Raw genomic sequence first — 112,175 nt, 5'->3', positions numbered from 1 at the left:
ATGCTCAAAACCAGATCGCCCGCACCAGCTTGAGCCAGGACGATTTCGCCCAGGCGCTGAGCCGTGAGCTGTATCTATCGATCCCTGATCGCGCCAAAGAGAAGGTCGTCCCGGACTTCAATTCGCCTCAACTGACCGGCGACGTGAGTGAGTTCGTGAAAGCAACCGGCCGCTGGCTCAAACGTGTACAGCGCTGGTTGAACGGCGATCAGGAAATGCCGTCCTGGCTGGAAGAGTCGTGGGTCAACGCCCTTGAGCCTGAATACCGCGATCACTGTGTAAACGAGCTGGCGAGCCGCCACGGCTTGACCGGCGCCCGCCAGATGACCAGCGACCAATGCGCAAACAAAAGCTTCGGCGCACTGATCCGTGCGCTGGGCGATGTGATCGACACGGGCAGCGAAGTGTTTGACGACCAAGTGATGTGCGAGCAGGACCTGCCGCACTTGCCAGCGTTCGCCAAACAGTGCCGCCAGGTTGAAGCGAAGGCGGGGGAGTTGGGGCGTCGTGCGGAGCAACTGCTCGCAGCGGCCCGTCCACTGAAATCCATCGCCTGAATTCCAGGCACAAAAAAGCCGACGTACGAGGTCGGCTTCTTCAACAGCGGTAAGCGAGAGAAATCATGCCAAACATTGTTCCTATACACAACCCTCGGGGGTTCACCCGAATGGACAACCAGATGATGGATGGCTTGATGGCCATCGATTTGTCGGCGCGCGAAATGAAGATTGTTTTGTACGTGGCCAAGGCCACCTTGAACTTCAGCACGGGCGCCCATCGCATCCCGGCGGTCGATATCGCCAAGGCAACCCACATCCACCCTGACACGGTGTCGAAGGCGATCTCCGGCTTGCTGCGCCGTCGCGTGCTGTACCGAGAGGGTGGTGCACGCGGTGACATCGGCGTTTGCGACCCAAAAGAATGGATTTTCGTAGTAGGGCCGAAACAGACCATATCGTCTGATTCGGCTAAAGTGGTCCGAATCGGCTCAGCCGCGAAACAGACCAAAACCGACGACTCCCTTCTTTATACAAAGAAAAAACCCCTATTAACTCTTTCTTCGAAAGAGATTAATCCGCCCCAAGAGCCAACCGAACCGCCGAAGCCTGACCGCAAGGCACCGTTCGGCATGACTCAGTTGCTGGCCGACAACCCGCACAACATCCCCGAGCAACTGCTGGCCGACTGGCTGACTCAACGCAAGGCCAAGCGCGCCGCAGTGACCTCCACCGTCTGGTCAACCGTGAACACCGAACTAGCCAAGTGCACCGAGGCCGGGATCACCGCCGACGACGCAATCACCGAAGCGCTGAATTCCGGATGGCAGGGGTTCAAGGCTTCGTGGGTGATCAAGCGTTTGGCTGAATCCGCACCGGCACCTGCCCCTCAGTCGCGCCACACCGGCTTTGCCGAACGGAACTACACCGATGGCCTGATCCAACGGGAGGACGGTTCCTATGCGATCTGAGCCAGTCCAACCAACACCGGACCTGCCGCCGGGCACTCGCATTCAGCCCGCCCACTGCGAAACCCACGGCCACTACGACCAGAAGGTTTTCCCGGTGCTGGGCCGAGAGTTGAAAAGCGGCTGCCCTGAGTGCGGCCGGATCATCCAAGAGAAGGCAGACGCTGCGCAACAGACCAACAAAGCGATGGAGCTGCGCATGGCGATGGAGCGCAAGCTCGGTGCCGCACTGATCCCCAAGCGCTTCGCCAGCAAGACTCTGGATGGCTACGTCGCCACCACCACGGAACAGCGAAAGGCGCTGAACACCTGCCGGCGGTATGCCGCTGAGTTCGCGCAGATCGCCGAGACTGGCCGCTGCCTGTTGCTGCTGGGAAAACCCGGCACCGGCAAGACGCATCTGTCCGTGGCGATCGCGAACGAGATCATGGCCAAGTCCAGCGCAACGGCGGTGTACCGCACCATCGGCGCCGTGCTGCAGGCCATCCGCGCGACCTACGACCACTCCAGCAACCAGAGCGAAAGCCAGATCTTGTCGAGCCTGATCAGCCCCTCGCTGCTCATCCTGGACGAGATCGGCGTCAGCAAGGAGAAGCCGAGCGACTTCGAGCTGACGACCCTGTTCGCAATCATCAACGGCAGGTACGAAGAGCTGCGCCCGACGGTGATCGTTTCCAACCTGGATGGGCAGTCGTTGCCAGGGGCCATCGGCGAACGCTGCATTGATCGGCTGCGGGAGGGCGGGGTGATCGTCATTCCGTTCGAGTGGGAATCACAGCGCGGCAAGGAGGGCTTTTAACATGACTGAATTTGTAGAGGTGAACACGGGAGATCTTTCGGGAGCTGCGCTGGATTGGGCTGTGGCAAAGGCTGCTGGCGAGAAAGTTACCGTCATGCCAGGTATGGCATGGAAGACCCATCACGTATGGACCGCCGGATCATTCAAGCTTTACAGCCCGACCACGGATTGGAGTCAGGCCGGCCCGGTGATCGAGAAAATCAAAATTGGCTTCGGCCCGGTCCGCAGCGGCTGGGTAGCACACCCGCATCGCCCGAATGCGCCTACCGAATGGCTTAACGCTGGCGAACCTTTGGTTGCGATCTGCCGTGCAATCGTCGCAGACAAACTCGGCATGTCCGTGAGGGTTCCAAAGGAGCTGATGCCATGACCATCGACAAGCAGAAACTTCAGAAACTGCTGTGGAGTGAAGTCGCCTCTTGGAAGGCCGACTGCGCCGACTGGAAGCGCAACACCGAGGCGCTGGATGAATTCCTGGGTGAGAAGACCCTACCGGAGGTGGCGCTGGAGCTGCTGGCAGAGAACGAGTTGGCCCGCATGCGTATCAAGGAATTGGATCTGCTGTTTGGCCGCTACCTCCTCGCCATGCGCTCGGCCCTCATCGAGGAAGAGCACGGCAAGGGCCCGGCCGCCGCAATGGAGTGGATATACAACTCGCTGGCCGGCCCGGGCGAGCTACCTCCAGAGGGCGAGACCGACAGCCAGGCCTACTTCGACCGCGAGATCGTCGCAGTGGATAACGGAATGCAGGAGGTAATGGCGTTCCACGAAGGCCTGCGCGCCGCCATAGGCAAGGGAGAGCAGTCATGAGCCCGATCATCACTCACCAAATGCAGCCCTGCCCATACAGCTGCGTGTCGACCTGCCTTGCAATGATCGCTGGGCGCCCGGCACAGGAAGTCATCGAGCAGATGCACCAGCCTTATCGGGATGGTGATCTGACCCTGCGGCAAATGCTGGAGCGCCTGGACGTTGAATACACGGCGTTCTTCAGTCTGGACTGCCCGCCGCTGGCCGATGAAGGCGTTTATCTGTGCACATCACCGTCGCTCAACATCGAAGGCGGCAACCACCAGATCCTGATCGAGGTCACCGACGAGGGCTACTTCGTATTTGACCCGGTGCAGGGGCGCGACGATCGGAAATATTACGTGGCGCGCGGGCGCGGCGAGGGTATTCCGCTGGCGATCGACCTTGGCGGCTTCGTCGTCGACGCCTTTATCTCGCGCGACCATCTTTTGGTCCAGCGCAACGGCGAGCCTTTGGCGGAGGTTGCAGCATGACCAAGCCCGCCAAGCCCCGCCCAATGCCCGTGTATCTCGTACTGCGCCGCCTGGTAGATCCGGCCACAGGCAAGGAGGTAGCCGCGTTCGTGCCGTCCTCCGACGCCGACCGGTCGATCCTGCGCGAACGTGATTTCCGGATCAACACGAAGATCCGCGCCGACCTCAAGCAGCCGCGCAACCCACGGTTCAACGGTTTGGTCCACGGCCTGGGCCGGGTGCTGAGCCAGAACATCGACCGGTTCTCTGGCAAGCAGTCCCACGACGCGATCAAGGCCCTGCAACTGGAGTCGGGCGTGTACTGCGACGAGGAGCTGTTCGACATCCCAGGGCTGGGCCAGCTCACCCGCAAGACACCCCGCAGCCTTTCCTACGACTCGATGGGGGAGGAGACATTCCAAGACTTCTGGCGCCAGTGCTGCGCGTATCTGGTGCTGCACGACTGGCCAACCCTCACCGAAGAGCGCCTGACCGAAATGGCCGAGTTCGAAGCGTTTAAGGAGGTTGCATGAGCCTTCTCGACTCCTTTACTGACGATGAGCTGCTTGAAGAAATTGTTCGTCGACGCAACAGCACTAAGAGCAATCGGCAGCCCGCCAGGTGGTGCGAGGAGTGCCTGAACTTCCGCACATGGAGCGAGAAAAGCTCAGTCCCCGCCGACTACAACCCTTGCTCCAAGAAGCACCAGATGGATTTCCATACGCCAACAGCATGGCAGTCACCGGAGTGCTTCGGGCACTACCGAACCATATGCACTGACCGGCAGGAGTGCCCGCAATGACGCTTAAGCGCACTCCATTGCAACGCAAGACTCCGCTCACGTCAGGCGGCCCACGTCGCAAGCGCTGCCCATCGTGCCGGGTGATGTTCACTCCAGCTCGCGCCGCGCAAGCCGTGTGCGGAGAGATCGAGTGCGCGGTCGCACACGGCAAGTCCGAGAAGGGCCGGGCGATCGCTGGCAAAGCCCTGGCAGAAGTAGGTCGCCGCGATATCAAGGTCCGCAAGGAGAAGCTGAAGAGCCGCGGCGATCATCTCAAGGATGCTGAGAAGGCTGTGCGCGACCATCGGCGCACCTACGAACTAAGCATCGGCAGTGGCTGCATGAGTTGCGGCGAGTCGCAGGAATCGATTTTGGCGGCTCAGGGATGGAAGACTGGAGGCGCATTTGATGCCGGCCACTTCCTTGGCAAGGGCGCCCGGCCAGAGTTGCGTCTTGAGCCATCCAACATATGGCTTCAGTGCAAGGCCTGTAACTCAGGCTCCTACATGCACGCCCGTAAAGGATACACCGTTTCCCAAGGCTTTCGAACAGGGCTCATCGCCCGCATCGGCCTTGAGGCTGTCGAAGCGCTTGAAGCTGACCACGAACCGCGCAAACACACCGTAGATGAGCTCAAGGCGATCACCGCTGAATACCGGGCCAAGACCAAAGAACTGAAGAAGGGGCAGGCAGCATGAAACTGATCAACGCAAGGCAGGTATGGACCGAAGCTCAGCACGAATCGAACGCGTCGATCAGCGCTGTGGCCATCGACAAAGCACAATCGGCACCGATCAAGAAGGGGCAGCGCATGCGTCGCGCCGAAGCCGTGTTCGCTGCGCTGGGGGATGACAAGGAAGAGCGCATTCAGGTTGTGCGCCAGAAGATCAGCATCAGCGAGACGCGCGGAACGCCCGCCGGCCGCTCCACCGCCCGGGCTGCACACCTGGCCACCATCGGCAAAGTACTGCGTGCCATCGACACGCTTCCTTTCCAGGTGCAGCAATTCGGGCACTACCTGTACCACCCAGCGATGAACATGAAGCACCTGTTGAACGCGGTGCTGCTGATCACCGCCAAAGCGGCTCTGCCTGACCTGACTTCGGCCAAGCGCGTGAAGGCGCAGTACCTGGTTACCCTGGCCCTGCAATCGTACAAGGGGGAGGTCGCCGGATCGGCAGAGTGGGGGCCGGCCCGTGTTGCCGCTGAGATGCTGACATTTTTCGGCGTGACCATCGACCCGAAGAACTGGACGCGTGACTGGCTCGACCTGTGGGAGTCCCTGAAAAAAGTGATCGAGGAAGTGGATATTCAGGCCCAGCAACCACTATGGCAGGTGATTCACTCGGAAAAAGATCAAGAGGCGGCATAATCATATTGACATGACGGGGTTTTGCGCGTACTTTTCCCATAGTGCACAAGTAGCGCGAAACGCACACGAGACCCTGAACCCGGCCAAGCGCTGGGTTTTTGTTTTCGAGCATCCTTAAATTCTGTAAAGTCCCCGCACCACAATTTCAATAGGTGATTAGGGATGATTTCTACCTTAAATGATTTGATAAGAGCTCTCGTTGAAATCAGAGAAAAGGCAAGTGATGTGCAGGCATGGGATGACAATGACGGAGAGGCAACTCTTAACGGCTTTGCTGATTCTGGTGTAGGGGGTCAACGGTCTGATGATCTCCAGGCACCAATTAGCAGGGCCGTGGCCATTGCTTCCAGCGTTCTAACCTTCAATCAAGACGAAGGCCCGCTAGATAAGCGGCAAGCAAGTGCTCTCGAAGAAGCAGGTTTCAGGGTTCTTGATCGAGGCTTCGAAAATGTTGTTGTTGAAATTCGGCCTACAGAATCAGCTTTGGAAGCTGCAGAAAGCGACGAAGATTGCGATCACATTCCTTCGCCAATGGAATTGAAGTTATTCGAAAACTCCCAGTAAAACTAAGCCAGCGTCCAGCGAGATTTTATTTAAACCTCGTAGGGCGAAATTGAATATTAAATCCGCTGCATTACTACCCTTTCAAAGCCCAGCCATCGCGCTGGGCTTTTTCGTTTTCGGCCCCACCACACCCTTCGCTCTGAGCTGGGAGTGCCGTTGGGGCTGACCTATTTCAAACATGCCCCACGGAGTCGAGCGCATGGAGTATCTACAGCGCCTGCTCGACAAGATCGACAGGTTTGAATTACTGATCGCGGGCCTCGTTGGCGCTGTGATCGCCAGCTGGTGGCACAAGGACGACCTGAACGACTGGCGCGCCTGGATGATCTTCCTCATCACCGGCATGGCCTGCTCGATCTACCTGACGAGCATGGTCAGCACCTACCTGGGCGTGACGGAGCCGAAGATCGTCGCCGGCATCGGCTTCCTGCTCGGTGCATTCGGCGGCTCGCTCCTCGCGGCCATCAATCGAGCCATCAAATCCGCTGACCTCTGGGCACTCATCCGCCAGCGGTTCGGGGGAGGCAATCCACCATGAATCTTGAACTGATCAACTCCATCGCCTGTGGCCTTATCGCGCTGTGGGCAGCATGGTGCGTACTGAGCGGGAAGGTGAGGGACGGCATCCTCGGGAAGCTGATCTACTCGACGATCGCCATCAGCGGTTTCGTCGTTATGGCGCGCAGCCAGAACATCTTCTTCGGGCCGACCAGCGCAGGCCTGACACTACACGTCGCTCTGGCCCTGGCCGGTGCCCGGCACATCTTCATGGTCACGTACTGGAAGCCGGTAAAAGCCTGGCTGTGTCGGACGCTGAACTGCGAGCACTGCATGAGCTGTGACAAGGCACCTGGCGGTGTCGAGCGGCGGGGCAAGTAACCCGCGCCACGTTTTTGAATGCGTCAAATCGTGGCGCGAGGTTTTGCAGGTGAGCAACTTAAATCATATGTATCAATGGATTGGAGGGTTTTCTGTTCGGAGCAAATGCTCTGCGCCGATAACTTGCATCCGTTCGTTGTTGTACTTCTCATCAAGCGAAAGGTATTCGTCCTGTTCTTCTAAGGACTTATGTCTCGTGGCCACGCTTAATGCAACGTACCTCTCAGACTCCTCACGTGTGAGCCCTACAAAGATTTCTCGGTCAAACTGATCAGTGTTAAGGGCGCGAATTTCGTTAAGCAAAGCCCTGCTTTGGTCATCAAGCGGCAACTTATTCGATTCTCTGTTTAACAATTCGCAATGAGCTTCTGCGTCAGACAATGTTTCGTATTGGCCTGGCAGATTCCGCTTTTCGAGAGTGTCGTAAACGTCATGTCCCTCTGGGGATGCCTTTGACGTTCTTCTGGCCCCTTCGACGCCAGTTAACTCAACGTGAATCTTCCGTTTTACCTTGTATCTCGGTTCCATTGTGTCTTCCTTGCGCTGAATGGCTAAGTCTCATCAATACCGGCAATCAGCCACTGTTTCAAGCTGAAGGTGACCCATGGACAGGCCATACCCGCCATCGTCTCTGCTTGAGCTGTCTGAGCTCTCCGACTTCGGTATCCGCCTGACTCCAGCCCCTGAAGTATGGGAATGGCTCCAAACCGAGATCCTTGCCGACACAGGCAGCATTCACAACGAAGACCATGCCCATCTACTGGATGCAGACATCCGGGTCATGTGGGCGTCGTCGAGCTTCGAGAAGCAGGGCCGCACAGTCCTGGGCCAGGCCGAACAGGTGGCGTTCCGCGCCGGCGGCTGGCAGAAGGCCCGGATGGAGCAGCAGATGCGTGATTGGTTCGGCGATGTGCCGGCCTTCATCATCACGCTGGCTGCCGACTACTGCGCCCAGTGCAGCGACCTTGAGTTCTGCGCCCTGATCGAACACGAGCTGTACCACCTGGCTCACGCGACCGACAAGTACGGTCAACCAGCATTCACCCAAGACGGTGCACCGAAGATCAAGCTGCAGGGCCACGACGTCGAAGAGTTCGTCGGTGTCGTCCGCCGCTACGGCGCAAGCCCTGACGTTCAAGCGTTGGTGGATGCTGCAAACAGTCCTGCTGAGGTGGGGAAATTGAACATTGCGAGGGCCTTCGGAACCTGTCTGCTCAAGTCGGCCTGATTTTAGACAGGTTAAGACGGATGATCGCCAATGGCAGCTCTTCGAAGTGAGGTGAAAGCCTTTATTGTTCAGGCTCTCGCGTGCTTTGACACACCTTCCCAGGTGGTTGAGGCCGTCTTAAAAGAATTCAACGTTGTTGTCACTCGCCAGCAGTGCGAATCACACGACCCAACAAAGGCAGCCGGCAAGGCGCTGGGCGAGAAGTGGGCAACGATGTTCCGTGAGAGCCGCAAGCGGTTCCGCGAAGAGACTGAAGACATCCCGATCGCCAACCGAGCCTTCCGACTGCGCGCCCTGAGCCGCATGGCTGAGAAAGCCGAAGGCATGAAGAATATGGCGCTGACTGCCCAGCTACTGGAGCAGGCTGCCAAAGAGTGCGGCGACATCTACGTCAACCGGGCCCGGAAGGAAGAGGTTGGCGATGAACCGGTGATCCCGACCCGCATCCAGGTCGACGTGGTGGACGCGAGGAAGCCGAATGCCGAGCCTTAATGTTCCGCAGGCTCAGTTCCTCACGCTGCCCCACAAATTCCGTGCGTTCGTTGCCGGGTTCGGCTCAGGCAAGACCTGGGTGGGATGCTCGGCACTGAGCAAACACTTCATGGAGTGGCCAGGCGTTAACGCTGGCTACTTCGCGCCGACTTACCCGCAGATTCGGGACATCTTCTATCCGACCATGGATGAGGTGGCCTACGACTGGGGGCTGAAGACCAAGATCAACCAGGCGAACCACGAAGTTCACATCTACAGCGGCCGGCAGTACCGCGGCACTGTGATTTGCAGGTCGATGGAGAAGCCGCAGACCATCGTCGGTTTCAAGATTGGCCATGCCCTGGTGGATGAGCTGGACGTGCTGACTGCCCTGAAGGCACAGCAGGCCTGGCGCAAGATCATCGCCCGGATGCGCTACAACTTGCCCGGGCTGAAGAACGGTGTGGACGTCACCACGACGCCGGAGGGCTTCAAGTTCGTCTTCCTGCAGTTCGTGAAGCAGCTGCGCGACAAGCCGTCGCTCAAGGAGATGTACGGCCTGGTGCAGGCCAGCACCTTCGACAACGAGTTGAACTTGCCGGACGACTACATCGCCTCGCTGATGGAGTCATATCCGCCACAGCTGATCATGGCGTACCTCAAGGGGCAGTTCGTCAACCTGACGTCCGGAACGATCTACACGGCCTACGACCGCAAGCTAAACGGGTGCTTCGACACCGTGCAGCCCGGCGAGCCGCTGTTCATCGGGATGGACTTCAACGTTGGCAAGATGGCGGCGATCACCCACGTCAAACGCGACCAGGGGTTGCCCAGAGCCGTGGATGAGCTGATCGACGGCTACGACACGCCCGACATGATCCGCCGCATCAAAGAGCGCTACTGGCAGCACGACGGCAACGACTTCAAGAAGACTTGCGAGATCCGGATCTACCCGGATGCCTCTGGCGATTCGCGCAAGTCCGTGAACGCCAGTATCACCGACCTGGCCATGCTTAAGCAGGCCGGGTTCGCGGTCATCGCTCCAGCAGCGAACCCGCCGGTGAAGGACCGTATCAACGCAATGAACGCCGTCTTCTGCAATGCGCAGGGCGAGCGCCGCTACCTGGTCAACTCGCTCACCTGTCCGACCTACGCCGATGGCCTGGAGCAGCAGGTGTGGGGCGCGAACGGGGAGCCAGATAAAACCGCCGGCATCGATCACGCGAACGACGCCGGCGGCTACTTCATCCACCGCGAGTACCCGATCATCAAACCGGTCACCGCTATCAAAATGGGATACGCCCGATGAGCAACGACGTCTCCTTCAAGCGGGCGGAATACACGGCAGTGCTGGACCGCTGGGCAACCGTTCGCGACGTCTGCGCGGGCCAGCACCGGGTAGTCGATCGGCTGCCGTACATCAACGCACACGATAAGTCGCCGGAGAACGAAGACCGGAATCGGGCTTACCGCGAGCGGGCGGTATTCAAGAACGCCACCGGGCACACCCGTAACGGGCTGCTGGGCCTGGCCTTCCATAAAGACCCGACACTCACGGTGCCGAAGAAGCTGGAATACCTGCAAGACAATGCCAACGGCTCCGGCGTGAGCATTTACCAGCACTCCCAAGGAACGCTGGAGAAGGTGCTTGAAGCTGGCCGCCACGGCCTGTACGTCGATTATCATCAGGACGACGGCATCGGCGGTCACTCGGTGATCCTGTCCTATTGCGCCGAAGACATCATCAACTGGCGTACAGGCATGGTAAACGGGCATAGCGTGCTGACCCTGGTGGTGCTGCGCGAGTCACCGGAGATCCCGGAAGGGTTCGGCTACAAGACGGCTGAGCAGTACCGCGAGCTGGCGCTTGAGGATGACGGTTTCGTTTGTCGTGTTTGGCGTCGGTCCGGGCCGAAAGGTGGCGGGCCGCTGGCGGTCATCGAAGAGTTCAGGCCGGAAGGCGTCACCGGGCGTCTCAAGGAGATCCCGTTCACCTTCGTCGGCGCGCAGAACAACGACCCAAGCATCGACGAGTCGCCGCTGTACGACATCGCCATGATCAACCTGGGCCATTACCGGAACAGTGCCGATTACGAAGACAGCGTCTTCTGGTGTGGCCAGGCCCAGCCGTGGATTTCTGGCTTGGACGAGCAGTGGGTAAAGCTGCTGGAGACAAAAGGAGTCTATGTCGGGTCACGCGCGCCAATGCTCCTCCCTGCGGGCGGCGCCTTCGGTTACGCGCAGCCGGCACCGAACACGCTGGTCAAGGAGGCCATGGCCGACAAAAACCAGATGATGATCGAGCTGGGCGCCAGGATGGTGGTGGCGTCACTGGCCGCCAAGACCGCTACGGAGTCCCGCGGCGATCAATCCGCTTCAACATCGGTGCTGGCCGGGTGTGTGGCGAACGTAAGTGAGGCCTATACCCGGGCGATCATGTGGTGCTGCGCCTACATGGGCATCGCTGACAAGAAGGTCGCCTACCAGGTGAATCAGGAGTTCGTCGAACTCACGGCTGATTCGCAGATGATCACGGCCTTGGTTGGCTTGTGGCAGCAAGGCGGCTTCGCCAAGGCAGACCTTCGGACCTATCTGCGAAAGCTGGGCCTGATTGCGCCAGAGCGTACAGACCTGCAGATCGACGGCGAGTTGGAAGAGCAGGGTGACGGACTGGGCCTGGACGACGAGGACAAACCAAATGGCGGCAACCCAAGCAATCCTTGACGCCACGATCAGGCACGCGGTCTTCCTCGAAAAGCTGAAGGCTGGGGAGGTCGGCAAGTTTGCTCCCTTCCTCAAGGAGATTGACCGGTCTATACGGGATCGGCTGACCCAGTCGGACCTGACCGAGTACAACGTCAAGCGTCTGGAAGCGCTGCTGAAGGAGGTGGATAGCCTGCTGCTGGGCATCTTCGACCGCTACAGCGCGCAACTGAACCTGGACTTGGTGGATATCGCCAACTACGAGGCGGAGTTTGAGGCGACCAGTCTTGCCAGGTCGGCGCCGGCTGGTGTGTCGCTGGATGTGGTCGCGCCGAGCGCTGCTGCAATCCGTACCGCGGTACGGACCCACCCGCTCAGCGTGCGTGGCACTGGCGGCGGGAAGCTGCTGAAGGCCTTCATCAAGGGCTGGACCAGTGCAGAGCGTGAGCGCGTCACCGGCACGATCCGGCAGGGCTTCTTCGAAGGGCAGACGAACTTCCAGATCATTCGCAACATTCGCGGCACCAAGACGGCAGGATACAAAGACGGCATCCTGGCCACCACCAACCGCAATGCCAGCACGGTGGTGCACACCGCCATTCAGCATGTGTCGTCCCAGGCGCGGATGGAGGTGGCCAAGGCCAACACGGACATCGTGCAAGAGATCCAGATGGTGGCCACGCTGGATAGCAAGACCAGCCAGTTGTGCCGATCGATGGACAAACGCAAGTTTCCGGTGGATTCCGGCCCAAGGCCGCCTTTCCACCCTAACTGCCGCACCACCTTCATTCTGTTGACCAAGCTCAGCGCGATGTTCGCCAAGGGCGCAACGCGTGCCTCGGTAGGTGCCGACGGCGGAAAGCAGGTCAGTGCTGACCTCGATTACTACCACTGGCTCCAGCAGCAGCCAGCCTCGTTCCAGGACGAGGCTATCGGTCCTATGCGGGCCAAGCTGTTTCGCGAGGGTGGTCTAAGCGTTGAACGCTTCGCAGAGCTGCAGCTTGATCGCAACTTTGCGCCATTAACTCTCGCGCAGATGAAAACACTGGAACCATTAGCGTTCCAAAGGGCAGGCGTCGGCCCGAATTGATCCTAAGGCGTCTGATATCAAGCCCCACGCCTCTCTGTACTGCTCAAGATCGGGTAAGTGCTTCAGATCCACCTTGCTCCAGCCCTCAGATCTAGGAAGGGCCTGGATCGTTGCTACTGGCAAAACATAGTAATGCGGTGGGATAGGCTGCTTTTTGCCGTCTGGAGATCCGCGATTGAGGAATACCGCGACCACAAATTCGCAATCGAAGTTTTTGATGGGGAATCCAGTCGCACCTGTTCTCCAACGGCTTTTTACCTGAACTCGAACGGAAGAGTTTTGCGCAGCGTCGGTAGCCACGATGTCGTATCCAGGCATGTTGGTATAAGTCTTGTAAGCGGCGATTTTGTGAATCAGCAATTGCCCTAGCACGAGAAATTCAGCTCCTTCGCTTTCCAGCCTTGTGTCCATCCGCGCCATAACTTTCACCATTTTTATCGCCCCTGAAATAGGGACGCGATTTCATTTGCCTGCGAGGCAGGCTAATCCAAACCCAAGGGGTGCATCAACGTGGCAGAAGAAAACGAAATCGACCTGGAAAACCCGGCAATCAAGGCCGCTATCGCGACTGCCGTTGAAGCATCCGTTTCCGGTTTGAAAACCAAGAACTCGGAACTGCTGGGCAAGCTGAAGGAAACCTCCGGCAAGCTGACCCAGTTTGAAACACAGTTTGAAGGCATCGACATCGACGCAGTCAAAGGCCTGCTCAGCCGCGCCGGGCAGGATGAAGAAACCAAGCTGCTGACCGAGGGCAAGGTTGACGAGGTCTTCAATAAGCGCACCGAGCGTTTGCGTGGCGAGCACGACAAGCAACTGAAGACGCTCGCCGGTCGCGCTGAGAAGGCTGAAGCCTTCGCCGCGAAGTTCCAGGGCAAAGTCCTGGGCGACTCGGTACGCGGTGCAGCACTAAAAGCCGGCGCATTGCCGGAAGCAACCGACGACATCATCTTGCGCGCCAAAGGCGTGTTCTCACTGAACGAAGAGGGCGAAGCGGTCGCTGTTGACGAGAATGGTCAGACCATCCTCGGCAAAGACGGCAAGACCCCTCTGACTCCGCTCGAATGGGCCGAGTCTCTGCGCGAAAGCGCACCCCACCTGTGGCCAAGGGCTTCAGGGACACATGCCCCGGGCGGGGGCGGCGGCCAGGCTGCATCCAAGCGCTCCGAAATGACCTCCGAGCAAAAGCGTGATTTTCAGCGCAAGCACGGCCAAACCGCATATCTCGCATTGCCCAAGTAAGGGGAAAGACCCATGGCTACTACTGTCAACAGCGACCTGATCATCTACAACGATGAGGCGCAAACTGCTTACCTGGAGCGCATCCAGGATAACCTGGACGTTTTCAACGCCTCGTCCAATGGCGCGATCGTCCTCGACAACGAACTGATCCAGGGCGACTTCCGCAAACGTGCTTTCTACAAGCTTGGCGGCGGCCTGGAACACCGCGATGTCAACTCCGACGGCAAGGTCACCGCCAAGAAAATCGGCGCTGGTGAAGCTGTAGGCGTCAAGGCGCCGTGGAAATACGGCCCGTACCAGACCACTGAAGAGGCGTTCAAGCGTCGCGGCCGTGCCGTAGATGAGTTCTCCCAGATCATCGGCGCCGACGTAGCTGATGCGACCATCGAAGGCTTCATCGAGTACGCCACCGGCGCGCTGAAGGCTGCCATCGGTTCGAACGCCGCAATGGTGGTGTCTGCCAACATCGAAACCGACGGCAAGAAGACCCTGACCCGTGGCATGCGCAAATTCGGCGACAAGTTTGGCCGCATTGCGCTGTGGGTCATGCACTCGTCTGCCTATTTCGACATCGTTGATGAAGCGATCGCGAACAAGGTATACGAAGAAGCGGGCGTCGTGATCTACGGCGGCCTGCCTGGCACCCTGGGCAAGCCGGTGCTGGTGACCGACAAGGCGCCAGTGGACGCGATCTTCGGCCTGCTGCCGAATGCCGTGGTCATCACGGAATCACAGGCCCCGGGTTTCCGTTCGTACGACGTGAACGACGAGGAAAACCTGGCTATCGGTTACCGCGCCGAGGGTACCGTCAACATCGATGTGTTGGGTTACAGCTGGAAGGAAACCACCGGCGGCACCAACCCAACCCTGGCGGCCGTCGGCTCCGCGGCGAACTGGGTCAAGCACTCGGACAGCAACAAGGTCACCGCCGGCGTGATGATCAACCTCACCACCACGCCACCAGTCGGCGGCTGACAACCACCCCAGGAAGCGGCCAGCGATGGCCGCCACGGAGATTCCGATGAAACTCGTTTATACAAACCAGCTTGACGGCTTTGAGCCTGGCAAGCGTTACCGCGTGCCGGGTCTGTTCCGCAGCATTGAGCGCGATGCAACGGCAGTGACCGTGGTAGGTGACTATCCCGAAATCGTCACGGCATACGAAGATGCTGGCGTCGATGTTGAGGTGGTTGCGTTGCCAGAGCCTGTTGTTGTCGGCACGCAGGCGGTGGCATCTGGAGAGCTGTCTCAGTTGCTTGCCGCTCTGCAAGCTGAGAGTGGCGCAATGGTTCTGCTGGTCGACGGCCTGGAGGCTGGCGAAATCCACCGTCCAGAGTCTGGCGAACTGGCGTTGCGCCTGTTTGACGTGCTGGGCACCATCCATGCTTCGGTTGGTGAGTTGACCACTGAGCGTGATGGCCTTGCCTTGACTGTCGACGCGCTGCGCGCCGAGGTTGAAGCGCTGAAGAAGTCTGACCTCGCGCCGCCGGTTGATGAGGCCGGTGAAATCGCGGCCCTGAAAGCAAAGCTCGACGAAGCCAAGATTCAGTATCGGGCCAACGCCTCCAAAGAATCCCTGGAAAAGCTCGTCGCCGAGCTGCCCAAGGAGTAATACTGCTGGCGGTCGGTGATCCGGCAGCCGATCATCAAAACATTCCAGCGAGTTGACGCATGACACTCATCATCGAGGACGGCACCGGCAAGCCGGACGCCGAAAGCTACGCGAGCGCCGAGGACCTGGCCATGTATGCCGTGAAGTTCGGCACGGTCATCCCCGCAGGCGTTCCCGAGCAGGAAGCGTTGCTGCGTCGGGCCGCTTTGGCGATGGATGGCATGACCTGGAAAGGCCGCAAGATGAACAGCGAACAGGCCTTGTCCTGGCCGCGCCGGGAAGTGCTGTTGGATCACGAGATCAAGCCGAACAACTACCTGCCGGCGCGGATCCAGTACGGCCAGATGGCCCTGGCCGCCGAGATCCATCAGGACGACATCGACCCAGTGGAGAAGCGGAAAGGCGCGGTAACGCTGGAGCGCGTCGACGGCGCGGTAACTCGCGAATACGCGACGATCTCCAACACCAGTGGTCGGCTGTTGCCGGCGGCGCCGGACCGGCCGAGTGCTACGCAGTTTGCCGACTACCTACAAAAGCGCGGGCTGTTCGCAGTGCGCGCATAGCTGTAATGGAGACCATCATGGCCTTTTACGACGAGATGGCCGTGATGGCTCTGGAGATGATCACAGAGTTCGGCCAGCCCGTGACGATCAGCAAGACGGAGCCGGGCGAGTACGACCCAGAGACTGGCGGCGAAGCACCTGGCACAACCGTCGAGCAAATCGCCCAAGGCATCCTGCTCGACTTTACCGGGCAAGAATTCCAAAACAACAGCCTCATCCGGCAGGGCGACAAGAAGCTCAAGATCGCCGCGCAGGGGCTTACGTGGGTGCCTGGTTTACTCGACAAAGTGGTTGTTCAGGGTCGTGCCTGGTCAATCGTCCCTCCATTGAAAGAGGTAAATCCCGCCGGCACGCCGATCCTGTATGAGTTGCAGGTGCGGTCGTGAGCCGGGCAGGCGCCGGCCAGTCCGGCAGCTTCGCCCTAAGCCTCGCTGCGTTCGCCGCGCAGGCTACCGAAGCACTCGACGCTAGCCTGCGCGAGATCATCATCGAGGTCGGTAGCAGCTTGATCCGCATGTCTCCCGTGGGTAACCCGGAGATCTGGGCCCAGAACGCTGTGGCGACCCAATACAACAAGGCCGTCGACGATCACAACAGCGCGCTGCGTAGAGACCCGGCCAACCTCACAAAAGCAGGCAGGCTAAGGCCAGGGCGCAAGGTGCACGACGGCATGGATATCGTCGCACCGGCAGGTTATGTCGGCGGCAGGTTCCGAGGTAACTGGATGTTCAGCATCGGTACACCGAACAACGCCACAACAGAAGAGGTCGACCCTACGGGCACCAAGTCCACGGCGCGTATCACTGCTGGAGCTATCGAATTCAAGGCAGGCGACACCTGCTACATCACAAACAGTCTCGGCTACGCGATCCCGCTGGAGTTCGGCCATTCGACCCAGGCGCCCGGCGGTATGGTCCGGGTAACCGTGGCTCGCTTCCAGCAGATCGTGCTGGAGGCCATTAGGAACAACCAGGTATGAGTCACGCAATCATCGCTTCGATCTACGAGGCAAAGCTCATCACCTGGAACGCTGCCAGGTCGGAGAAGTTGAAGATCGTCTTCGAGAACACGGCCTACACGCCGGCGGCGGGCGAGACCTACCTGAGGGCGTTCACGATCCCGGGCGATACCGCGAGCAACACACTCGGCGGCGATCACCGGCTGTTCACCGGCGTGTTCCAGGTGAGCATCGTTGCGCCGGCGGGCACGGGCAAGACAAAGACGAATCCGATTGTGGCTGAGTTGACCGGCCTGTTCCCGCTGTATGTGCGCGACACGAAGAACGGCTTCGTCGTCACGCCCATGACGCCGGTAGTTCAGGGGCCAGGTATCACCGGCGACTCCACCTACACCGTCCCTCTGTCGTTCTCGTACCGGTCCGACATCACACCATAACCCGCCCGTTGGGCAAATCCTGAACCCGCCAAGTGCGGGTTTTGTCATTTCTGCAAAGAGGAAAACCCATGTCGATCTACTTCCCCAACGGGGCAACACTGGCGATCTCAACCGGCTTTGCTGCCGCCAAGGTGATCTCCGCCATCAGCAACGCTAATCCGGGCGTGGCCACGGCCCTGGCAAACGGTTTCGCCAACGGTGACATCCTGCTGGTTACTTCGGGCTGGGAGGACATCAACGAGCGCGCCGTGCGCGTATCCAACGCTGCGGCCGGAGCCTTCACGCTTGAAGGCATCGATACCTCGAACGTTGCGTTCTTCCCGGACGGCATCAGCGCGGGCACCGCCAAAAAGGTTACCGGCTGGGTTGCGGTGAACCAAGTGATCGGGAACTCGATGTCTGGCGGTGAGCAGCAATACTGGACGTATGCGCCGCTGGAGGCTCGCCGCGACAAGCAGATTCCGACCACCAAGAATGCCCAGGCGTTTGCGTTCCAGCTCGCCGACGACGACAGCCTGGCCTGGTACGACGAGCTGGACAAAGCTGATCGTGAGAAGGAAGTGCGGATTCTGCGCATGTCTCTGCCGAACGGCAAAACGATCTACTACGCCGGCTATCCGTCGTTCAACAAAACCCCAACGCTGGTGCGCAACGAGGGTGCTGCTGTAACGTTTGGCTTCACCATCAACGCCGAGATTACGGCGTACCGCGCGCCAGTGGCTGCTGGCGGGGGTAGCTGATCATGGCGAAGTTCAAGATCGCGCAAGGCGCTACCTTCAAGGCTGATGTGGAGATTCCACGCGTTGGCGGTGCATTCATCAAGGTGCCGTTTGAGTTCAAGTATCGGAATCGCAATGAGCTGGCGGCCTTGTTTGCGGGGTGGCAGCAACGGGCGAAGCACGATCAGGAGGCTTTCAAGGCCAAAGCTGACGATCTGACCCTGGTGGATATCACTGATGCGGATATTGAACGCCAGGTAGATCAGGTCCAGGCATTGGTTGAAGGCTGGGGGTTTGAAGACAAGCTGAACCCTGAGTCGATCCGTGCGCTGGTGGAAACATCTGCCGGCGCCGGTGAGGCCATCGTCGCGGCCTATCAAGCGGCATACGCACCGGCCCGTACGGGAAACTGATCCGCGTCGCACGCGCTTTGTATGAGCCACCTCCGAGTGCCGAGCAGTTGGCGGCATTCGGTCTTGACGCCTCGGACATGGAAGAGGCGTTCGAGGTGTGGCCGTGTGTTTGGCCTTCATTTCGCCTATTCGACGGCCTCTCTACTCAGTGGCGCACCGGTGCGTGCGGCGCGACCGGCATTGATTACACCGCAATCACCAGCGTTGCCGAGCTCATCGGCATGAAGAAAAAACAACTCAGAGAGATCTTCCCCGACCTTCAAGTAATGGAGACCGAGGCATTGCTCGTTATGTCTGAGCAATCGAAATAATGGAGCACTCATGTCTACGATCGCTGAGCTTGGCATTGCGGTAAATTCAGGCGAAGCGGTCAAGGCCACCTCCGACCTGGAGAATCTCGCTCAGGCCGGCGCCAAGGCTGAGAAAGCGGCTGATGGTGTGTCCGCCGGCTTCGACAAGGCGGCGACTGCAACGGCGGATTTGTCGGCGTCTGAGCGCAAGCTTTCCGAGACGCTCGACGAAGCCAAAGCCCGGCTTCTGGCAACGGCGAAGGCATCCTTGGAGTCGAGCGAGTATTACCAGCGTCTGACCACCAGCGTGAACACCAACGCTTCCGCCATGGAGTCGTCTGGATCGTCGGTCAGCAGCCTGGCTTCGCTTCAGCGGCGCTTGCAGGCTGAATCGGATGCGCTTGTAGGTTCGACTGATCGTCAGGCCGAGGCAACCAAGAAGGCCGCGGCGGCGACTGGAGTTCAGGCCGAAGGCCTGCAAGAATTGCTCGGCAAGCTCAACCCAACGATGGCCGCGCTCGACAAGCTCGATCAGCAGCAGGCGCAGTTGCAGAAGTACAAGGCCGCCGGCGTCATTGATGCCGATACCTTCCGCGAGTACTCGACACGCATCGACGCGTCCCGGCAGAAGCTGGGCGAATTCGATGAGGGGCTTCGGAAAACTGGTATCAGTTCAGGGCAGACGCAGGCGGCGCTGCGGCAATTGCCTGCGCAGTTCACGGACATCTTCACCAGCCTTGCGGGCGGCCAAAACCCGTTGATGGTGCTGATCCAGCAGGGCGGCCAGATCAAGGACTCCTTCGGCGGCATTGGCCCGACGATGGACGCCCTGAAAGACAAGTTCCGGTCGTTGTTTGCTGGCGGCGCTGGTGCTGCTGTGCTGGGCGAATCCCTCGCAGGTATCGCCTCGGGCGCGAAGGACACCGCCGAGAACGCGGGCGAGGCAAGCGAAAGCCTGTCAGACCTGGCTGAAAGCTCGAACACGGCGGCAGAGGCGGCGGAGAACGCCAAGAAGGCATATGGCGCACTCCCTCCGGCGGTAACCGGCGCATCCCTGAGCATTATGGGCATGGTTGCGGCAGTAGCTGCTGCGGCGGCAGTCATAGGCGTTCTGATCTACGGCTACAACAAGGGCAGCCAGGAGGCTGATGAGTACAACAAGGCGTTGATCCTCACCGGGAACTACGCGGGCACCTCGGCTGATCAGCTGGCAAACCTGGCTCGCCAAGTCAGCGCAACGAATGGCACTACGGGCGAGGCTGCTGCCTCACTCGCCAAGCTGGCGGGTAGCGGCGTGGTCGCGGGCGAAAGTTTCGGCATTATCGCCGAGGCTGCTGCGTCAATGGAGGATGCAACCGGCAAGTCAGTCGACGCAACCATTGCCGAGTTCGTCAAAATTGCAAAGGACCCCGTTGCGGCTGCAAAGGAACTGAACGACCAATACAACTTCCTCACAGCCTCCGTCTACTCGCAGATCGTCGCGCTGAAGGAGCAGGGCGATACCGTAGGTGCAGCCGACCTGCTGACGAAGACCTACGCAGAAACCATTCAAACCCGAAGTGGTGAAATCACCCAGAATCTCGGCTTGATAGAGCGAGCCTGGAAAGGCATCAAAGACGCCGCAGCCGGAGCGCTGGACGCGACATTGAATGTTGGTCGAGCACTCACCATGGAGGAGCAGGCCCAGGCGATCAGGGATCGTCTTGCAAATAATCGAGGAAAGGGCGGCCGGGCTGCTGCTCTTGGCCTGGAAACCAGAGATACCGCCAAGGACCAGGCTGCTCTGAATCTTCTTGAGCTTCAGATTGAAGCCGAGAAATCGAAAACGGGTTACCTGGGGGAGCAGGCGCGAATCCAGAAGGAGGGTATTGCTGCTGAGCAGCGCCTGAAGCAGATCAGCGACTCGAATCTCACCAACGCCGAAAAGCGTGGCAAGTTGGCCGAGGAGTATCTGCGCTACGTCAAGCAGCTCAAGGAAGCAAACCCGGATAGTCCGTTTGTTAAGGATGACTACGTCGCCAAGACGCTTCAGAACATCAAGGACAAGAACAAGGATCCCAAAACTGCTTCGGCCGGCGCTGTAGACCTCACGGCATACAACGATGCGCAGAACGCGCTCAAGGGTATTCAAGATGAATACGCCAACACCCAGAAGCAGTTGGACGCGGCGCAGAAGGCCGGGCTGATCTCGCAAGCTGATTACGCGACACAGCGTGCAGTTTTGATCCGTGCCGAGAAGGACGAGGTCACCGCCGGCTACGAAGCCGAGATTGCGGCGCTTGAGGCCGCACAGAGCAAAAAAACCACTACAGCCGCGCAAAGCATCCAGCTGGACCAGAAGATCGCTGACGCGCGCGTAGGGATGGTCAAGGCGCAGAAGGACGCTGACAGTCAGCTTGAAGTGCTGGCGACAAGCGAGACCGGACGCCTGGCCAAGCAGGAGCGGGCGATCAGCACCTACGTGCAGGCCCTGGCTCAGCAACAACGAGCCCTGGAGCTTGCCGGCCAGCGCGCGGTTCTCGGCGTAGGCCAGGGTGACCGCCAGAACGCACTCAACGGCGAGCTGAACAGCCAGCAAGACCGGTTCGCTCAGCAGTCGTTGGAGCTCGCCAACCAGAAATCCGACCCGTCGCGCAACATGTCGGAGGAGGAGTTCAATCGTAAGTCGCAGGCACTCGCAGACGCGAACAAAGCGGCTACCGATCAGATCCGGCAGAACTACGCGGATGTGGAGGCTGCTCAAGGAGACTGGACGAAGGGCGCTACTTCGGCCTGGGACAACTATCTGGATTCGGCGAAGAACATTGCCGGCCAGACCAAAAGCCTGTTCGGCAACGCCTTCAGCAGCATGGAGGACGCGGTCGTCAACTTCGCAATGACCGGTAAGGCATCGTTCTCGGACTTCGCTAAGTCGATCCTTGCGGACATGGCGCGCATTGCTACTCGTCAGGCGAGCTCGGCATTGCTGAGCAGCTTGGTGGGCGCAACAGCCAGCTACTTTGGTGGCGGCGCCGGGAACGGTCTAGCTGCTGGGTCTGCCGGCGCCGCTTCGTCAAATCTTGGCGCTTCAGCGGGTGGCTACTCAGGCTCGTATTTTCCGCAAGCCAAGGGCGGCGCATGGTCTGGCGGTGTGCAGATGTTCGCCGACGGCGGCGCATTCACCAACTCTGTCGTCAGCAAGCCCACGGCGTTCGGTATGGCCAACGGAAAAACCGGTGTCATGGGCGAGGCAGGCGATGAGGCAATTATGCCGCTCACTCGTACAGCCAACGGCAAGCTGGGTGTAATGGCCATGGGCGCCGGCGGGGCAGGTGCAACACAGATCAATGTCGAGGTGCATATCGACGGTGACGGTAACGCATCGTCCTCGGCTGATGCTCCCGGCTACGACCTGTTTGGCAAAGAACTGGCTGCGTTCGTCGAGCAGAAATATCAGCAGCTGCGCAACAAAGACATGGGCCAGGGTGGCGTGATCAATAAAGCAATTAAGGGGCGCTGATGGCAATCGAACGATTTACCTGGGCGACGGAGAAGGGCGCGGAGGGTGATATCACTCAGCGCGTCCGCTCGAAGCAGTTCGGTGACGGCTACGAGCAGTCGACCGAGGACGGGATCAACAACAAATCCCAGTCCTGGCCGGTGACCTTCACCGGCATGAAGGGCCGGATCAAGGACATCATGGACTTCATCGACCGGCACAAGGGTGCAAAGGGCTTCCTCTGGGAGCCGCCCCTGGGTGACCTGGGCCTCTACAAGTGCAACGGCTACAAGCCTGTGCACCGCGGCGGCCAGGTCTACGCGATCACCGCTACCTTCGAACAAACCTTTCACCCCTGAGAGAACCACCCATGGCACTGATCACGGACATCCAGAAACTGGAGCCCGGCGCCGAAATTCGCCTGTTCGAAATTGACGGGACCGAGTACGGCGCGGATTACCTGCGCTTTCACGGGCACGCCATTCCGCACACGCCCGAGGAGCTGCTGGCCTACGAGCATTCGGAGGAGGACCTGCCGGCCAAGTCGATTTGGTGGCAGGGCGCCGAGTACGCGGCTTGGCCGGTGCAGATCGAAGGAATCGGATCCAGCAGCGACGGCACAGCCACCAGGCCGACGTTCGCCGCCGGCAACATCAACGGGCGCGTCACTGCGTTGTGCTTGGCCTTCGAGGACCTGCTGAAGTTCAAGCTGACCGTTCGTGAGACCCTGGCTCAGTACCTGGACGCCGCGAACTTTTCCGAAGGCAACCCAACGGCCGACCCGACTCAGGAAGGGCTGGAGATCTGGTACATCGACCAGAAAACCAGTGAGGACGGCGAGGCGGTGGTCTGGGACCTGTCGTCCCCGGGCGAGATCGATAACCACGGACTGCCCGGGCGCCAGATGACGACGTTCTGCCACTGGGCCATGACCAATTGCTACCGGGGGCCGGACTGCGGCTACACCGGCGCCGCCATGTTCGATGACGAGGACAACCCCACGGATGACCCGGCCCTGGACCAGTGCAAGGGCTGTTTGTCGTCCTGCAAGAAACGCTTCGGCGAAAACGAAGAATTGGGATTTGGGGGATTTCCAGCAGTGAGCCTCGTGTCCAGATCATAGTAGAATTGCCTTGTGGCTAGGGCATGCAACCCGAAAAGTCGAGACCTAACCGACCTGCGACTCTTCTTCAGTTGGGTCTCACGCTTTAGGGGTGTGATTTGAAGATGAAATACCCAAAAGATTTGGTGGGCTTGCAGTTCGGCAGACTCACGGTGATTAGCAAAGCGCCAAACGATAGACCCTATAGGGTCAGTCTTTGGAACTGTCAGTGCGTATGCGGCAATTCCCGCGTCGTTCAAAGATCTGCGCTCGTATGTGGCGTGCAGGTATCTTGCGGCTGCTTTATGAGGATGCGCGTAAAGGAAACCCATACCACTCACGGGCTACATAGGCACTCTGCCTACGGCACATGGAAAGCGATGATTGATCGCTGCTACAACCCCGATTCCAAAGATTTCAAAGATTATGGAGGTCGAGGCATTCAGGTGTGTGATGAGTGGCGAGACATCGCAGGATTCGTCGCAGGGATGGGAGCGAAGGAGAAAGGCCAGAGCATCGATCGGCTTGACGAGAATGGCGATTACGAGCCAGGAAACTGCCGATGGACTGATGCGCTCGGCCAGGGCGAGCATAAGCGGAACAATGCGATTGTCGCGCGCCTTGGTAGCGAGAAGCATGTCGCCGGTGTTTGGCGCGAGGCGGGCATAAAAGAATCTACGTTCTATAACCGCCTCAATGCTGGGATGACTCCTGACGAAGCTGCTTCCTTGCCTGTACGCAAGCACAACGCTACAGCGGTGATCGATGGTGAAGAGCGCACACTTGTAGAGTGGGCAAAAATTGCTGGGGTCGATTCCGCCACCATGCGCAATAGAGTGAAGGCGGGGATTGTAGGCAAAGCATTACTTGCGCCACCGCGATCCAGAAAAATATCTACTTAACCCAAGGGCGCTACGGCGCCCTTTTTTGTGGGCGCGAATAATGCGAAAACACATAATCACCGCCATCCAGGCGCACGCGGCAGCGGAGTATCCGCGCGAGTGCTGCGGCCTGCTGCTGGCTGTAGGGCGGGCGCAGAAGTACTTCCCGTGCCGGAACATCGCCACGGAGCCGAACGAAGAGTTTCGGCTCGATCCCGCGGACTACGCTGCAGCGGAAGATCTGGGCGAGGTGATCGGCATTGTCCACTCGCACCCGGACGCAACCAGCCGGCCCTCACCTCATGACCTTGCCATGTGCGAAGCCACGGCTTTGCCCTGGCACATTCTCAGCTGGCCCGAGGGAGACCTGCGCACGATCACGCCAACGGGCAGCACGCCGCTGCTCAAGCGACCGTTTGTTCACGGCGCCTGGGACTGCTGGCAGGTCTGCGCTGACTGGTACCGGCGGGAGTGGGGTCTTGAATTCGAAGCCTTCCAGCGCACTGATGGCTGGTGGGAGAGTGCAGAGAATGCAAGCCTGTACGAGCAGCACTACGAGGCGGCCGGCTTCGTGCGAGTCGACCGACCACAGCGTGGTGACTTGATCGTCATGCAGGTTGGGAGGACGGTTCACCCGAACCATGCAGGAATCTACCTTGGCACCGATCCGGCGCTACCAGGTGAAGAGTCGGGCGTTTTTGGCCCTGGCCCATTCCTACTGCACCACCTGTACGGCAGGCCTTCCGAGATCATAGTTTTCGGCGGCCCTTGGCATGACAGAACGCGCCTGATCCTCAGGCACAAAGACGCAAAATAACCAACATGGCGCCGCAGCGCATCAGGAGAAAATCATGAATAAGAACGAAGCGATTACAGAGGAGTTGGAGGAACTCAAGCGTGAAATTCAGGAATTGAAGGCTCGACTCAGTCAGGAGTCGAGCCATAGGGCCTCGGCAGACGAAAGTCTTTCATCTCGAATTCATATGCTTTCGGCCGGCGCTCATTAGCAAGTGTGCTCCTTCGCCGCCTCTTCCTTCGCCAACTGTTCAATTTGAGCGATGGTCAAGGAGTTGATCGGCGCCGTTGGCTTAACCCAGATTTGAGTTTGAGTGCCTGACGCATTGCTTTTGAGAGCAACCAACAGACGACCATCTTCCGCGATAGCTACGTTTGTAATATGAAACGACATTTGACCTCCAGGTCATAAACGCGCCGATATTGGCGCAACCCCAGTCCTTGGGCTTGTAGGCAAGGACTGGGGAATCCTTGCGTGAAGGCCAGAGGCTACTATCTGAATGGGTGTCGGCGTTACTGGCATTCCATCCACACTGGATGCCTGGCCAGGTCCGAGGTACAGTCATCGCTTTCCGGACAAGGAAGTGATCATGCGGATCTCAACGTTTGTCGCTACAACGGTTCTGGCGTTGGTGCTTTCGGGCTGCGCTGGCACAAACTTCACGTATGACGACGCCAGGAAGGTGCAGATAGGAATGACCGAAGAGCAGGTAACCCAGATCATGGGGCCTCCTTACTCGGTAGCATCTAGGGCTGACGGGCAAATGTGGATTTGGAGCCATGCAAATGGAATGACCGGCGCGAGCCGAGTGATCTCTTTCCGCTTTGTGGACGGGAAAGTCGTAGAAGTGCCCACCATCCCGGCGAGCTTCAAATAGATAAACCAAAGAGGGAACGACATGCGGATTTTGATAGCGGCGGTAGCGGTGGTGATGCTGGCGGGGTGCTCGACCCCGGGTGACCTTAAAAAAGGAGAGGCCTCTATCAAGGCTTCGACATCGAAATCTCCCAAGCAATATGCCCTATGCGTATTCCCGCGCTGGCAGGATGCAAGATCCGGCGCAGCCATGTCTGAGACGGAGCGCGGCTACAGGCTGACGGTGAGCACCGACATGACCACCGATGAGCTGCTGGAAATAAACAAGTCTGCATCGGGCAGCAGCGTCAGGCTGTATCAGAGGCTGGCCTGGGCGCCAGGTGTCGGCAGGGCGGCGATTGAACGTTCGGTGCGCGACTGCCTATAAAGCAAATCCATTTCCAGGCCGCCCAAGTGGCGGTTTTTTTATGTCCGGAGAAAAGCAATGTCAGCAAGTGTTATTGATTACTCACCCATGGAAACGATTCGACTCGGCGGGCCTCTGCGGAAGTTCGGCAAGGAGTTCACGCTGTCTGTTCGCAGCCCTGCGGAGGCAATTAAGGCCCTATGCATCCAGATTCCAGGGCTTGAAAGATATATTAGCTCGGCTAAGAGCCGCGGCCTTGAGTTCGCAGTGTTCCGTGGGAAGCGGAATATTGGCGAGGTGGAACTAGGCTATCAGGGGCGCGGGGTTATTCGGATTGTCCCGGTCATAACGGGCAGCAAAAGAGCTGGCATTCTTCAAACTATCGTTGGCGCAATTTTAATTGCCGCCTCATTCATCCCTGGCTTTCAGGCTCTTATGCCTGTTGGCATCGCACTCGTCGCCGGCGGCGTTATCCAGATGCTCAGCCCCCAGGCCGGCGGCCTCAAGACCAGCGCCGCGCCGGAGAACACACCCGGCTACGCCTTCGGCAGTGCCAAGAACACCACGGCATCCGGTAACCCGGTACCGCTCTGCATTGGCGAGCGCCGCTGGGGTGGAGCAATCATCAGTGCCGCCATCTACGCAGAAGACCAGATGTAGCCAATACCTGAAACACAGCAGCCGCCCATGAGGCGGTTTTTTATTGCCTGGAGAAAAGCATGGGCGCAGCACGCAAGATTGATATCCACGGCGCCAAGGGCGGCGAAGCCAAACCAAAAACGCCAACTGAGGCCCCGGACAGTCTGCGCTCTGTCGCCATTGCCAAGATGCTGATCGCCATCGGTGAGGGTGAGTTCGAAGGAACGCCCACCGCGCGCGACATCTACCTCGACAACACCCCGCTGCAAGATCCTCAGGGCAACATGAACTTCCCGAACGTGAAGTGGGAGTGGCGCACCGGTGCGGTGGACCAGACCTACATCCAGGGGATCCCGTCGATCGAGAACGAAACAACGATTGGCACCGAGTTGCGCAGCGGCACGCCATGGGTTAAGTCCATCAGCAACACCCAGCTTTCCGCTGTGCGCGTGCGCTTTGCCTGGCCGGCGCTCCAGTCTGTGGATGCCGGCGGGAACATCAATGGGTACCGGATCGAGTACAAGGTTGAACTGGCAACGGACGGCGGCGCGTACCAGCAGGTGCTGAGCGAAGCTGTCGACGGCAAGACCACCAGCGTGTACGAGCGCACCCGCCGCATCGATTTGCCGAAGGCTACTTCTGGCTGGCTGATGCGAGTCACGCGCCTGACGATCAATCAGAACAACAACAAAATCTCCGACACGATGCAGATCGCTGGTTTCACAGAGGTGATCGACGCCAAGTTGCGGTACCCGAACACCGCGCTGCTCTACATCGAGTTTTCCGCCGAGCAGTTCCGCAGCATTCCAGCAGTAACGGTCGGCTGCAAGGCTCGCAGATGGCAGGTCCCCAGTAACTATGACCCCGTTTCGCGGACATACAGCGGTATCTGGGATGGGACGCTTAAAGAGGCTTACACCAATAATCCAGTCTGGGCGACCTACGGAATCACCACCGTCGACCGCTTTGGCCTTGGCCGCCGCATCAAGCCGTGGATGGTCGATAAGTGGGAGCTCTACCGAATTTCCCAGTACGCGGATCAGTTGGTGCCGGACGGGAAGGGTGGCCAGGAGCCGCGCTTCATCTGCAACCTGAACCTCCAGAGCAAGGCTGATGCCTGGTCCTTGCTGCGTGACATCTCGGCGATCTACAGGGGGATGACCTACTGGGCCCAAGGCCAGGTGTTCACCCTGTCGGATATGCCGCGCGCCACTGACTTCGACTTCGCTTACACCCGGGCGAACGTCATCGATGGCAAGTTCACCTATTCCAGCGCGTCGGAGCGCACCCGCTATTCCCGGGCTCTGGTCAGCTACGACAACCCGCTGAATAACTACGACACCGACGTCACGGCCGTGACCGACCAGAAGCTGCAGCGGCGCTACGGCGACAATCCGCTGGAGATCAGCGCGATCGGCTGCACGCGTGAGTCGGAGGCCCAGCGCCGCGGAAAGTGGGCGCTGCTTACCAACTCCAAGGACCGGGCTGTTACCTTCAAGGTGGGCCTCGACGGGCGTATCCCGCTGCCTGGCTACGTCGTTCCGATCGCTGACGAACTGCTGGCCGGTCGGCCCGTGGGTGGGCGCATCTCAGCCGTAAATGGCAAAGTTATCACCCTGGACCGCGACACCCAGGCCAAGCCCGGTGACCGGCTGATCCTCAACCTGCCCGACGGCAAGTGCGAGGGGCGCACCGTGCAACTGGTCAGCGGCCGACAGCTCACGGTCACCGCGGCGTACTCCGTGGCGCCTGAACGGGAACTGGTGTGGGCGCTCGACGCTGACGACCTGGCCATCCCGCTGTACCGGGTGACCAGCGTTTCCCGGCCAGAGCCTGGCGTGTTCGAAATCTCGGCCGTGCAATACGACCCGAGCAAGTTCGCGCACATCGACACCGGTGCCCGGCTGGAAGAGCGGCCGATCAGCGTTATCCCGATCACCGTGGTTCCGGCGCCGGCCAGCGTCACGCTGACATCCAGCTACGCCGTGAATCAGGGCATTGCCATCAGCACCATGAACATCTCGTGGCCTGCTGTGAGCGGTGCGATCGCCTATGACGTGGAGTGGCGCAAGGACAGCGGCAACTGGATCAAGGTGCAGCGCACCGGCTCGACCAGCGTCGACGTCACTGGCATCTACTCAGGCGCCTACGTGGGCCGGGTCCGCTCGGTGAGCGCGTTCGAAATTTCGTCGATCTGGAAAAGCTCCAACCTGACCAACCTGGAAGGGAAAGTCGGCCTGCCGCCGGCGGTGTCGTTTCTGAACACCACCAGCCTGGTCTATGGCATCGGGGTCCAGTGGGGCTTTCCACCAGGTGCCGAAGACACCCAGCGCACAGAGGTTTGGTATAGCCAGTCGGCGGACCTGTCGACTGCGGTCAAGCTGAGCGACTTCAGCTACCCGCAGGCCTCGCACGAGATACATAGCCTGCTGGCCGGCGCGAGTCTCTTCTTCTGGGCGCGTCTGGTGGATCGAACCGGCAACGTGGGTCCCTTCTTCCCGGTGCCCGGTGCCGTCAACGGCCAGGCCAGCTCAAAGCAGAGCGATTACGAAGCGTATTACGCGGATAAGATCGGCAAGGGGGCGCTATACCAGAGCCTACGCGAAGAGATCGAGTTGATTACAGGCGATGGTCCTGGGTCGGTAAATGAACGGCTTGACGAAGCCAAGCAGGAGCTGGAGGATCTGATCAAGCAGGTAAGCGATGCGCTCGCCTACGATCCTGCAAAGCCTTATCTGAAGGGCGACATCGTCCGACTGGATCAGCGGCTCTATCAAGCGAAAGGCCCGGTGCCGGTTGGGGCCGCGCCGCCCGACGCCACTTACTGGATCGATATCGGCACCATCCTCGAGACCACAGACGCACTGGTGTCTCAAGTCCAGATCATCGAAACCAAGATCGAAGAGATCGACGGCAAGGTGTTGGCCACCGCAACCTCGATGGAAGCGCTGCGCTCTGCTGCGCGAGGCGATGACGGCGCTGGCGATCTGGCCGACGCAATCAAAGGATGGACGTCCACGGCAGATCTTGCAGTCGAGCGTAAAACCCGGGCAACCGAGAACGATGCGCTGGCGCAGCAGTTGCTCACCCTGGGTGCCCAGGTAGGCGAAAACAAGTCGTCGTTGACCGTTCTGGAGCAGGTGGTGGCCAGCAACCGTGAGACCTCCGCAGCGCAGATCACCAAACTGAACAGTGATCTGTCTGCAGTCGATCAAAAGGCGAACGGCAATGCCCAGGCGCTTACCAACCTCGATACGAAGGTCACCAATCTTGACGGGAAGATCACCTCTCAGGCTTCGAGTAATGAGGCGCTCCGAGCTTCCGTTCGTGGGGATGATGGCTCTGGCGACCTGGCTGGGGCGATCAAAGCATGGGAATCAACCGCAGCCATCAGCACAGAGAAGAAAGTGCGAGCATCTGAAATCGAGGCCCAGGCCAAGGTATCGGAAACGCTGCAGTCGAGCATCGGACAGACAAGCGCGTCGGTTCAAACGGTAAGCGAGACAGTAGTTCGGCTCGACGGCAAGGTGTCGGCACAGACCACCATGAAGGCACAGACCATCGTAGATGGAAGGAGGGTTGTTTCGGGTTTGGCCTTTGGCTCGAATGGCGAACAGTCGGAGTTTCTGATCTTTGCTCAGCGGTTCGCCATTGCGAACGAGGTCAGCGGCAAGGTTGACCCGATGTTCGTCATTGAGAACGGCCAAGCCGTGTTCAACACGGCGATCATCAGCAAGGCGATCATTCAAGAACTGATTCTAGGAATGGTGCTTCGCTCGCCGGCGGTTGACTCGCTTGGGCGTCCACTTCTGGAAATCAATATTCCTGCTGGCACGTTCACGCTGAGAAGCGCGGGGACTGGCGGTTCATCGTTGCTCAACAACGACGGATTGACGGTGTTTGATGCGGGCGGGGTCGACCGCGTATCGGTCGGGAGGCTTTCGGTATGATTTTCGGTATGCGGATCAAGGGGCCTACAGGCGTTGTTGAACTTGATGAAACGTCATTCACCATGAGGGTGGTGTATTCCGAAATCATCACCCCTCAAACTTGGGGAGCGAAGTTTATAGATATAGCGATTCCCGGAATCACCCCTCAAAACGCCGCCGCTTTTCCTACGCCAGTACAAGCAGTCAATTCGCTATACGACGCGCAGGTAGAGCCAGAGATTGTAAATGGTGCGGTACGAGTATGGAGAACTATTAAGGGTGATCCATACAATACCTCAGCAATAACAATTACAAGGCAGCGACTTACAGTCGTGAGGTTTAAGTAATATGACAGAATCGTATGGGCTAATATTTAAGGCAGGGGATGACAACCGAGTTGTAATTGATTCGGAATATTCGAGACTTGTAGTTCTGTATAAGGGAAGGTACGTTGGAACCGAAGATAGCGGAAATTCCTCTTCAATATATTTCCCGGCACCCATCACAACCCAAGAACAGCCCCTTGTTTTCATTCGTCCAGATAGTGCAAACGGCATAATTGGGATGAGCAACCTTGAGATATTTGGATCTGCGGGTAACTGGACCGGGTTCAGGGTACGTATTTTCAATATGTATACCATCAAACCCGTGGGGCGATGGTTCGTTGCTGGGTATGTAGCTCAGCCGTTAGCCACATTCGGTGTGCGGCTTCGTGATGCAAGCCGCAAAACGATTTTCGATTCAGGTACACCCGCCGCTCAATTTGTCAGGGCTAGCAATACCTGGACTTATGCCGGGAGCGGCACTACTGGGCAAGGCGTGTCAATAACGTACTTTAATTCACAGTTTAATCTGGACGAAGATGAGTACATGCTTATAAATAATTTGTGTATGCAGGCGGTAACAATTGCCTCAGGAACAGCGAATCGCCAGATCGCAGCTATGTGGAACTACCCAAGCAGAATTCTTACTCTGGGGATGATTGCGGTACAAAACGCGATTGTTACAGGAATAACTGTGATGGTTGGAAAGATTTCTCAGTAGCATCAGGCGGTATGTTAAATATTAACTAACAATTTTTGGGGAAGCCTATGTCATCTTGGTTCGCAGAAGGAACCGTAACAGTCACTAACGGCAGTACCGTTGTAGCTGGTGCCGGTACGAAGTTTTCTAACTGCCGATCTGGCGACATGTTTGCCGGTCCAGACAACGGCATCTATCAGGTGATCAACCCATCGAGCGACACGGCGATTTCGATCTCTCCACCTTACCGCGGAGCCACTGCCGCCGGTGCTGCTTACGGGATTGTCCCGGTCAACGGTTATCCCAAGGCCTTGGCCGACGCCGTGAACCTGATGGTGCAGCAGTGGGGCGCAACACTCACCGGCCTGGGTTCGGTATCCACGGAAAACATCGTGCCCGTTTCCAAGGGCGGCACGGGCGGCACAACTCAGGCGGCAGCCCGCACCGGCCTTGGATTGGGTAATGCAGCGACACGTACGGTTGGTACGGCTGCAACAAACCTGATGGAAGTCGGCGCAGGCGGCTGGCTCGGAAAATCGATAGTCGATAACGTCAACATTGATAATGCTCGACCGACCGGTTTTTATTCTCATGCGGGCGCCCTCAATGCCCCGTATGGATCGCTGAGCATGTTGTCGTCAGACTGGGGCGAAAGCCCAGTTTGGCAATCGCAGTTAGCGCTGGGAGTATCGGCCAACAAGGCTTACTTCCGGTCAATTCGGAAAGACTTCGCAGCGCTGACCCCGTGGGCTGAGCTTTATCACACCGGCAACACCACCCGTGCCGCTGACGGCACCTTGAAGGCGATCTGACCATGGCAAGAGCAGCAATCAACGTTCTCGGCGCAACCGGTGCGACGTACGATTTTGTCACCCAGGGCGCCACCGCTGTAACTTCGGCGCGACTTTCGAAGGGGCTCTACCAGATCACCGGCTGCCTGGGCATGGTCCCGTTCCCGCCCATCGACGATGGCTGGGGTTATACGGTGAACCAGATGGACAGCCGCGCTGACGTGGAAACTGAGTTCGCCGACGGCCTTCTGACCGTGACGGTCACCAAGGACGGCCAGCCGTACGACCTAAAGCACATGATCACCGTGCACATCCTGGTACCGGATGCGCCGGCGGCGGAGATGCCGCCGCCCGAACAACCTGCGTTGGTCGCTGATACCTGATCGAAATCCGAACAACGATGCCCGCCATGAGCGGGTTTTTTATTGCCTGGCGAAAAGTATGCCGCCCACCGAAACCCGCGGGGTGCGCAATCGCAACCCCGGCAATATCGATTACGTCGCGGCCAACTATTGGCAGGGCGAGCTCAAGCCCGACCCGGCAATCGAGAAACGCTTTGCCCGGTTCGATACGCCGGAGAACGGTATCTGTGCCCTGGGCAAGCTGCTGCTGACCTATCAGCGCAAGCACGGGCTCAAGACCGTGAAGGCGATCATCAGCCGTTGGGCGCCGTCCGTGGAGAACGACACCGCTGCCTACGTGCGGCTGTCAGTCCTTCTCGACGCCACGGATTCAGATAGTGGCTGCGACACGCCTGCCGCCGCCGCCGCTGTCGGCGTGGCTCATGGAGACCAGAGAGCCCAACTTAACAGCGCACGCTCAGATTTTTAAATACTCTCTACTAGGATGACCACGGTCTCACTATTTAGCATATGTGCATTGTGTTATTGAGTTAGATATGGGGTGTTGGCTGGTAGTTCGGTCGGGCGCATTCCTGATTTGATAAGTTGTACGATATCGAATGGAAGTGTACGGTCCGCGTGCATTACTCTATTTCCGGATATCCCTTTGTAATTAAAGTTGGCGGCTGCGTCCAGTAGATTGTTCGGTTTGTAATTTTCGTCGAATGTCAGGATATTCAAAAAAACCCTTGAAAGTTGTCCTATCGGATAAACAAGTTGTTTTGTGGAGTTTGGGATGACAGGTGCGCTATCTATCGTTTCTATTTCAAAAAAAGTCTTAATTTGATATTTTGACGCAAAAACATCGTACTGGTCTTTGATTTTGTGGATTGTTATAGATGTTACTTGTGGATCTTTCAGTCCGCTTGCTCCCTCAAGTAATTCATTTATGTCTTGGACGACGCCGTCAGCAAACCCTTGATCTACCATCAGGTTTCCTGATTTCACATTTGGAAATGCTTTTTTGTGGAGGCCTCGCGGGTAAAGAAACACTATATCGTTCATTTTTTCTGAAAAGCTAATTTCTTGGTCTTGATATTGGTTCAGGTGCTTTTCGAACTCTTCAATATGTTTAAAATAATTAGTAAAATTGTTGTTGTTTTGTGCGGCTTTTATTTGATATTCCGTTAGCTTCATCTGGGCCTTTGTTTGTTCCGATCTATGATTGGCAACGAAAACAGCTCCGATAGGGATTAGAAGGGCCAATAAACCTATCGGGAATTTGAATATCGTTATGAAGTTATTGAATCCTTCATGGGTTAGACTAAGTGTGAGTTCTAGCGCAGGATCCTTCACTATAAAGAAGGTGGAAATTACCGCCATCATACTTATGGTGAAAGCAACTATTCTCACGGGGGTAAGCTCAAAGAAGCTGGTGGCAGGGTCAAATGCTAACTTTTTCAAGGCTGACTTCCTTTAAGGTAGAAGAATGATTTTCTTAGGAACCGGATGACCTAAATGCGGGTGCGAAAAACGGAACAGAGTTCTTCCGCCTGACCCGCTGCGGATCGGGTACGAGCGGGAACTAGATAGTGGCCGCATAGTGAGATCCTTGTGGTTTATGAGTCAGCGCATGTAGAAACCTGCCATCAAGATGCTATCAAAAATCATGGGGGGAATGAATCACCCGAGTAATGTGGAAGTTTTTTGCGTCATGATTAGTTAAATCCTTTGTTTTTATTATGTTTCTAGTTTTTTTATCAAAAGGTACCGGATTCGCCGGCCGTGGAGATGCAGGTGCCTGGGCAGCAACCTGCCTTGGCCGCTGACGCTTGATCGTGGCCATAACACCGATGCCCACCTTGAGCGGGCTTTTTATTGCCTGTAGAAAGCCTTGGCAAGTTCAGCTCCAAAAAAGGTCAGCTTCCACTAGGTTTCAGGTCGATTTTCTCTGATGGTTTTTTCGAGCTAGAGGATGGTGTGGAATTGCAGCCAGGCTGATTGGCCGGCTCTGCATCGCAGCTGATTTGGAAGCCTCCAACCCTCATGTCAGTGGTGTTGTGTCCGGTGCTGTACGACGAACAAGCGCCGAGAGTTGCAGAAACTATAAGGATCGCTAGGTATTTCATCTGGGGTCCATTCCTGTTCACTCCGATAATCCCCCGAGTATATCGAAAGTGTCCCGCCCGCCAAGTTGCGGGCTTTTTTTCGCCTGGAGAAAAGTATGCCGATCACCGAGCAGCAGCTGCTGCAGATCCTCCCGAACGCCGGCCGCCAAGCCGGCGTTTTTGTTTCTGTACTGAATACGGCCATGGCCAAGTACGCAATCGTCACGCAACTGGGCATTGCTGCGTTCATCGCCCAGGTCGGGCATGAGTCTGGGCAGTTTCGATGGCTGAAAGAGCTGTGGGGCCCGACGGCGCAGCAGGCCGGGTATGAAGGCCGCGCGGATCTGGGCAACAAGGTCAACGGCGATGGCTTCAAATACCGTGGCCGCGGCCTGATCCAGGTCACCGGCCGGGCCAACTATGCGGCGTGCGGCGAGGCCCTGGCCCTGGATCTGATCAATCAGCCCGAGCTGCTCGAGCAGCCGCAGCACGCCGCAATGTCGGCGGCCTGGTTTTGGTCCTCCCGCGGACTGAACACCTTGGCTGACCAGAGCGATTTCCTGAAGATCACCCGCCGAATCAATGGCGGCATCAACGGACTGGCCGACCGCCAGGCGCTGTACGACAAGGCGCTGAAGGTGCTGGCGTGACGCTGGCGCAGAAGCTGGCCGTGGTCCTGCTTGCCATGGCCGTGAGCTTCGGCGCCGCCTGGCAGGTGCAGGACTGGCGGTATGACGTGAAGCTGGCAAAGCAGGCGGGGCAGTTTCAGGCTGACCTCGACGCGATCGGCAATGCCGCCACCGCCCAGGCACGCGCTGAGCAGGACAAACGCCTAGCCACCGAGCAGCAACTGGCCGCCGCCGACCAACAACATACCAAGGAATTATCCGATGCCCAGCGCAACCAGGCTCTGCTGCGTGACCGTCTTGCTACTGCTGATGTGCGGCTGTCAGTCCTTCTCGACGCCGCGGATTCAGCCAGTGGCTGCAACGTGCCTACCACCCCCGGCGCCGTCGGCGTGGTTCATGCAGCCCGTCGAGCCCAACTTGACCCAGCGCATGCTCAACGAATTATCGCCATCACCGACGCCGGCGACCAAGGATTGATCGCGCTGCGGGCGTGCCAGTCTTATGCCAGGGAAGTGAGCGCAGATCCGAAGTGAGAGAGCCACCCACAAAGTGTGGGTGGCCTTCAGATTTTACTTGGCTTTTGGTGCGGCATTTCCTCGGCCGCCGCCGGAAGGTTTGCCCGTGGTACTTGGAAGATTTGGAACCGCGGGCGCTTTGGAGCCTCCGCCGCCGCCCGCACCTTTACCAGTCGATCCTGAGTTGCTCTTGCCGCCTCCAGACTTGGACATGACTTTCTCCTTGTACGACTCAATTGGATTGCAAGGAAGACCTTAGACCACCAATAAAAAGGCGCCTCCAGTTCCACCCAGGAGAATGTTGCCTGTTATTTCAATGCCGATTCGATCGGCTGGACTAGCTCAGGCCCCTTGTTCCGCACATTGCCCACGGCCGTGTCGACCCTGAACCACTCGAAGGCCTCGGCCGGCTCGCCCTGGTGCAGCACCATCTGCTCAGCGCGTTCCTTGGGCGTGGCCGGGTCCAACCATTCCCGGGCCAGGTCCGGCGTCAGCACCACCGGGCGCCGGTCGTGGATGTCCACCATTCCGCCGGCGCTGTCGGCGGTGATGATCACGAAGCCGTCATGCTCCCCCGGGCCTTCGTTGCTGTCGGGCAGTTGGCCAATGGCGGCGCACAGCACCGGCGCGCCATCCCGCCGACGGATCAGGTAGGGCTGCTTCTTCGGTCCGCCTTCTTCCACCCACTCAAACCAGTTATCGACGGGTGTGATTGCCCGATGTGGCCAGATCGTGCGGAAGAACGGCCCGTGGGCCACCTTCTCGACGCGGGCATTGATCGGCGCGGCCCTGTCCTTGGCCCAGTGTGGCCGCCAACCCCATCGCACCAAGTCGCCATGCAGCAGATCGCCCTGCAGGTGGAGCAGGGCAACTTGGGTTGTCGGGGCGACGTTATAGCGCTCTAGCGGCAATTCGCCGACGGAGTTCGCCAGGGCATTGGGCATGCTCAGCGCTGCAACGAAGTCATGAATGCCGCTGTACTGGGAAAGTCTTCCGCACATGGCCAAGTCCTCAATCTGAAACCTGAGCTTAGACGATGGTTTTCGGGCGAGACATTAGCTCGTTCAGCATCCCGCGCAGCCTCTCGACTTCGCGGACGTTGACTCTTTCCGATGTTGTGAGGGTGTCGATCTGCTTGCGCATGACCGCTGCTTCGGCGCCGCGCTGCCTTAGATATCCGGAGAATTCGTCTTTCTTTGCCTGCGCTTCAGCCAGCATCGCGACCAGGCCGAAGATGTCCGCCCTGGCCTTGCGCAGTTGCAGGTTCAGTTCCTGGATCTCATTCTCCAGTAGGCGGGCGTGTTGTTTGTGCATTTCGAGAGGCGTGGGGATGCCAAGCCACCCGCAGGTGTCTTCGTCGATGTTCATGGGGTGTGGTTCCGAGCGCTGTATATGCATACAGTAATCGAGGTGCGTAAATGCGGTAGTCGTCCGCCGACGAACTGCACGTTTACCCGACGATCAGTCAGGCGACATGAGGACCGCCAGAGTCAGCTTGATGAACTCTTCGTTCTCATCGATGGTGTGGAGAGCGCCGCGCACGTTCTCGGCTACATCTGCGGAGCCACGCTGCTCGACCCAGTTCGATAGCTCCATGATGGAAGCTTCAAGGGCCAGCTGGTTTTCGTAGAGCTTGGAGAGCAGGGAAGGGAGCAGGTCTGAATTGGGCATCGGCGTTCCTCTGGTGGAGTGACCAGCTTAGCAGCGGGGCTTGGGGTTGGTTTATGTTCGGTCGGCAGGACGCCGGGGAGGGGAGGTGGAGTGCTGGACTATCTGCGCAAAACCTACGCTACAGGCCACGACTTACCGTTTGCATAAGCACAAAAAAGCTTATGTTTTGCCGCGCAACAAGGGGGTCGTATTCGTTTATAATCAATAAGTTAGGTGAGTGCAGTCCCCAGCATGGGGTGCTAGGGGTCGAGTGTTCGAATCACTCCGTCCCGACCATATAATTCAATGACTTAGCCCAAGCGGTAACGCTTGGGCTTTTTCATGCCTGAAAAATTACTCCCTCACCACAGCCCCATAACTCATTCCCCAAATCCAATAATAGCCTTGGTTTCCAGATACTCCTCAAACCCCTGCACGCCATACTCCCGACCATTGCCTGAGCGCTTGTAGCCACCAAACGGCGCCATCGGATTCCACGCCGGGTAGTTCAGGTGCACTTGCCCTGCACGAATACGCGACGCCACGGCACGTGCCTGCGTCAAGTCGTGGCCCTGAACGTGGGCGCCCAGGCCGTATACCGTGTCGTTGGCGATGGCGACGGCTTCATCCACCGTCTCATACGTAATGATGCACAGCACCGGGCCGAAGATTTCTTCCTGGGCAACGCGCATGGCGCTATTCACTTCGGAGAAAACCGTGGGGCGGGTATAGAACCCCTTGTCAAAACCTAGCACACGCCCAGGCCCACCACACACCAGTTTCGCACCCTCGTCGAGGCCTGCCTGGATCATCGCCTGGACGCGATTGAACTGGGCTTCGTTGGCGATGGGGCCCAATTGCGTTTCTTCCGATTGCGGGTCGCCAACGATGAGCGCGTTCGCGGTCGCCGCCGCCAGGGCTTCGACCTCGGCCAAGCGGTTTTTTGGCACGATCATGCGGGTCGGCGCGCTGCACGATTGCCCGACGTTGCGAAACGCGGACATCACCCCCAGCGGGACGGCCTTGGCGAAGTCGGCATCGGGCAGCAGCACATTCGGAGACTTGCCCCCCAGTTCCTGGGTGACGCGTTTCACCGTTGGGGCTGCCGCTTGGGCAACCAGCGCGCCTGCGCGGTTGGAGCCGGTGATTGAGATCATGTCGATATCCGGATGTGCCGCCATGGCTGCGCCGACCTGAGCACCGCTTCCATTGACCAGGTTGAACACCCCAGGCGGCAGGCCTGCGTCATGCACCAGTTGTGCGAACAGCAGGGCACTCAGCGGCGACAGTTCGCTGGGTTTCAAGACCACGGTGCAACCGGCAGCGATGGCCGGGGCGACTTTGGCGGTGATCTGATACAACGGCCAGTTCCACGGCGTGATAAGACCGCAGACACCTATGGGTTCGCGCTGGATGGCGGTACCGCCTTCCACCGTCTGGAAGCGATAGCTGGAGAGCAAGTCACGGGCGACCCGAACGTGCTCTGCCGCCAGCGGCACCTGCATCGCCCGAGCGAAGCCGATGGCGGCGCCCATTTCCAGGGAGAGCGCCTGTGCAAGTTGCTCTTTGCGCTCAAGGATAAGTTCGTGGATTTTCCCAAGCACCAACGCCCTGGACGCCGCGGGCGTTGCAGACCAACCGGCAAACGCCGCACGTGCTGCCGCGACGGCCCGATCCACATCCTCGGCAGACCCGCTTGCGACCTGTGCAACCACCTCCTCAGTGGCCGGGTTGACCACGGGCAAACTGGCGGCAATGGTCGGGGAAACCCAGCAGCCGTCGATGTAAAGCTGCTGAGACGTTTGGTTCGAAACGTGTATGGTCATCCAACTGGCTCCCTGGAGCGGCAATGGGCGGTGCGAACAGCAAGGCCCGGTGTCTCGCTAAGCTAGCAAAAGGTCTCAGCCCGAAGATGCCGTTATTCAACGCTCCAAGGGATAATCTGCTGAATCTGGCAGGCTGGCTTTGCGACCTAGCCGATTGCTTGCGTCACCAGCGCAAACTGGGTGATGCCGGCGCTTGATTGCGGGGGCACACCCAGGACCATTCGCGGCGCTTTGTCGACGCATGGCAGCCCCTGGCTCTCCAGCCAGTCGGCCAAACCACAGGCGGTGGGAATGTCGAAGCGCACGAACTGACCCGGAATCAACCGCAGCAGGTGAGTGATCAACTGTCGGGCCTGTTCCTGATTGTGTGCAACGACAGGACCAATGATATGGCCCCGACCAAATCGGCGGAGCAGGGCGCAACCGTTGAGTTGCCCTTCGACCTCGATGCCAACCACGTGCTCGGCAGTGGGCAGCAGGTCGTTGAGTACCTCGGTGCGGTCCAGGCCGCTGCCGGCATTGGCCAGTTCGATCACCTTCGGGTAATCAGCCAGGCTCAATACGCGACAGTGGGCATGCCGGGTCAACGGCATGGGTGCCGGAGCTTGCGGTACGCCCTGATGTTGCTGAATGTGCGCAAAGTCGACGAAGCCCAGGCTGGTGTACAACGGCGCCCCTGACTCGGTTGCATTGAGGATTGGCGTACGCGGGGCCGTAGCGTACAGGCACAGGTTCATCAGTTGGCGCCCGATGCCTTTGCCCTGGTGTTGCTCGCTCACAATCACCAGGCCGATGGAGGAATAAGCCCCCTGATGGCAGGCGAATGCCACGCCCACTAATTTGCCGTCATGTTCAGCGACAAAGCCTTCGGACGTGCGTTGCACCATCGCCCAATCTTCCTCGCGGTGAGGCCATTTCAGGTGCACGGACAGCGCGTGGGCGGCGGGCATGTCGGCGGCGGTGACTGTGCGATAAACGTAGGCGTGGCTCATATCAGTTTTCCTGTAGTGGAGGCGTTTGCAGGCACCGTAGAGGGTTGGGTAAACCGTCGGATATCGAAGGGGCTGATCAAGGTGCTGGTGCTGCCGGTGCTGATCAGCTCGGCCATGACATCCCCCACGCCGGGGCCAAGCTGGAAGCCGTGGCCACAGAAACCGAAGGCATAAAACAACCCGTCCACGCTGCCGCTCGGGCCCATCACCGGTAGGGAGTCCGGGGTGTAGCTCTCGATACCGCTCCACACGCGGATGATGTTCAGCTTTTCGGCCCCCGGTAACAGTCGCCGCATTTGGCGCATCTGGTTGAGCAGGCTTTCGGGTTTGAAAAACGCCCGTCGGTTGATCATGTCCGGCGTACAGCGGTTGCCGCCGCCGATGACGATGTTGCCGCGCGGGATCTGGCGGAAGTAGATCACCTCTTCCTTGATTTTGGTGAACACACCGATCACGGTCGGCAAGGCGTAGGGCACCGGTTCCGTGACCGACATCTGCGGGCCGTTGGGCTCCAGCGGTACCGGCTCACCAAAGCGCTCGGACAAGCGGGCAGCCCAGGCGCCGGCGGTAATCAACAGCTGCTCGGCGACGAACAACTGCCCATCGGTGGTGGTGACCTGGAACAAACCATTGAGCTTTTCCACGTCGGCGACTTCGGTCTTTTCTTCAATTCGTGCCCCGAGACGCCGGGCTGCACGGGCAAACGCCGGCGCTGCGAGGCGCGGGTTGGCGTGACCATCGTGAGGCGCATAGGAGCCGCCTTTCACCTCCGGGCCGAGGAAACCAAAACGCCGGTGCAGCTCGGCGCCGCGATAGATTTTCAAGTCCAGTTGCGCGGCTTCCGGCGCGGCGGCGTAGGCCTCAAGTTCAGCAATTTCATCTTCGCGATAGCACACGCGCATGTGGCCACTGGGGATGAACTCCAGGTCGTCATCGATCAGCTCGGGCAGGCGTTTCCACAGCGCCCAGGAACGATTGGCCAGCTCCAGTTGCCCCAGGTAGCGGCCCTGGCGGCGCACGTTGCCGAAGTTCACACCGCTGGCGTACTGACCGATCTGGTCGCGTTCCAGCAGCGTGACCGAGCAGCCGCGCCGCCGCAGGAAAAACGCCGACGAGGCGCCCATGATGCCGCCCCCGATAATCAGCACCTGGCTTTTCGAACCTGGTTGATTACCAGCCATGGAGGCGGCTCCAGGTGTGCACGTCGCCTATGGCGTCCACGGCGTGATAGTCCGGGAACTGCGCGCCAGTGGCGCAGGCATGGTTGGGAAGGATGCGCAGCCGGCTACCGATGGGGAAGCGTGTAGCAACGTCGTCACTGGCGGTGGTGCCCAGGGTGACGATGCCATGTTCCTGGTTGGCGCCCGTGACCAGCGCGCCGTCGATCCAGTCGCCGGCTTCGGTACACACTTGGCCATAACCGAAGTCCTGGCGCTGGCGCTGTGTGCCACGGTCACGGCTCATGGCCATCCAGCCGGCGTCGGTGATGATCCAGCCTTTATCCGGCTGATGGCCGATCACCGTGGTCAGTACGCTGAGTGCCAACTCGTCGGCCTGGCACACGCCAATGTTGCGCATCACCAGGTCAAAAAACACATACACGCCCGCCCGCACTTCGGTGATGCCGTCCAGGTTCAGGGCCGAGAGGGCCGTGGGGGTTGAGCCGATGCTGACCTCGGAGCACGCCAGCCCGGTTTCGCGAATGTTGTGGGCGGCGCGTACACAGAGGGCACGTTCCTGTTCGGCCAGCGCTTGCAGGGCTTCAAGGGTGTCCAGCTCGTAACTGGAACCCGCGTGGGTCATCACCCCCCGCAGGCGCATACCGCCGTCGTTGAGGAGGTGCGCCACCTCAATCAGCACAGGGTCTTGGGCGGCCAGGCCTGAGCGATGGCCGTCGCAATCGATTTCGATCCAGACGTCGAAGTGTTCGTCATGTTGCTGCGCGAACGCGACGATGGCGCGGGCGCCTGAGACGCTGTCGGTGAGCAGGCTCAAGTTGCAGCCTTTGCGCCGCAGGGCCAGGGCCTGAGGCAGCTTGCCCGGTGCGATGGCAACGGCGTAGAACACATCGCTGATGCCTGCGGCAAAACAATGCTCGGCTTCTTTGAGGGTGGAAACCGTGACGCCGCTGGCGCCTGCGTCAATCTGTGCCTGGATCACCGGCAGGCACTTGCTGGTTTTGATGTGCGGGCGCAAACGTACGCCAAGGCTGCCCATGCGCTGTTGCATACGCTGGATGTTGTGCTGCATTCGCGTAAGGTCGATGAGTGCGGCAGGTGTGTCTAGGGAGGCAATCTGCATGGACATGGCGGAACTCGAGTGACTGGGTACAGGCTGCACTCTACTCAGCTGTCCTTAAGTTGTGGTTCAATCATGGCTAATCAATCATTAAGTAAAATTGAATGATTTCTATCGAAGACCTACGGCTGGCCGTCACTCTTGCGCGCTCTGAATCACTGAGCGCTGCGGCCAGAGCCCTGAACGTCACCCCGCCGGCGCTCTCCATGCGCCTGCGAAAGCTGGAGACGTTCCTGGGGCTGACCCTGGCCAATCGCGATGCCCGACGCCTCAGCCTTACGGCCGATGGCGAGCGGTTCTCGCGGGAAAGTGCGCTGCTGCTGGAGCAGCTTGAAGCACTGCCGGAGTCTTTCAGGCAACAGGATGAAACGCTGGTGGGCACCTTGAGGCTGGCGGCGCCATTTGGCTATGGTCGGCAGCGAATCGCACCGCTGTTGGCGCGTTTTGCCCGAATTCACCCACAGCTGTGCCTGCACCTGGATTTACGCGAGACCCCCTGGCCTGATCGTCATGACAGCGATGCGGTGATTCATATCGGCCATCTCAATGACAGCCTGTGGACAGCACGGCCGCTCACGTCAAACGAGCGCTGGTTATGCGCGAGCCCAGCCTACCTGCAGGCCCACGGTGTGCCGTCATCACCGGATGAACTGGCGTCCCATCGCTGCATTTGCATTCGTGAAAATGATGAAGACGTCACGCTCTGGCATCTGCGCAAGGGGCAGGGCCGCAAGACGCTGCGCGTGGAGCCGGCGTTGCTGAGCAACGATGGCAGCGTTGCCCGGCGCTGGGCCGAGCAAGGCTTGGGGTTGGTGCTGCGTTCGCAGTGGGATGTCAGCGACGCCGTTGCCAGCGGCAGCTTGGTGCGCGTGTTGGCAGACTGGAGTTTTGACAGTGCGCCGATCATCCTCCTGGTGCCGTCGCGCAAGCTTCGCAGCCCGCGCGTCCAGGCATTGGTGGCGTTTATGGAAGAGGCGCTGAAAGCCTGATCTGCGCCTTATTTCACGGCGTAGACCTTGCGTACATACACCGTGCTATTCCAGGCACACGGCGCACCTTTGGCCACGAATACCGTGTCGCCACGGTTAACCGTCACCGCAACTCCCTCGTCGCCTTGCAGCGTGACGCTGCCTTCGAGCAGGTGCATCAATTCATGCAGTTTGTGCGGGCGGCCGTGGCGGGCGTAGGGCGTCGAGTCCCAGATGCCGATGCGCAACTCAGTGACCTCATCATCGAACAGGTTGAACGCGCGGCACTGCGGGGGAGGGCCGATCAGGATCTGTGGCTCGGGCGCGGCGGAGGGATTGAGCAGGGTATGCCGGGCGAGCAAGGTCAGGCCCGGGCGCGCCGGAGCATCGGCTTGGTCGACGGCGCAGAACGCCCATTGGCTGCCTGCGCTCGCCTGCACCGTCAGGCGTGTGCCACGACCGATCACGGCGCTGCTGCCGACCCCCAGCTCCAATGTCTGTTCTGCACTGTCCAGCACCACATGGCCTGCGTGCACCACCAGTGTTTCGCTGTGGGGGAAGTCTTCGATCACGGCTTCGCCGCTAAATGTCACCAGCCCTGCGGACACGCCATCATCGCCCAGCCAGGCGAGTTGGCGGGTGTCGCCGAAAGGGTCCAGCGCGCTCAAGGCGCCGGTATTGAAAGACGTGGCAACGCGGCTGCCGTCGGCGCGAGCCAACAGCAGGATACGGGGAGAGGACATGGGCAATGCTCCGGAAGGAAAGTCAGCCGATCGCCTGGGTGATCAGGGCAAAGGGGTGTACGCCTTGGCTGGCCCGGGGCGGTGTGCCCAGGGCCATCTGCGCGACGGTGTCGATGTTCTTCAGCCCGGCGAGTTCCAGCCAGTCGCTGAGGCCGCAGGCGACGGGAATGTCGATGCGGACAAAGGCATCCGGCACCTGGGCCAGCAGTACCGCGATCAAGTGCTTGGCCTGATCGATGTTTTCGGCAACCACCGGGCCAATGCAGCGCCCACGACCAAACGGCCGCAGCAGGGCGAAGCCGCGTAGTTGGCCGTCGCGCTCGATGCCCACCGCGTGTTCCACCTGCAGGTCGCGCAGTACTTCGCGGCGGTCCAGGCCACTGGCGGCTTTGGCCAGCGCGAGCAGGCTGGGGTGGTCGTCGGCGTGCAGGGTGCGACAGGTTTCTCCATCGGCCAGTCCCGGCAGGGCGGGCACCAACGCCTGGCCCTGATGCTGCTGCACCCGCCCAAATTCGACGAACCCCTGGCTGGTATACAGCGGGGCGCCGGCGAGGGTGGCGTTGAGGACCGGCGTGCGCGCATCGCACGCGGCGAGGGCTTTTTCCATCAAGCGACGGCCGATGCCCTGGCCCTGGTAGTCATTGCTGACGATCACCAGGCCGATGGTGGCAAAGTCGCCCTGGGGGCAGGTGAAGGCGCTGCCGATCAGGCGCTCGCCATCCATCACCACGAAACCGTCGCTGACACGTTGCAACATGGCCCAGTCTTCCAGGCGGTGAGGCCATTTGAGTTGCACCGACAAGGCATGGGCGGCCGGCAAATCGGCCGCGGTCATCGGGCGGTATACATAAGCAGGGTGTGGCAGGGCGGACATGGCGAGCCTCCATAGAGCGTTTTGTGCAGCACGAGGATGCTTGTATCCCACCTGTTTTAGAGGCTGGCAAGTGGGGCGGGAATATTCGGCAGATTCCTTGGGCTGTGTGTTGCGCGGCCACAGTTACTACTTAATTGGGGTGGGGGTGCAGCAGCAAATGCCAAGGAGCTTTTCCGGGTACATCTTCCTTGCGCGGTCACGGCAATGTACGCAATCCCAACCAGCCACACTTTCTGCCGCCCTCACCCCCGTCCTTAAGCCTTTCTGCCCCCCAAAGCCCCCATAAAGCGCACAAACACAGGCCCTGCCCAAGCCTGGCGCGCACCGCAAAGTCTGCTGAGCCCGGCCACCAAAACGGTGGTTTGTATTGAGCGAAGGTCTTTTTAGACGGCATATGCTGATTTCACAGTGGTGTAATGAACCTGTGCTGCAACGAGGCGTACGCGCCGCCAGGGCAGTGAACGCTTGTCACACTCAACGAACTTCAGGACCGCACTCAATGAGCTTTCTTCGTCCCAAATTCATTACGTTCGACTGCTACGGTACGCTGACCAACTTTCATATGGGCACCATGACCCGCGAGCTCTTCGCCGATCGCATCACCCCTGGGCAGATGGACCAGTTCGTCAAAGACTTCTCCGCCTACCGCCTCGACCAGGTCATGGGCGACTGGCGCCCCTACGATGAAATTCTCAAGACCGCCCTGGCCCGTACCTGCAAGCGCTGGGGGATCGAGTATCGCGAGGAAGGCCAGCTGTATTACGACGCCGTGCCGACCTGGGGCCCCCACGCGGACGTGCCGGCCGGTCTGTCGAAGATTGCCGACAAGATTCCCTTGGTGATCTTCTCCAACGCCAGCGACAGTCAGATCATGTCCAACGTCGACAAGCTCGGCGCGCCGTTCCACAAAGTATTTACTGCCGAACAGGCCCAGGCCTACAAGCCGCGCCTGGCCGCCTTCGAATTCATGCTCGACAACCTGGGTTGCGGCCCGGACGACATCTTGCATGTGTCTTCCAGCTTCCGTTATGACCTGATGCCGGCCCATGACATGAAGATCAAAAACAAGGCGTTCGTTGCCCGTGGCCACGAAGTGCCAGGCAATGCGTTTTACGGTTACCAGCAGATCACCGATATCGGTGGGCTGCCAGCGTTGGTCGGCCTGTAACAGCACACCAAGGGGTAAAGCATGGGCAGTGAATCCTATTGGCTAGACACCGCACCGGCATTTACCGGTGCCCATCCGGGCAGCTTGCCCAAGCAGGTCGATGTTGCAGTGGTCGGCGGTGGGTTCACTGGCCTTGCGGCGGCGCGGGCGTTGGCGCTCAAGGGCGCAAGCGTAGTGGTATTGGACGCCGGGCGAGTGATCGGGGAAGCCTCGGGCCGCAACGGTGGGCAGTGCAACACCGGGGTGGCTCAGGACTATGCCGGCTTGCACGCCAGCCTCGGCGCCGATAAGGCCCGCGCTTACTACCAGGCCTATGAAAGTGCGGTGCACTCCGTGGTTTCGCTGGTCGAGCAGGAAAACATCGCCTGCGACCTGGTACGCAACGGCAAGCTCAAGCTGGCGGCCAAGCCCCTGCATTACGAAGGCCTGGCCCGCACCTGTGAGCTGATCCGCCGGGAGGTGGACGCCGACGTCGAATTGCTCACCGCCGAGCAGACCCACGCCGAAGTCAACTCGGCGCAGTTCCACGGCGGCTTGCTGCAACGCAACGGCGTGCAGATGCATGTGGGGCGCTTTGGTGTGGGGTTGGCCGAAGCGGCGGCCCGGCGCGGCGCGATGATTTACGAGCACACCGAGGTCAAGGACTGGAAGGCCCAGGCCGGCGGCTATCAGGTCAACACCGCCAAAGGCTCGCTGCACGCCGGACAAGTGTTGCTGGCCACCGGCGCCTGCCAGCATGGCGACCTCGGCTGGTACCGCCGGCGCATTGTGCCGGTGGGCAGTTTTGTCATCGCCACCGAGGTCTTGCCCCAAGCGCTGATCGATCAGTTGCTGCCGCTGCGCCGCGCCTATGTGACCAGCCGCATGATCGGCAACTACTTTCGCCTGACGCCGGACAACCGCCTGCTGTTTGGCGGGCGTGCACGGTTTGCCATGTCTGACAGCGTCTCCGACGCCAAGAGCGGCAAGGTGCTGCAAGCGGCGATGCTGAATATGTTCCCGCAGTTGGCGCACGTGAAGATCGACTACTGCTGGGGTGGCCTGGTGGACATGACGTCCGACCGCCTGCCCCGCGCCGGCCAGCATGGCGGCGTGTTCCATTCCATGGGCTATAGCGGCCATGGCGTGCAGATGTCGGTGCACATGGGCCAGGTCATGGCCGACGTCATGGCGGGCAACACGGCGGCCAACCCGTGGCGTGAACTGGAGTGGCCGGCGATTCCCGGGCATTTCGGCAAACCCTGGTTCCTGCCGTTCGTGGGCGCCTATTACCGTTTCCAGGACTATTTGCACTGAGTTGCCGTTGTTGCGTCACCGTCGTTTGCGTTTCCAGGACGCTCCGGACATCCGTGAGCACTCGATTCTCCCGATTATCGACAGGTAGCCTTGCTATGACTGACAACAAAAACACACCCGAGCTCATTTCCGGCCAGGAAAGCCTGCGGGTGTTCGAAAGTCTCAACCGTGGCATGTCACGCCGTAACGCTTTGCAAATGCTGGGCGTTGCCGGTGTGGCCGCAGCCGGTGCGGGCAGCCTGTTCGGCAGTGCCGGCAAGTTGTTCGCCGATGAAGCTGCCGTTGAGGGCAAAGGCAAACCCGGTGGCAAGATCCGTGTCGCCGGCATGTCCAGCTCCACCGCCGACACGCTCGACCCGGCCAAGGGCGCGCTGTCCACCGACTATGCACGCCACTACATGTTCTACAACGGCCTGACCCGTTTCGATAAGCACCTGGTGCCGCAACTGGAACTGGCTGAACGCATCGACAATACCGACGCCACGGTGTGGACCATCACCCTGCGCAAAGACGTGACCTTTCACAACGGCAAGTCCCTGACGGCCGCCGACGTGGTGTTCTCCCTGAATCGCCACAAAGACCCGCTCACCGGCTCCAAAGTCATGCCGCTGATGGAGCAGTTCGCCGAGATCAAGGCCAGCGGGCCGAACGAGGTGCAAATTCGCCTTAGCGCGCCCAATGCCGAGTTGCCGTCGATCCTCGCTGTGTCGCACTTGCTGATCGTTCCCGAGGGCACCACCGACTTCAACAAAGGCATCGGCACCGGCCCGTTCACTGTCGGTGAGTTCAAACCGGGTGTGCGCTCGATTGCCGTGCGCAACAAGAACTACTGGAAACCGGGCTTGCCGTACCTCGACGAGATCGAGTTTATTGCCATCGCCGACGAGCCATCGCGGGTCAACGCGCTGTTGTCGGGCGACGTGCACATGATCAACGAGGTCAACCCGCGCTCCACCACGCGCATTGCCGCGAGTGCCAAACACCGGGTCGTGGATGCGCCGTCGGGCAACTACACTGACTTGATCATTCGCCAGGACCAGTTACCCGGCAAAAGCCCGGATTTCACCCAGGCCATGAAGCTGCTGCTCGACCGTGAGCAGGTCAAGTCTGCGGTGTTCCGGGGATTTGCCGTGGTCGGCAACGACCACCCGATTGCGCCGGGTTCACGTTACTTCAACGCCGATCTGCCGCAGACGGTCTACGACCCGGAAAAAGCCAGGTTCCTGCTGAAAAAAGCCGGCATGGAAAGCATCACTATGCCCGTCATGGCGTCGCCTGCCGCCACCGGTTCGGTGGACATCGCCGTGCTGTTGCAGCAATCGGCGAAACAGGCCGGGCTCAAGCTGGATGTGAACCGCCTGCCGAGCGACGGCTACTGGTCCAACCACTGGATGAAGCACCCGTTGAGCTTCGGCAACATCAACCCTCGGCCGAATGCCGACGTGATGTTCTCGCAGTTTTTCCAGTCCAAGGCGCCGTGGAACGAGTCCGGCTGGCAGAACGATCAGTTCGACCAGCTGTTGATGCTGGCCCGTGGCGAAACCGATGACGCCAAGCGCGCCAAAATGTATGGCGACATGCAGACCCTGGTGCACGACCACTGCGGTATCGGTGTACCGGTATTTATCAGCAACATCGACGGTGTCGACCAGCGCATCAAAGGCTACGGCACCAACCCGCTGGGCGGTTTCATGGGCTACATGTTTGCCGAGCAGGTGTGGTTGGACGCGTGAGGAGGGCGGTGCGATGAATGGCAATACACTGTGGTTGATCGCCCGGCGTTTCGGCGCCGGGGCCGTGACCTTGTTGATCGTGTCCATGGTCGTGTTTGCGATCACGGCGGTGCTGCCGGGGGACGCGGCGCAGCAATCCCTCGGCCAGTTCGCGACCCCTGAGCAGGTGGCGGCACTGCGCCTGAAGCTGGGGCTGGACCAGCCCGGTGTGTTGCGTTACCTGCACTGGTTGATGAGCCTGCTCACCGGCGATCTGGGCGTGTCAGTGTCCAACGCCATGCCGGTGGGTGAACTGATGGCGGGCCGGGTGCCCAACACCCTGATGCTGGCGGGCGCTACGGCGCTGGTCTCGGTGCCGGTGGCACTGGTATTGGGGATTGGCTCGGCGATGGGCCGGGGCGGGCGCATCGACAGCTGCCTGAGCTTTATGACCCTGGCGATGGTCGCGGTGCCGGAGTTTCTGGTGGCAACCCTGGCGGTGCTGATTTTCGCGGTGAATCTCGGCTGGTTGTCGGCGCTGTCTTACGCCAGCGACATCACCTCGCCGCTGCAATTCATGCGCACCTATGCCTTACCGGTGATGACGCTGTGCTGCGTGATCGTCGCGCAGATGGCGCGCATGACCCGCGCCGCCGTGATCGATCAACTCGACAGCCCCTACGTGGAAATGGCCCGACTCAAAGGCGTCAGTCCCATTCGCATTGTGCTGCGCCATGCCTTGCCCAATGCCATCGGGCCGATTGCCAATGCCATCGCCCTGAGCCTGTCCTACCTGTTGGGCGGGGTGGTGATCGTCGAAACCATCTTCAATTATCCCGGCATCGCCAGCTTGATGGTCGATGCCGTGACCAACCGTGACATGGCGCTGGTGCAGGCGTGCACCATGTTGTTCTGCGCGGCCTACCTGGGGTTGGTGCTGATCGCCGACCTGTGCGCAATCCTGTCCAATCCGAGGCTGAGAAACCAATGAACCCGATCATTGCGAAATCCAAGCCTGTGTCCTCTGCGCTGGCCCTCGCCAAGGTTTCCAGCGGCCCGTCCTGGCTGGGGCTGGTGGGCGCCGTGGTGTGCGTCATCTGGTTGCTGGTGGCGCTGTTCGGCCCCTGGCTGGCACCACACCCGGTGGGTGAAGTGGTGTCCGACAACATCTTCGAAGGCTTCAGCCTCACTCATCCGTTCGGCACCGATTACCTGGGCCGCGACATGCTTAGCCGGGTATTGGTGGGCGCGCGATTCACCGTCGGGCTGGCGCTGGTGGCGGCGTTGTTGGCCAGCACCTTCGGCACCGGGTGTGCGCTGCTCTCCGTGGTCTCGCCCAAGTGGCTGGACGAGATCATCAGCCGCATCATGGATGCCTTTATCTCGATCCCAAGCAAAATGCTTGCGCTGATCATGGTCTCGGCGTTTGGCTCGTCAGTGACGCTGCTGATCTGCACGGCGGTTATCAGTTACATCCCGGGCTCGTTCCGCGTTGCCCGCAGCATGGCGGTCAATATCGAGGCCCTGGAGTACGTGCAGGTTGCGCGCACTCGCGGCGAAGGCCGGTTGTACGTGGCGTGCATGGAAATCCTGCCGAATATGCTCAACCCGGTATTGACCGACCTGGGCCTGCGTTTCGGCTACATCGTGCTGTTGCTCAGCGGCATGAGTTTTCTCGGCCTCGGCGTGCAACCGCCAGACGCCGACCTCGGCTCGCTGGTGCGCGAAAACATCGGCGGCCTCAATCAGGGCGCGCTGGCCATCATCATTCCGGCGCTGGCCATTGGCACACTGACCATCGGTGTGAATCTGCTGATCGACTACCTGTCATCACGCCGTAGTCGACGCACGGGAGGCCATTGAAATGACCCAATTGATTCGCGTCGAAGACCTGCGCGTGGTGGCCTGCGGTGAGCACGGCGAGGTAGAAATCGTCAAAGGCGTGAGCTTTGCCCTGGAAAAAGGCGAAGTGCTGGCGTTGATCGGTGAGTCCGGCTCGGGCAAGACCACCATCGCCCTGGCCTTGCTCGGGTATGCACGGCGCGGCTGTCGTTTGTCTGGCGGGGTGGTGCAGGTCGGTGAACACGACATGCTCGCCTTGAGCGAAAAACAGCTGCAGGGCCTGCGCGGCAATCGCGTGTCCTATATCGCCCAAAGCGCCGCAGCGGCTTTCAACCCGGCCAAAAAGCTCATCGACCAAGTGGTGGAAGGTGCATTGATCCATGGCCTGGGCACCCGGGTCGAGCTGGAAGCCAAGGCCATCGGCTTGTTTCGCGACCTGGCCCTGCCCAATCCCGAACGCATTGGCCGGCGCTACCCGCACCAAGTCTCCGGCGGGCAACTGCAGCGGGTGATGGCGGCGATGGCGCTGATCAGCGACCCGGTGCTGGTGGTGCTCGACGAGCCGACCACGGCGCTGGACGTGACCACCCAGATCGACGTGCTGCGCGCCTTCAAACGCGTGGTGCGCGAGCGCGGCGCCACGGCCGTTTACGTGTCCCATGACTTGGCGGTGGTCGCGCAAATGGCCGACCAGATCGTAGTGCTCAATGGCGGGCAGATTCTCGAGCAAAGCGCCACGGCGCCGCTGCTCAAGGCGCCGACCCACGAGTACACCCGCAGCCTGCTGGCTGCTGCGCGGCCAGACACCACCATTCGCCCGCCCAGCGGGATTGCCGAAGACGTGCCACTGCTGACCATCAGCGGCCTCACCGCCGGTTACGGCAACAAAAACATGCACGGCATGCCGTCGATTCGGGTGCTCGAAGACATCGATCTCACGGTGCGCCGTGGCCAGGCCATCGGCGTGATCGGCGAGTCGGGCTCCGGGAAGTCCACGTTGGCGCGGGTGGTGGCCGGGCTGTTGACCCCGGCCCTCGGCGGCCTGACCTTCGACGGGAAACCCTTGGGCGGAAGCCTCGCCGAGCGTAGCCCGGAGCAGTTTCGCCGTATCCAGATGGTGTTCCAGAACGCCGACACTGCGCTCAACCCGATGCACAGCGTGGCGGCCATCCTCAGCCGTCCGCTGAAGATGTATTTCGGCCTCAAGGGCGCTGCCTTGACGGCGCGCGTCGGTGAGTTGCTGGACCTGGTGCGCCTGCCGCGCTCCCTCGCCGAACGTCGTCCCAACGAGCTGTCCGGCGGGCAAAAGCAGCGGGTCAACCTGGCCCGCGCGCTGGCGGCCAAGCCCGACCTGATCCTGTGCGATGAAGTCACCTCGGCCCTCGACACGGTGGTGGGCGCGGCGATCCTCGAACTGCTGCGCGACCTGCGCCAGCAACTGGGGGTGTCGTACCTGTTTATCAGCCATGACATCTCCACCGTGCGTGCCTTGTGCGATGACATTGTGGTGATGTACAGCGGCCACAAGGTGCAGGCCGGCAACCGCCAGTCGTTTGCCGAGCCACCGTTCCACCCCTACACCGACCTGCTGATTCACTCGGTGCCCGAGTTGCGCCAGGGCTGGCTGGAAACCTGCGGCACCGCGTGCGAAACGCTGCCGGTGATTGGCGAGCGGGCCAACGTGCCGGAACTGTGCACCTTCCTCAATCGCTGCCCGGTACGCGTCGACGGCCTGTGCAACCGTACTGCGCCAAGTCGCCGAGCCCTCGACAACGGCGGTGAAATCCTTTGCCACCACGACAGCGCCCAGTTGCTGAATACCCAGCGGGGCGTCATCACCACCAGCTTGGGAGCCTATGCATGAAGGGGCGTTTTGTGAGGTTGGCCGAACAGGGCCGGCCGACGGTCAGCCTGACCGTGGATGGTGCAGTCATCGAGGCTTTGCAGGGCGACACCCTGATGGTCGCACTGTTGACCCAGGGCAACGCGCTGCGCCAGTCGGAATTCGACAGCGGGCGCCGCGCCGGTTTCTGCCTGATGGGCGCGTGCCAGGACTGCTGGGTATGGACCCGCAGCGGCGAACGCCTGCGTGCCTGCTCCAATGAAGTCCGTGACGGGCTGGACATCGTTACCACACAACCGGAGGCGACATGGCCACTGCACGGGTAGTTATTGTGGGCGCTGGACCTGCCGGGGTGCGCTGCGCCGAAACCCTGTTGGCGGCGGGTATCAAGCCGATCCTGATTGATGAAAACCGCCGTGATGGTGGCCAGATCTACCGCCGCCAGCCCGACGGGTTCACCCGCGACTACACCACCCTGTACGGCAGCGAGGCCGCCAAGGCCCAGGACCTGCACCAGAGTTTCGATCGCCTGCGCGGTGCCATTGATTACCGCCCCGACACCCTGGTGTGGAACCTGACGCCGGGGCAACTGTGCTGCGTCAGCCAGGGCCGCCATACCACCGTGGAGTATGACGCGCTGATCCTGTGCACCGGCGCCACCGACCGCTTGATGCCCGTCGAGGGTTGGCAACTGGCGGGCACCTACAGCCTGGGCGGGGCGCAGATCGCGTTGAAAAACCAGGCCGTGTCCATCGGCCATCGCGTGGTGTTCATGGGCAGCGGGCCGTTGCTGTATCTGGTCGCCAGCCAATACGTCAAGGCCGGCGCCGAAGTGGCTGCGGTGCTCGATACGTCTCCCTTTAGCCTGCGCCTGAAGGCCCTGCCCAAACTGCTGGCGCGGCCGGGCTTGCTGTTTACCGGGATCAAGCTGCTGGCCCAACTGTACCGCGCCAAGGTGGCGGTGCACTTGGGGATCAAGCCGCTGCAAGTCATGGGCGACGCGGCCAATGGTGTGATGGGCGTGCGGTTCACCACGGGCAGTGGGCGGGAGGTCACGGTGCAGGCCGATGCCGTTGCGCTGGGCTATCACCTGCGACCGGAAACCCAGTTGGGCGACCTGGCTGGCTGCACCATGGCGTTCGACCACGCCTCCAGCCAATGGTGGTTGGCCACCGACGACGCCGGACGCACCTCGGTGAAAGGCGTGTATGCGGCCGGTGACGGTTCGAAGATTCGCGGCGCGGATGCCGCCGAACACGCCGGGCGCCTGGTGGCGTTGGCGCTGCTCGAAGATCTGCAGCAACCGGTGAACGCCGCGCTGCGTGATGAGCAACAGCAGGCCTTGGCGGTGATGGATCAGTTTCGCCTTGGCCTGGCCCAGGCGTTCCCCTGGCCCAGCGAACAGGCCAAGGCCCTGCCGGACAGCGCCATCGTGTGCCGCTGCGAGATGATCAGCGCCGGCGAGTTGCGCCGCACGGTGAAAGAGAAGGGCGCCTGCGAGGTCAATCGCGCCAAGGCGTTCAGCCGCGTGGGCATGGGCCGTTGCCAGGGGCGTTATTGCTCCCAGGCCGGGGCTGAAGTGATCGCCGCCGCTGCCGGTGTGCGGGTCCAGGAGGTCGGTCGCCAGCGCGGCCAGGCGCCGGTCAAACCCTTGTCGATGCTGATTACCGAGGAGGTATCGCCATGAGCGTTCAAAAAGCCGATGTGGTGATTGTCGGCGGTGGTGTGATGGGCTCGGCGACCGCGTTTTTTCTGCGTCGTCGCGGGCATTCAGTGATCCTGCTGGAGCGCGACCAGATCGGCCAGTACGCCAGTGGTGTGAACTTTGGCAATGTGCGGCGGCAAGGGCGCTTCCTTGGTCAACTGGCCCTGGCCAACCGCTCCTGGGCGTTGTGGAAGCGCCTGCCGGAACTGATCGATGACGACCTGGAGTTCATCCCCAGCGGCCACATGCGTGTGTGTTACCGCGAAGATGAAATCGCCGAGCTGGAAGCTTATGCGGCCGCGCCGGAAGCTGAACAGCTGGACCTGAAGATTTATCGCGGTGCCGAGCTGCATCGACGTTTCGGCTTCCTCGGCCCCGACGTCAAGGGCGGCTCCTATGCGCCTCACGATGGCCACGCCAACCCGCGTCTGGCCGCGCCGGCGTTTGCTCGCGCAGCGCGGCGCCTGGGGGCGCAGATTGAAGAGCGCACTGAAGTCGCCGAGGTGCAGAAGGTCGGCGCCGACTTTCATATCACCACCACCGATGGGCGCCAGTTCCACGCCGCGCAACTGTTGATCACCGCCGGCGCCTGGGGCCAGAAACTCTCGGCGCAGTTCGGTGAGCCGGTACCGCTGGACACCCACGGCCCGCAAATGGCGGTGACTGAGCCGGTGCCTTATGCGCTGCCGACGGTTATCGGCGTGTACACCAAAACTCCTGAAGAAGTGATCTACTTCCGCCAGATTCCCCGGGGCAATATCGTCATCGGCGGCGGTTACCGCAGCAAGCCGGATATGCTCAACCGCCGCGCCTATGTGGAACCGCGCAGCATCCTCAACCAGGTCAGCCAGATGCGCCGCCTGCTGCCGGGCGTGGGTAACCTGAATATCATCCGCGTGTGGAGTGGCATCGAAGGCTACCTGCCGGACTCGCTGCCGGTGATGGGCGCCAGCGGCACCGTCGACGGCCTGTTTTATGCGTTCGGTTTTTGCGGCCACGGCTTCCAGCTCGGCCCGGGCGTCGGTGATGTGATGGCCGAACTGCTGAGCACCGGGAGCACCAGTACCCCGATCGAACCGTTTTCCATCACCCGCTTCGCCCCACCTGCCGAGCAACGGAGCCAGGCCTCATGAAACCCCGCGTTCTCGAGATTCTCAAACAACTGATGGCCTTCGACACCGTGTCGTCGGAATCCAACCTGGCCCTGATCGACTACGTGCGTGACCTGCTGCTGACCAAAGGCATCGAGTCGCTGATCGTCAAAGACCAGAGCGGCAAGAAGGCCAACCTGTTCGCCAGCACCGGGCCAAAGGAGCGGCCCGGTGTCTTGTTGTCCGGGCACACCGACGTGGTGCCGGCGGCGGGGCAGGCCTGGACCTTTCCCGCCTTCGCCGCCACCGTGCAGGATGGGCGTATCTATGGACGCGGCAGTTGCGACATGAAGGGCTTTATCGCCCTGGCCATCGACGCGATGCTGGATGCCGCCGGCCACAGCCTGAACCGCCCGCTGCAACTGGCGCTATCCCATGACGAAGAGATCGGTTGCGTCGGTGTGCGACGCTTGCTCGACGTGCTGCACCTGGCGCCGGTGCGGCCGTTTCTGTGCGTGATCGGAGAGCCGACCAATATGCAGTTCGTGCTGGGCCACAAGGGCAAGGGCTCTTACCGCACGTATTGCCGGGGCCAGGAGGCCCATTCGTCCCTGGCGCCACGCTCGGTCAATGCGATTCATGTGGCGTGCGACTTTATCGCTGCCCTGCGCGAGAGCCAGCAGCAACTGCAACACCACGGCGCACAGGACAGCGACTACGACGTGCCCTACAGCACCGTGCATGTGGGGCAGATCGTCGGCGGCAAGGCGCTGAATATCGTGCCTAACCTGTGCACCCTGGATTTTGAAGTGCGCAACCTGCCGGCCGACGATCTGGACCAGTTCCTGGAGCAGATGCGCGAGCGCGCTGAAGTGATCGTGCGCGAGGCACAGAAGTTGTCCAGCGTGGCGGCCATCGAGATCGAGACCATCAACGTGTATCCCGGCCTCGACACGCACCCAAGCGTCGAGGCGGTGCGCTTTCTCAAGCAATTCGCCGCGCCGGGCACCGGCACCTCTAAGGTTTCGTTCGGCACCGAGGGCGGCCTGTTCAAGCAGCGCCTGGACGTACCGGTGGTGGTGTGCGGGCCGGGTTCCATCGAGCAGGCGCACAAGCCCGACGAGTTTATCGAGATCAGCCAGATGGACGCCGGCGAGCGCTTTTTGCAAGGCTTGCTCGGTTCGCTGACGGCCTAGCAGAGCCTGCCGTCCTGGGGTGAATTTCAGCACGGCACGCTGCTTAACGCGTGCTTTCGGCATCCTCGTTTGCGGCACCTCCCTAGACTGGAGCGTGTCTCGGATCAGGACTCGACCATGCTCAAGAATCGCTTGCAAGACCCCAGCCTGCTGGCTGAACTCGCCTACGTAGATGGCCAGTGGATCGCCGCCGACAGCGGCGCCACACTGGACATCCGCGACCCCGCTACCGGCCACTTGCTCGCTCAAGTTCCGGCGATGGACGCGGTGGATACCCGCCGCGCCATTGAAGCCGCCGAACGTGCCTGGCCCGCCTGGCGTGCACGCCCGGCCGCCGAGCGTGCGGCGCTGCTGGAGCGCTGGTACCAGGCGATGATCGACAACCTTGATGACCTGGCGCTGATCATGACCAGCGAACAGGGCAAGCCGCTGAACGAAGCCCGCGGCGAAGTGCGCTACGGTGCCGGTTTCGTCAAATGGTTCGCCGAGGAAGCCCGCCGGGTCTACGGCGAAACCATGCCCGCGCCCAGTGGCGACCGACGCCTGCTGACCCTCAAGCAACCCGTGGGCGTGTGCGCCGCCATTACCCCGTGGAATTTCCCCAACGCGATGATCACCCGCAAATGTGCGCCTGCGCTGGCCGCCGGGTGCCCGATCATCGTCAAGCCGTCGGACCTCACGCCACTGTCGGCCCTGGCCCTGGCGGTGCTGGCCGAGCGCGTCGGCATTCCGGCCGGGGTGTTCAATGTGATCACCGGCTTGCCCGCCGGCATTGGCCAAGAGCTGACCGGCAACCCGGCGGTGCGCAAGATTTCCTTCACCGGCTCCACCGCCGTCGGCCGCCTGCTGATGCGCCAGAGCGCCGAGCACATCAAGCGCCTGAGCCTGGAACTGGGGGGCAATGCGCCCTTTATCGTCTTCGACGACGCCGACCTGGAACAGGCGGTGGCCGGGGTGATGCTCAGCAAGTTTCGCAACGCCGGGCAAACCTGCGTGTGTGCCAACCGCATCCTGGTACAGGCCGGTATCTACGCGCGTTTCGCCGCGCGCCTGGTGGAGGAGGTGAGCAAGCTCAAGGTCGGTAACGGCCTGGAGGAAGGCGTGACCATCGGCCCGCTGATCAACCCGGCGGCGGTGAACAAGGTCGCACGGCATATTGACGATGCCCTGAGCCAGGGCGCGAAGTTGTTGTGTGGCGCGATCCCCTCGGGTGACAGCCAGTTTGTGCAGCCCACGGTGCTGGGTGACACCCACGCCGGCATGTTGCTGGCCAATGAAGAAACCTTCGGCCCGGTGGCACCGCTGATGCGCTTTTCGGATGAAGCCGAGGCGCTGGCCCTGGCCAATGCCACGCCGTATGGCCTGGGCGCCTACTATTTCACCCAGGACCTGCAGCGCTCGTGGCGTTTTGGCGAAGCTTTGGAGTTCGGCATGGTCGGGCTAAACACCGGGATTATCTCGATGGAAGTCGCGCCGTTTGGCGGCATCAAGCAATCGGGCCTGGGGCGCGAGGGCAGCAAGTACGGCCTGGACGAATACCTTGAAGTCAAAGCCTTCCATATCGGCGGCTTGAACTGATTTTTTGCGAGGCGCGTACCATGAACAAGGCATTCAGAATCGCCGCGATTGCCGGCGATGGTATCGGCAAGGAAGTGCTGCCCGAAGGATTGCGGGTACTGGAACAGGCCGCCAGGATCTGGGACCTGAACCTGAGCATCGAAGTGCTCGACTGGGCCCATTGCGATTACTACCTGGAGCACGGGCAGATGATGCCCGAGGACTGGTTCGAACAGCTCAAGGGGTTTGATGCGATCTACTTTGGCGCCGTGGGGTGGCCGGACAAAGTCCCGGACCATGTTTCCCTGTGGGGTTCGTTGCTCAAGTTTCGCCGCGACTTCGACCAGTACGTGAACATCCGCCCGGTGCGGCTGTTTCCCGGGGTGCCGTGCCCGCTGGCCGGGCGCGAGCCGGGGGACATCGACTTTGTGGTGATTCGCGAGAACACCGAGGGCGAATACTCGTCCGTGGGCGGCAAGATGTTCGAGGGCACCGAACATGAGTTCGTGCTGCAGGAGTCGGTATTTACCCGGCGCGGCGTCGACCGCATCCTCAAGTTCGCCTTCGACCTGGCCCAGTCCCGTCCGCGCAAGAGGCTCACGGCGGCGACCAAATCCAACGGCATTTCCATCAGCATGCCCTACTGGGATGAGCGCACCGCATTGATGGCTGCCAACTACCCCGAAGTGAGTTGGGACAAGCAGCACATCGACATCCTGTGCGCGCGGTTTGTGCTGCAACCGGACCGGTTTGATGTGGTGGTGGCTTCGAACCTGTTCGGCGACATCCTCTCCGACCTCGGGCCGGCGTGTGCCGGGACGATAGGCATTGCGCCGTCGGCCAACCTCGACCCCGAGCGACGCTTTCCGTCGTTGTTCGAACCGGTGCACGGCTCGGCGCCGGATATTTACGGGCAGAACATTGCGAATCCCATAGCGATGATCTGGTCGGGGGCGTTGATGCTGGATTTCCTTGGCAACGGCGATGAGCGGTATCGGGCGGCCCATGACGGAATCTTGCAGGCGATTGAGTCGGTGATTGCCGAGGCCGTGGTGACGCCGGATCTGGGCGGGAAGGGCTCTACTCAGGATGTCGGGCTGGCGATTGCCCAAAGGCTCCCGATTTAAAGCGCGCACGGTCAAAAAAAGTGGGAGCGGGCTTGCTCGCGAATGCAGTGGTTCAGTTGAAATATCTTTGGCTGACACCCTGCATTCAGTTGGCCTGGCGCGGGGCACGGTGTCGCCGAGTTTGAACAGTTTTGTGCGGTGGCTGGAGGAGCGCGGCCTGGCACTCACACCGTAGCAGCTGTCGAGCTTTAGCGAGGCTGCGATGACGTCGGCACAGTCGACATTGATGTTGCCTGACCCACCGCCATCGCGGCCTCGCTAAGGCTCGACGGCTCCCACATTTGATCTTTGTCAGGCACCAAATTGCAGGGTGCCAGCTTGGCCATCAGTGCGTCGGTGCCTAATTGCATCAGTCACACAGGTTTTCTGTGGGAGCTGTCGAGCTTAAGCGAGGCTGCGATGACGTCGGCACAATCGACATTGATGTTGCCTGACCCACCGCTATCGCGGCCTCGCTAAAGCTCGACGGCTCCCACATTTGATCTTTGTCAGCCGCCAAATTGCAGGGTGCCAGCTTGGCCATCAGCGCGCCGGCGCCTGATTGCATCGGTTACACAGGTTTTCTGTGGGAGCTGTCGAGCTTAAGCGAGGCTGCGATGACGTCGGCACAGTCGACATTGATGGTGGCTGACCCACCGCTATCGCGGCCTCGCTGAGGCTCGACGACTCCCACATCAAGTCAGGTGCTCCCACATTTGGATCTGCATACATCAATAACCCTTGCGCCGATCCACCTCACCCAGCATCGGCTCGCCGCGCTCATACCGCCGGATATTCTCCAGCAACCCCCCAAACGCACTCGCCGGTTGGGTCATCGCCGCGATATGTGGCGTCAGCATAATCTGCGGGTGATCCCAGAATGGATGATCCGCCGGCGCAGGTTCCTCCTGCAGCACATCCAGCACTGCACCGCTCAGTTGCCCACTGCCCAATGCCTCCAGCAAGTCTTCTTCCACCAGATGCCCGCCACGCCCCATGTTGATCAGCGCCGCCCCATGCGGCAATTGCGCAAACAGCTCCCGGTCGAGAATGTCTTGGGTCTGCTCGGTCAACGGCAGCACACACAACAGAATGTCGCACTGGCTGAGGAACGTCGGCAGTTGTTGTTCGCCGGCGTAGCAGTCCACGCCTGCCAACTGATAAGCACTGCGGGCCCAGCCCGACAGCGCAAACCCCAACGGCGCCAACGTCGCCAGAATCTGCTGGGCCTGGGTGCCCAGGCCCATCACGCCGACCCTGCGATTCACGGCCGGCTGTAACAGGTGCGCCTGCCAGCAACGCGCCACTTGCTGTTGGCGATAGCGCAACATATCGCGGTGCAGGCTCAGCACCGCCCAACTGGCGTATTCGCACATGCCGCGGGTGATGCCCGGGTCGAGCAAGCGCACCACGGGCAGGTCGGGCGGCAGGCGGGAGAGGTCCAGTTGGTCGACCCCGGCCGACAAGGCAAACAGCACTTTCAGGTTGGGCAGTAATTGCATGAGGTTGTCGGGCGCCTGCCAGGCGGCCAGGTAGTCCACGTCTTCGGCATTGCCGATGTCGGGCCAGGCGCGCCATTCGATCTGCGGCGCGTGTTCGGCGAACAGTGCCTGCCAATGTTGGCCGCGCACCGGGTCAGCTTTGTAGAGCAAGGCCATGGGCATTTCCTGCAGGGTTCGGGTAGTCATCATCATCCCCCAAGCCCGGCGCAGGATCTGTTGAAAGGCGGGGGCAAAACAGTCGATCCGAATTTCTCACGGGCCAAGTTCGGCGTAGTTGGTTGCCCGCACGCCGTACTCTGAACAGCATCGCAACCACTTTCCGGTTGCCGCATTCACGATGGGAACTGCCATGAATAGCAAAGTCGACGAAACCCCTCATTTGCTGCGTCAGCGCGATCAGTTCGTGCCTCGTGGCCTGGTGACCGCGCACCCCCTGGTGATCGACCGTGCCCAGGGCGCCGAGTTGTGGGACGTGGATGGCAAGCGTTACCTGGATTTCGTCGGCGGGATCGGCGTGCTGAACATCGGGCATAACCATCCCAAAGTGGTGGCAGCGGTGCAGGCCCAGTTGCAGAAGGTCTCCCATGCCTGCTTCCAGGTGGTGGCCTACCAGCCTTACCTCGACCTGGCACAGCGGCTGTGTGAAATGGTCGGCGGGCAGGAAGCCTATAAGGCTGCGTTTTTCACCTCCGGTGCCGAGGCCGTGGAAAATGCGGTGAAGATTGCCCGTGCCCACACCAATCGTTCGGCGGTGATCGCCTTTCGGGGCGGCTTCCATGGTCGAACCTTGCTTGGCACCACGCTCACCGGCATGAGCCAACCCTACAAACAGAACTTCGGGCCGTTTGCACCGGAGGTGTTCCACACGCCGTATCCGAATGCTTATCGCGGGGTGACCAGCGAGATGGCACTCAAAGCCCTGGATGAACTGCTGGCGACCCAAGTGGCGCCGGAGAGGATCGCGGCAATCATCATCGAGCCGGTGCAGGGCGACGGTGGCTTCCTCACGGCGCCTGCGGAGTTTCTCCAGGCGCTGCGTGCGTTGGCTGACAAGCACGGCATTGTGTTGATCCTGGATGAGATCCAGACCGGTTTCGGCCGTACCGGTACCTGGTTCGGCTTCCAACACGCCGGCATCCAGCCGGACCTGGTCACCGTGGCCAAGAGCCTGGCCGGCGGCTTGCCTTTGTCCGGTGTGGTCGGCAAGGCGCACATCATGGATGCGCCGTTGCCCGGCGGCCTGGGCGGCACTTACGGCGGCAATGCGTTGGCGTGCGCGGCGGCACTGGCGGTGATCAGCGCGTTCGAGCAGGAACAATTGCTCGAACGCGGCCAACGGCTGGGCGAACGCCTGCGCCAGGGCCTGCTCGGTTTGCAGGCGCGCTACCCGCGTATCGGCGATGTGCGCGGCACCGGCTTCATGTTGGCAATCGAACTGATCCAGGATGACCCGGCGCGCACCCCGGACGCCGACCTCAACCAACGGCTGATCGATGAGGCCCGCGCCGGCGGGTTGCTGGTGATCAAATGCGGCGTGCACCGCAACGTGTTGCGCTTTCTCGCGCCGTTGGTGACGACCGAGGCCCAGGTCGACGAAGCCTTGCAGATACTCGACGGCGCCTTGGCACGGGTCTTGAACTGAGCCTGTGCTTGTTCAGGGTGAACCGCATCATTGGAGACTTGACCCCACATGGGACTGACAGATTATCGAGCGTTACTGATCGATTGCGATGAAGTGCTGGTGGACCGCGACTCGGGTGTGTTGGCCGCCTTGCAGCCGCTGCTCGACAGCCGCGGCGGACACCCGTCCAGGGAGCAAGTGCTGGCCGAGTACAACACGGTGGTCGCCAATCTCTACCCGCGCTTCGCCGAGTTGGGCTTCAGTGGCGTGCTGTGTTTCGCCCATCGCCAACTCGCCGAGCGCTGGGGGCTCCACGCCAGTTGGGAGGAGGGCATGAGCTTTGCCCGCAGCGCCGGCAGTTGGGCGCTGTTCGAGGATGCGCCGGGGGCTATGCTGTACCTGCGCAAGTTCTATCGGTTACGGGTGCGTGGCGACCGCGACGCGGAGGATCGTGGCGTGTTGTGTGAGCGGCTGGGTATTGCACCGGAAGATTTCATTTCCCTGGCCGATGACCTGCAATGGCTCAGCGAACAAGCGGAGGATGTGCAACCCGTGCTGCATGTGACACGACCGTCGGTCGCGGCGCACGGGGGGCTGGACCGCTGCTTGATCGGCCGCCAACGGCCCCGGCAGCCTTCGCCGTGCGCGGCGGAGTACTGCATCAGCAGCATGGCGGATCTGGTGGCTCAGCATCAGCTGTCTTTACGGCGCTGATTTTGCTAGAAGATTGTCTTACAAACGGCAGTCAAGAGGTACGTAATGGAAGGGCAAGTGAAGCTGGACCGGATCGATATCAGCATTCTGGTTGAACTGCAAAAGGACGGCCGGATGACCAATGTCAGCCTCGCCGACGCCGTGGGCCTGTCTGCCAGCCCGTGTTTGCAACGGGTCAAGCGGTTGGAGTCGGCGGGGTATATTTCCAGCTACAAGGCGCACTTGAACCTGGCCAAGATTACCGATTCGGTCACGGTGTTCACCGAGATCACCCTCAGCGACCATAAGCGCGAAGACTTCGCCAAGTTCGAATCCAATATCCGCCTGGTAGACGAAGTGCTCGAATGCCACCTGATCAGCGGTGGTTACGACTACCTGGTGCGCTTCATGACCCGCAGCATCCAGCATTACCAGGAAGTGGTGGAGAGCCTGCTGGACAAGAACATTGGCATCTCCAAGTACTTCAGCTATATCGTCATCAAATCGCCCGTGCTCAAGGACGGCGTACCCCTGCGCAAACTGCTGCGCCACTGAATCTTTCGGTGATGGGCTCGGCGGCCGAGGTTACGACTAACCCCAGCCGCCGATGCTTGATCAGTGCAGGCTTAGTAGCGCATTTCCACCGCCACATAAGCCCCAATCCCATCCCCCGGATACAACGACGCCGTATCCTGCCCCTTCGCGTCATACAGCGGCTGCACCGCCGTCACGTACTTCTGATTGGTCAGGTTTTTCACATCCAGCGAGACCTTCCAGTCCTTGCTCGGCGTTTCATACCCCACGTTCGCCCCAAAGATGGTGTAGGAGGGCGCATAGAAGCTGTTGGCATAGTCCACCGCCGTACGCGAGGCCGACTGCACATTCACCCCGGTATAGAAGCCCGCCGGGTGCTGATACTGCACCTCGCCCTGATAGATATGCTTCGGAATCCCCGGCAGTTGGTTGTCGCCGAAGGTCGGGTCGTGCCGGTAGTAGAAGTCGTTGTAGGTATACACCTGGCGCAGGGTGACTTTTTCACCCGAGGTGTTTTCCCACAGGCGCGTATTCAGGCCGGCCTCGATGCCTTGGTGGATCGTCGGTGTGGCGTTGAATGCACCGGTGATTGCAACTGCGGTGGATGTCGCCGGAATGATCTGCACGTTGAGCAATTCATTTTTCACCCACGAACGGTAAAGCGCCAGGCTGCCGTCGAAGATGCCCGATGAACCCTTGATCCCGACTTCCACGGTATTGGCTTTCTGCTCAACCAGCGGCCTTACGTACGGCGAGGTCGGCCCGGAGCCGGAGTATTCCCACGACGCCGGTGGGTCGACGGAGCGGCTGACGTTGGCGAACACTTGCAGTTGCGGGGTGAACTCGTAACGCACGCCGACCCGCGGTGCCAGGCTCCAGTTGTCGTAGGTCACATCGCTCGGGTAAGTGGTGGTGTTGGCCACCTGGGCTTCCTTGACGTCGGCATGGCGGCGTACGTTGATCGCCGAGACGCCGCTGGTCAGCCACAGGCCGTCCACCAGTTCCAGGTCGTTGCCCACGGAGAATACGTGATCGAACGATGAGCTGTAGTCGACGAACTTGCGGGTCTGTTTGTTGGCGAAGGTGGAGTCGACCTGGCCCTTGAGGTGTTCGGTGGAGGTGAAGGCCAGGCTGGAGCGGCTTTCGTGGCCGAACAGGGTGTCGCGGCGGTCGTAGTTGATCACCGCGCTCAGGTCATGCCAGTCCCAGTAGCTGGGGTTGCTCGGGCTGTTCGGGCTGTTGTTGTGGGCGTACTGGTAGTAGACGAAGCCCACCGACAGGGTGGCGTCGTCCTCAAAGGTGTAGGTGGTCTTGCTGCCCAGCCATACGCTGCCGGGGCGACGGCTGCCGGCGCCGCTGCTTTCGGCGGTGGCACTGGCGCGGTCGGAGTGGTGCTTCACCGCATCCAGGGTGGTGGCGCTCGGGTCGTTGTGGAACTCGTCGCGGTAACGCAGCATCACCCGGGTTTCGAGTTGCGGGCTGAAGCGGTAGCCAAAGTTCGCCACTACGCCCTGGCTTTTCGACAGGCTGTAATCGCGGTAGCCATCGCTGCGGAAGTTGTCGGCATTCAGGTAGTAATCGAACGCGCCCTCGACGCCGCCGACGCTCAGGCTTTGCTTGTTGTAGCCGTAACTCCCGGTTTCCGCGCGCACCCGCAGCCCGGGCGCGGTGTAGCCAGTCTGGTTGACGAAGTTGATGGCGCCGCCAAGGCTCAGCGCGCCGTACTGGAAGGCGTTGGCACCGCGCAGGATCTCGGTGTAGTTCACCCCCGAGCCGTTGAGGAATTCGTAGGGTGTGCCGCCCGGGCCGGTGATCGGCAGGCCATCGAACAGGAACTTGATGCCCTCACGGAAATACCCCGGCGAGGTGTTGGCCCCCGAGCCACGGATGGAAATCTTGGCCGCGTCATTGCCACCGGTGGACTGCACGAATACACCCGGCTGATAGGCGAGGGTGTCCTGCAAGGTGGCGGTCCGTCCCTTGGCCACCTGCTCGCTGTCGACCACGCTGGTGCCGCCGGGCACCTCGGACAACTGACTCTTTGCCGCCTCAACGGGCGTGATTTTTTGTGCCTCTACCGTCACGGTCTTTAGCCGTGTACCGGTTGTCGGTGTGACCTCATCATCTGCCTGTGCGCTGGCGGAAAAGACCAGGGCCGAGCCCAGTCCAAACATCGCCAGCCAAGTTGCTTGCCGCACGGCAAGTGTCAACTTTTGCAACTCTCCCCGAAAGATTGGATCCATTAAGCGTGTTCCTTGTGAATAGATAAAGATAGCCCCAGCTTTCTATTCGAATAGTCATGCCTGTTTCGCTCTGAGCAGTTTCTATGCCAACGCTATTTGCCAAGGATTACGGGTGCTTAGTGGGAGGTAAGTGTTCTGCGGGATACTTTGTTTTGAATCACTGTTTGATTTTCAACAGTCAACTTTATTGGCCGGATTTACGGCAACTGTCGCGGACGCAACAGTTGATAAGCAGTGTGTAAGGCAGCCAACAACTCAAGGTCGTATAACGGGTATAACCATATAAGTGTTTGACAGGGTTGCGCCAGTTTTGTAAGGGTTTCGCGCTTGTTTTGTAGTCAGAATGGCGTTTCTGAAAGACTGGCATGCTCACTGCATTACACCCTGTAGTTGCAAACTTTCGGTGTTTATCGAGTTCCTCTAAGGAAGCATCATTGACAACCATTCTGAAACTGTCGGCGGTTATTTTACTGTCCCTGGCTATAAATGCCTGTTCACCTGCTGCGGCACCACAACATAAAACTTCGGCGGCCGATGGCGTCGTCACTAATGGTGTGGTGACTTATTCAGCGACGGACTTCTATGAGCCGTCACCGGGTCGCAGCGGTGGAACTTTGCGAGTATCCGCCGCCTCCGACGCCGGCAGTTTCGATGTTCACGCCTTATCCAATGGCAACATCCAATGGATGGGCCGAATTCTCTACGATTGCCTGGTGTATCAGGACGAGCAGGGCAATATCAGCCCATGGCTGGCCCGCTCCTGGGACATCTCCGAGGACGGCAAGACATACACCTTTCACCTGCGCGATGACGTGACCTTCAGCGACGGCGAGAAATTCAACGCCCAGGCGCTGCAAACCAACCTGGAACACATGCGCGATCCGGCCACCAAGTCCCCGCTTGCTGCGGCCTATATCGCGCCGTACCTGGACGGCAAGGTCATCGATGACTACACCTTCGAAGCCCACTTGCGCGAACCCTACACGCCCTTCCTTGACGTACTGGCGCAATCCTGGCTGAGCATGATCTCGCCAAAACAGATCCACGAAGCGCCTAAGACCATTGCCGAACATCCCATCGGCAGCGGCCCGTTCCTGTTGCAGAGCTACACCCGTGACCAGGGCGCGGTGTTCATCAAACGCCCCGGCTACAACTGGGCACCGCCGGTGACGCGGCACAAGGGTGAGGCCTACCTGGACCGTATCGAGTTGAGCTACGTCCCCGAAGCCATGATCCGCTTCACGGCGCTGGAGTCCGGCCAGTCGGATTTCGCCCTCGACGCACCGGCCCAGAACGCCGCCGCCATCCGCGCCAACCCGGACCTGGTGATGCGTAGCCGAATTCGCAAAGGCAACCCGAGCCGCAGCATGACCTTCAACGTTGAACAGCCACCGTTTGACGATGTACGCGTGCGCCGCGCAGTCGCCAAGGCCATCGACCGCGAAGGGCTGGCATGGATTTCCGGCTTCGGCGAATACATCGCCAAGGCGGATTTCCTGGCGGCCAACACCCGGTTTTATCAACCCAACAACGACGCCTTGGCCTACGACGTCAAAGCCGCCAATGCGCTGCTGGACGACGCCGGCTGGACCGGGCGCGACGCCCAGGGTTATCGAACCAAGGACGGGCAGCGCCTCAAGGCAACGATGCTGTCCTATGACAACCCGGCGTTTCCCGCCAGTGTCTCGGTGGCCATCCAGGCCGACCTGAAAAAAGTCGGCTTCGAGATGCCCATCGAAATGCTGCCGCTGACCCGCGTGACCGAGAAACGCTACGCCGGTAAGTTCCAGGCGCTGGCCGGCGGTTACTGGCACACCAACACGCCCGACGGCCTGTTTGTGCTCTATCACAGCCAAGCCATCAGCACCGACAAGATGATCGGCCAGAACGTCGGGCGCTTCCGCGATGCCGAGCTGGATCGGGTACTCAGCGCCGCCCGCCAGTCCCGCGACCCGGTTGAGTTGCAGGCGCTCTACGGCGAAGCGCAAAAGCGCCTGACCGAAACAGTCCCGGCGGTGCCTTCGGTGGAAAGCCAGGTGCTCACCGCGTACGGCCGGCAAGTCCAGGGCGTGATTTTTGATACCTCCCACAACGTACCGTTCTTCACCAGCATCTGGCTGGACCGGGGGCAACCATGAGCCTGTTCAAATCCATCGCCTGGCGCCTGCTGGCGGGCATCGGCGTGCTATGGGGCGCGGCGACGCTGACCTTTCTCGCGGTCAACTTCAGCGGCGGCGACACGGCGCTGGCGATCCTTGGCGGCCCAGACTCGATGCCCACACCGGAGCTGCTGGCCCGGGTGCGTGCCGAGTACGGCCTGGACCAACCGCTGCTCGTGCAATACGGCAATTACCTGGTACGCCTGGCCCATGGTGACCTCGGCGAGTCCTACCGCCTGCGCATCCCGGTGCAGCAGGCGATTGCCGAGCAGATCGGCGCAACCATTCAACTGTCCCTGAGCGCGGCGCTGCTGGCGGTGGTGTTGGCCCTTGTGTGCGCGATCCTCACCGCCAACCGTTCGCGTTGGGTGCGCTCAGTCGTTTCCGGCAGCGAGCTGGTGCTGTCGTCAGCGCCGTCCTTTGTTATCGGCATGCTGTTGTTGCTGGTGTTTTCGTTTCATTGGCACTGGTTGCCGCCGTCCGGTTCCGTGGGCTGGCGTTCGTTGATCCTGCCCTCGATTGCGCTGGCGTTGCCGGTAGCCGCGGTGCTGACCCAACTGCTGCGCCAGTCCCTGGAAGACACGCTCGAACAGCCCTTTATCGCCATGGCCCGCGCACGCGGCCTGTCCGAAACCGCTGTGCGCCTGCGCCATGCCTTGCGTCACGCGCTGGTGCCGTTGGTGACCCTGGCCGGGTTCGTGTTCGCGAGCCTGCTGGGCGGCGCGGTGGTGGTGGAATTGCTGTTTGCACGCCAGGGCATCGGGCGCTTGATGCTCGATGCCACCAGCAACAAAGACGTGCCGATGGTGCTGGGGGTGACCCTGCTCGCAGCCACGGTGTACGTGCTGGTGAACCTGGCCGTCGATTTGATCAACCGCTGGATTGACCCCCGGGCCAATCAAGCGTGAGTGTCTTTGAAGAAGGAAAAACCATGAGTGCTTCGATCCCCGCTGCGGTGAGTTATGCCGACTTGCACCAGCGTTTCGCCGACGTATTTGCACGGATAGCCGACACCGCCGTCGCCCGCGAGCAGCAACGCGAGCTGGCCCATGATGCGGTGGCGTGGCTGCGGGAGGCCGGCTTCGGTGCCCTACGCGTGCCCCTGGCCCAGGGCGGCCTGGGGGCGAGTTTGCCGCAGTTGTTTCGCCTGTTGATTGAACTGGGGGAGGCTGATTCAAACCTGCCGCAGATCGTGCGCGCGCATTTCGGTTTCGTCGAAGGCCGGCTTTCCAGCCGCGACAGCGAGTCCCAGGATTACTGGTTCGCCAAAGTCGTCGACGGCGAGCTGTGGGGCGCCGCCATGGCCGAGCGCACCGACACCACCCGCAACTCGGTGACCCTCAGCGCAGTCGACTCCGGCTGGCAACTGGACGGCGAGAAGTACTACTGCACCGGCACGCTGTACGCCAACTGGATCGCCGCCGTCGCCCTGGATGGCGAGGATTTTGTCAGCCTGGCGGTACGTACCGACGCGCCGGGTGTCACCGTCGAGGATGACTGGGATGGCTTTGGCCAGCGCCTCACCGGCAGCGGCACCACGCGCTTCAAGGCGGTCGATGTACCGGCGCAGCACATCGTGCGGCGCTTCAAGAAAGACGAACTGCGCGCCGAGTCCTACCTGAGCGCGTTCTACCAGTTGTTCCACCTGGCGACCCTGGCCGGCATCGCCAACGCCGTGCTGCGCGACGCCACCGAATTCGTCAAAGGCCGCACCCGCGCGTTTGGCGTGCCGGGGCAATCGAGCCCCAAGGATGATCCGCTGGTGCAGCGGGTGATCGGTCGCCTGTCGAGCCTGGCGTATGCCGCCCGCACCCAGGTGCTGGCTGTCGCCGAGGTGCTGCAAGAGGTGCACGAAGCGGAGCAGGGCGGCTACGCCAACGAACAGCATTACACCGAGGCTGAGATCCGCGCCTTTCAGGCCCAACAGATCGTGCTGGAACAAGTGCTGGAGGCCACCACGCTGCTGTTCGAAGTCGGCGGCGCCTCCGCCACCAGTGAGTCGCGACGTTTCGACCGGCATTGGCGCAACGCGCGCACCCTGGCCTCTCATAACCCGGCGATCTTTCGCGAACGGGCCTTGGGCAACTACTACCTCAACGACGTCACCCCGAATGCCGCCTGGCGCAGCCTGCAAACCGCCGACGCCGAGCAGCAGGCCGCCCGCGACGAAGCGAGTGCGGTATGAGCCTTCAACCCTTGAATAAAAAAGGATCACCCATGCGTTACCGCCAATTGGGCAACAGCGACATTCAAGTCAGTGTACTGGGCCTCGGCACCATGACCTGGGGCCACCAGAACACCGAAACCGATGCCCATCAGCAGATTGATTTGGCGCTGGCCGAAGGCATCAACTTCATCGACACCGCCGAGATGTACCCCACGCCCACCAAGGCTGAAACCTGGCGCACCACCGAGCGCTATATTGGCAGTTGGCTGGCGGCCAGTGGTCGCCGGGACGAGGTGATCCTGGCGAGCAAAATCGCCGGCCCGGCCCGTGACCCCAGCAGCCAGCAGCACATCCGCGACGGCCTCAGCCACCACGACCGGCGCAACATCGTCGAAGCCCTGGACGGCAGCCTCAAACGCCTGAACACCGACTACCTCGACCTCTACCAGCTGCACTGGCCCGACCGCACCACCAACATCTTCGGCCAGCGCGAATACCCCTATCAGGCAGACACCCAGAGCGTGGCCATCGAGGAAACCCTGGCGGTGCTGGCCGATCAGGTGAAGGCCGGCAAGGTGCGCCACATCGGCGTTTCCAACGAAACTCCATGGGGCGTGGCCGAGTTTCTCAAGCAAAGCGAACGCCTCGGCCTGCCGCGAATTGCCAGCGTGCAAAACCCCTACAGCCTGCTGAATCGCCTGTACGAGGGCGGCCTCTCGGAGTTCACCCACCGCGAAGGCGTCGGCCTGCTGGCGTACTCGCCGCTGGCCTTCGGTGCGCTCACCGGCAAATACCTGGGCGGCGCACGTCCCGAGGGTTCGCGGCTGTCGGCGGTGTACCGCACCTTCAACCGCTATGACAGTGCCTCGGCCCAGGAGGCCATCACCGGCTACGTGGAAATTGCACGGCAACACGGCCTCACCCCGGCCCAGTTGGCCCTGGCCTTCATCATCGACAAACCCTTTGTCACCAGCGCGCTCACCGGGCAAACCAGCCTGGCGCAATTGCGCGACAACCTCGGCGCGCTGGACGTGAGCCTCAGCGACGAGATCAAGGCGCAGGTCCAGGCCATCCACCAGCGCATTCCCAACCCTGCGCCCTAGAACGAGGAGCCTGGCATGACGCAAACCATTGAAACGTTGAGCGGCATTCGCCCGTTGCGTCTTGCCGGGCTGACCCGGCTGCGGCCGGGCCTATTGCTCGCCGGGGTGTTTGTTGCCCTGCTGCTGTTGGCCGCCGTTGTTCCGCAATGGCTGGCGCCCTATGACCCGCTGGAAGCGTCGGCGCGCCTGGCGTTCCAGGCGCCGAGCAACGTGTATTGGCTGGGCACCGATGAGAACGGGCGCGACGTGCTCAGCCGGTTGATTTATGGCGTGCGCTCGTCGCTGTTCATGGGCATCGCCGCTACGGCGCTGGGACTGGCCTGGGGCACCTTGCTCGGGTTGATCGCCGGGCTCGGTCCGCGTTGGCTGGATGGCGCCTTGATGCGCGGTATCGACGTGTTGCTGTCGTTTCCCGACCTGTTGTTGGCGCTGGTGATCATCACTTTTTTCGGCCAGGGCACGGCCAACCTGATTCTCGCCATAGGCATCGCCGGCGTGCCGCGTTATGCGCGGCTGGTGCGGGCGCAAACTCTCAATGTGCGCAACGCCGGCTACGTCGAATCCGCTGTCACCCTCGGCCAATCCCATCTGGCGGTGGTGCTGCGGCACATCCTGCCGAATGCGTTCAAGCCAGTGCTGATCCTCGCCACTATCGGCGTCGGTGGCGCGATCACCGCTGGCGCCGCCTTGAGCTTCCTCGGCTTTGGCGCACCGCCGCCGGCGCCGGAGTGGGGCGGGATGATGTCCATCGGGCGCAGCTTCCTGGCCAACGCGCCGTGGCTGGTGGCCTGGCCCGCCCTGATCATCACCCTGACCGTTGTCTCCATCAGTGCCATCGGCCGCGAACTCTTGCGCCGCAGCGAAGGAAAGCCCCTATGACGATGAACATCCATACCCTCGGCCCGCTGGTCGATATCCGCGACCTGACAGTGCGTTTCGGCCAGGCCGAGCCGGTGTTGCACGGCGTCAGTCTGCAGTTGCATCGCGGTGAATGCCTGGCGCTGGTGGGGGAATCGGGCTCCGGCAAAAGTGTCACCGCCCGCACCCTGGCCGGCCTCACCGGCAAGGACGCCCATGTCCATTCCGCCAAGCTGGCCTTCCAGGGCGTCGACCTGCGCCAGCTCAATGAGCGGGCCTGGCAGCAACTGCGCGGCGCAAGCATCGGCTTTGTGATGCAGGACGCACTCGGCGCGCTGGACCCGCTGCGCCGCGTCGGTGCCGAGATTGAAGAACCGTTGCACCTGCACACCGCATTGGGCCTGGAAGCCCGCCGCTTGCGGGTGCTGGAACTGCTGCGGGATGTCGGCGTGCCGGAACCGGAACTGCGCGCGAGCCAATACCCGTGGCAGCTCTCCGGCGGTTTGCGCCAGCGTGCGCTGATCGCCTCCGCCATTGCCTGCAATCCACGGCTGATCATTGCCGATGAGCCGACCACGGCACTGGATGCAACGGTGCAGGCCCAGGTCATCGCGCTGCTGGAAAGCCTGCGGGGTGAAGATAATGCGCTGCTGATGGTCAGCCATGACCTGTCGGTGGTCTCGCGCCTGGCGGACCGCGTGGCGGTGATGCGCCACGGGGTGATCGTGGAGGAGGGCAGCACCGAGCAGGTCCTGCAAGACCCGCGTCATCCGTATACGCAACTGCTGCTGCGGGCGGCCAAGGCCGTGCACTTCCAGCCCACACGCCGGTTGCTTACGGCAGTTGAACTGGAGCCTGCTCCCGAAGGCGAGGTGCTGCTCGAAGCGCGTGATCTCTCCAAAACCTTTGTCGGCCCCGACGGCAAAACCCGCACGGTGCTGAACCAGGTGTCGTTGCAGCTGCGCCGCGGCGAAACCCTGGGGGTAGTGGGTGAATCGGGCTGCGGCAAGACCACCTTGACCCGCCTGATACTTGGCCTGGAAACCGCCGATGCCGGCGAGGTATGGATCAAGGGCCAGCGCTGGTCCGACCTCGACACCCGGCAAAAACGCGAAGCCCGGCGTGTGGTGCAAGTGGTGTTCCAGGACCCCCTCAGCTCCTTCGACCCGCGCTACACCGTGCAGCGTGTACTGTTCGAAGCGCTGGTGGTGGCCGGCGTTCCTCGTCACATACGACGCGACCGTGCCTTGGAACTGCTGGAACTGGTGCGCCTCGATGCCAGCGCCTTGTCCCGCCGGCCCATCGAACTCTCCGGCGGCCAACGCCAGCGCATTGCGATTGCCCGGGCGTTGGCTTCCGAGCCACAAATCCTTATCTGCGATGAACCGGTCTCGGCGCTGGACGTGTCGGTACAGGCACAGATTCTGGAGCTGCTCGACGACCTCAAGCGCCGCCTTGGCCTGGCCTGCCTGTTCATCTCCCACGACCTGGGGGTGATCAACCACGTCAGCGAGCGCGTGCTGGTGATGAAGGCCGGCGAAGTGGTGGAGTCCGGCTCGGTACGCGCCGTGTTCGACCGCCCGGCCCATGCCTATACCCGCGCGCTGATCGACGCGATCCCGACCCTTGAAACCGACTACACGCCAGTCCCGTTCTACCTGAACGTAGCGATCTGACGTATTGGAAAACGTATCTACGAAAGGAGTGCTCCAGGTGCCCAAGCAACTGCACGTGAATTTGTTTGAGATGAACTGCGTCAGTCACATCGTTCATGGTTTGTGGGTGCACCCGGACAACAACCGGCACCGCTTCAACGACCTCGACTACTGGACCGAGCTGGCGCAGTTGCTGGAATACGGCACTTTTGACGGTGTGTTCCTGGCCGATGTGATCGGCACCTACGACCGTTTTCGCGATGGCCCTGAAACCTCGTTGCGTGAAGGCATGCAGATCCCCAGCAACGACCCGCTGCTGGTGATTCCGGCGATGGCGGGGGTGACTAAAAACCTCGGTTTTGGCGCGACTTTTTCCACCACTTACGAACCGCCGTTCGCCTTCGCCCGCCGCATGAGCACCCTCGATCACCTGACCAAGGGCCGGGTGGGCTGGAACATCGTCACCTCGTACTTGCCGAATGCGGCGCGCAACTTCGGGCACGACACTGAGGTGGTCCACGATCACCGTTACGAAATCGCCGACGAATATCTGGACGTGTTGTACAAACTTTGGGAGGGATCCTGGGACGACGACGCGGTGATTGTCGACCGCGAGCGCCGGATCTACACCGACCCGGACAAGGTGCGCTACATCAATCACGTGGGCGAGCACTTCAAGGTCGCCGGCCCGCACCTGTGCCAGCCTTCGCGGCAACGTACGCCGGTGTTGTTCCAGGCCACCGGGTCGCCGGCGGGCATCGAGTTTGCCGGGCGGCATGCTGAAGTGGTGTTTACCGGGGGCAATGATGCGCCGGCGGTGCGTGCGAATATCCAGGCGATGCGGCAGAAGGCGGTTGAGCATGATCGCGATCCGACGGGGTTGAAGTTTATTGTGATGGCTGGGGTGATCGTTGGGCGTACCGATGAGGAGGTCAGTGCCAAGCTCGACGGTTATCGCAAGCTGGTGAGTGTTGAGGCGTCGTTGGCTCACGGGCAGTCGGCGATCGATTTGACGGCGTATCCGCGGGATACCTTGATCAGTGATCTGGTAAGTCGGCAGGTCAAGGGGTGGGAGAGCTTGAGCCGGTATAGGTTGGATTCCACGGTGGGCGCGGTGTTGGCCCAGCTTGGCGGCTTCAACCGTGAGCGGTTTTTCGTTGCCGGTACACCTACGGTGGTGGCGGATGCGATTGAGAAATGGCTGGATGAGGATGGGATCGACGGGATTAACCTGAGGCAGTATCTGTCGTTCGAAACGGCGCGGGATTTTATTGAATTGGTGGTGCCGGAGTTGCGTCGTCGTGGGCGGTTTCGTGAGCGGTACAACGAGGGGGAGACGCTGCGGGAGCGGTTGTTTGGGGCTGGGCGGGCGCGGTTGCCGAGTGATCATTTTGGCGCGCGTTATCGGGATCCGACGGCGTTGCTTAAGCCGGCGTTGCCGTTGCGGTTTCCTGCGTGAGTGGTGTGCCTGAGGGGGTTCTGTATTTCAGGGCTGCCAGGGTGGAGGATGCGCCGCGGTTGGCGCACATTCATTTGCAGACCTGGCAGGCTGCGTACCGGGAGATTTTGTCCGAGCGTTTTCTTGCTGACCTGAACAGCGGTGTGTCGCAGCGCACGGCGTTTCTGGCCCAGGCCATAGCCGGTAGCACGTCGTCGGTGTGGGTGGTGGAGTTGGACGGGGAGCTTGTGGCGTGGGCGTCGTTTGGTAGCAGTCGGGATGTGGATGCATCGTCGATTACCGGGGAATTGCGGGCGCTCAATCTGTTGCCCGGCATTTGGGGGCAGGGGATTGGCACGCAGCTTTGGGGGCGGGTTCGGGAGCAGTTGATCGAAGCCGGTTTCATCAGTGCGACCGTTTGGGTGGTGCAGGGGAATCGGCGCGCTCTGGGTTTCTACCAGGCGCTTGGGTTTGTGGCTGAACCGCAGACTGAAAAGACCGTGGTGGAACATGATGAGCCGTTGCCGTTGGTGCGATATCGGGTGCCTTTGGTGGGTTCTGTGGAATGAGGTTTGAGTACATATCCGTTGCTGCGGTAACGGCTACCTATGGTTCCGCTCTTACAGCGGGTCACTTTTGGCAAACGCCCCAAAAGTAACCAAAAGGTCTTTGCCCCACCACTCGGTGCCTCGCCTAGGCTCGGCATGCCCGCACTCCGGCCCGGCTCCGCAGGCCGCCGCGACGGGCCATCCATGGCCCGGCGCGGCTAAATCGGCTTCCCTGCCGATTTACCCGCTCCACCGTGCCTACTTGCGGCCATCGTGGTTAACGGGGCCCGCAGATCAAGATCAAAAGCAGATCAAAAGCAGAGCACAGCGGCCTACCGGCCGGCTTGAGTGTTAGAAGCCAGATCAAAAGCCAGAGCGAATGCAGAGCTGCTTTTCTGTGGGAGCGGGCTTGCTCGCGAAAAACCTGAGACCGCCGCGTTGAATCAGGATGCCCCCGTCATCGTTAACCACCTTCGCGAGCAAGCCCGCTCCCACATTTGGACCGTGCCCGCTTTGGCTTCTGATCTTGCTGTTGCTTCACCACACTCAAGCCGGCCGGTAGGCCGCTGTGCTCTTGCTTTTGATCTTGATCTTAGGCGCCCCGTTAAACCACGCTGGCCGAACGCAGGCTTTGGAGCGTGGGTAACCTGGCAGGACGCCAGGTTAGCCGTCCTGGGCCAGGGATGGCCCATGACGGCGGCCCACGGTCCAAAGCCGGAGTGAGGGCACACCGAGCCTAGGCGAGGTGCCGAGTGGTGGGGCAAGAGCGTTTTGCTTACTTTTGCGCTGTTCAAAAGTGAGCCGCTGTAAGAGCGGAACCAATAGCGGCCGTTACCGCAGCAACGGATATGTACTCCCCCCAAGGCCAGATGTTGCCTGGCCAACAGTTGCCGCACACATTGTCGTTTTCAGCCATCACCTAAACCCCCAATGTCCCCTGTTTAGGGCCCCAAAAACCCGGCATGCCTTGTGCAATGACCCAGTTCCCGGACTTCAGGCCTCTCCAATCATGCAAGAACCCGCCCCTTACCCGCGACGATCCAGCCCGTTGCTGCTCATCGGCACCGCCACACTCTGCAGCCTGCTGCTCGGATGCGGCCAAAGCAGCTCCACCGTCACCCGCAGTGACCAACCAGTAAAGGGCGGCACCCTGGTCTACGCCACCGACCGCGAACCCACCTGCCTCGACCCCCACGTGGCCGGCGACATGCCCCAGGTGTTCGTCGCCCAGCAATACCTCGACTCCCTGGTCTCAATGGACACCGACGGCCGCATCGGCCCCTGGCTCGCCAAGACCTGGGAAGTATCCCCCGATGGCCTGACCTACACCTTCCACCTGCGCAACGACGTGCACTTCACCGACGGCACTCCGTTCAACGCCGCCGCCGTCAAGGCCAACCTCGACCACATGGCCAACCCCAAGACCCAATCCAGCACCGCAGGCGGCTACATCCGCCAATACCGCAGCACCGACGTGCTCGACGAATACACCGCAGTGGTGCACCTGGCCACGCCTTACGCCGCGTTCCTGGAAGTGTTGGCCCAAGGCTTCCTCGGCATCGAGTCCCCCACCGCACTGCTGCGCTCCCGCGACGTGAACTGCGAAAGCCCGGTCGGCAGCGGCCCGTTCAAGGTCGTGCGCTGGGACCGCCAAAGCCAGGTCGAACTGGTGCGCAACCCCGACTACAACTGGGCCCCACCCACCGCCAAACACCAAGGCCCGGCCTGGCTCGACCGGATCGTCTGGAAGTTCATCCAGGAACCGTCCGTACGCTTCGCCTCGTTGCAGGCCGGTGAGGTCGACGTGATCGAAGCGCTGCCGCCCGAATCCCACGAGGCCGCCCGGCGCAATCCGGACCTGACCCTGGTGATCGCCCAACGCCCCGGCAACCCCACCAACGGCACGCTGAACATCACCCGTGCGCCGTTCGATGACGTGCGGGTGCGCGAAGCCTTCGTGCGCAGCTCCGACATTGAGGGCGCGTTGAAGAGCGTGTACTTCAATGAGTTCCCCCGCGCCGGTGGGCCGTTGAGCCCGGCCACGCGCTTCTACAGCCCGGAGTTCCAGCACGCCCAGGATTACGACCCGGCCCGTGCCGCGCAGTTGCTCGACCAGGCCGGCTGGACCCAGCGCGACAGCGAGGGCTACCGCATCAAGGACGGCAAGCGCCTGCAAGTCCACGTGGTGATGGGCAACCGCACGCCACCGTCGGAATACACCTTGTGGGAGCAGGTGCAGGCTACCACCCGGCAGGTCGGCTTCGAGCTGGTCGTCGACCAGATGAGTGACGTGCAGGCCACCAAACGCCAGGCCGACTGGGACTACGACATTCGCCTCGGCTACTGGAACACCAACACCGCCGACGTGCTGCGGATCATCTTTGGCAGCGAGTTCATCCGTCCGGCAGGCGTCGGGGGTTACCACCAGAACACCGCAGGCTTCAGTGATCCAGCCTTCGACACGTTGATCCAGCAGGCCCTCACCACCCAGGACAGCGAGCAGCGCCGGGCCTTGTATTACCAGGCGCAGAAAATCGCTTCCAGCCAGTACCTGCAACTGACCACCTACCCGCAAAGCACGCGGCTGGGTATCTACAAGACCACCCAGGGCGTGCGGCTGGAGCCGTCGCTGGCGGTGACGTATCTCTATGACGCATGGGTGAACAAATGAGCAGTCCATCACTTGCCAACCCTCGCCACGAGCGCCTGGCCCGGCTCGGCAAACGTGCGCTGTGGCGCCTTGCCGGCGGCGTGCTGGTGCTCTGGGCGGTGGCCACGCTGACTTTCTTTGCCTTGCGCCTGATGCCCGGCGATCCGGTGCTGGCGATCCTCGGCGGCCCGAGTGGCAACCCCACTGCTGAAACCATCGCTGAAGCCACCCGCGAATACGGCCTCGACAAGCCTTTGGCGGTGCAATACGCGCTGTACCTCGGGCGGTTGGTGCAGGGTGATTTGGGGGTTTCCTATTCCCAGCATCTGCCGGTAACCCGCGTCCTCGCGGAGCAATCCTGGCCGACCCTGGAACTGACCCTGACCTCTCTCGCGCTGGCCTGGGTTCTGGTGTTGGCGCTGACGGTGCTGACCGCCGGGCGCCGCCGTTGGGTTGCCAGCCTGGCCTCGCTCGCCGAAACCCTGGCCGCCGCATTGCCGCACTTCTGGCTGGGGATTCTGTTGCTGGCGGTGTTTGCGTTCGGCCTGCGGCTGTTCCCGCCGGCGGGCAGTGATGGCTGGCGCACCCTGGTGTTGCCGTCGTTCGCCCTGGCGATTCCGCTGGCCGGGTTTATCGCCCAGGTCACCCGCGAATCCCTGGACCTGACCCTCGACCAACCCTTCATCCTGACCGCCCGCACCCGTGGCTTGAGTGACTTCAACGTGCGCTTCAAGCATGCGTTGCGCCATGCCGTATTGCCGGGCATCTCGCTGTCGGGCTGGGCCATCGGCGCGCTGATCAGCGGCGCGGTGGTGATCGAAGTGATCTTTTCCCGCAAGGGCCTCGGCCGCCAGTTGTACCAGGCGGTGCAGGCACAGGACCTACCGCTGACCATTGGCATCAGCCTGGTGGTCGCCGCCGGTTACGTGCTCGTCAACATCCTGGTCGACCTGCTGTACCTGTGGGTCGACCCTCGCCAACAGGAGCTTCCAGCATGAGCGGCCTGACCCTGGAAACACCGCTGCCCGCGCTGCGGATTCAGCGCACCACTCGCACGCTGCGCCTCGGCCCGCTGTTGGCGATTACCTTTCTGTTACTGGTGATCGTCGCGGCACTGGTGCCGCAGTTGTTCGCCTACAGCGACCCGCTGGCCATCGTGCCCCGCGATGCGTTTCATTCGCCGAGCCTGGCCCACTGGTTCGGCACCGATCAGTCGGGGCGGGATATCTTTTCACGGGTGATCTACGGCACCCGGCAGTCGTTGTTCATCGGTCTGGCAGCCACGGCGATTGCCATGAGTATCGCCATCGTTCTCGGTCTGCTGGGGGGCCTTGGCGGCGCGCGGGTGGACCGTGGCGTGGGTTGGTTGCTGGAAGTACTGTTTGCGTTTCCGAGCCTGATCCTGGCGCTGCTGTTCGTGGCGATCTTCGGCAGCGGCATCGGCCCGCTGATCGTCGCCACCGGGCTTGGCAGTGCGCCGGGTTACGCACGCATGGTCCGTGGCCAGGTGCTGGCGGTGCGTAACGCGGGCTACATCGAAGCCGCCCGGGCTCTTGGGCATCCGCCGCTGCGCATCATCCTGCGCCAGTTGCTGCCGAACGCCATGCGTCCGCTGATCGTGACCCTGACCATGGGCGTGGGCCAGGCAATTGTCTGGGCCTCGGCCCTGAGCTTTCTCGGGTTGGGCGCCCGCCCGCCGGCGCCGGAGTGGGGGACCATGTTGTCCATGGGCCGCGACTTTATCGCCAACGCCTGGTGGCTGACGTTCTTCCCCGGCCTGTTCATCGTACTCACCACCCTGTCGACCACGGTCACTGGCCGTTACCTGCAACAACGCCTGGAGGGCCGTCTTTCATGAGCGACCAGAAACGCTTGATCGTTGAAGGCCTGTCCATCGAGTTTGCCGGGCAGTCTGTCGTACGCAATTTGTCTTTCACCCTGGAGCCGGGCAAGACCCTGGCGTTGGTGGGGGAGTCCGGTTCCGGCAAAAGCGTCACCGCCCGCAGCCTGATCGGCCTGGCCGGCGCGGGCGCCAAGGTCACGGCGCGCACCTTGAGTTATGACGGCGTGGATTTGCTCAGTCTGTCGGAGCGTGGCTGGCGCCGTTTGCGTGGCAATGGCATCGGCTTTGTATTGCAGGACGCGCTGGTGTCCCTCGACCCGTTGCGGCCGGTGGGCAAGGAGATTCTCGAGGTGCTCGAGACCCATCGCTGGGGCGACCGTCGCAGCCGTGGCGAACGGGTCATCGAGCTGCTGGACCTGGTGGGCGTACCCGAACCGCAACTGCGTGCCCGCCAGCGTCCCGATCAACTCTCCGGCGGCCTGCGCCAGCGTGCGCTGATCGCCAGTGCACTCGCGCTGAACCCTGGCCTGGTGATCGCCGATGAGCCGACCACCGCGCTGGATGCCACGGTGCAGGCGCAGATCCTGCAAGTGTTGCAGCAGATCAAGGCCCGTGGCGATTCGCTGCTGATCATCAGCCATGACCTGGCGGTGGTTGCGCAATTGGCGGATGAGGTGCTGGTACTGCGCCACGGTGAAGTGGTGGAGCAGGGCCCGATGGATCAGGTGCTGCTCAATCCCCGCCACGCCTACACACGCTCGCTGCTGGATGCGGTGCCCGCCGAACATGCCCGTGGCACACGCTTGTCGCCGGAGCGCAGCAACGCTGTGGCGCAACCACGGCCGGGCGCGGATTCGCCGGTGTTACTCAAGGCTTCCGGCCTGGGCAAACGGTATGTCGGCCCCGATCAACAGTCACGCCAGGTAGTGGACGGCGTCAGCTTCGAGCTGCGCGCCGGCCGTACGTTGGGCATCGTCGGTGAATCCGGCTCGGGCAAAACCACGGTGGCGCGCATCGCCCTCGGGCTGCTGCAACCGGATGCAGGCGAGGTGCGTTTTCTCGACCAGCCATGGGTCGCGGCAGGCACCCATCGGGTCGAGGAGAAGACCCGACGCCTGCATCGCCGCGACATCAGCGTGATCTACCAAGACCCGCTGAGTTCGTTCGATCCGCGCTGGACGGTGGGGCAGATTCTCGGTGATGCATTGGACGTCGCCGGGATCGTCCCGGAACAACAGGCCGCCCGCGTGACACAGTTGCTCGACCAGGTACGCCTGGCGCCGCAATTGGCCGAGCGTCGACCGTTGCAACTGTCGGGCGGGCAGCGCCAGCGCGTGGCAATTGCCCGGGCGATTGCCAGCAACCCCAAGGTGATTATCTGTGACGAGCCGGTGTCGGCGCTGGACGTGTCGGTGCAGGCCCAGGTCCTGGATTTGCTGGCTGACCTGCAAGCCTCGCTGGGCCTGGCCTACCTGTTTATTTCCCACGACCTCGGGGTGATCCGCCACGTCAGCGACGAGGTGCTGGTGATGCGCCACGGCCAGGTAGTGGAAAGCGCCAGCGTCGAGACGTTGTTTGAATCCCCCCAACACGAATACACCCAACGCCTGTTGGGCGCCGTGCCGCGCCTGCCCGGCAGCGGTATGCAGCTGGTGGTGCCGGCCCTGGAGCCGGAAAACCCCGGCTGGCTGTTTGATGAATCGCGCCTGTGGAAAATCGCCATCTAGACCTGAATCAAGGAAGTGCCATGAGCAAGTTGTCTGCTGTACCCACGCCGCCGGTTGTGACGGTGGCCGAATTGAACGCCCGTGCCGACCGCATCCTGCCGCAGATTGCCGCCGGCGCTGCGCAACGCGAACGCGACCGCCAACTGCCGTATGAGGCCGTGGCGCAGATCGCCAAGGCCGGGTTGTTTACCGTGCGGATTCCCAAGCGGTTTGGCGGCGCCGGTGGTTCGGTCAAGGACGTGATTGCCTTGCTGATTCGCATCGCTTCGGCCGACTCCAACGTGGCCCAGGCCCTGCGTCCCGGTTTCGGGTTTATCGAAGGTTTGCTGGCGTCCCGCGCCGAAGGGGCGGAAGAGGAGCGCGAGCGTTGGTTCGAGCGCTACCTGCAAGGCGCAGTGATCGGCAATGCCGGTTGGGAAGTTGGCGGCGCCAACGGTTCCATCAGTGCGCGCATCGTGCGTGACGGCGAGCACTTTCGCGCTTCCGGCAGCAAGTACTACAGCACCGGTTCGTTGTATGCCGATTGGGTCAGCGCCGTCGCCCTGGACGAGAATGATCAGCCCGTCTCCTTCATCCTGCCCCGCGACCGCCAGGGCCTGGAGTTGCTGGATGATTTCGACGCCATGGGCCAGCGCCTGACGGCCAGCGGCACCACCCATCTGCATGATGTGCAAGTGTTGGCCAGCGAGATCCGCACCCGCACCGTCGAAGAGGGCAAGCGCACGATTGTCACGCCGTTCCTGCAAGTATTCCTCGCGGCGGTGCAGGCCGGTATTGCGCGCAATGCGCTGAACGATGCGGTGAGCTTTGCCAAGGAACATGCACGGCCGATCAAGCACAGCAGCGCCACGCGCTCGGTGGATGATCCGTATGTAGAACTGAGTGTGGGCGACGTCTCGGCCCGGGCCTTTACCGCCGAAGCGGTGGTACTGCACGCGGCGGACTCCATCGACCATGCCTGGGCTGCGGATCTTGATGCGGTGGCGGTCGACCAGGCGGCAGTGGATGTGGCCCAGGCGCAATACATCGCGGCGGAATCGGCACTCAAGGCCGCCGAGTTGGTGTTCGACGTCGGTGGCGCGTCCACCACCGGCCGCGCCCACAACCTGGACCGGCACTGGCGCAACGCGCGCACCGTGGCCAACCACAATCCCCGGCACTGGAAAGCCGCGGCCGTGGGCGCCTGGCAACTCAAGGGCACGCCGCCTCCGACCTCGGGGCTGTTTTGAACAAAGCCCTCGACCTTTCACACCCCTTGGGCGAGGTGGGCACCGGGCACGCGCGCCGGGTGCCGATGATCATCGGCTGTGCGCTGTTCATGGAACTGATCGACGCCACGGCAGTGCTCACGGCGCTGCCGCAGATGGCCCAGGATTTCGGCGAGCCCAGCGTGCGCATGAACCTGGTGGTGTCGCTGTACCTGCTGGCGGTGGCGCTGTTCGTGCCGGTGAGCGGTTGGGCAGCCGACCGGTTCGGGCCGCGTCGGGTATTTATCAGTGCGATCGTGCTGTTCACTTTGGCGTCGGTGGCCTGTGCCTGCTCGGGCTCGTTGCTGCAGTTGTCCCTGGCGCGTTTGGCCCAGGGCGCGGCGGGCGCCATGATGGTGCCGGTGGGGCAGGTGATCCTGCTGCGCTGGTCGGCGCGGGAAAACCTGCTGCGTGCCATGTCGTACCTGACGGTGGCGGCGCTGGTGGGGCCGCTGCTGGGGCCTCCGTTGGGCGGGCTGCTGGTGACGGTGTTGTCGTGGCACTGGATCTTCCTGATCAACCTGCCGATCGGCGTGCTCGGGGTGATGCTGGTGCTGCGCTACATCCCGGATTATTCCGGGGCGCCCGGCCAGCCACTGGACGTTCCCGGCCTGTTGCTCAGCGGTGTGGCGCTGGGCGGGCTGGTGTTCGGTTTCGAGGTGCTCGGCCACGGCCTGTTGCCGCGCCAGTGGGCGTTGCTGCTGATTGGCGGAGGGTTGTTGAGTGCCTGGCTGTATGTCCGGCATGCGCGGCGGACGGCGCACCCGTTGATCGATTTTTCATTGTTGAAAATACCGACCTTCGCCGTGAGCTTCTGGGGCGGCAACCTGATGCGCATCGGCAGTGCGTCACAGCCGTTTTTGCTGGTGCTGCTGTTTCAGCTGTGTTTCGGGCTTAACCCGTTGCAGGCCGGGCTGCTGAGCGTGGCCGGTGGTGTGGGCGCGTTCCTGATGAAGATGCTGGCGGTACGGATTGTCAGCCGCTTCGGCTTCCGCCGCACCTTGATCAGCAATGCCGTGCTCACTGGTGCAACCATCCTGGCGTGCAGCCTGTTCGAGGTGTCAACGCCTTACTGGATTGTGGTACTGGTGTTGTTCGGCAGCGGGATCATTCGCTCGCTGCAATTCAGCACCCTGGGGGCATTGACCTATGCCGACGTGCCGCCGGAGCAATCCAGCCGTGCCAGCAGCCTGTCGGCGATGACCATTCAACTGACCTTGAGTTTGTCGGTGGGCATCGCAGCGGCGTTGCTCGGTTTGATCATGGCCGTGCGTGGGCATGCCATCGTCGAACAAAGCGATATCGCCTGGATCATGGCGGGTGCCGGATTGCTGTGTGGATTATCGGGGCTGGTTTATCGCAGGCTGTCGCCGCAGGCGGGCTCGGCGATTTATGCAAAACGCGCAGAGGGTATTGGATGATTCGTGCAGCACGTATCGATGACGCAGGTGACATTGCCTGGGTGCATATTCGTAGTTGGCAGCAGGCTTATCGTGAGCTGATGCCTGGGGATTACCTGACTTCGCTGGAGGCGACCCAGCCCACGCGCGAAGCATTTTGGCGACAGTCGATTGAGCAGGGAAACGAAGCCGTATTTGTCGCGCAGGTCGATGGGCATGTGGTGGGCTGGATTGTCGTCAGCCCGAGCCGTGATGAGGATGCCAATCCAGGTGAAACCGGTGAAGTGCAGGCGCTGTATGTGCTGGCCGAGCATTGGGGAACCGGGGTGGGCAGGGCGCTCTGGCTCAGGGGCCTGGAATATCTTGCAAGCCTGGGCCTGGAGACGGCGACGTTGTGGGTGCTGGCTGAAAACCGGCGGGCAGTGCGCTTTTACCAAAATGCAGGATGGATAGCGCAGCCCGAATCAAGCCGCACCCTTACCCGGGGCGGCCGTGAGCTGGAGGAAATCCGCTACCAATCCCAAAAGTGACGCTGAACCTGTGGCGAGGGAGCTTGCTCCCGCTGGCCTGCGCAGCAGGCCCATCTTTTAGAGCCGCTTCGCGCCCCAGCGGGAGCAAGCTCCCTCGCCACAGGGGAATGTTTGTTTGTTTCATGGGGCACAGTTGCTGCCTATTGAGATCGTTCCCACGCTCTGCGTGGGAATGCCGCTCTGGACGCTCTGCGTCCGCTGTTAAAATCGTGACGCAGAGCGTCACCGGATGCATTCCCACGCAGAGCGTGGGAACGATCACACTCACCATTTTTGCCTGAAAGCTGCGCGGCCACAGGCGTCATTCAGGAATGTCATTGGCCATGAGCTCGTCTTTTTCATTGTTTCGCACCTGGAAGGTCCAACACTTGCCGTCGACGCCGGCGGCTTTTGTGCGGCATTTCATCGGTCATTTCAAAGGTTGGTACCTGGCGATCCTGCTGCTGCAGATTGCCGCCGTGGTGTGCTCGATCCTGACGCCCTGGGGGTTGGGGCAGATCACCCGCACGGTCAGCAACGGGCTGGAAGCGGAGCGTGCCTTTGAAGTGCTGCAATGGCCACTGACACTGCTAAGCGCGCTACTGGTGTGCCAGGTACTGTTTACCCGTGCCTCTGCGGGCTGTCATATCCATGTCTTGCCGTTGCAGCGGCGCACGGTGACGCATGTGGTGTTCGCTTATCTGCAACAGCATTCCCATCGTTTCATCAGCAATGAGTTCGCCGGGGCTCTGGCGCATCGGGTTGCGGAAATTACCCTGGGGGTGAATCAGACCCTGAGCATCTTGTTGTTCGACCTGATCCCGCTGCTGGTGACGCTGAGCCTGGCCACGGCCTTGCTATGGACCGCATCACCACTGTTGGCGTTGTTCATGGCGGGTTGGTCGGTGGCGTTCATCACCATCTGCTACGTGCTCGCGCGCCGCAGCCATCCTCTGGCCCAGCAGTATTCGGCCGCGCGCAGCACCAGTACCGGCAAGGTGGTGGATGCGGTCTCCAACCTGGCCAATATCCGTCTGTTTGCGCGCCATGCGTTCGAGCACAGTTACCTCGGCACCTTCCTCGACAAAGAGGTGGCGGCTGCCTATCGATCCCTGGGGTACATGGAAAAAATTCGCTGGTTCCAGGCCAGCTGTGGCGTGGTGCTCAAGCTGGGTCTGTTGTTGCTGGCGCTCTACCTGTGGCGCAGTCACCGTATCGACATTGCTGCGTTTGTCATGTCCACCAGCCTTTCGTTGTTGATCATCAGCGATGTCGAAAACCTGTCGCGACGCTTTCTCGAATTTTTCGAAGCTACCGGCAACATCGCTAATGGCGTGCGCACCTTGATTCGCCCCCATGAAGTCATCGACCAACCCGGTGCCAAGGCGCTACAGGTCAAGCGCGGGGATATCGAGTTTCGCGACGTGGGCTTCAGCTACAGCGCCGGCCGGCCGATTTTCGAGCACCTGAATATCGTGATTCCCGCCGGCCAGAAAGTCGGCCTGGTGGGCGCCTCGGGTTCCGGCAAGTCGACGCTGCTGAGCTTGCTGCTGCGCCTTTACGACGTGCAGCAAGGCCAGGTGCTGGTGGACGGCAAGGACGTGCGCGACGTCACCCAGCATTCACTGCACCAGCAGATCGGCCTGATTCCCCAGGAGCCCGGCCTGTTCCACCGCAGCATTCGCGAAAACATCCATTACGGCCGCCTGGATGCCTCGATGGATGAAGTCGCCGAGGCGATCCACCGCGCCGGCGCCAGTGAGTTTATCGACAGCATGGAGCACGGCTACGAGTCGCTGGTGGGCGAGCGTGGGGTCAAGTTGTCCGGCGGCCAGCGCCAGCGCATTGCGATCGCCCGGGTGTTGCTGAAAAACGCGCCGATCCTGGTGATGGACGAAGCCACTTCCAGCCTGGACTCGATCACCGAGCGCTTTATCCAGGACAAGCTCGACGAAATCATGGAAGACAAGACCGTGCTGGTGGTGGCGCATCGGCTGTCCACCGTGGCCCATCTGGACCGGATCCTGGTGTTCGACAATGGCCGGGTGATCGAGGACGGCAGCCACGAACAGCTGCTGCGTCAGGGCGGGCAATATGCGCGGTTGTGGAGTCGCCAATTCAGCGATGCGCTGGATGAAGTCGCGCTGTGATCAGGCGGCGTACCGGGTACGCCGCGCAGTGCAGGTCAGATCGACAGGTGCAGCACCCGCTCGTCCTCGGCACCGGCCAGCGGGCGGCGCTTGTTGACCTTCAGCTCACCCAGGTTGATCAGCAAGGTGCGGGTCACGTTGCGGCTCAGCCCCAGCAACTCGGCGGTGTGCACCTGGTTGTGGTGGCACAGCCGGTAGGCGGCAGTCAGCAGGCTGCGCTCGACCTGTTCGTGGAGGTTGTCGATCTGTTCTTCGAACAGGCGCTGGAAGGCCAGGTCGAGCAGGTCATGGGCCGTGGTGCTGTCTTCCTGGCGTTCGATACGCAGGTTGGACATGCGCAGGTCATCGGCCTGGATCACACCGTCACGGCAGATCAGCAGGGTGTGGTGGATGACGTTTTCCAGCTCGCGAATATTCCCCGGCCAACTGTAGGTGGCCAGCCGTTGCTCGGCGTCCTTGCTCAGGATGACCTCGCCGTACCCCAGGCGGCTGGTGTAGGTGTCGATGAAATACTGCACCAGCGGCAGGATATCGCCGGGGCGGTCCCGCAGCGGGCTGAGTTCCAGGTTGACCACGTTCAGGCGGTAGAACAGGTCCTCGCGAAAATGCCCGGCGTTGATGGCTTTTTCCAACTGCACGTTGGTCGCCGCCAGTACCCGCACATTGATCGGAATACTTTTGCGCGAACCCAGGCGCACCACTTCACGTTCCTGTAGTACCCGCAGTAGCTTGACCTGGATCGACATCGGCAGGTCGCCGATTTCATCGAGGAACAGCGTGCCGCCATTGGCTTCTTCAAACCAGCCGGCCTTGGCGCTGAGGGCGCCGGTGAATGCGCCTTTCTCGTGGCCGAACAACTCGGCTTCCACCAAAGACTCGGAGAACGCACCGCAATTCACCGCCACGAACGGCTGTGCCTTGCGGCCACTGAGGTTGTGGATATGCCGAGCCACCAGCTCTTTGCCGGTGCCGGTTTCGCCGATGATCAGTACGCTGGCTTCGCTCGGCGCGACTTGTTGCACATGCTTGAGCAAGGCTTTGGACCGGGGGTCTTCAAACACCTGCGCGGTGGCGCGGATGGAGGTGGCAAGGGCGGGCGAGGGCGGTAGGGTCAGCAGTTGCATGGCAGTCTCTACGAATAAAACGTCGGGATGGGCGGGGTACCGTTCAGTGCCCACTCGCCCAGTTCATGAAGCTTGTAGTCCAGCGGGTCATGCAGGCTCTGGGTGCGCAAGTTGCGCCAGTGCCTGTCGAGGGCCACCGAGGCGTTGGTCGCCCGTGCGCCGGTGACCTCGAAGACCTTGCTACACAGCTCCAGGCCGTTGCGGCTGGCGGCGACTTTGGCGGTGGCGATGGCAATCGCCGCTGTGCCGCGTTCCTCGCTGGTCAGCGCGGAACCCTTGGCCCATGCCGCGTCCAATACCTCACCAGCGCGCTCCACCAGCAGGCGGGTGCTTTGCAGGGCCACCCAGAAGTCGCCGTAGTGGCTGAGGATGTAGGGATCCTGGGTGGTGTGGCTGGCGCTGGAGCGGAACCACGGGCGGGCTTCTTCCAGGGTGTATTGGCGCGCCTCTTCGAATGCGCCCTCGGCGATGCCGAGGAAGATATTCGCGAAATGCAGTTGCGCAATCAGCGGGCGCAGGCAGGCGAACGGCGTGCTCAACGGCCCCGGGTCCAGCAGCAGGTCGGACTCTTCCACGCGTACGCGTTTGAAAGTCACGCTGCCGCTGTCAGTCTGGCGCTGGCCCATATTGTTCCAGTCGTTGTGCAGGATGATCCCGCTGCGGGCGCTGGGAATCGCTGCGATCAGCAACTTGCCGCCGGCGCTTTCATCGATGGCCGAGGCGATCAGCATCTCCGAGTCGTTGGCGCCGGAGCAGAAGTTCTTCTGCCCCGAGAATTCTCGCCAGCCCGTGTGGCGCTTGACCACCGTGCGGGTGTCCAGGGGGTTCAGGGTGTTGCCCCAGAACCAGTTGTTGCTGGCCGTCAGGCTGAACCAGGTTTGCCATTGTGCGGGCGTGGCGAACAACCGGACGGTGGCGAGCATCAGGTGATGAAAGCCGAATACGTGGGCGATGGAGCTGTCGACCCGGGCGAATTCGCGCACCACTTCGAAGGTTTCCGACCAGTTGGCATCCAGCCCGCCGAATTGCCCGGGAATGCTCAGGGACAACAGGCCGCTGCTGCGCAGCTTGTCGCGTTCGGCTTTGGGGGTGCCGCCGCTGGCATCGCGGTCGACGGCGGTGCGGGCGAATTCGCTCGCCAGGTCACGGGCAATCTCCAGCGGCGTCCTGCGGGTGCAGAGTAAGTTGACCGTCACGCGTGAATACCTCGTTGCTTAATAGTCGAGCGTGTTTGAGTGGGTTTATTCAACTGTTGATAGAGCAAGAGCCATACCAAGTAAAAACACGCTGGAAACTTGCGGTTCCGTGTTTACGGGCTGGGCCGACTATTATCAAAAGCACAACTTTTGTTGCGCAGGTGTTGGGATTCGGACAGTTGCGCCAAGGCCCGCGTGGCCTGGCGCCGGTTATGCTTTTATCGGTTAAGCATATAAGTAATTTGTCTTTTTAACGGTTGTTGGGAATCGAACATTTCGCCAGCAAAGTGTTGCGCCTGTGCCGATTAAATACGGTTGTGGTCCCGTGTTTATTGATGTTTTGACGTGGCACGAACCCTGCAAAGTTGGATTCAGAGCGCGACTATACAAATAGATGCTCCAACTAATTAGAGACCCCAGGAGTATTTAATCCATGCGGCAACTGTTTGAACCACGCGCTCGTCGTTTTGAGTCACTGGCCACCGCGTCCAGCCTTGGTGTGCTGTTGATGCTGATACACGGCGCGGCCTTTGCCGCCCAGACCGACCCGACCCTGGCCACGGTGGTGGTCACCGGCGCCGAGGCTACCGAAGCGCAAAAGGCCGAAAAGCAGCTGGCCAAGGTGCCCGGCAAAACCGCGGTGATCGACAACCGCAAGATCGAGCAGGGCCGGGCGGCGAACGCCGAGGACGTGCTGGCGTTGCAGCCGGGAGTATTCGCCCAGGCCACCAGCGGCTCGGGCGCCAACAAGATTTCGATCCGTGGTTCGGGCCTCAACACCTTCTATCAAGGCTATGTGCTGGGGATCAAATTCCTCTACGACGGCCTGCCGTTGACCGGCCCCGGCGGCACCCAGGAAGACATGCTGGACATGGCCTCCGTGGACCACACCGAAGTGCTCTACGGCGCCAACGCCTTCCGTTATTCGGCCTTGTCATTGGGCGGCGCGATCAACTTCGTGAGCAAGACCGGCCGCACCGATCCGGGCAATTACGCACGCTTCGAAGCCGGCAGCTTCGGCTACCGCAAGCAGCAACTGAGCACCGGCGGTGTAGAGGGGGACAACGACTACTACGTCAGCATCCAGCACAACGAGCGCGACGGTTATCAGGACAACACGCCGAACAAGGGGCAGGGGATCGTCGCCAACTTCGGCCATGTATTCAGCCCGCAACTGGAGACGCGTTTCTACATTCGCTATAAAGAAGAAACCCTCAGCCAGGGCAATACCCTGACCAAATACCAGCTCAAGCACGACCCTACGAGCAACCTCGTGCCCATCGGTCGCAAGAAGGACGGCTCGACCCTGCTGGGCAGCACCACCACCTACACCTTCAACGACAATGCCAAGCTCGAAGTCGGCCTGGGCTACAACGACTACCCGCTGGACAACGGCTGGCGTTACTCGCCAACCCCCCAGGAATGGCGCTCCCAGGACGTCAACCTGACCCTGCGCTACCTGCGCACCGCCGACACCTTCTTCGGCCTGCGCAGCGACAGCAGCGTGACCTTCAGCAACACCCTGGCGTACCTCGCCGATGTGAAATCCCACAGCAAGGCCACCGGCATCACCCAGCAGAAAACCAACTACACCGGCTCCCGGGACACGGTGTTTTCTCTTGGCAACGAACTGCAACTGAACGACCGTACGTGGCTGTCCACCGGGCTGTCGCTGATTGATATCAAGCGCAAGGCGCAGATCGAATACAGCACCAGCACCAATACCAGCGCGTTCCCCAGTGGCGTCGAATACGACGAGACCGACGTCGCCCCGCGCATCGGCCTGCGCTACCAGCTGACCCCGGAATTCGAAGTGTTCGGCAACGTCAGCCGCTCGGTGGATCCACCCGTTACCTGGCAGTTGGGCAGCACCGGCACACCCTACATCCGCGATGTGCGCCCGCAAAAAGCCAACACCGTGGAGTTTGGTATTCGCGGCGGCCACGGCATTTTCGACGGCAGCCTGACGGTCTACCGGTCGTGGGTGCAGAAAGAACTGTTGTCGGTTGTGGTGCGCCAGGCAACCGCCACCCAGGACCAGTTGGTGGCTACCTCCAACGGCAGCGCAACGATTCACCAGGGCATTGAAGCCGGCTTGAATGCGCAACTGTGGGACGGCGGCAATGGCGACACCGTGACCTTGCGCCAGGCCTACACCTTCAACGACTTCCACTACCGCAATGATGGGGTGTTCGGCGACAACCAGTTGCCGGGCTTGCCGCGTCAGGTCTACCAGGCGGAGCTGGAGTATCGCCAGGGCAGCGGTTTCTACGCGCAGCTCAATGCCCGGGCGGCGTCGAGCTACTACGTGGATTTCGCCAACTCCCTGAGTGCGCCGTCCTATACGTTGTGGGGCGCCAAGGTGGGCTACGAGGCCCCGAGCAAGAAGTGGGAAGTGTTCGTCGACGCGCGCAACCTGACCAACAAGCGCTATGCCACGGCCACCAACACCGCGTACGACGCCAAGGGCCAGGACTCGGCCAACTTCTATGTAGGGGATGCGTTCAACGTGACCACGGGGGTTGCGTTTCACTTTTGATGGCAGCACCACGACCTGACAGGCAAAGCAAATCCAGTGTGGGAGCTGTCGAGCCTTAGCGAGGCTGCGATGGCATCACCTCGGTGTACCTGAAGCACCGAGGTGCCCGCATCGCAGGCAAGCCAGCTCCCACACTGGATTTTTGTAGTGGCTGGAGATTCAGTTCTGCGGCCGCTGCTTGGTCGAATCCAGCTCGGCCTTTTTGCCGGTGCTGATCTCGGTGATCAACGCCGACTTGGCGATTGCAAAGTCAAAGGTGTCCTGCATCTTGGCGATCGCATCGGTCGCTGTGCCGTTCAGGCCACCGTTGGCCGCCCAGTCGAAGTTCCACACCCCGGACAGGTTATCGGCACCCGCCACGTCATGGGTTTCGATGGCGGTGAACACGTCGGGGTGGCGTTCCATGTACTGGGCCGCAGCGCTCACATCGGCGGGCACCTTGCCCGAGGCATTGCTGGCCAACTGTGAAAGCTCTTGCTTGGTAATCGCCGACTTGCCCGACTGGCGCATGTAATCGGCGATCACCTTGCTCGATTTGGAAATATTCAACTTGTCGTCAAATACCGACGTCGAGGCTTTTTGAGTGGTCGGTCCGCCACCGGCGGGTGTTACGGTAGTAGACATCGGCGCTGCTCCCTCAATGAATTGGATGACATCGAAGCCGACGTTAGCATGGGCAATTGGCCATTTATCGTCGGCTTCACAACAATTCGCAGCGGCCGGAAAATTTCACAGCGTTTCACCCGCATCCAGCTTCGCCAGCAGCCTCTGGCCCCGTTCCCACAGCGCGTCCTGCTTGGATTCAGGCATCCGGTCGAGGTTCTTGTAGAGCATGGCCATGCGCTGATTGCCCCGCAGCAGGTCGCCGTGGCGCATCAGGAAGTGCCAGTAAAGCGCATTGAACGGGCAGGCATTGTCAGCGGTACTTTCGGTGACTTTGTACGCACAGTCGCGGCAGTAATCCGACATGCGCTTTATGTATTGGCCGCTCGCGCAATAAGGTTTGGAACCCAGGTAGCCGCCATCCGCATGCATCACCATGCCCAGGGTGTTGGGCAGCTCGACCCAGTCGAAAGCGTCCATGTAGATCGCCAGGTACCACTCGCATATCTGGCTGGGCACGATGCCGGCCAGCAGGGCGAAATTGCCGGTGACCATCAGCCGCTGGATGTGATGGGCGTAGGCATGTTTCAGGCTTTGGCCGATCGCCTGGCGCATGCAGTTCATTTGCGTCTCGCCCGTCCAGTAGAACTCCGGCAGCGGGCGGCTGTTGCCGAATGCATTGCCGGCGGCGTAGTCCGGCATCTTCAGCCAGTACACGCCGCGTACGTATTCACGCCAGCCAATCAGTTGGCGGATAAACCCTTCGGCGGCATTCAGCCCGATGCCGCCCGACCAATAGGCGGCCTCCACGTCGCTGCACAGTTGGCGCAGGTCCAGCAGGCCGATGTTCAGCGCCGCGCTGATGCGGGCATGAAACAGGAAGGGCTCGTCGCTGGCCATGGCGTCCTGGTAGTCGCCGAACCCGGCCAGGCCGTAATCCAGAAAGTAGTCCCACAATGCCTGGGCATCGGTGTGGGTTACCGGGTAATCGAAGGTGTCCAGGTCGCCGTAGTGGCTGCTGAAGTGTTGACCCACCAGCGCCAGCACGTCCTGGGTGATGGCGTCTGAACTGAAGCGCGCCGGGTAGGGCGCCTTGGTTCCCTTGGGCAGCGCCTTGCGGTTGTCTGCATCAAAGTTCCAGGCGCCGCCGACTGGCGTGCCGTCACCGTTGAGCAATAACCCGCTCTTGCGGCGCATCTCCCGGTAGAAGAACTCCATGCGCAGCTGTTTTTTGCCGCTGGCCCACGTAGCGAACTCGTCACGGCTGCACAGGAAACGGCTGTCGGCATGCCACTGGATCGGCAAGCCGCAGTCTTTCAGGGATTGTTCCAGGCGCCAGTCGCCGCATTCGGTCAGGTGCAGTGCCTGTGGCTGCATCAGCGATTGCCAGCGCCCTAGCTCGCCGGGTATCGAGCCGGTGTTTTGCGGGTCGTCCAGGGCGACGTACTGCACCCGGATACCACGCTGCTGCAACGCCTGGGCAAAGTGGCGCATGGCGCTGAAGACCAGCGCGATTTTTTGCGGATGGTGGGGCACATGGCTGGCTTCCTCCATCACCTCGACCATCAAGACGGCATCGTGCTGGCTGTCCAGCCCGTCCAGTGAGGCCAGGTCAAACGACAACTGATCGCCCAGCACCAGGCAAAGGTTTCTGACGGCCTTGGTCACCAGGGCGCTTCCAGGGAAAATGGCGTTCGCAGTGCCTCAATGGGCCCTTCACGCCGGCCGCACATTTCATCATGGACGCACTGATGCACCAGGGTGCAGGGGAACGCCGGGACTGACTGCAACACATCACGCAGGTGGTTGATGGAACGAAAGTGCAGGGGCTTTGAGGCCGCGTCCAGCAACGTGAAGAGGCCGTGGTCCAGCCGGACGCGCGCCAGATAGAAGCCGCCTTCCAGGGAGAGCAGTTCCATTTCACGCACGTCGCCTTGGGTGGCCAATTGGGTCAGGGTTTGCAGGTTCATGATTCACTCCTTGCCGGTCAGGGTTGCGAAGACTGGCGATGGAAGAACAGCGTCACCTGGCCCACTTCGACGCCCAGCTTGGACATGCTGGAGCGATTGATCAGCGTGTCTTCGTCCATCAGGTACATCCAGTCGTCGAGGCTCACTTCATAGACGGAGCCGTCAACCGGCAGGCTCAGCACGTAACGCCAGCGCAACGCGTTGCCGGCCACTTCGCCCTTGGCTTCACCGACCACGTCGTCGGCGCGGCCGCGCCAGTGGTTCGGGCCATCGGGGGTCAGGGTCCAGACACGCCGCTGGCGAGTGCCGTCGCTGTAGAGAAAGCGTTCGTCGAGAATCAGGTTTTTACCCTCGCTGCGGCTGGCGATATTCACCTCGAAACGCTTGGCCACTTCACCCGAGCGTTTCTCGAATATGCCCCAGGCCTTGACGGGCTTGCTGAAGAAGCGCACCAGGTCCAGTTGGGGTTGCTGGTCGGCATAGTGTTTTACATCCACGCTGCCACAACTGCTCAGGCCCAGCACCAGGGCCAGCGAAACCAGTAGACGGGTCATTGCGGTTCTCCCTGAGAGGGCTTGATACTGCTGATACTTGTACAAAATAATAAATTTGTACAGGTATTTAGAAAGGTACCAGGATGTTACCGGCTACCGGCCTGCCCATTTATGGGCCGCTCCTTGAACCTTTTGGTAGCACTTTACTGCGGTATTGCGCCGTGTACGGGTTAATCCAGCTGACCAACTTCACCTGAATCAATCACTTGAAGCACTAAGTGCGAACTTGGCACGCAAACTGCCTTTTTGTATTCGTGGATAATTGGATACAAAAATTCAAAAGGTGCTGCCGATGCAATTCGCTCCCGCTTATGTAGAACGCCAGCCGCTGACCGCCGAGGAGGAGGCCTACGCCTTCCTGCTGGACGCGATTTGCAGTGGCCGCTACCGCAAGGGTGACCGGTTGATCGCTGAGGACATTGCCAGCGAGATCGGCATGAGCCGCATGCCGGTGCGCGAAGCCTTCCGCCGCCTCGACGCCCAAGGCCTGGTGACCCTGCGGCCTAACCGTGGGGCGATTGTCAGTGGGCTGGACATCGACGAATTGCACGAAGTCTTCGAGATGCGCAGCGCCCTCGAAGGCCTGGCCGTGCGCGTGGCGGTCGGGCGGATTGGCGAGCGCCAACTGGCCGCGCTGGAGCGGCTGCTGGACGAGATGGACGATTACCGCGACGAAAGCGCCGAGTGGGTCAGCCGCCACCGCGCCTTTCACGAATACCTGTGCAGCCTCAGCGGCCGCCCGCGCCTGATGAAGCAAATTTCGGCGCTGTACTCGCTGGTGGAGGCGCCCATGCGCCTGTGGCTGCAGCACGGCGACAAACCCCTCAGCGCCCGCCAGGAGCATGCGGTGATCCTCGAAGCGATTCGTGCCGGTGACGCCGACCGCGCCGAAGCCGTGGTGCGCGAGCACATCGAAGGCACCGTGCCGGCGCTGATCCAGTTCCTGCAAACGGAAAAATAGAAGCGGGTACAAACCCGCCCGTGTTTTGACTTTGAGTCCTGCCCCCGTTGTTCAACGAACTGGAGTGTCTGGTCATGTATAAACGCCGCGCCTTGCTGGTCGCCGTATCCTTGGGCCTTTGCACACAATGGGCGATCGCTGCACCCCAGGTGCCGGAGCGCCTCCAAAAGGTCGACAAACTGGTGTATTGCTCGGGGATGGATTCACCGCCCCTGGTGTCCTTCGATGAAGCGCAGAAACCCCGGGGACTGACCGTCGACCTGGGCCTGGAAATCGCCAAGCGCCTGGGAGGCAAGCAGGTGCAATGGCGGGTGATTCCGTTCTCCGGGCTGGTGCCGGCGCTGCTGGCCCAGCAGTGCGACATGATCGTCGACCAGTTGTTCGACAAGCCCGAGCGGCGGCAAGTGATCGATATCGTCAACTACATGTATTCCAGCCAGTCGGTGGTGGTGCCCAAGGGCAACCCCAAGGGCATCCAGGCGCTGGATGACCTGTCCGGGCACAAGGTCGCGGTGCTCAACGGCTCCACCATCAAGACCTTGCTCGACGCCCAGAACGACAACCTGGCCAAGGCCGGCAAGCCACCGATGAAACTGGTGGTCTACAACACCGACACCGACGCCTTCCAGGCCTTGCGCATCAACCAGGTGGACGCCTATGGCACCACCGTGGAAACCGCCGGCTACTACGCGGCGATGGCCCCGGAACTGTTCCAGGAAGGCGTACCGGCGTTCAGCCGGATCCTCACCGGCCTGGGCATTCGCAAGGACGATCCGCAGCTCAGCGCCGCCGTGCAGCAAGTGGTCAGCGACATGCGCAGCGACGGCAGCTACGTCCAGTTGTTGAACAAGTGGCATGTCAGCAGCGACACACTCGACTGAGGCCAACCTGCGATGAATTTCAATTGGGATGTGTTCTGGCAGTACCTTCTGCAGCCCAGCGGGGTATACCTGACCGGGCTCTGGCTGACGTGCCTGATCGCGGTGTCGGCGATGCTGCTGGGCTGTGTGCTGGGGTTGGCGGCGGCGTTGTTGCGGTTGTCGAAGAACCCGCTGCTGCACCTGCCGGTGCGCTTTTATGTGTGGTTGATGCGTGGCACACCGTTGCTGGTGCAGATCGTGTTCCTGTACACGGCGCTGGCGGCGGGCGGGATTTTTCGTTTCGAGGATATCGACCTGTTCGGGCTGGTGATCCCCGGGAATATCCAGGCGGCGATCATCGCCCTGGGCCTGAATGAAGGCGCCTATATGGCCGAGATCATCCGGGCCGGCATTGGCGCGGTGGACAAGGGCCAGTACGAAGCCGGGCGCTCACTGGGCATGGGTTTCGCCAAGCTGATGCGGCGCATTGTACTGCCCCAGGCGTTCCGGGTGATCGTCCCGCCGCTGGGCAACGAGTTCAACGTGATGCTCAAGAACACCACCCTGGTGAGTGTGATCGGCGTGCAGGAGCTGTTGCTCAGCACCCAGATGGTCACCTCGGCCACCTTCCGGGTGTTCGAGTTGTACCTGGTGGTCGCCATCTACTTCCTGTTGTTGACCACGCTCTGGGGCTTTTTCCAGCGCTGGCTGGAGGCGCGTTTCGGCCAGTCGGACCGGCCTTCGTCACCGCCGCCGGCCTCCAGCCGGATGTTCGGTCGCAGCACCCTGAAATTGTTGAGGGGACGCTAACCATGGCGCACAAAAGTGAAGAGTTGATCATCGAGGCCCTGGATGTGCACAAGTCCTTCGGCGAGTTGCAGATTCTCAAGGGGATTTCCCTGCAAGTGCGCCGTGGCGAAGTGGTGGTGCTGATCGGTGCCTCGGGCTCGGGCAAGACCACCTTTATCCGCTGCATCAATTTGCTGGAAGACATCCAGGGTGGGCGCATCCGCGTCAACGGTCGGGCGATGGGTTATCGCGAACGTGCCGACGGCAGCCTGGTGCGGGACTCGGAGCGCAACATCGCTCGCCAGCGCCGGGACATCGGCATGGTGTTCCAGCGCTTCAACCTGTTCCCCCATATGACCGCCCTGGAAAACATCATCGAGGCGCCGATCCAGGTGCTCGGTGTGTCTCGTGCGGCGGCATTGGAACAAGCCCGCGGCTTGCTGGAACGCGTGGGCCTGGCGGACAAGGCCGGCCACTACCCGTCGATGCTCTCGGGCGGGCAGCAGCAACGGGTGGCCATCGCCCGGGCGCTGGCGATGAAACCCCAGGCCATGTTGTTCGACGAGCCCACCAGCGCCCTCGACCCGGAAACCGTGGGCGAAGTTTTGCAGGTGATGAAAGAGTTGGCCGAGGAGGGCATGACCATGGTGGTGGTGACCCATGAAATGGGCTTTGCCCGTGAAGTGGCCGACCGCGTGGTGGTGCTCGACCAGGGCGAACTCATCGAACAAGGGCCGCCGGAACAGATTTTCAGCCGTCCGAGCCATCCCCGTACCCGGGCCTTTCTCAGCCGTGTGCTATGACCCTTCCAAGGAAAGTCACCATGCGCTTATCGAGTGTGTTCGCGGCCCTGTGCTGCGCCGCGATTGTCCCCATGACCCAGGCCGCCGACCCGGTGGTGAAGGTCTATAACTGGTCCGATTACATCGGGCCCGACACCTTGAAGAATTTCGAGAAAGACAGCGCCATCAAGGTCCAGTACGACATCTTCGACACCAACGAGATGCTCGAAGCCAAGCTGCTTTCCGGGCATTCGGGGTATGACGTGGTGGTGCCGTCCAGCCAATTCCTGTCCAAGCAGATTCGGGCCGGAGCCTACCAGCCGCTGCAACGTTCCCTGCTGGATAACTGGAAGCACCTCGACCCGCGCCTGATGCAACGCCTGGAAGCCGCCGACCCCGGCAACCGCTACGCCGTGCCGTATATGTGGGGCACCGTGGGTATCGGTTACAACGAGGAAAAAGTTCGTGCGGTGCTGGGCAAGGACGCGGTACTGGATTCCTGGTCGATGGTGTTCGAACCCGGCAACCTGGCCAAGCTCAAAAGCTGCGGCGTGGCGTTTCTCGATGCGCCGGTGAAGATCATCCCCCAGGTGATGCTCTACCTCGGGCTGGACCCCAACAGCGTCAAGCCCGACGACTACAAGCAAGCCTCGAAACGCCTGATGGAACTACGGCCTTCGGTGACCTACTTCAACTCGTCGAAATACACCGCCGACCTGGCCAACGGTGATATCTGCGTGGCCATCGGCTATTCCGGCGACGTGATGCAGGCCCAGAACCGCGCCAAGGAAGCGGGCAAACACATCGACATCCGCTACCTGATCCCCAAGGAAGGCGTGAACCTATGGTTCGACATGCTGGCGATCCCCAAGGACGCCGGCAACGAGGCCAACGCCCACGCCCTGATCAACTACCTGCTGCGCCCCGACGTGATCGCGCCCATCAGCGACTATGTGGGCTACGCCAACCCCAACCAAGACGCGACGGCGCTGATGGACCCCAAAGTCAGCGGCAACCCCGGCATCTACCCCGGTGACGAAGTGATCAGCCGCACCTTCGTTTCCGCCGACCTGCCGGAAGCCATCCAGCGCCTGATGACCCGGGAGTGGAACCGGGTCAAATCCGGCCAATGAATCCTTGTTTTGAAGAGCCTTTGCCATGTTGAAATTTTCTGCTCATGAATACCCTTATCCGTCCCAGCGCCAGAGCGTATTTGCCCGGCGCGGCATGGTCGCGGCTTCCCAGCCTTTGGCTGCCCAGGCTGGTATCGAGATCATGCAAAAAGGCGGCAACGCCATTGATGCCGCCATCGCCACGGCGGCGGCGCTGACGGTGGTCGAACCCACCGGCTGCGGCCTGGGGGGCGATGCCTTTGCATTGGTCTGGTGCAAGGGCCAGTTGCATGGCCTTAACGGCAACGGGCATGCGCCGGCGGCGGTGTCGATCGAGGCGGTGAAGGCCGCCGGCCATGAACGCATGCCGCTGTATGGTTGGACCCCGGTGACAGTGCCGGGCTGCCCGTCGGCGTGGGCCGAGCTGTCGCAGCGTTTTGGCAAGCTGCCGTTTGCCGAACTGCTGCAACCGGCCATCAGTTTGGCGCGGGACGGGTTTCCGTTGTCTCCGGTGGTTGCCCATCAATGGCAGGTCGCCCTGGACGAGTTCGGCCCCCATCGCGACCCGGTGCTGGAGGCGTGGTTCGAAACGTTCCTGATCGACGGCCGGGCGCCACGGGCCGGGGAGATTTTTCGCAATCCGGCCCAGGCGCGAACCCTTGAAGAACTGGCTGCGACCCGCTGTGAAAGCCTGTATCGCGGCGCCCTGGCAGAGCGCCTGGATGCTCATTCCCGAGCCACCGGTGGCTACTTGCGGGCCACCGATCTCAACGGCTACCGGGCACAGTGGGTAGAGCCGATCCACATCAATTATCGCGGGGTCGATGTGTGGGAAATCCCGCCGAGCGGGCAGGGTCTGGTGGCGCTGATGGCGCTGAAGATTCTGGAAGGTTTCAGCTTCGATCACCGCGACAGCCAGCAGACCTGGCATCGCCAACTGGAGGCGATGAAACTGGCGTACAGCGATGGCCTGCATTACATCACCGACCCGCTGCACATGCGCTTGGCGGTGGCTGATTTGCTCAGCGATGGGTACAGCACCCGGCGGCGCGGGCAGATAGGGGAGCAGGCCCAGCCACCCAAGCCTGGCGATCCTCACGCCAGTGGCACGGTGTACCTGGCCACTGCCGATGCGGAAGGCAATATGGTTTCGTTTATCCAGAGCAATTACCACGGCTTTGGCTCCGGTGTGGTGTTGCCCGACAGTGGTATCGCGCTGCAGAACCGCGGGCAGGAATTCAGTCTTGATTCGGGTCATGCCAATTGCCTGATGCCTGGGAAAAAGACGTTCCACACCATCATTCCCGGGTTCCTTACCCGCAATGGCGAAGCTCTCGGGCCGTTTGGTGTGATGGGCGGGTACATGCAGCCTCAGGGGCATGTGCAGATGGTGATGAATCTGGTGGATTTCGGCCTTAATCCCCAGGCGGCCCTTGATGCGCCGCGTTGGCAGTGGCTGGGGGAAATGAAGGTGGGCATCGAGCAGGGGGCGTCGCGGGATTTGGCCAATGCGCTGGCTCGGCGTGGGCATCAGGTGCAGATTGCCAGTGACCTGACGGACTTCGGGCGTGGGCAGATTATCCTGCGGGATCCGGTCAGTGGGGTGCTGTGTGGGGGGACTGAGCCGCGGGCGGATTCGCATATTGCGGCTTGGTAGGCGAAGGTGATCGTTCCCACGCTCTGCGTGGGAACGCCGCCTCGGACGCTCCGCGTCCCGCTGGCACCGCGATCAAAAGCAGAGCTGCTTTCCTGTAGGAGCGAGCTTGCTCGCGAAAAACCTGAGGGCGCCGCGTTCATACAGAATGCCAGCGTTATCGTTAACGACCTTCGCGAGCAAGCCCGCTCCCACAATTGGACTGTGCCCGCTCTTGATTTCGCTTTTGCTTCACCACACTCAAGCCGGCCGGTAGGCCGCCGTAACAGCCGTCACCCCAAAAACGGATATGTCCCCGCCTCGCATCCTCCCCCAGCCCGCATGCCGGTCAGTAGCGAATCATCACCGACTTGAGCTCGGTGTAGTCCTCGATAAAAGCCCCACCAAACTCCCGCCCCACCCCCGAAGACTTGTTGCCGCCGAACGGCACCGCCGGGTCGAGCATCGTGTGCATGTTCACCCACACCGTCCCCGCGTTGATTGCCGGCACCATGCGCAGGGCCTTGCTCAAATCGTTGGTCCAGAGGCTGGCGCTCAGGCCGTAAGGCGTGTTGTTCATCAACTCCAGCAGTTCTTCCTCGGTGTCATAGGGGAAAAACGTGGCGATCGGGCCGAAGGTTTCTTCGTTGAGCAGGGTGTCGTTGATGGTGTTGGCGAGAATTACAGTCGGCTCCACGTAGCAACCCGGCCCGTCGATCAGCTTGCCGCCATGGATGATCGTGTTGTGTTCGGCGCGGGCCTTGGCGAAAAACCCTTCGAGTTTCTGTTGGTGCTGACGGTTGGTCACCGGGCCGAACTCGGTGCGTTCGTCCAGCGGCGAACCGATGTTCAACTGGCCCAGGCGCTGCGCCAGCTTGTCCATGATCGGCTCGATCTGCGAGCGATGGGCGAAGAAGCGTTCGGCGGCAGCGCAGATTTGCCCGGAGTGCAGGAAGCCGGCTTCGATGATGCCGTTGACCGCCTTGTCGAGGTCCATATCCCGCAGAAACCCGGCCGAGTTTTTACCGCCCAGTTCCAGGGTCGCCCGGGTCAGCCCCGCGCCCATGGCGCTGCGGCCCACGGCGATGCCGGTGGGCACCGAGCCGGTGAACGAAACCTTGTCGGTGTCCGGATGCTCCACCAGGCCTTTGCCCACATGCCCGCCACCGGTCAACACGTTCAGTACGCCCGCCGGCAGGCCGGCGTCGATGGCGAGTTCGGCGATGCGCAGGATGGTCAGCGGGGTGAACTCGCTGGGCTTGATGATGATGCTGCAACCGGTCACCAGCGCCGAGGCGAGTTTCCAGATGGCGATCATGGTCGAGAAATTCCACGGCACGATGCCCACCACCACGCCCACCGGTTCCCGCAGGGTGAAGGCGGTGTAGCGTTCACCGGCGAAGGAGGGCAGTGACGGGGTGATGGTCTGGCCGCTGATCTTGGTGGCCCAACCGGCGTAGTAACGCAGGAAGTGCGCGGCCTGGTCGACCTCAAAGGCCCGGGAAATCTGGATGATCTTGCCCGACTGGCAGGTTTCGATCTGCGCCAGTTCTTCGCGGTGTTGCTCCAGCAGGTCGGCGAGTTTCAGCAGCACATTGCCGCGAATGGCTGGCGCGACCTGGGACCACTGCCGGAAGCCACGTCGGGCCGATTCCACGGCCGCGTCGATATCGACAAGGTCGGCATCGGCGACGCGGGCGATCACTTCGCCGTTGGCCGGGTTGATCACCTCCAGGGTTTGGCTGGAGTGGCTCTGGACGTAGCCGCCGTCGATAAACAAGGCATGGTTTCGACGGAGGAAGGCTTGGACTTCAGGCAGCAGCGCAATATCGCTCATGGGAATTTCCTGCTCGCAAAAGCCCGAGGTTAACCAGCGCCGCTGGGCCAGGCTTGTCTGTGCCTGCCGCGCGATATGTCTGTGGCTGCCAGGCCTGTGGAAAGTGCAATCTTGGCTGTGGAAGGTGCATTTTCCGGTGTGATCGCCGGCTCCATACTGGCCCCACATCCAGCGTCGTTCGTTGATTTGGAACGCCAGCCGGACATCCAATAATAAGCAGGGCCGTCCATGAAAAAGCCAAACCCGCTCCTCGAAGACCTCAAGGCGATTCTGCCGACCATCGCTGCCAACGCCTTCCAGGCCGAGCAGGACCGCAAGGTTCCCGACGAGAACATTGCGCTGCTCAAGAGCATCGGCATGCACCGTGCCTTTCAACCCAAACCCTTTGGTGGCATGGAAATCTCCCTGCCGCAGTTTGCCGACTGCATCGCCTTGCTCGCCGGCGCCTGTGCCAGCACCGCCTGGGCCATGAGTCTGTTGTGCACCCACAGCCATCAACTGGCGCTGTTTTCCGCCAAGCTGCAGCAGGAAGTCTGGGGCGATAACCCGAACGCCACGGCCAGTAGCAGCATCGCGCCGTTTGGCCGCACTGAAGAAGTTGAAGGCGGCGTGCTGTTCAGCGGTGAAATGGGCTGGAGCAGCGGTTGCGATCACGCCGAGTGGGCGATTGTCGGTTTCCGTCGTAAAAATACCGAAGGTACTCAGGATTACTGCTTTGCGGTGCTGCCGCGCAGCGACTATCAGATTCGTGATGACTGGTTCGCCGCCGGCATGAAAGGCAGTGGCACCAAGACCTTGATTATCGACAACGTATTGGTGCCCGAACATCGCATCCAGAAAGCCAAAGACATGATGGAAGGCAAGTCCGCCGGCTTCGGTTTGTACCCCGACAGCAAGATTTTCTACTCGCCGTACCGGCCGTATTTCGCCAGCGGTTTCTCCACCGTCAGCCTGGGCGTGGCCGAGCGCATGCTTGAGGTGTTCCGCGAGAAAACCAAGACCCGCGTACGTGCCTACACCGGCGCGGCGGTGGGTGCGGCGACTCCGGCGTTGATGCGCCTGGCCGAGTCGACGCACCAGGTGGCCGCCGCCCGGGCGTTCCTGGAAAAGACCTGGCAGGAACACGCCGAACACAGCGAGCAGCACCGTTACCCGAGCCGCGAGACCCTGGCGTTCTGGCGCACCAATCAGGCGTACGCGACCAAGATGTGCATCCAGGCGGTGGACCGTTTGTTCGAGGCCGCGGGTGGCAATGCGTGGTTCGAGCACAACGAAATGCAGCGGTTGTTCCGCGATTCCCATATGACCGGCGCCCATGCGTACACCGATTACGACGTGTGCGCACAGATTCTGGGGCGTGAGCTGATGGGGCTTGAGCCTGATCCGAGCATGATTTGAAGCCTCGTGGCGGCCCCTCTGCAGGAGCGAGCTTGCTCGCGAAAAAACCGAGAGCGCCGCTCCCATCCAGGCAACCCACGTCATCGTTAACGACCTTCGCGAGCAAGCTCGCTCCTACAGGGAGCAGCTCGATAATAAGTAATCCGGGAGTCTTGTATGTCTGAGCACAGCGCTACGATCTTCGATCCACGGGCCTTTCGCCGGGCCCTGGGCAACTTTGCCACCGGTGTCACGGTGGTCACCGCCGCTGATGCCAGCGGGCGCAAAGTGGGTGTCACCGCCAACAGCTTCAACTCGGTCTCCCTGGACCCGCCGCTGGTGCTGTGGAGCATCGACAAGCGCTCCAACAGCCATGAGGTGTTCGAGCAGGCCAGCCATTTTGCGGTCAATGTGCTGGCGGCCGACCAGATCCACCTGTCGAATAATTTTGCTCGGCCCAAGGACGATCGCTTCGCCGAAATCGAATTCGAATCGGGCGAAGGCGGCTCGCCGGTTTTCGCCGATTGCTCGGCGCGGTTTCACTGCGAGAAATACCAGCAGGTGGACGGTGGTGATCACTGGATCATGATAGGCAAGGTGGTGGCGTTTGATGATTTTGGGCGTTCGCCGTTGCTCTATCACCAAGGGGCGTATGCGCGGATCGAGGAGCGGCAACCGTAGGGCGAACACCTCTATCGAGGGCTGATGCAAATTTAATGTGGGAGCGGGCTTGCTCGCGAATGCTGAGTGTCAGCCAATACATCTGGCGACTGACACACCGCTTTCGCGAGCAAGCCCGCTCCCACATGTGATCTCGGTTGCTCATTGCATCTGTGTTAGAACGGCACGGCCACGGTGACTTGGCTATACACATTGGTGCCGTTGCCACCCACCTGGTTGCCGCCGTTGCTCTCATCCTTGTTGGGCTTGTACAGCCCCAGCAGCGGCGTGACGATCAGGTGTTCGTTCACCGCCCACTCCGCGTACAGGTCCAGTTCGCGCCCGTCGAGGTTGAGCATGCCGCCCTTGCTCAACGTCTTGTAATCGAAGAACAGCGCGCCGACGGTCACGCTGTCCAGCGGCTTGACCTTCAACGCCACGTGCTGCACCTCAGTATTGGTATTGAACGGCCCCGAATAATTGCCGGCCACTTCGCCCTGCACCCAAGTGCCGTAGCCACGGTTGAAACCCGCGAACATCGCGTCCCAGTTTTTCGAATAGCGGCTGTAGCGGTAGGTCAGGTCCGGCGACCATGGCAGCGCGGCGAAGGTATAACCGCCCTCGGTGTACCAGGCCTTTTCCGGGCCGGCGTCCTTGTCCTGCCAGGCGTATTCAAAGGAAAAGTGTGCGTTCTCGATCCCGGCATTGCCCGCACCCCGCAGGCTGTAGAGGTTCATCCCGGCGCGCTGTTTTTGCAGGTCATTGGCGTAACGGTCATCGACGCTGATGCCATGGATATAGGTCAACCCCACGGTGCCGGGTGCGGCGGTGTAGTCCAGGGTGCCGGCGGCCATTTCGGTGTTGGCCTGGGCGCGGTTGTCGGACTTGATCCACATCACGCTGCCATGCACGCGGTCCTTGCCCCCCAGGCGTAATACGGCGGTTTGATCGAAGGCATGGCGCGCGGCGATGTAGTAGGCGCCGCCCCGGTTGAACTTGCCATCGTCCACGCCCTTGCCGAGGTTCGGGCCGTCGTCATTGATGATGAAACCGTCGCCGAGCATGATGATCTGGCGGCCGAACGACAGGTCCACACCATCCTTGCCCAGCGCCGGAAACAGCTCCCCCGAGCGCCAACCGGCGAAGGCTTCGTCGAACTTGGTGGTGCGCTCGCTGCCGGTGGTCACGCCGGACGCATCGCCATCACCCCAGGTGCCGGAGCTGACCAGGTTAGCCGTGCCATACACGCTGCCCAGGGCGCCGAAGCGCTGGTCAACGCTCAAGCCATATTTGATGAAGCCTTCACGCCAGGTGGAACCGCCGGTGGTGCCGTCATAGTTTTTGCGGCTGTTGAACATCCCGTACACCGCGAGGAAGTTGCCGGTGACCTGGGTGTCGTCATCGGCGTACAGCTCGAACGCCCGGGCCGATGACTCGATGACCATCAGCGCAATGCCCAGGCTCACGGCCTTGTACAGCCGACGGGTTTTTTGTGTGTGCTCCATTGTTATAGTCCCCAGCAGGTTGAGTTGAGGGCGCATTAGTGCGAGCGGGGGCGGGCCAAGTCTTTCCTCTGCGTGCCAGGTAATTGACCCTGGCCGCCAGCGGCGGGACAGTGGCAGGCAGCAACAAAACCGGCGGCAGCCAGGAGCAAGACGATCAGCCAGGGCGGGGCGCAGAGTGCCAATACTTCTAAAAATCCGCTTCTTGAGGATCTGCACCATGTCGATCAACGACCGGCTCACCGAACACTTGAAACGCGGCACGGTGGGCTTTCCCACGGCGCTGGCGAGCACCATTGGCCTGATCATGGCCAGCCCGGTGATCCTCACCGCAACCATGGGGTTTGGCATCGGCGGCAGCGCCTTTGCGGTGGCGATGTTGATCGCGGTGGTGATGATGCTGGCCCAGGCGACCACCTTCGCCGAAGCCGCCTCGATCCTGCCCACCACCGGCTCGGTCTACGACTACATCAACTGCGGCATGGGCCGGTTCTTTGCGATCACCGGCACCTTGTCGGCGTACCTGATCGTGCACGTGTTTGCCGGCACCGCTGAGACGATCCTGTCCGGGGTGATGGCGCTGGTGAATTTCGAGCACCTCAATACCCTGGCGGAATCTGCCGGCGGCTCATGGTTGCTGGGGGTGGGTTTCGTGATTGTGTTCGGGGTGCTGAATGCGTTTGGTGTCAGCGCGTTCGGCCGCGCCGAGATCATCCTCACCTTTGGCATGTGGACCACCCTGATGGTGTTTGGCGTGCTGGGTCTGATCGCGGCTCCGGCGGTGCAGTTGGACGGCTGGTTCGGTGAATCCCTGGTGGGCACCGACCTGATCACGATCCTGTCGCTGGTGGGCATGGCGATGTTCATGTTCGTCGGTTGCGAGTTCGTCACGCCGCTGGCGCCGGACCTGCGCAACTCGGCCAAGGTGATGCCCAAAGCGATGGTGCTGGGGCTGTTGGGTGTGGCCACGTGCATGTTCATCTACGGCGCGGCAATGAAGCGCCAGGTGGAGAACGTATTGATCGACGCGGCGGGCGGCGTGCACCTGCTGGATACGCCGATGGCGATCCCGAAATTCGCCGAGCAGGTGATGGGCAGCATCGGCCCGATGTGGCTGGGTATCGGCTTCCTGTTTGCCGGTGCTGCGACCATCAACACCTTGATGGCCGGTGTACCACGGATCCTGTACGGCATGGCGGTGGACGGCGCGTTGCCCAAGGTCTTCACCTACCTGCACCCGCGCTTCAAGACACCGCTGCTGTGCATCCTGGTGGCGATGCTGATTCCGTGCCTGCACGCGCTGTACCTGGGGGGTAACACCGACAACATCATGCACCTGGTATTGGCCGCCGTGTGTGCCTGGAGTTTTGCTTATCTGCTGGTGACGTTGTCGGTGGTGATCCTGCGGATTCGCCGGCCTGATCTGCCTCGTGCCTACCGTTCGCCGTTCTTTCCGCTGCCGCAGATTCTGTCGAGCATCGGCATCCTGCTGGGCATGTGGTTTATCACGCCGCCGGGGATGAACCCTGCTGACATCTACATTCCCTTCGGCGTGATGCTCGGTTGCACGGCCGTGTACGCGTTGTTCTGGACCCTGGTGGTGCAGAAGGTCAATCCATTCAAGCCCGCCTCGGTGGAAGAGGTGTTAGCCAAGGAGTTCGCCCATGAATCGGGTCAGCCGCACAACGGGTATATCAGCCATGCTGCAAAAACTGTCTGAGCTGTTCAGCGCCCGGCGCGCGCCTGCCGGTTATCGTCCCGGCGTTACGCTGGAACACCTGCGGCGCAACCTTGGCCTTGCCGGTTATGCGGTGTGCGGACCGACGACGGCCCGGGTTGCCCTGGACGAACTCGGGTTGCAACTGGAGATCGTCGAGCGCACCGAATCGCAACTGTTGATGCACCTGGTGATGACCGAATTCGTACTGCACCTGCCTGCCTCGCAGCAGGGCACGGCGAGCTTCGAACTGCACCACACCGGGGCCGTTCGACGCACTGGAATCCGCTGTCGGCAGCGCTCGGGAAACAAGGAAGTTTTAGGCGTTCTGCAAACCGAGTTGCAGGAGGGCAGTGCGTTGTATCGCGCCTTGATGCCGCTGGACTTCAAGCGCCTGCGCATCGACCTGGTGGATCACCAGTGGTGCGTGCGGCTTGAGCATATGGGCGGCAGCGAGGTGGTCAACCGCATGCCGGCGTTTCGGCGCTATATCGCCTTGAGCAGTGATCAGCGTGCCTGGCTGCTGGACGCCTTGAGCGGTTTCCAGCGCGCATTACAGGCCCACTGACCGCAGGATTTGGCATCAATAGTGCAAACACCTTGGCAGACACGTACTTGTTGCGCGCATATAGATAACATGTTAACTATTGCCCGACAAAAACAAAAAGCCAAGGTGGAAACTACCATGAGCATGCAACAGATTGGGCAAGACGGGCTGGACCGCTGGACCCGGGATCTGCGCGCGGCTTGCGGTCACTTCGACACAGAACTGGCCTTCAACCGCTCGCTGTTCATCGGCAGCATCAGCACCTTTTCCCGCGGCGGCTTGCCTCTGGCCAACCTGCGCACCAACGCCGGCCTGATCAAACGCCCCAAAGCCCGCGCCGACCACGATGACGACCAGAACTGTTTCCTGGTCAGCCAGCGCAGCGGCTACTGCCAGATCACCCAAAACGGCCAGAGCGTGCAACTCGCCCCCGGCGAATTACTTTTGATGGACTCGGTGGGCTCCATCGACATCACCCCGTTCGGGCTGATCGAACACGCCTCACTGTCATTGTCCCGCGCAGAGGTGTGCAAACAGTTCGGCAACCAGCCCAAGACCTTCGGCAAAATCTCCTCAAGCAAAGCCTGCGGGCGCATGTTGCATGTGCTGATGGACCAATTGTGCAAGGACGCACTCAACGGTGAAGGCGCGGTCGGCGAGGGGCAGGCGTTGCAGTCGGCGTTTGTCTCGCTACTGGGGTCGGCGTTTGAGCAGGAAGATGATGAGCGGGACGATTGCGGCGGGTTGCAAGGCAGCAATTTGCGCAGCTATGTGCAGAAGGTGATTGATGAATCGTTGACCCAGCCAGGGCTCAGCCCGGTGGGGTTGGCGAGTCGATTGAACATCTCGGTGCGGCATTTGTATCGGTTGTTTGAAGAGCAGGATGACAGTGTGTGCCGTTATATCCAGCGGGCGCGGTTGAAGCGTAGTGCGGATGATCTGACCAACCCGTTCTTGCGCAGTGAGTCGATTACGTCGATTGCGTATAAGTGGGGATTTACGGATTCGGCGCACTTTAGTCGGTCGTTCAAGAAGCAGTTTGAAGTGTCGCCGAAGGATTTTCGGGCTGGGCGGTTGCAGCAGGTGGGGTGAGTGGCGCTATAGGGCCACTCATTTGTTTGCTCATTCTATTCCCCTTCACGCGTCGCTCCGCTTATTGCCTTGTCGAGCTTTTCTATGACATGTTCAAGCCACAATCGTCCTGATGGCCACTCGTGGGGATAGTGGTAGTAACAGTACTGTTCATAGAGAAGGTTTTTTTGGAGGTCTATCTCTGTATTTTGAACGGCTAAGAGCTCAATGATTTCCTGCCTTACTTGGCATATTGCCTCGGGGTCTGACTCGTTTATAAAAGAGTCAATGACCTCGTCTGCAGAGTCGTGATCGTAGACCCAGTCCTGGTTGAAGTAGCCACCAAAAAACTGTTGCAACGCTGTTAATGCAGTGCTCATGGTATTGGGTAGCCTGTCAGTATCAGATAGCCATCGGGCATTGTTTGATCTCTTTTTAAAACCAGTAATAACTTGTAGACCGGGATGGTCTGGCTTGAACCTCTTATGAGGCTTAATCCTACGGGATTTTGATGTCTGTCTCGAATAATAAGTTTGTTAGTACTCCCGCTTAGGAATGTATGTATTTGTTGATTATGAGATGCCAGGCTCCTAGATACGACTGACTCGGCAGTCGTTAGATTCTGAAACGTAGATGCAGCTGGAATATTTGGCTCTGCTACAAGCCTTGAAGCTAACTGCGCCGTTGTCTGACCGACGTGCTTTTCAATTAGATGACCCCCAGCTGCTTCATGCGCGGCTAATCCCCCTCCAGGGACTTTGCTAACTGCTGTGTTATTTGTTGAGCCCGGGCACTGCCCAGGCGTACAAACTAATCCCAACGGATCCACCCACCCCGTCGGGTTGGGCACGTACTGGTATCCGTTCAGCCCACCCGCCAGTTTCACCGGATCGGGCGTCAGATAGCGGCCAATATCCGGATTGTAGTAGCGATGGCGGTTGTAGTGCAGCCCGCTTTCCGGGTCGAAGTATTGGCCCTGGAAGCGCAGCGGGTTGGTGATGGTGTTGACGTCGAGCTTGGCGATTTGGCCGTAGGCGCGGTAGTGGGCGGACCAGACGATTTCGCCGTCGGGCGCGGTGAGTTCCTGTGGGGTGCCGAGGTGGTCAAGTTGGTAGTGGAAGGGTTTTA

113 protein-coding genes, 1 tRNA gene and 1 pseudogene (1 of these 115 running past the window's edge) are annotated in these 112,175 nt (G+C 61.0%); 90 read left to right on the top strand and 25 right to left on the bottom strand.

Annotated elements, in window-relative coordinates; genetic code table 11:
* From HBJ59_RS25115 to HBJ59_RS25055, 13 genes are all read left to right on the top strand, one after another.
* Positions 1 to 557, top strand: partial view of a hypothetical protein gene (locus HBJ59_RS25115; RefSeq protein WP_167665121.1) — the 3' portion only. Its footprint begins 58 nt before the window's first position; the window shows 557 of its 615 coding nt (coding positions 59–615); its start codon lies beyond the left edge, outside the window; the stop codon is at positions 555 to 557.
* 65 nt (positions 558 to 622) lie between these two features.
* Positions 623 to 1,468, top strand: a complete 846-nt coding sequence (locus HBJ59_RS25110) for a replication protein (protein WP_167665120.1) — start codon at positions 623 to 625, stop codon at positions 1,466 to 1,468.
* Positions 1,458 to 2,264: an ATP-binding protein gene (locus HBJ59_RS25105; RefSeq protein ID WP_167665119.1), complete on the top strand. Its 807-nt coding sequence runs from the start codon at positions 1,458 to 1,460 to the stop codon at positions 2,262 to 2,264. The genes HBJ59_RS25110 and HBJ59_RS25105 overlap by 11 nt, the downstream gene beginning before the upstream one ends.
* A 1-nt stretch (position 2,265) precedes the next feature.
* Positions 2,266 to 2,634, top strand: a complete 369-nt coding sequence (locus HBJ59_RS25100) for a phage protein NinX family protein (protein WP_167665118.1) — start codon at positions 2,266 to 2,268, stop codon at positions 2,632 to 2,634.
* A complete protein-coding gene (locus tag HBJ59_RS25095) occupies positions 2,631 to 3,074 on the top strand; it encodes a hypothetical protein (protein WP_167665030.1) in 444 nt (147 codons plus the stop codon). Before HBJ59_RS25100 ends, HBJ59_RS25095 begins: the two co-directional genes overlap by 4 nt.
* On the top strand, positions 3,071 to 3,547 hold the full coding sequence (locus HBJ59_RS25090; RefSeq protein WP_167665117.1) for a hypothetical protein: 477 nt from the start codon (positions 3,071 to 3,073) through the stop codon (positions 3,545 to 3,547). Before HBJ59_RS25095 ends, HBJ59_RS25090 begins: the two co-directional genes overlap by 4 nt.
* Positions 3,548 to 3,570: 23 nt before the next feature.
* A complete protein-coding gene (locus tag HBJ59_RS25085; RefSeq protein WP_256670892.1) occupies positions 3,571 to 4,059 on the top strand; it encodes a hypothetical protein in 489 nt (162 codons plus the stop codon).
* Positions 4,056 to 4,328, top strand: a complete 273-nt coding sequence (locus HBJ59_RS25080; protein ID WP_167665115.1) for a hypothetical protein — start codon at positions 4,056 to 4,058, stop codon at positions 4,326 to 4,328. Before HBJ59_RS25085 ends, HBJ59_RS25080 begins: the two co-directional genes overlap by 4 nt.
* Entirely contained in the window at positions 4,325 to 5,005 is a 681-nt protein-coding gene (locus HBJ59_RS25075; protein WP_167665114.1) for a recombination protein NinG, read from the top strand. The genes HBJ59_RS25080 and HBJ59_RS25075 overlap by 4 nt, the downstream gene beginning before the upstream one ends.
* A complete protein-coding gene (locus tag HBJ59_RS25070; RefSeq protein WP_167665113.1) occupies positions 5,002 to 5,679 on the top strand; it encodes a hypothetical protein in 678 nt (225 codons plus the stop codon). The genes HBJ59_RS25075 and HBJ59_RS25070 overlap by 4 nt, the downstream gene beginning before the upstream one ends.
* Positions 5,680 to 5,841: 162 nt before the next feature.
* Positions 5,842 to 6,243: a hypothetical protein gene (locus HBJ59_RS25065; RefSeq protein ID WP_167665112.1), complete on the top strand. Its 402-nt coding sequence runs from the start codon at positions 5,842 to 5,844 to the stop codon at positions 6,241 to 6,243.
* A 199-nt stretch (positions 6,244 to 6,442) separates the two neighbouring features.
* Entirely contained in the window at positions 6,443 to 6,781 is a 339-nt protein-coding gene (locus tag HBJ59_RS25060) for a hypothetical protein (RefSeq protein ID WP_003218335.1), read from the top strand.
* A complete protein-coding gene (locus HBJ59_RS25055) occupies positions 6,778 to 7,122 on the top strand; it encodes a hypothetical protein (RefSeq protein ID WP_167665111.1) in 345 nt (114 codons plus the stop codon). Before HBJ59_RS25060 ends, HBJ59_RS25055 begins: the two co-directional genes overlap by 4 nt.
* 72 nt (positions 7,123 to 7,194) lie before the next feature.
* On the opposite strand, the gene HBJ59_RS25050 is transcribed toward HBJ59_RS25055, so the two are convergent.
* A complete protein-coding gene (locus HBJ59_RS25050; protein ID WP_167665110.1) occupies positions 7,195 to 7,650 on the bottom strand; it encodes a hypothetical protein in 456 nt (151 codons plus the stop codon).
* A gap of 76 nt (positions 7,651 to 7,726) precedes the next feature.
* On the opposite strand from HBJ59_RS25050, the gene HBJ59_RS25045 reads away from it, so the two are divergent.
* From HBJ59_RS25045 to HBJ59_RS25025, 5 genes are read left to right on the top strand one after another with little or no spacing between them, the layout of a single operon-like run.
* Positions 7,727 to 8,350: a putative metallopeptidase gene (locus tag HBJ59_RS25045; protein ID WP_167665109.1), complete on the top strand. Its 624-nt coding sequence runs from the start codon at positions 7,727 to 7,729 to the stop codon at positions 8,348 to 8,350.
* 30 nt (positions 8,351 to 8,380) lie between these two features.
* Complete coding sequence (locus HBJ59_RS25040) at positions 8,381 to 8,842, top strand: DUF2280 domain-containing protein (RefSeq protein ID WP_167665108.1); 462 nt, start codon at positions 8,381 to 8,383, stop codon at positions 8,840 to 8,842.
* Complete coding sequence (locus HBJ59_RS25035) at positions 8,829 to 10,130, top strand: terminase large subunit domain-containing protein (protein WP_167665107.1); 1,302 nt, start codon at positions 8,829 to 8,831, stop codon at positions 10,128 to 10,130. The genes HBJ59_RS25040 and HBJ59_RS25035 overlap by 14 nt, the downstream gene beginning before the upstream one ends.
* Complete coding sequence (locus tag HBJ59_RS25030; protein ID WP_167665106.1) at positions 10,127 to 11,545, top strand: DUF4055 domain-containing protein; 1,419 nt, start codon at positions 10,127 to 10,129, stop codon at positions 11,543 to 11,545. Before HBJ59_RS25035 ends, HBJ59_RS25030 begins: the two co-directional genes overlap by 4 nt.
* Positions 11,520 to 12,614, top strand: coding sequence for a minor capsid protein (locus HBJ59_RS25025; RefSeq protein WP_167665105.1), 1,095 nt, complete (start codon positions 11,520 to 11,522; stop codon positions 12,612 to 12,614). The genes HBJ59_RS25030 and HBJ59_RS25025 overlap by 26 nt, the downstream gene beginning before the upstream one ends.
* Here the strand turns inward: HBJ59_RS25025 and HBJ59_RS25020 are convergent.
* Positions 12,579 to 13,046: a hypothetical protein gene (locus tag HBJ59_RS25020; RefSeq protein WP_256670891.1), complete on the bottom strand. Its 468-nt coding sequence runs from the start codon at positions 13,044 to 13,046 to the stop codon at positions 12,579 to 12,581. The genes HBJ59_RS25025 and HBJ59_RS25020 overlap by 36 nt on opposite strands.
* A 78-nt stretch (positions 13,047 to 13,124) precedes the next feature.
* Here HBJ59_RS25020 and HBJ59_RS25015 point away from each other — a divergent pair, with 78 nt between their 5' ends.
* The 16 genes from HBJ59_RS25015 to HBJ59_RS24940 all read left to right on the top strand — a co-directional run bounded on the left by HBJ59_RS25015 (position 13,125) and on the right by HBJ59_RS24940 (position 25,313).
* Positions 13,125 to 13,853 (top strand): hypothetical protein, encoded by a 729-nt coding sequence (locus HBJ59_RS25015; RefSeq protein ID WP_073842713.1) that lies wholly within the window; start codon positions 13,125 to 13,127, stop codon positions 13,851 to 13,853.
* A gap of 12 nt (positions 13,854 to 13,865) precedes the next feature.
* Positions 13,866 to 14,828, top strand: coding sequence for a major capsid protein (locus tag HBJ59_RS25010; RefSeq protein WP_094988698.1), 963 nt, complete (start codon positions 13,866 to 13,868; stop codon positions 14,826 to 14,828).
* A 46-nt stretch (positions 14,829 to 14,874) separates the two neighbouring features.
* Positions 14,875 to 15,465, top strand: coding sequence for a hypothetical protein (locus HBJ59_RS25005; RefSeq protein WP_167665104.1), 591 nt, complete (start codon positions 14,875 to 14,877; stop codon positions 15,463 to 15,465).
* Between the two features lie 59 nt (positions 15,466 to 15,524).
* Positions 15,525 to 16,028: a DnaT-like ssDNA-binding protein gene (locus HBJ59_RS25000; protein WP_167665103.1), complete on the top strand. Its 504-nt coding sequence runs from the start codon at positions 15,525 to 15,527 to the stop codon at positions 16,026 to 16,028.
* 17 nt (positions 16,029 to 16,045) lie between these two features.
* Positions 16,046 to 16,414 carry a hypothetical protein gene (locus HBJ59_RS24995; RefSeq protein WP_167665102.1) on the top strand — a complete coding sequence of 123 codons (369 nt, stop codon included), beginning with the start codon at positions 16,046 to 16,048 and terminating at the stop codon, positions 16,412 to 16,414.
* The gene (locus HBJ59_RS24990; RefSeq protein WP_167665101.1) at positions 16,411 to 17,007 is read left to right on the top strand and encodes a hypothetical protein; all 597 of its coding nucleotides are present in this window, start codon (positions 16,411 to 16,413) and stop codon (positions 17,005 to 17,007) included. Before HBJ59_RS24995 ends, HBJ59_RS24990 begins: the two co-directional genes overlap by 4 nt.
* Complete coding sequence (locus tag HBJ59_RS24985; RefSeq protein ID WP_167665100.1) at positions 17,004 to 17,423, top strand: phage tail terminator-like protein; 420 nt, start codon at positions 17,004 to 17,006, stop codon at positions 17,421 to 17,423. Before HBJ59_RS24990 ends, HBJ59_RS24985 begins: the two co-directional genes overlap by 4 nt.
* A 68-nt stretch (positions 17,424 to 17,491) precedes the next feature.
* The gene (locus HBJ59_RS24980) at positions 17,492 to 18,163 is read left to right on the top strand and encodes a phage tail protein (protein ID WP_167665099.1); all 672 of its coding nucleotides are present in this window, start codon (positions 17,492 to 17,494) and stop codon (positions 18,161 to 18,163) included.
* A 2-nt stretch (positions 18,164 to 18,165) separates the two neighbouring features.
* Positions 18,166 to 18,555 (top strand): phage tail assembly chaperone, encoded by a 390-nt coding sequence (locus HBJ59_RS24975; RefSeq protein ID WP_167665098.1) that lies wholly within the window; start codon positions 18,166 to 18,168, stop codon positions 18,553 to 18,555.
* 17 nt (positions 18,556 to 18,572) lie between these two features.
* Positions 18,573 to 18,866 carry a DUF1799 domain-containing protein gene (locus HBJ59_RS24970; protein WP_372241503.1) on the top strand — a complete coding sequence of 98 codons (294 nt, stop codon included), beginning with the start codon at positions 18,573 to 18,575 and terminating at the stop codon, positions 18,864 to 18,866.
* Positions 18,867 to 18,876: 10 nt separating this feature from the next.
* A complete protein-coding gene (locus HBJ59_RS24965; RefSeq protein WP_167665096.1) occupies positions 18,877 to 22,344 on the top strand; it encodes a phage tail tape measure protein in 3,468 nt (1,155 codons plus the stop codon).
* The gene (locus tag HBJ59_RS24960) at positions 22,344 to 22,682 is read left to right on the top strand and encodes a phage tail protein (RefSeq protein ID WP_167665095.1); all 339 of its coding nucleotides are present in this window, start codon (positions 22,344 to 22,346) and stop codon (positions 22,680 to 22,682) included. Before HBJ59_RS24965 ends, HBJ59_RS24960 begins: the two co-directional genes overlap by 1 nt.
* Before the next feature lie 11 nt (positions 22,683 to 22,693).
* Positions 22,694 to 23,446 carry a phage minor tail protein L gene (locus tag HBJ59_RS24955; protein WP_167665094.1) on the top strand — a complete coding sequence of 251 codons (753 nt, stop codon included), beginning with the start codon at positions 22,694 to 22,696 and terminating at the stop codon, positions 23,444 to 23,446.
* A gap of 359 nt (positions 23,447 to 23,805) precedes the next feature.
* A complete protein-coding gene (locus HBJ59_RS24950; protein WP_167665093.1) occupies positions 23,806 to 24,327 on the top strand; it encodes a hypothetical protein in 522 nt (173 codons plus the stop codon).
* Between the two features lie 40 nt (positions 24,328 to 24,367).
* Positions 24,368 to 25,123, top strand: coding sequence for a C40 family peptidase (locus tag HBJ59_RS24945; RefSeq protein WP_167665092.1), 756 nt, complete (start codon positions 24,368 to 24,370; stop codon positions 25,121 to 25,123).
* A gap of 34 nt (positions 25,124 to 25,157) precedes the next feature.
* Positions 25,158 to 25,313, top strand: a complete 156-nt coding sequence (locus HBJ59_RS24940) for a hypothetical protein (protein ID WP_167665091.1) — start codon at positions 25,158 to 25,160, stop codon at positions 25,311 to 25,313.
* Here HBJ59_RS24940 and HBJ59_RS24935 read toward each other — a convergent pair.
* The gene (locus HBJ59_RS24935; protein ID WP_167665090.1) at positions 25,310 to 25,495 is read right to left on the bottom strand and encodes a hypothetical protein; all 186 of its coding nucleotides are present in this window, start codon (positions 25,493 to 25,495) and stop codon (positions 25,310 to 25,312) included. The genes HBJ59_RS24940 and HBJ59_RS24935 overlap by 4 nt on opposite strands.
* A 196-nt stretch (positions 25,496 to 25,691) precedes the next feature.
* Here HBJ59_RS24935 and bamE point away from each other — a divergent pair, with 196 nt between their 5' ends.
* From bamE to HBJ59_RS24890, 9 genes are all read left to right on the top strand, one after another.
* On the top strand, positions 25,692 to 25,979 hold the full coding sequence (bamE, locus tag HBJ59_RS24930; protein WP_167665089.1) for an outer membrane protein assembly factor BamE: 288 nt from the start codon (positions 25,692 to 25,694) through the stop codon (positions 25,977 to 25,979).
* A gap of 21 nt (positions 25,980 to 26,000) precedes the next feature.
* Positions 26,001 to 26,345, top strand: coding sequence for a lipoprotein (locus HBJ59_RS24925; RefSeq protein ID WP_167665088.1), 345 nt, complete (start codon positions 26,001 to 26,003; stop codon positions 26,343 to 26,345).
* A 57-nt stretch (positions 26,346 to 26,402) separates the two neighbouring features.
* Positions 26,403 to 26,984, top strand: coding sequence for a tail assembly protein (locus HBJ59_RS24920; RefSeq protein WP_167665087.1), 582 nt, complete (start codon positions 26,403 to 26,405; stop codon positions 26,982 to 26,984).
* Positions 26,985 to 27,043: 59 nt separating this feature from the next.
* On the top strand, positions 27,044 to 30,913 hold the full coding sequence (locus tag HBJ59_RS24915) for a DUF1983 domain-containing protein (RefSeq protein WP_167665086.1): 3,870 nt from the start codon (positions 27,044 to 27,046) through the stop codon (positions 30,911 to 30,913).
* On the top strand, positions 30,910 to 31,239 hold the full coding sequence (locus tag HBJ59_RS24910) for a hypothetical protein (protein WP_167665085.1): 330 nt from the start codon (positions 30,910 to 30,912) through the stop codon (positions 31,237 to 31,239). The genes HBJ59_RS24915 and HBJ59_RS24910 overlap by 4 nt, the downstream gene beginning before the upstream one ends.
* Before the next feature lie 217 nt (positions 31,240 to 31,456).
* Positions 31,457 to 31,936 (top strand): hypothetical protein, encoded by a 480-nt coding sequence (locus tag HBJ59_RS24905; RefSeq protein WP_167665084.1) that lies wholly within the window; start codon positions 31,457 to 31,459, stop codon positions 31,934 to 31,936.
* Positions 31,937 to 32,082: 146 nt separating this feature from the next.
* A complete protein-coding gene (locus HBJ59_RS31275; RefSeq protein WP_178124289.1) occupies positions 32,083 to 32,727 on the top strand; it encodes a hypothetical protein in 645 nt (214 codons plus the stop codon).
* Between the two features lie 2 nt (positions 32,728 to 32,729).
* Positions 32,730 to 33,089 carry a phage tail protein gene (locus HBJ59_RS24895; RefSeq protein WP_167665083.1) on the top strand — a complete coding sequence of 120 codons (360 nt, stop codon included), beginning with the start codon at positions 32,730 to 32,732 and terminating at the stop codon, positions 33,087 to 33,089.
* A 58-nt stretch (positions 33,090 to 33,147) separates the two neighbouring features.
* Positions 33,148 to 33,537 carry a structural protein gene (locus HBJ59_RS24890; RefSeq protein ID WP_256670890.1) on the top strand — a complete coding sequence of 130 codons (390 nt, stop codon included), beginning with the start codon at positions 33,148 to 33,150 and terminating at the stop codon, positions 33,535 to 33,537.
* A 53-nt stretch (positions 33,538 to 33,590) separates the two neighbouring features.
* Here HBJ59_RS24890 and HBJ59_RS24885 read toward each other — a convergent pair whose 3' ends face one another.
* On the bottom strand, positions 33,591 to 34,511 hold the full coding sequence (locus HBJ59_RS24885; protein ID WP_167665082.1) for a hypothetical protein: 921 nt from the start codon (positions 34,509 to 34,511) through the stop codon (positions 33,591 to 33,593).
* Positions 34,512 to 35,271: 760 nt separating this feature from the next.
* Here HBJ59_RS24885 and HBJ59_RS24880 point away from each other — a divergent pair.
* Positions 35,272 to 35,805 carry a glycoside hydrolase family 19 protein gene (locus tag HBJ59_RS24880; RefSeq protein ID WP_167665081.1) on the top strand — a complete coding sequence of 178 codons (534 nt, stop codon included), beginning with the start codon at positions 35,272 to 35,274 and terminating at the stop codon, positions 35,803 to 35,805.
* Positions 35,802 to 36,317, top strand: coding sequence for a lysis system i-spanin subunit Rz (locus HBJ59_RS24875; protein ID WP_167665080.1), 516 nt, complete (start codon positions 35,802 to 35,804; stop codon positions 36,315 to 36,317). The genes HBJ59_RS24880 and HBJ59_RS24875 overlap by 4 nt, the downstream gene beginning before the upstream one ends.
* A 290-nt stretch (positions 36,318 to 36,607) precedes the next feature.
* Here the strand turns inward: HBJ59_RS24875 and HBJ59_RS24870 are convergent, their stop codons facing one another.
* The 3 genes from HBJ59_RS24870 to HBJ59_RS24860 form a co-directional block, all read right to left on the bottom strand.
* Complete coding sequence (locus HBJ59_RS24870; protein WP_167665079.1) at positions 36,608 to 37,300, bottom strand: SOS response-associated peptidase; 693 nt, start codon at positions 37,298 to 37,300, stop codon at positions 36,608 to 36,610.
* A gap of 28 nt (positions 37,301 to 37,328) precedes the next feature.
* A complete protein-coding gene (locus HBJ59_RS24865; protein WP_167665078.1) occupies positions 37,329 to 37,667 on the bottom strand; it encodes a hypothetical protein in 339 nt (112 codons plus the stop codon).
* 93 nt (positions 37,668 to 37,760) lie between these two features.
* Positions 37,761 to 37,970, bottom strand: a complete 210-nt coding sequence (locus tag HBJ59_RS24860; RefSeq protein ID WP_102368592.1) for a hypothetical protein — start codon at positions 37,968 to 37,970, stop codon at positions 37,761 to 37,763.
* Between the two features lie 181 nt (positions 37,971 to 38,151).
* On the opposite strand from HBJ59_RS24860, the gene HBJ59_RS24855 reads away from it, so the two are divergent.
* Positions 38,152 to 38,246 (top strand) — tRNA-Ser (locus tag HBJ59_RS24855).
* 83 nt (positions 38,247 to 38,329) lie between these two features.
* Here HBJ59_RS24855 and HBJ59_RS24850 read toward each other — a convergent pair.
* The 4 genes from HBJ59_RS24850 to HBJ59_RS24835 all read right to left on the bottom strand — a co-directional run bounded on the left by HBJ59_RS24850 (position 38,330) and on the right by HBJ59_RS24835 (position 43,074).
* Positions 38,330 to 39,775: an aldehyde dehydrogenase family protein gene (locus tag HBJ59_RS24850; protein ID WP_167665077.1), complete on the bottom strand. Its 1,446-nt coding sequence runs from the start codon at positions 39,773 to 39,775 to the stop codon at positions 38,330 to 38,332.
* A gap of 146 nt (positions 39,776 to 39,921) precedes the next feature.
* Positions 39,922 to 40,767: a GNAT family N-acetyltransferase gene (locus HBJ59_RS24845; protein WP_076014602.1), complete on the bottom strand. Its 846-nt coding sequence runs from the start codon at positions 40,765 to 40,767 to the stop codon at positions 39,922 to 39,924.
* Complete coding sequence (locus HBJ59_RS24840) at positions 40,764 to 41,948, bottom strand: FAD-binding oxidoreductase (protein WP_167665076.1); 1,185 nt, start codon at positions 41,946 to 41,948, stop codon at positions 40,764 to 40,766. The genes HBJ59_RS24845 and HBJ59_RS24840 overlap by 4 nt, the downstream gene beginning before the upstream one ends.
* On the bottom strand, positions 41,938 to 43,074 hold the full coding sequence (locus HBJ59_RS24835) for a DSD1 family PLP-dependent enzyme (protein ID WP_167665075.1): 1,137 nt from the start codon (positions 43,072 to 43,074) through the stop codon (positions 41,938 to 41,940). Before HBJ59_RS24835 ends, HBJ59_RS24840 begins: the two co-directional genes overlap by 11 nt.
* Before the next feature lie 95 nt (positions 43,075 to 43,169).
* On the opposite strand from HBJ59_RS24835, the gene HBJ59_RS24830 reads away from it, so the two are divergent.
* On the top strand, positions 43,170 to 44,054 hold the full coding sequence (locus HBJ59_RS24830) for a LysR family transcriptional regulator (RefSeq protein WP_167665074.1): 885 nt from the start codon (positions 43,170 to 43,172) through the stop codon (positions 44,052 to 44,054).
* Between the two features lie 8 nt (positions 44,055 to 44,062).
* On the opposite strand, the gene HBJ59_RS24825 is transcribed toward HBJ59_RS24830, so the two are convergent.
* Positions 44,063 to 44,776 (bottom strand): cupin domain-containing protein, encoded by a 714-nt coding sequence (locus HBJ59_RS24825; protein ID WP_167665073.1) that lies wholly within the window; start codon positions 44,774 to 44,776, stop codon positions 44,063 to 44,065.
* Between the two features lie 22 nt (positions 44,777 to 44,798).
* Positions 44,799 to 45,650 carry a GNAT family N-acetyltransferase gene (locus tag HBJ59_RS24820; protein ID WP_167665072.1) on the bottom strand — a complete coding sequence of 284 codons (852 nt, stop codon included), beginning with the start codon at positions 45,648 to 45,650 and terminating at the stop codon, positions 44,799 to 44,801.
* A 499-nt stretch (positions 45,651 to 46,149) separates the two neighbouring features.
* Between HBJ59_RS24820 and HBJ59_RS24815 the strand changes: the two genes are divergently transcribed.
* From HBJ59_RS24815 to HBJ59_RS24760, 12 genes are all read left to right on the top strand, one after another.
* Complete coding sequence (locus HBJ59_RS24815) at positions 46,150 to 46,818, top strand: haloacid dehalogenase type II (RefSeq protein WP_076014596.1); 669 nt, start codon at positions 46,150 to 46,152, stop codon at positions 46,816 to 46,818.
* 21 nt (positions 46,819 to 46,839) lie between these two features.
* Positions 46,840 to 48,114, top strand: coding sequence for an FAD-binding oxidoreductase (locus HBJ59_RS24810; RefSeq protein ID WP_167665071.1), 1,275 nt, complete (start codon positions 46,840 to 46,842; stop codon positions 48,112 to 48,114).
* A gap of 95 nt (positions 48,115 to 48,209) precedes the next feature.
* Complete coding sequence (locus tag HBJ59_RS24805) at positions 48,210 to 49,847, top strand: ABC transporter substrate-binding protein (RefSeq protein WP_167665070.1); 1,638 nt, start codon at positions 48,210 to 48,212, stop codon at positions 49,845 to 49,847.
* Between the two features lie 13 nt (positions 49,848 to 49,860).
* A complete protein-coding gene (locus HBJ59_RS24800; protein ID WP_167665069.1) occupies positions 49,861 to 50,817 on the top strand; it encodes an ABC transporter permease in 957 nt (318 codons plus the stop codon).
* Entirely contained in the window at positions 50,814 to 51,689 is an 876-nt protein-coding gene (locus tag HBJ59_RS24795; protein ID WP_167665068.1) for an ABC transporter permease, read from the top strand. Before HBJ59_RS24800 ends, HBJ59_RS24795 begins: the two co-directional genes overlap by 4 nt.
* Before the next feature lies 1 nt (position 51,690).
* Positions 51,691 to 53,532 (top strand): ABC transporter ATP-binding protein, encoded by a 1,842-nt coding sequence (locus HBJ59_RS24790; protein ID WP_167665067.1) that lies wholly within the window; start codon positions 51,691 to 51,693, stop codon positions 53,530 to 53,532.
* A complete protein-coding gene (locus tag HBJ59_RS24785; protein WP_167665066.1) occupies positions 53,529 to 53,837 on the top strand; it encodes a (2Fe-2S)-binding protein in 309 nt (102 codons plus the stop codon). The genes HBJ59_RS24790 and HBJ59_RS24785 overlap by 4 nt, the downstream gene beginning before the upstream one ends.
* Positions 53,819 to 55,198: an NAD(P)/FAD-dependent oxidoreductase gene (locus HBJ59_RS24780; protein WP_167665065.1), complete on the top strand. Its 1,380-nt coding sequence runs from the start codon at positions 53,819 to 53,821 to the stop codon at positions 55,196 to 55,198. The genes HBJ59_RS24785 and HBJ59_RS24780 overlap by 19 nt, the downstream gene beginning before the upstream one ends.
* Positions 55,195 to 56,349: an FAD-binding oxidoreductase gene (locus HBJ59_RS24775; RefSeq protein ID WP_167665064.1), complete on the top strand. Its 1,155-nt coding sequence runs from the start codon at positions 55,195 to 55,197 to the stop codon at positions 56,347 to 56,349. The genes HBJ59_RS24780 and HBJ59_RS24775 overlap by 4 nt, the downstream gene beginning before the upstream one ends.
* Positions 56,346 to 57,503, top strand: a complete 1,158-nt coding sequence (gene argE / locus HBJ59_RS24770; RefSeq protein WP_167665063.1) for an acetylornithine deacetylase — start codon at positions 56,346 to 56,348, stop codon at positions 57,501 to 57,503. Before HBJ59_RS24775 ends, argE begins: the two co-directional genes overlap by 4 nt.
* A 117-nt stretch (positions 57,504 to 57,620) precedes the next feature.
* Positions 57,621 to 59,081 carry an NAD-dependent succinate-semialdehyde dehydrogenase gene (locus HBJ59_RS24765; RefSeq protein WP_167665062.1) on the top strand — a complete coding sequence of 487 codons (1,461 nt, stop codon included), beginning with the start codon at positions 57,621 to 57,623 and terminating at the stop codon, positions 59,079 to 59,081.
* A 20-nt stretch (positions 59,082 to 59,101) separates the two neighbouring features.
* Complete coding sequence (locus tag HBJ59_RS24760; protein ID WP_167665061.1) at positions 59,102 to 60,187, top strand: tartrate dehydrogenase; 1,086 nt, start codon at positions 59,102 to 59,104, stop codon at positions 60,185 to 60,187.
* A gap of 710 nt (positions 60,188 to 60,897) precedes the next feature.
* Here HBJ59_RS24760 and HBJ59_RS24755 read toward each other — a convergent pair.
* Positions 60,898 to 61,824 (bottom strand): glyoxylate/hydroxypyruvate reductase A, encoded by a 927-nt coding sequence (locus tag HBJ59_RS24755; protein ID WP_167665181.1) that lies wholly within the window; start codon positions 61,822 to 61,824, stop codon positions 60,898 to 60,900.
* A 193-nt stretch (positions 61,825 to 62,017) separates the two neighbouring features.
* Here HBJ59_RS24755 and gabT point away from each other — a divergent pair, with 193 nt between their 5' ends.
* The 3 genes from gabT to HBJ59_RS24740 are packed head-to-tail and all read left to right on the top strand — an operon-like array spanning position 62,018 to position 64,537.
* Positions 62,018 to 63,310: a 4-aminobutyrate--2-oxoglutarate transaminase gene (gene gabT, locus HBJ59_RS24750; RefSeq protein ID WP_167665060.1), complete on the top strand. Its 1,293-nt coding sequence runs from the start codon at positions 62,018 to 62,020 to the stop codon at positions 63,308 to 63,310.
* 48 nt (positions 63,311 to 63,358) lie between these two features.
* Complete coding sequence (locus HBJ59_RS24745) at positions 63,359 to 64,003, top strand: HAD family hydrolase (protein ID WP_167665059.1); 645 nt, start codon at positions 63,359 to 63,361, stop codon at positions 64,001 to 64,003.
* A gap of 45 nt (positions 64,004 to 64,048) precedes the next feature.
* Entirely contained in the window at positions 64,049 to 64,537 is a 489-nt protein-coding gene (locus HBJ59_RS24740) for an Lrp/AsnC family transcriptional regulator (RefSeq protein ID WP_010449292.1), read from the top strand.
* Between the two features lie 71 nt (positions 64,538 to 64,608).
* Here HBJ59_RS24740 and HBJ59_RS24735 read toward each other — a convergent pair whose 3' ends face one another.
* Complete coding sequence (locus HBJ59_RS24735) at positions 64,609 to 66,759, bottom strand: TonB-dependent receptor (protein WP_076014581.1); 2,151 nt, start codon at positions 66,757 to 66,759, stop codon at positions 64,609 to 64,611.
* Between the two features lie 434 nt (positions 66,760 to 67,193).
* On the opposite strand from HBJ59_RS24735, the gene HBJ59_RS24730 reads away from it, so the two are divergent.
* From HBJ59_RS24730 to HBJ59_RS24655, 16 genes are all read left to right on the top strand, one after another.
* Positions 67,194 to 68,897 (top strand): ABC transporter substrate-binding protein, encoded by a 1,704-nt coding sequence (locus HBJ59_RS24730; protein WP_167665058.1) that lies wholly within the window; start codon positions 67,194 to 67,196, stop codon positions 68,895 to 68,897.
* Positions 68,894 to 69,826, top strand: a complete 933-nt coding sequence (locus tag HBJ59_RS24725; RefSeq protein ID WP_076014579.1) for an ABC transporter permease — start codon at positions 68,894 to 68,896, stop codon at positions 69,824 to 69,826. Before HBJ59_RS24730 ends, HBJ59_RS24725 begins: the two co-directional genes overlap by 4 nt.
* Positions 69,827 to 69,849: 23 nt before the next feature.
* A complete protein-coding gene (locus HBJ59_RS24720) occupies positions 69,850 to 71,103 on the top strand; it encodes an acyl-CoA dehydrogenase family protein (protein ID WP_167665057.1) in 1,254 nt (417 codons plus the stop codon).
* A 32-nt stretch (positions 71,104 to 71,135) separates the two neighbouring features.
* Positions 71,136 to 72,188, top strand: a complete 1,053-nt coding sequence (locus HBJ59_RS24715) for an NADP(H)-dependent aldo-keto reductase (protein ID WP_167665056.1) — start codon at positions 71,136 to 71,138, stop codon at positions 72,186 to 72,188.
* A 15-nt stretch (positions 72,189 to 72,203) separates the two neighbouring features.
* Positions 72,204 to 73,067 (top strand): ABC transporter permease, encoded by an 864-nt coding sequence (locus HBJ59_RS24710; RefSeq protein ID WP_063031624.1) that lies wholly within the window; start codon positions 72,204 to 72,206, stop codon positions 73,065 to 73,067.
* The gene (locus tag HBJ59_RS24705) at positions 73,064 to 74,722 is read left to right on the top strand and encodes an ABC transporter ATP-binding protein (RefSeq protein ID WP_167665055.1); all 1,659 of its coding nucleotides are present in this window, start codon (positions 73,064 to 73,066) and stop codon (positions 74,720 to 74,722) included. The genes HBJ59_RS24710 and HBJ59_RS24705 overlap by 4 nt, the downstream gene beginning before the upstream one ends.
* A 37-nt stretch (positions 74,723 to 74,759) precedes the next feature.
* Positions 74,760 to 76,160, top strand: a complete 1,401-nt coding sequence (locus tag HBJ59_RS24700; protein ID WP_167665054.1) for an LLM class flavin-dependent oxidoreductase — start codon at positions 74,760 to 74,762, stop codon at positions 76,158 to 76,160.
* 59 nt (positions 76,161 to 76,219) lie between these two features.
* Positions 76,220 to 76,708, top strand: a complete 489-nt coding sequence (locus HBJ59_RS24695) for a GNAT family N-acetyltransferase (RefSeq protein WP_076014574.1) — start codon at positions 76,220 to 76,222, stop codon at positions 76,706 to 76,708.
* A 988-nt stretch (positions 76,709 to 77,696) separates the two neighbouring features.
* Positions 77,697 to 79,358 (top strand): ABC transporter substrate-binding protein, encoded by a 1,662-nt coding sequence (locus HBJ59_RS24690; protein ID WP_167665053.1) that lies wholly within the window; start codon positions 77,697 to 77,699, stop codon positions 79,356 to 79,358.
* Entirely contained in the window at positions 79,355 to 80,335 is a 981-nt protein-coding gene (locus tag HBJ59_RS24685; protein WP_167665052.1) for an ABC transporter permease, read from the top strand. Before HBJ59_RS24690 ends, HBJ59_RS24685 begins: the two co-directional genes overlap by 4 nt.
* Positions 80,332 to 81,195 carry an ABC transporter permease gene (locus tag HBJ59_RS24680; protein WP_076016009.1) on the top strand — a complete coding sequence of 288 codons (864 nt, stop codon included), beginning with the start codon at positions 80,332 to 80,334 and terminating at the stop codon, positions 81,193 to 81,195. The genes HBJ59_RS24685 and HBJ59_RS24680 overlap by 4 nt, the downstream gene beginning before the upstream one ends.
* A complete protein-coding gene (locus HBJ59_RS24675) occupies positions 81,192 to 82,907 on the top strand; it encodes an ABC transporter ATP-binding protein (RefSeq protein WP_167665051.1) in 1,716 nt (571 codons plus the stop codon). Before HBJ59_RS24680 ends, HBJ59_RS24675 begins: the two co-directional genes overlap by 4 nt.
* Before the next feature lie 20 nt (positions 82,908 to 82,927).
* Positions 82,928 to 84,136, top strand: coding sequence for an acyl-CoA dehydrogenase family protein (locus tag HBJ59_RS24670; RefSeq protein ID WP_167665050.1), 1,209 nt, complete (start codon positions 82,928 to 82,930; stop codon positions 84,134 to 84,136).
* Entirely contained in the window at positions 84,133 to 85,575 is a 1,443-nt protein-coding gene (locus HBJ59_RS24665; RefSeq protein ID WP_076016012.1) for an MFS transporter, read from the top strand. Before HBJ59_RS24670 ends, HBJ59_RS24665 begins: the two co-directional genes overlap by 4 nt.
* Positions 85,572 to 86,084 carry a GNAT family N-acetyltransferase gene (locus HBJ59_RS24660; RefSeq protein ID WP_167665049.1) on the top strand — a complete coding sequence of 171 codons (513 nt, stop codon included), beginning with the start codon at positions 85,572 to 85,574 and terminating at the stop codon, positions 86,082 to 86,084. The genes HBJ59_RS24665 and HBJ59_RS24660 overlap by 4 nt, the downstream gene beginning before the upstream one ends.
* A gap of 323 nt (positions 86,085 to 86,407) precedes the next feature.
* Positions 86,408 to 88,213 (top strand): ABC transporter ATP-binding protein, encoded by a 1,806-nt coding sequence (locus HBJ59_RS24655; RefSeq protein ID WP_167665048.1) that lies wholly within the window; start codon positions 86,408 to 86,410, stop codon positions 88,211 to 88,213.
* Between the two features lie 35 nt (positions 88,214 to 88,248).
* Here HBJ59_RS24655 and HBJ59_RS24650 read toward each other — a convergent pair whose 3' ends face one another.
* Positions 88,249 to 89,337 carry a sigma-54-dependent Fis family transcriptional regulator gene (locus HBJ59_RS24650; protein ID WP_167665047.1) on the bottom strand — a complete coding sequence of 363 codons (1,089 nt, stop codon included), beginning with the start codon at positions 89,335 to 89,337 and terminating at the stop codon, positions 88,249 to 88,251.
* Positions 89,338 to 89,345: 8 nt separating this feature from the next.
* Positions 89,346 to 90,533 carry an acyl-CoA dehydrogenase family protein gene (locus HBJ59_RS24645; RefSeq protein ID WP_076016017.1) on the bottom strand — a complete coding sequence of 396 codons (1,188 nt, stop codon included), beginning with the start codon at positions 90,531 to 90,533 and terminating at the stop codon, positions 89,346 to 89,348.
* A gap of 433 nt (positions 90,534 to 90,966) precedes the next feature.
* On the opposite strand from HBJ59_RS24645, the gene HBJ59_RS24640 reads away from it, so the two are divergent.
* A complete protein-coding gene (locus HBJ59_RS24640; RefSeq protein WP_167665046.1) occupies positions 90,967 to 93,072 on the top strand; it encodes a TonB-dependent receptor domain-containing protein in 2,106 nt (701 codons plus the stop codon).
* Positions 93,073 to 93,231: 159 nt separating this feature from the next.
* Here HBJ59_RS24640 and HBJ59_RS24635 read toward each other — a convergent pair whose 3' ends face one another.
* The 4 genes from HBJ59_RS24635 to HBJ59_RS24620 form a co-directional block, all read right to left on the bottom strand.
* Positions 93,232 to 93,696, bottom strand: coding sequence for a hypothetical protein (locus HBJ59_RS24635; protein ID WP_063031603.1), 465 nt, complete (start codon positions 93,694 to 93,696; stop codon positions 93,232 to 93,234).
* A gap of 105 nt (positions 93,697 to 93,801) precedes the next feature.
* A complete protein-coding gene (locus HBJ59_RS24630) occupies positions 93,802 to 95,343 on the bottom strand; it encodes a cryptochrome/photolyase family protein (protein ID WP_167665045.1) in 1,542 nt (513 codons plus the stop codon).
* A complete protein-coding gene (locus tag HBJ59_RS24625) occupies positions 95,340 to 95,645 on the bottom strand; it encodes a DUF6482 family protein (RefSeq protein ID WP_167665044.1) in 306 nt (101 codons plus the stop codon). Before HBJ59_RS24625 ends, HBJ59_RS24630 begins: the two co-directional genes overlap by 4 nt.
* A gap of 17 nt (positions 95,646 to 95,662) precedes the next feature.
* The gene (locus tag HBJ59_RS24620) at positions 95,663 to 96,199 is read right to left on the bottom strand and encodes a DUF3833 domain-containing protein (RefSeq protein WP_167665043.1); all 537 of its coding nucleotides are present in this window, start codon (positions 96,197 to 96,199) and stop codon (positions 95,663 to 95,665) included.
* Between the two features lie 292 nt (positions 96,200 to 96,491).
* Here HBJ59_RS24620 and HBJ59_RS24615 point away from each other — a divergent pair, with 292 nt between their 5' ends.
* From HBJ59_RS24615 to HBJ59_RS24590, 6 genes are all read left to right on the top strand, one after another.
* On the top strand, positions 96,492 to 97,160 hold the full coding sequence (locus HBJ59_RS24615; RefSeq protein ID WP_167665042.1) for a GntR family transcriptional regulator: 669 nt from the start codon (positions 96,492 to 96,494) through the stop codon (positions 97,158 to 97,160).
* Positions 97,161 to 97,234: 74 nt separating this feature from the next.
* The gene (locus tag HBJ59_RS24610) at positions 97,235 to 98,041 is read left to right on the top strand and encodes an ABC transporter substrate-binding protein (protein ID WP_167665041.1); all 807 of its coding nucleotides are present in this window, start codon (positions 97,235 to 97,237) and stop codon (positions 98,039 to 98,041) included.
* 12 nt (positions 98,042 to 98,053) lie between these two features.
* Complete coding sequence (locus tag HBJ59_RS24605; RefSeq protein ID WP_088422625.1) at positions 98,054 to 98,830, top strand: amino acid ABC transporter permease; 777 nt, start codon at positions 98,054 to 98,056, stop codon at positions 98,828 to 98,830.
* 2 nt (positions 98,831 to 98,832) lie between these two features.
* Positions 98,833 to 99,612 (top strand): amino acid ABC transporter ATP-binding protein, encoded by a 780-nt coding sequence (locus tag HBJ59_RS24600; RefSeq protein WP_017478927.1) that lies wholly within the window; start codon positions 98,833 to 98,835, stop codon positions 99,610 to 99,612.
* A 20-nt stretch (positions 99,613 to 99,632) separates the two neighbouring features.
* On the top strand, positions 99,633 to 100,724 hold the full coding sequence (locus tag HBJ59_RS24595; RefSeq protein WP_167665040.1) for a polyamine ABC transporter substrate-binding protein: 1,092 nt from the start codon (positions 99,633 to 99,635) through the stop codon (positions 100,722 to 100,724).
* Between the two features lie 25 nt (positions 100,725 to 100,749).
* On the top strand, positions 100,750 to 102,360 hold the full coding sequence (locus tag HBJ59_RS24590) for a gamma-glutamyltransferase family protein (protein WP_167665039.1): 1,611 nt from the start codon (positions 100,750 to 100,752) through the stop codon (positions 102,358 to 102,360).
* Between the two features lie 325 nt (positions 102,361 to 102,685).
* Here HBJ59_RS24590 and HBJ59_RS24585 read toward each other — a convergent pair whose 3' ends face one another.
* Positions 102,686 to 104,173, bottom strand: coding sequence for an aldehyde dehydrogenase family protein (locus HBJ59_RS24585; protein WP_167665038.1), 1,488 nt, complete (start codon positions 104,171 to 104,173; stop codon positions 102,686 to 102,688).
* A 228-nt stretch (positions 104,174 to 104,401) separates the two neighbouring features.
* Here HBJ59_RS24585 and HBJ59_RS24580 point away from each other — a divergent pair, with 228 nt between their 5' ends.
* Positions 104,402 to 105,571: a p-hydroxyphenylacetate 3-hydroxylase oxygenase component gene (locus tag HBJ59_RS24580; protein WP_167665037.1), complete on the top strand. Its 1,170-nt coding sequence runs from the start codon at positions 104,402 to 104,404 to the stop codon at positions 105,569 to 105,571.
* A gap of 156 nt (positions 105,572 to 105,727) precedes the next feature.
* Positions 105,728 to 106,213, top strand: a pseudogene (locus HBJ59_RS24575) (flavin reductase family protein); the annotation flags it as partial.
* 173 nt (positions 106,214 to 106,386) lie between these two features.
* On the opposite strand, the gene HBJ59_RS24570 reads toward HBJ59_RS24575, so the two are convergent.
* Positions 106,387 to 107,715, bottom strand: a complete 1,329-nt coding sequence (locus HBJ59_RS24570; protein WP_167665036.1) for a hypothetical protein — start codon at positions 107,713 to 107,715, stop codon at positions 106,387 to 106,389.
* A gap of 217 nt (positions 107,716 to 107,932) precedes the next feature.
* On the opposite strand from HBJ59_RS24570, the gene HBJ59_RS24565 reads away from it, so the two are divergent.
* From HBJ59_RS24565 to feaR, 3 genes are all read left to right on the top strand, one after another.
* A complete protein-coding gene (locus HBJ59_RS24565; RefSeq protein ID WP_167665035.1) occupies positions 107,933 to 109,432 on the top strand; it encodes an APC family permease in 1,500 nt (499 codons plus the stop codon).
* A complete protein-coding gene (locus HBJ59_RS24560) occupies positions 109,413 to 109,997 on the top strand; it encodes a DUF3156 family protein (RefSeq protein ID WP_167665034.1) in 585 nt (194 codons plus the stop codon). Before HBJ59_RS24565 ends, HBJ59_RS24560 begins: the two co-directional genes overlap by 20 nt.
* Before the next feature lie 117 nt (positions 109,998 to 110,114).
* Positions 110,115 to 111,068: a transcriptional regulator FeaR gene (gene feaR, locus HBJ59_RS24555; RefSeq protein ID WP_167665033.1), complete on the top strand. Its 954-nt coding sequence runs from the start codon at positions 110,115 to 110,117 to the stop codon at positions 111,066 to 111,068.
* Between the two features lie 35 nt (positions 111,069 to 111,103).
* Here the strand turns inward: feaR and HBJ59_RS24550 are convergent, their stop codons facing one another.
* On the bottom strand, positions 111,104 to 111,427 hold the full coding sequence (locus HBJ59_RS24550; protein WP_167665032.1) for a contact-dependent growth inhibition system immunity protein: 324 nt from the start codon (positions 111,425 to 111,427) through the stop codon (positions 111,104 to 111,106).
* Positions 111,424 to 112,175, bottom strand: a 752-nt coding sequence (locus HBJ59_RS24545) for an RNase A-like domain-containing protein (protein WP_178124288.1), incomplete at its 5' end; no start/stop codon positions are given. The genes HBJ59_RS24550 and HBJ59_RS24545, both read right to left, overlap by 4 nt.

Origin of the sequence: Pseudomonas sp. AN3A02 (assembly GCF_011765255.1) — a bacterium.
Taxonomy (GTDB): Bacteria; Pseudomonadota; Gammaproteobacteria; order Pseudomonadales; family Pseudomonadaceae; genus Aquipseudomonas.
Note: the sequence above shows the minus strand (reverse complement) of the source record. Positions and strands in the feature narration are given on the sequence as shown.

Coding starts and splice junctions, on each gene's coding strand:
- HBJ59_RS24850 (WP_167665077.1), bottom strand. CDS start 39,775: ATGACCATACACGTTTCGAACCAAACGTCTCAGCAGCTTTACATCGAC.
- feaR (WP_167665033.1), top strand. CDS start 110,115: ATGAGCATGCAACAGATTGGGCAAGACGGGCTGGACCGCTGGACCCGG.
- HBJ59_RS24725 (WP_076014579.1), top strand. CDS start 68,894: ATGAGCCTGTTCAAATCCATCGCCTGGCGCCTGCTGGCGGGCATCGGC.
- HBJ59_RS24910 (WP_167665085.1), top strand. CDS start 30,910: ATGATTTTCGGTATGCGGATCAAGGGGCCTACAGGCGTTGTTGAACTT.
- HBJ59_RS24635 (WP_063031603.1), bottom strand. CDS start 93,696: ATGTCTACTACCGTAACACCCGCCGGTGGCGGACCGACCACTCAAAAA.
- HBJ59_RS24675 (WP_167665051.1), top strand. CDS start 81,192: ATGAGCGACCAGAAACGCTTGATCGTTGAAGGCCTGTCCATCGAGTTT.
- HBJ59_RS24905 (WP_167665084.1), top strand. CDS start 31,457: ATGAGCAACCTTGAGATATTTGGATCTGCGGGTAACTGGACCGGGTTC.
- HBJ59_RS24820 (WP_167665072.1), bottom strand. CDS start 45,650: ATGTCCGCCCTGCCACACCCTGCTTATGTATACCGCCCGATGACCGCG.
- HBJ59_RS24610 (WP_167665041.1), top strand. CDS start 97,235: ATGTATAAACGCCGCGCCTTGCTGGTCGCCGTATCCTTGGGCCTTTGC.
- HBJ59_RS24920 (WP_167665087.1), top strand. CDS start 26,403: ATGTCAGCAAGTGTTATTGATTACTCACCCATGGAAACGATTCGACTC.
- HBJ59_RS24785 (WP_167665066.1), top strand. CDS start 53,529: ATGAAGGGGCGTTTTGTGAGGTTGGCCGAACAGGGCCGGCCGACGGTC.
- HBJ59_RS24560 (WP_167665034.1), top strand. CDS start 109,413: ATGCTGCAAAAACTGTCTGAGCTGTTCAGCGCCCGGCGCGCGCCTGCC.
- HBJ59_RS24940 (WP_167665091.1), top strand. CDS start 25,158: ATGAATAAGAACGAAGCGATTACAGAGGAGTTGGAGGAACTCAAGCGT.
- HBJ59_RS24590 (WP_167665039.1), top strand. CDS start 100,750: ATGTTGAAATTTTCTGCTCATGAATACCCTTATCCGTCCCAGCGCCAG.
- HBJ59_RS24780 (WP_167665065.1), top strand. CDS start 53,819: ATGGCCACTGCACGGGTAGTTATTGTGGGCGCTGGACCTGCCGGGGTG.
- HBJ59_RS24985 (WP_167665100.1), top strand. CDS start 17,004: ATGAGTCACGCAATCATCGCTTCGATCTACGAGGCAAAGCTCATCACC.
- HBJ59_RS25065 (WP_167665112.1), top strand. CDS start 5,842: ATGATTTCTACCTTAAATGATTTGATAAGAGCTCTCGTTGAAATCAGA.
- HBJ59_RS24915 (WP_167665086.1), top strand. CDS start 27,044: ATGGGCGCAGCACGCAAGATTGATATCCACGGCGCCAAGGGCGGCGAA.
- HBJ59_RS24765 (WP_167665062.1), top strand. CDS start 57,621: ATGCTCAAGAATCGCTTGCAAGACCCCAGCCTGCTGGCTGAACTCGCC.
- HBJ59_RS24945 (WP_167665092.1), top strand. CDS start 24,368: ATGCGAAAACACATAATCACCGCCATCCAGGCGCACGCGGCAGCGGAG.
- HBJ59_RS25090 (WP_167665117.1), top strand. CDS start 3,071: ATGAGCCCGATCATCACTCACCAAATGCAGCCCTGCCCATACAGCTGC.
- HBJ59_RS24895 (WP_167665083.1), top strand. CDS start 32,730: ATGGCAAGAGCAGCAATCAACGTTCTCGGCGCAACCGGTGCGACGTAC.
- HBJ59_RS24810 (WP_167665071.1), top strand. CDS start 46,840: ATGGGCAGTGAATCCTATTGGCTAGACACCGCACCGGCATTTACCGGT.
- HBJ59_RS24685 (WP_167665052.1), top strand. CDS start 79,355: ATGAGCAGTCCATCACTTGCCAACCCTCGCCACGAGCGCCTGGCCCGG.
- HBJ59_RS24880 (WP_167665081.1), top strand. CDS start 35,272: ATGCCGATCACCGAGCAGCAGCTGCTGCAGATCCTCCCGAACGCCGGC.
- HBJ59_RS24865 (WP_167665078.1), bottom strand. CDS start 37,667: ATGAACATCGACGAAGACACCTGCGGGTGGCTTGGCATCCCCACGCCT.
- HBJ59_RS25095 (WP_167665030.1), top strand. CDS start 2,631: ATGACCATCGACAAGCAGAAACTTCAGAAACTGCTGTGGAGTGAAGTC.
- HBJ59_RS24710 (WP_063031624.1), top strand. CDS start 72,204: ATGACGCAAACCATTGAAACGTTGAGCGGCATTCGCCCGTTGCGTCTT.
- HBJ59_RS25030 (WP_167665106.1), top strand. CDS start 10,127: ATGAGCAACGACGTCTCCTTCAAGCGGGCGGAATACACGGCAGTGCTG.
- HBJ59_RS25035 (WP_167665107.1), top strand. CDS start 8,829: ATGCCGAGCCTTAATGTTCCGCAGGCTCAGTTCCTCACGCTGCCCCAC.
- HBJ59_RS24655 (WP_167665048.1), top strand. CDS start 86,408: ATGAGCTCGTCTTTTTCATTGTTTCGCACCTGGAAGGTCCAACACTTG.
- HBJ59_RS25005 (WP_167665104.1), top strand. CDS start 14,875: ATGAAACTCGTTTATACAAACCAGCTTGACGGCTTTGAGCCTGGCAAG.
- HBJ59_RS24805 (WP_167665070.1), top strand. CDS start 48,210: ATGACTGACAACAAAAACACACCCGAGCTCATTTCCGGCCAGGAAAGC.
- HBJ59_RS24775 (WP_167665064.1), top strand. CDS start 55,195: ATGAGCGTTCAAAAAGCCGATGTGGTGATTGTCGGCGGTGGTGTGATG.
- HBJ59_RS24660 (WP_167665049.1), top strand. CDS start 85,572: ATGATTCGTGCAGCACGTATCGATGACGCAGGTGACATTGCCTGGGTG.
- HBJ59_RS25010 (WP_094988698.1), top strand. CDS start 13,866: ATGGCTACTACTGTCAACAGCGACCTGATCATCTACAACGATGAGGCG.
- HBJ59_RS24840 (WP_167665076.1), bottom strand. CDS start 41,948: ATGGCTGGTAATCAACCAGGTTCGAAAAGCCAGGTGCTGATTATCGGG.
- HBJ59_RS24600 (WP_017478927.1), top strand. CDS start 98,833: ATGGCGCACAAAAGTGAAGAGTTGATCATCGAGGCCCTGGATGTGCAC.
- HBJ59_RS25050 (WP_167665110.1), bottom strand. CDS start 7,650: ATGGAACCGAGATACAAGGTAAAACGGAAGATTCACGTTGAGTTAACT.
- HBJ59_RS24995 (WP_167665102.1), top strand. CDS start 16,046: ATGGCCTTTTACGACGAGATGGCCGTGATGGCTCTGGAGATGATCACA.
- HBJ59_RS25070 (WP_167665113.1), top strand. CDS start 5,002: ATGAAACTGATCAACGCAAGGCAGGTATGGACCGAAGCTCAGCACGAA.
- HBJ59_RS24835 (WP_167665075.1), bottom strand. CDS start 43,074: ATGTCCATGCAGATTGCCTCCCTAGACACACCTGCCGCACTCATCGAC.
- HBJ59_RS24950 (WP_167665093.1), top strand. CDS start 23,806: ATGATTGATCGCTGCTACAACCCCGATTCCAAAGATTTCAAAGATTAT.
- HBJ59_RS24565 (WP_167665035.1), top strand. CDS start 107,933: ATGTCGATCAACGACCGGCTCACCGAACACTTGAAACGCGGCACGGTG.
- HBJ59_RS24815 (WP_076014596.1), top strand. CDS start 46,150: ATGAGCTTTCTTCGTCCCAAATTCATTACGTTCGACTGCTACGGTACG.
- HBJ59_RS25080 (WP_167665115.1), top strand. CDS start 4,056: ATGAGCCTTCTCGACTCCTTTACTGACGATGAGCTGCTTGAAGAAATT.
- HBJ59_RS24715 (WP_167665056.1), top strand. CDS start 71,136: ATGCGTTACCGCCAATTGGGCAACAGCGACATTCAAGTCAGTGTACTG.
- HBJ59_RS25040 (WP_167665108.1), top strand. CDS start 8,381: ATGGCAGCTCTTCGAAGTGAGGTGAAAGCCTTTATTGTTCAGGCTCTC.
- HBJ59_RS24615 (WP_167665042.1), top strand. CDS start 96,492: ATGCAATTCGCTCCCGCTTATGTAGAACGCCAGCCGCTGACCGCCGAG.
- argE (WP_167665063.1), top strand. CDS start 56,346: ATGAAACCCCGCGTTCTCGAGATTCTCAAACAACTGATGGCCTTCGAC.
- HBJ59_RS24595 (WP_167665040.1), top strand. CDS start 99,633: ATGCGCTTATCGAGTGTGTTCGCGGCCCTGTGCTGCGCCGCGATTGTC.
- HBJ59_RS24670 (WP_167665050.1), top strand. CDS start 82,928: ATGAGCAAGTTGTCTGCTGTACCCACGCCGCCGGTTGTGACGGTGGCC.
- HBJ59_RS24640 (WP_167665046.1), top strand. CDS start 90,967: ATGCGGCAACTGTTTGAACCACGCGCTCGTCGTTTTGAGTCACTGGCC.
- HBJ59_RS24755 (WP_167665181.1), bottom strand. CDS start 61,824: ATGGCCTTGCTCTACAAAGCTGACCCGGTGCGCGGCCAACATTGGCAG.
- HBJ59_RS25055 (WP_167665111.1), top strand. CDS start 6,778: ATGAATCTTGAACTGATCAACTCCATCGCCTGTGGCCTTATCGCGCTG.
- HBJ59_RS24975 (WP_167665098.1), top strand. CDS start 18,166: ATGGCGAAGTTCAAGATCGCGCAAGGCGCTACCTTCAAGGCTGATGTG.
- HBJ59_RS24860 (WP_102368592.1), bottom strand. CDS start 37,970: ATGCCCAATTCAGACCTGCTCCCTTCCCTGCTCTCCAAGCTCTACGAA.
- HBJ59_RS24790 (WP_167665067.1), top strand. CDS start 51,691: ATGACCCAATTGATTCGCGTCGAAGACCTGCGCGTGGTGGCCTGCGGT.
- HBJ59_RS31275 (WP_178124289.1), top strand. CDS start 32,083: ATGTTTGCCGGTCCAGACAACGGCATCTATCAGGTGATCAACCCATCG.
- HBJ59_RS24735 (WP_076014581.1), bottom strand. CDS start 66,759: ATGGATCCAATCTTTCGGGGAGAGTTGCAAAAGTTGACACTTGCCGTG.
- HBJ59_RS25075 (WP_167665114.1), top strand. CDS start 4,325: ATGACGCTTAAGCGCACTCCATTGCAACGCAAGACTCCGCTCACGTCA.
- HBJ59_RS24740 (WP_010449292.1), top strand. CDS start 64,049: ATGGAAGGGCAAGTGAAGCTGGACCGGATCGATATCAGCATTCTGGTT.
- HBJ59_RS25085 (WP_256670892.1), top strand. CDS start 3,571: ATGCCCGTGTATCTCGTACTGCGCCGCCTGGTAGATCCGGCCACAGGC.
- HBJ59_RS24800 (WP_167665069.1), top strand. CDS start 49,861: ATGAATGGCAATACACTGTGGTTGATCGCCCGGCGTTTCGGCGCCGGG.
- HBJ59_RS24825 (WP_167665073.1), bottom strand. CDS start 44,776: ATGTCCTCTCCCCGTATCCTGCTGTTGGCTCGCGCCGACGGCAGCCGC.
- HBJ59_RS24965 (WP_167665096.1), top strand. CDS start 18,877: ATGTCTACGATCGCTGAGCTTGGCATTGCGGTAAATTCAGGCGAAGCG.
- HBJ59_RS24585 (WP_167665038.1), bottom strand. CDS start 104,173: ATGAGCGATATTGCGCTGCTGCCTGAAGTCCAAGCCTTCCTCCGTCGA.
- HBJ59_RS24625 (WP_167665044.1), bottom strand. CDS start 95,645: ATGAACCTGCAAACCCTGACCCAATTGGCCACCCAAGGCGACGTGCGT.
- HBJ59_RS24925 (WP_167665088.1), top strand. CDS start 26,001: ATGCGGATTTTGATAGCGGCGGTAGCGGTGGTGATGCTGGCGGGGTGC.
- HBJ59_RS24680 (WP_076016009.1), top strand. CDS start 80,332: ATGAGCGGCCTGACCCTGGAAACACCGCTGCCCGCGCTGCGGATTCAG.
- HBJ59_RS25045 (WP_167665109.1), top strand. CDS start 7,727: ATGGACAGGCCATACCCGCCATCGTCTCTGCTTGAGCTGTCTGAGCTC.
- HBJ59_RS25060 (WP_003218335.1), top strand. CDS start 6,443: ATGGAGTATCTACAGCGCCTGCTCGACAAGATCGACAGGTTTGAATTA.
- HBJ59_RS25025 (WP_167665105.1), top strand. CDS start 11,520: ATGGCGGCAACCCAAGCAATCCTTGACGCCACGATCAGGCACGCGGTC.
- HBJ59_RS24760 (WP_167665061.1), top strand. CDS start 59,102: ATGAACAAGGCATTCAGAATCGCCGCGATTGCCGGCGATGGTATCGGC.
- HBJ59_RS24980 (WP_167665099.1), top strand. CDS start 17,492: ATGTCGATCTACTTCCCCAACGGGGCAACACTGGCGATCTCAACCGGC.
- HBJ59_RS24580 (WP_167665037.1), top strand. CDS start 104,402: ATGAAAAAGCCAAACCCGCTCCTCGAAGACCTCAAGGCGATTCTGCCG.
- HBJ59_RS25020 (WP_256670891.1), bottom strand. CDS start 13,046: ATGGTGAAAGTTATGGCGCGGATGGACACAAGGCTGGAAAGCGAAGGA.
- HBJ59_RS24830 (WP_167665074.1), top strand. CDS start 43,170: ATGATTTCTATCGAAGACCTACGGCTGGCCGTCACTCTTGCGCGCTCT.
- HBJ59_RS24705 (WP_167665055.1), top strand. CDS start 73,064: ATGACGATGAACATCCATACCCTCGGCCCGCTGGTCGATATCCGCGAC.
- HBJ59_RS24690 (WP_167665053.1), top strand. CDS start 77,697: ATGCAAGAACCCGCCCCTTACCCGCGACGATCCAGCCCGTTGCTGCTC.
- HBJ59_RS25000 (WP_167665103.1), top strand. CDS start 15,525: ATGACACTCATCATCGAGGACGGCACCGGCAAGCCGGACGCCGAAAGC.
- HBJ59_RS24960 (WP_167665095.1), top strand. CDS start 22,344: ATGGCAATCGAACGATTTACCTGGGCGACGGAGAAGGGCGCGGAGGGT.
- HBJ59_RS24795 (WP_167665068.1), top strand. CDS start 50,814: ATGAACCCGATCATTGCGAAATCCAAGCCTGTGTCCTCTGCGCTGGCC.
- HBJ59_RS24650 (WP_167665047.1), bottom strand. CDS start 89,337: ATGCAACTGCTGACCCTACCGCCCTCGCCCGCCCTTGCCACCTCCATC.
- HBJ59_RS24745 (WP_167665059.1), top strand. CDS start 63,359: ATGGGACTGACAGATTATCGAGCGTTACTGATCGATTGCGATGAAGTG.
- HBJ59_RS25105 (WP_167665119.1), top strand. CDS start 1,458: ATGCGATCTGAGCCAGTCCAACCAACACCGGACCTGCCGCCGGGCACT.
- gabT (WP_167665060.1), top strand. CDS start 62,018: ATGAATAGCAAAGTCGACGAAACCCCTCATTTGCTGCGTCAGCGCGAT.
- HBJ59_RS24955 (WP_167665094.1), top strand. CDS start 22,694: ATGGCACTGATCACGGACATCCAGAAACTGGAGCCCGGCGCCGAAATT.
- HBJ59_RS24720 (WP_167665057.1), top strand. CDS start 69,850: ATGAGTGCTTCGATCCCCGCTGCGGTGAGTTATGCCGACTTGCACCAG.
- HBJ59_RS24570 (WP_167665036.1), bottom strand. CDS start 107,715: ATGGAGCACACACAAAAAACCCGTCGGCTGTACAAGGCCGTGAGCCTG.
- HBJ59_RS24845 (WP_076014602.1), bottom strand. CDS start 40,767: ATGAGCCACGCCTACGTTTATCGCACAGTCACCGCCGCCGACATGCCC.
- HBJ59_RS25110 (WP_167665120.1), top strand. CDS start 623: ATGCCAAACATTGTTCCTATACACAACCCTCGGGGGTTCACCCGAATG.
- HBJ59_RS25100 (WP_167665118.1), top strand. CDS start 2,266: ATGACTGAATTTGTAGAGGTGAACACGGGAGATCTTTCGGGAGCTGCG.
- HBJ59_RS24550 (WP_167665032.1), bottom strand. CDS start 111,427: ATGAGCACTGCATTAACAGCGTTGCAACAGTTTTTTGGTGGCTACTTC.
- HBJ59_RS24870 (WP_167665079.1), bottom strand. CDS start 37,300: ATGTGCGGAAGACTTTCCCAGTACAGCGGCATTCATGACTTCGTTGCA.
- HBJ59_RS24890 (WP_256670890.1), top strand. CDS start 33,148: ATGCCGCCCACCGAAACCCGCGGGGTGCGCAATCGCAACCCCGGCAAT.
- bamE (WP_167665089.1), top strand. CDS start 25,692: ATGCGGATCTCAACGTTTGTCGCTACAACGGTTCTGGCGTTGGTGCTT.
- HBJ59_RS24620 (WP_167665043.1), bottom strand. CDS start 96,199: ATGACCCGTCTACTGGTTTCGCTGGCCCTGGTGCTGGGCCTGAGCAGT.
- HBJ59_RS24605 (WP_088422625.1), top strand. CDS start 98,054: ATGAATTTCAATTGGGATGTGTTCTGGCAGTACCTTCTGCAGCCCAGC.
- HBJ59_RS24935 (WP_167665090.1), bottom strand. CDS start 25,495: ATGTCGTTTCATATTACAAACGTAGCTATCGCGGAAGATGGTCGTCTG.